Annotated in this window: 104 protein-coding genes, 2 tRNA genes and 1 riboswitch (2 of these 107 cut by a window edge); of the genes, 60 read left to right on the top strand and 46 right to left on the bottom strand. The window is 72.5% G+C overall.

The features are described 5' to 3' along the window. Positions 1–693, bottom strand: the 5' portion of a protein-coding gene (gene folP, locus ACGFML_RS03100) for a dihydropteroate synthase (protein WP_393539348.1). Its footprint begins 168 nt before the window's first position; only the first 693 of its 861 coding nucleotides appear in the window; its start codon is at positions 691–693; the stop codon falls past the left edge of the window. Positions 694–785: 92 nt separating this feature from the next. On the opposite strand from folP, the gene ACGFML_RS03105 reads away from it, so the two are divergent. Both ACGFML_RS03105 and ACGFML_RS03110 read left to right on the top strand, forming a co-directional pair. Next, complete coding sequence (locus ACGFML_RS03105) at positions 786–1,235, top strand: DivIVA domain-containing protein (RefSeq protein ID WP_393539350.1); 450 nt, start codon at positions 786–788, stop codon at positions 1,233–1,235. After that, positions 1,232–1,837, top strand: a complete 606-nt coding sequence (locus ACGFML_RS03110; RefSeq protein ID WP_393539352.1) for a DNA-3-methyladenine glycosylase I — start codon at positions 1,232–1,234, stop codon at positions 1,835–1,837. The genes ACGFML_RS03105 and ACGFML_RS03110 overlap by 4 nt, the downstream gene beginning before the upstream one ends. A 39-nt stretch (positions 1,838–1,876) precedes the next feature. Here ACGFML_RS03110 and ACGFML_RS03115 read toward each other — a convergent pair whose 3' ends face one another. Further along, on the bottom strand, positions 1,877–2,677 hold the full coding sequence (locus ACGFML_RS03115; protein ID WP_393539354.1) for an enoyl-CoA hydratase/isomerase family protein: 801 nt from the start codon (positions 2,675–2,677) through the stop codon (positions 1,877–1,879). Between the two features lie 323 nt (positions 2,678–3,000). On the opposite strand from ACGFML_RS03115, the gene ACGFML_RS03120 reads away from it, so the two are divergent. Beyond that, complete coding sequence (locus ACGFML_RS03120) at positions 3,001–3,168, top strand: DUF3117 domain-containing protein (protein ID WP_006603288.1); 168 nt, start codon at positions 3,001–3,003, stop codon at positions 3,166–3,168. A 213-nt stretch (positions 3,169–3,381) separates the two neighbouring features. On the opposite strand, the gene ACGFML_RS03125 is transcribed toward ACGFML_RS03120, so the two are convergent. After that, complete coding sequence (locus ACGFML_RS03125; protein ID WP_393539356.1) at positions 3,382–4,065, bottom strand: O-methyltransferase; 684 nt, start codon at positions 4,063–4,065, stop codon at positions 3,382–3,384. Positions 4,066–4,241: 176 nt separating this feature from the next. Here ACGFML_RS03125 and sigE point away from each other — a divergent pair, with 176 nt between their 5' ends. From sigE to ACGFML_RS03150, 5 genes are all read left to right on the top strand, one after another. After that, entirely contained in the window at positions 4,242–5,009 is a 768-nt protein-coding gene (sigE, locus tag ACGFML_RS03130) for an RNA polymerase sigma factor SigE (protein ID WP_393539358.1), read from the top strand. Next, positions 5,006–5,983, top strand: coding sequence for a zf-HC2 domain-containing protein (locus tag ACGFML_RS03135; protein WP_393539360.1), 978 nt, complete (start codon positions 5,006–5,008; stop codon positions 5,981–5,983). The genes sigE and ACGFML_RS03135 overlap by 4 nt, the downstream gene beginning before the upstream one ends. Before the next feature lie 126 nt (positions 5,984–6,109). Continuing rightward, positions 6,110–8,275: a trypsin-like peptidase domain-containing protein gene (locus tag ACGFML_RS03140; protein ID WP_393539362.1), complete on the top strand. Its 2,166-nt coding sequence runs from the start codon at positions 6,110–6,112 to the stop codon at positions 8,273–8,275. 115 nt (positions 8,276–8,390) lie between these two features. Further along, a complete protein-coding gene (locus ACGFML_RS03145) occupies positions 8,391–8,882 on the top strand; it encodes a sec-independent translocase (RefSeq protein WP_393539364.1) in 492 nt (163 codons plus the stop codon). Between the two features lie 117 nt (positions 8,883–8,999). Further along, entirely contained in the window at positions 9,000–9,647 is a 648-nt protein-coding gene (locus ACGFML_RS03150; protein ID WP_393539366.1) for a hypothetical protein, read from the top strand. 72 nt (positions 9,648–9,719) lie between these two features. Here the strand turns inward: ACGFML_RS03150 and ACGFML_RS03155 are convergent, their stop codons facing one another. Genes ACGFML_RS03155 through ACGFML_RS03165 form a run of 3 tightly spaced genes read right to left on the bottom strand, consistent with a single transcriptional unit; the run spans position 9,720 to position 12,798 of the window. Continuing rightward, on the bottom strand, positions 9,720–10,883 hold the full coding sequence (locus ACGFML_RS03155; RefSeq protein ID WP_393539368.1) for an Mrp/NBP35 family ATP-binding protein: 1,164 nt from the start codon (positions 10,881–10,883) through the stop codon (positions 9,720–9,722). Between the two features lie 42 nt (positions 10,884–10,925). Then, a complete protein-coding gene (locus ACGFML_RS03160) occupies positions 10,926–11,510 on the bottom strand; it encodes a DUF1003 domain-containing protein (RefSeq protein WP_393539370.1) in 585 nt (194 codons plus the stop codon). Continuing rightward, complete coding sequence (locus ACGFML_RS03165) at positions 11,500–12,798, bottom strand: magnesium transporter MgtE N-terminal domain-containing protein (RefSeq protein WP_393539372.1); 1,299 nt, start codon at positions 12,796–12,798, stop codon at positions 11,500–11,502. Before ACGFML_RS03165 ends, ACGFML_RS03160 begins: the two co-directional genes overlap by 11 nt. Before the next feature lie 241 nt (positions 12,799–13,039). On the opposite strand from ACGFML_RS03165, the gene ACGFML_RS03170 reads away from it, so the two are divergent. Then, positions 13,040–13,822 (top strand): hypothetical protein, encoded by a 783-nt coding sequence (locus ACGFML_RS03170; RefSeq protein ID WP_393539373.1) that lies wholly within the window; start codon positions 13,040–13,042, stop codon positions 13,820–13,822. 158 nt (positions 13,823–13,980) lie between these two features. Here ACGFML_RS03170 and ACGFML_RS03175 read toward each other — a convergent pair whose 3' ends face one another. The 3 genes from ACGFML_RS03175 to ACGFML_RS03185 form a co-directional block, all read right to left on the bottom strand. Then, a complete protein-coding gene (locus ACGFML_RS03175; protein ID WP_393539375.1) occupies positions 13,981–14,523 on the bottom strand; it encodes a hypothetical protein in 543 nt (180 codons plus the stop codon). A gap of 62 nt (positions 14,524–14,585) precedes the next feature. Continuing rightward, positions 14,586–15,173: a hypothetical protein gene (locus ACGFML_RS03180; protein WP_393539377.1), complete on the bottom strand. Its 588-nt coding sequence runs from the start codon at positions 15,171–15,173 to the stop codon at positions 14,586–14,588. Between the two features lie 83 nt (positions 15,174–15,256). Further along, positions 15,257–16,381 carry a magnesium and cobalt transport protein CorA gene (locus ACGFML_RS03185; RefSeq protein WP_393539379.1) on the bottom strand — a complete coding sequence of 375 codons (1,125 nt, stop codon included), beginning with the start codon at positions 16,379–16,381 and terminating at the stop codon, positions 15,257–15,259. A 528-nt stretch (positions 16,382–16,909) separates the two neighbouring features. Between ACGFML_RS03185 and ACGFML_RS03190 the strand changes: the two genes are divergently transcribed. Beyond that, entirely contained in the window at positions 16,910–17,497 is a 588-nt protein-coding gene (locus tag ACGFML_RS03190) for a suppressor of fused domain protein (RefSeq protein ID WP_393539381.1), read from the top strand. Between the two features lie 39 nt (positions 17,498–17,536). Here the strand turns inward: ACGFML_RS03190 and ACGFML_RS03195 are convergent, their stop codons facing one another. Continuing rightward, positions 17,537–18,715 (bottom strand): MFS transporter, encoded by a 1,179-nt coding sequence (locus tag ACGFML_RS03195; RefSeq protein WP_393540386.1) that lies wholly within the window; start codon positions 18,713–18,715, stop codon positions 17,537–17,539. Positions 18,716–19,032: 317 nt separating this feature from the next. Between ACGFML_RS03195 and ACGFML_RS03200 the strand changes: the two genes are divergently transcribed. From ACGFML_RS03200 to ACGFML_RS03210, 3 genes are all read left to right on the top strand, one after another. Next, entirely contained in the window at positions 19,033–19,671 is a 639-nt protein-coding gene (locus ACGFML_RS03200; protein WP_393539383.1) for a DUF6758 family protein, read from the top strand. Positions 19,672–19,813: 142 nt separating this feature from the next. Then, complete coding sequence (locus ACGFML_RS03205) at positions 19,814–20,668, top strand: PHP domain-containing protein (RefSeq protein ID WP_393539384.1); 855 nt, start codon at positions 19,814–19,816, stop codon at positions 20,666–20,668. 119 nt (positions 20,669–20,787) lie between these two features. Then, a complete protein-coding gene (locus ACGFML_RS03210) occupies positions 20,788–21,393 on the top strand; it encodes a MarC family protein (protein WP_393539386.1) in 606 nt (201 codons plus the stop codon). A 90-nt stretch (positions 21,394–21,483) separates the two neighbouring features. On the opposite strand, the gene ACGFML_RS03215 is transcribed toward ACGFML_RS03210, so the two are convergent. Beyond that, positions 21,484–21,639 (bottom strand): hypothetical protein, encoded by a 156-nt coding sequence (locus ACGFML_RS03215; protein ID WP_393539387.1) that lies wholly within the window; start codon positions 21,637–21,639, stop codon positions 21,484–21,486. Positions 21,640–21,840: 201 nt separating this feature from the next. On the opposite strand from ACGFML_RS03215, the gene ACGFML_RS03220 reads away from it, so the two are divergent. Beyond that, positions 21,841–22,767, top strand: coding sequence for an NYN domain-containing protein (locus tag ACGFML_RS03220; RefSeq protein WP_393539389.1), 927 nt, complete (start codon positions 21,841–21,843; stop codon positions 22,765–22,767). Positions 22,768–22,806: 39 nt separating this feature from the next. Here ACGFML_RS03220 and ACGFML_RS03225 read toward each other — a convergent pair whose 3' ends face one another. From ACGFML_RS03225 to ACGFML_RS03235, 3 genes are all read right to left on the bottom strand, one after another. Further along, entirely contained in the window at positions 22,807–23,259 is a 453-nt protein-coding gene (locus ACGFML_RS03225; RefSeq protein WP_393539391.1) for an SRPBCC domain-containing protein, read from the bottom strand. 10 nt (positions 23,260–23,269) lie between these two features. Next, positions 23,270–24,124, bottom strand: a complete 855-nt coding sequence (locus tag ACGFML_RS03230) for an alpha/beta fold hydrolase (protein WP_393539393.1) — start codon at positions 24,122–24,124, stop codon at positions 23,270–23,272. Positions 24,125–24,234: 110 nt separating this feature from the next. Then, on the bottom strand, positions 24,235–26,445 hold the full coding sequence (locus tag ACGFML_RS03235) for a DEAD/DEAH box helicase (protein WP_393539395.1): 2,211 nt from the start codon (positions 26,443–26,445) through the stop codon (positions 24,235–24,237). Positions 26,446–26,755: 310 nt separating this feature from the next. On the opposite strand from ACGFML_RS03235, the gene ACGFML_RS03240 reads away from it, so the two are divergent. Further along, complete coding sequence (locus ACGFML_RS03240; protein ID WP_393539397.1) at positions 26,756–27,490, top strand: ferritin-like fold-containing protein; 735 nt, start codon at positions 26,756–26,758, stop codon at positions 27,488–27,490. A gap of 84 nt (positions 27,491–27,574) precedes the next feature. Here the strand turns inward: ACGFML_RS03240 and ACGFML_RS03245 are convergent, their stop codons facing one another. From ACGFML_RS03245 to ACGFML_RS03260, 4 genes are all read right to left on the bottom strand, one after another. Next, on the bottom strand, positions 27,575–27,865 hold the full coding sequence (locus tag ACGFML_RS03245; protein WP_393539399.1) for a hypothetical protein: 291 nt from the start codon (positions 27,863–27,865) through the stop codon (positions 27,575–27,577). Positions 27,866–28,093: 228 nt separating this feature from the next. Continuing rightward, complete coding sequence (locus ACGFML_RS03250; RefSeq protein ID WP_393539401.1) at positions 28,094–28,321, bottom strand: DUF3107 domain-containing protein; 228 nt, start codon at positions 28,319–28,321, stop codon at positions 28,094–28,096. Positions 28,322–28,462: 141 nt separating this feature from the next. Further along, positions 28,463–29,104, bottom strand: a complete 642-nt coding sequence (locus ACGFML_RS03255; RefSeq protein ID WP_393539403.1) for a TetR/AcrR family transcriptional regulator — start codon at positions 29,102–29,104, stop codon at positions 28,463–28,465. A 148-nt stretch (positions 29,105–29,252) separates the two neighbouring features. After that, positions 29,253–29,471: a hypothetical protein gene (locus ACGFML_RS03260; RefSeq protein ID WP_393539405.1), complete on the bottom strand. Its 219-nt coding sequence runs from the start codon at positions 29,469–29,471 to the stop codon at positions 29,253–29,255. A gap of 140 nt (positions 29,472–29,611) precedes the next feature. On the opposite strand from ACGFML_RS03260, the gene ACGFML_RS03265 reads away from it, so the two are divergent. The 12 genes from ACGFML_RS03265 to moeZ all read left to right on the top strand — a co-directional run bounded on the left by ACGFML_RS03265 (position 29,612) and on the right by moeZ (position 44,244). Then, positions 29,612–30,619: an alpha/beta fold hydrolase gene (locus tag ACGFML_RS03265; protein WP_393539406.1), complete on the top strand. Its 1,008-nt coding sequence runs from the start codon at positions 29,612–29,614 to the stop codon at positions 30,617–30,619. Between the two features lie 8 nt (positions 30,620–30,627). Then, on the top strand, positions 30,628–32,139 hold the full coding sequence (locus tag ACGFML_RS03270) for a DUF3152 domain-containing protein (RefSeq protein ID WP_393539408.1): 1,512 nt from the start codon (positions 30,628–30,630) through the stop codon (positions 32,137–32,139). Between the two features lie 105 nt (positions 32,140–32,244). Further along, entirely contained in the window at positions 32,245–32,337 is a 93-nt protein-coding gene (locus ACGFML_RS03275) for an Ms4533A family Cys-rich leader peptide (RefSeq protein WP_393539410.1), read from the top strand. Positions 32,338–32,523: 186 nt separating this feature from the next. Continuing rightward, complete coding sequence (locus tag ACGFML_RS03280) at positions 32,524–34,272, top strand: ABC transporter substrate-binding protein (RefSeq protein ID WP_393539412.1); 1,749 nt, start codon at positions 32,524–32,526, stop codon at positions 34,270–34,272. Continuing rightward, the gene (locus ACGFML_RS03285) at positions 34,269–35,228 is read left to right on the top strand and encodes an ABC transporter permease (protein WP_393539414.1); all 960 of its coding nucleotides are present in this window, start codon (positions 34,269–34,271) and stop codon (positions 35,226–35,228) included. The genes ACGFML_RS03280 and ACGFML_RS03285 overlap by 4 nt, the downstream gene beginning before the upstream one ends. Then, a complete protein-coding gene (locus ACGFML_RS03290) occupies positions 35,225–36,214 on the top strand; it encodes an ABC transporter permease (protein ID WP_393539416.1) in 990 nt (329 codons plus the stop codon). Before ACGFML_RS03285 ends, ACGFML_RS03290 begins: the two co-directional genes overlap by 4 nt. After that, positions 36,211–37,848, top strand: coding sequence for a dipeptide ABC transporter ATP-binding protein (locus ACGFML_RS03295; RefSeq protein ID WP_393539418.1), 1,638 nt, complete (start codon positions 36,211–36,213; stop codon positions 37,846–37,848). The genes ACGFML_RS03290 and ACGFML_RS03295 overlap by 4 nt, the downstream gene beginning before the upstream one ends. Positions 37,849–38,026: 178 nt before the next feature. Continuing rightward, positions 38,027–39,793, top strand: coding sequence for a DUF3492 domain-containing protein (locus tag ACGFML_RS03300; RefSeq protein ID WP_393539420.1), 1,767 nt, complete (start codon positions 38,027–38,029; stop codon positions 39,791–39,793). Further along, the gene (locus ACGFML_RS03305; protein ID WP_393539422.1) at positions 39,790–40,929 is read left to right on the top strand and encodes a hypothetical protein; all 1,140 of its coding nucleotides are present in this window, start codon (positions 39,790–39,792) and stop codon (positions 40,927–40,929) included. Before ACGFML_RS03300 ends, ACGFML_RS03305 begins: the two co-directional genes overlap by 4 nt. 279 nt (positions 40,930–41,208) lie before the next feature. After that, on the top strand, positions 41,209–42,171 hold the full coding sequence (locus ACGFML_RS03310; protein ID WP_393539424.1) for an NAD-dependent epimerase/dehydratase family protein: 963 nt from the start codon (positions 41,209–41,211) through the stop codon (positions 42,169–42,171). Further along, complete coding sequence (locus ACGFML_RS03315) at positions 42,159–42,971, top strand: spherulation-specific family 4 protein (RefSeq protein ID WP_393539427.1); 813 nt, start codon at positions 42,159–42,161, stop codon at positions 42,969–42,971. Before ACGFML_RS03310 ends, ACGFML_RS03315 begins: the two co-directional genes overlap by 13 nt. Before the next feature lie 94 nt (positions 42,972–43,065). Then, positions 43,066–44,244 (top strand): adenylyltransferase/sulfurtransferase MoeZ, encoded by a 1,179-nt coding sequence (gene moeZ / locus ACGFML_RS03320; RefSeq protein WP_393539429.1) that lies wholly within the window; start codon positions 43,066–43,068, stop codon positions 44,242–44,244. Positions 44,245–44,376: 132 nt separating this feature from the next. Here moeZ and ACGFML_RS03325 read toward each other — a convergent pair whose 3' ends face one another. From ACGFML_RS03325 to ACGFML_RS03345, 5 genes are all read right to left on the bottom strand, one after another. After that, complete coding sequence (locus ACGFML_RS03325; RefSeq protein WP_393539431.1) at positions 44,377–44,691, bottom strand: hypothetical protein; 315 nt, start codon at positions 44,689–44,691, stop codon at positions 44,377–44,379. A 127-nt stretch (positions 44,692–44,818) separates the two neighbouring features. After that, positions 44,819–45,178 carry a hypothetical protein gene (locus ACGFML_RS03330; RefSeq protein WP_393539433.1) on the bottom strand — a complete coding sequence of 120 codons (360 nt, stop codon included), beginning with the start codon at positions 45,176–45,178 and terminating at the stop codon, positions 44,819–44,821. A gap of 85 nt (positions 45,179–45,263) precedes the next feature. Then, entirely contained in the window at positions 45,264–46,022 is a 759-nt protein-coding gene (locus ACGFML_RS03335) for a hypothetical protein (protein ID WP_393539435.1), read from the bottom strand. A gap of 50 nt (positions 46,023–46,072) precedes the next feature. Further along, positions 46,073–46,399, bottom strand: coding sequence for a WXG100 family type VII secretion target (locus ACGFML_RS03340; RefSeq protein ID WP_393539437.1), 327 nt, complete (start codon positions 46,397–46,399; stop codon positions 46,073–46,075). 1,239 nt (positions 46,400–47,638) lie between these two features. Further along, positions 47,639–50,569 carry a lysylphosphatidylglycerol synthase domain-containing protein gene (locus ACGFML_RS03345; protein WP_393539439.1) on the bottom strand — a complete coding sequence of 977 codons (2,931 nt, stop codon included), beginning with the start codon at positions 50,567–50,569 and terminating at the stop codon, positions 47,639–47,641. Positions 50,570–50,757: 188 nt separating this feature from the next. On the opposite strand from ACGFML_RS03345, the gene ACGFML_RS03350 reads away from it, so the two are divergent. The 5 genes from ACGFML_RS03350 (at position 50,758) to nudC (ending at position 60,808) form a co-directional block, all read left to right on the top strand. Beyond that, on the top strand, positions 50,758–51,150 hold the full coding sequence (locus ACGFML_RS03350; protein WP_393539441.1) for an MGMT family protein: 393 nt from the start codon (positions 50,758–50,760) through the stop codon (positions 51,148–51,150). A 137-nt stretch (positions 51,151–51,287) separates the two neighbouring features. Then, positions 51,288–54,608, top strand: coding sequence for an ATP-dependent helicase (locus tag ACGFML_RS03355; protein WP_393539443.1), 3,321 nt, complete (start codon positions 51,288–51,290; stop codon positions 54,606–54,608). A gap of 48 nt (positions 54,609–54,656) precedes the next feature. Further along, a complete protein-coding gene (locus ACGFML_RS03360; protein WP_393539444.1) occupies positions 54,657–58,382 on the top strand; it encodes a UvrD-helicase domain-containing protein in 3,726 nt (1,241 codons plus the stop codon). Positions 58,383–58,392: 10 nt separating this feature from the next. Beyond that, positions 58,393–59,796: a dipeptidase gene (locus tag ACGFML_RS03365; RefSeq protein ID WP_393539446.1), complete on the top strand. Its 1,404-nt coding sequence runs from the start codon at positions 58,393–58,395 to the stop codon at positions 59,794–59,796. 76 nt (positions 59,797–59,872) lie between these two features. Next, positions 59,873–60,808, top strand: a complete 936-nt coding sequence (nudC, locus tag ACGFML_RS03370; RefSeq protein WP_393539448.1) for an NAD(+) diphosphatase — start codon at positions 59,873–59,875, stop codon at positions 60,806–60,808. Between the two features lie 69 nt (positions 60,809–60,877). Here nudC and ACGFML_RS03375 read toward each other — a convergent pair whose 3' ends face one another. After that, positions 60,878–61,120, bottom strand: a complete 243-nt coding sequence (locus ACGFML_RS03375) for a mycoredoxin (protein ID WP_393539450.1) — start codon at positions 61,118–61,120, stop codon at positions 60,878–60,880. Positions 61,121–61,841: 721 nt separating this feature from the next. Here ACGFML_RS03375 and ACGFML_RS03380 point away from each other — a divergent pair. The 5 genes from ACGFML_RS03380 to ACGFML_RS03400 all read left to right on the top strand — a co-directional run bounded on the left by ACGFML_RS03380 (position 61,842) and on the right by ACGFML_RS03400 (position 65,644). Further along, positions 61,842–64,067 carry an ATP-dependent DNA helicase UvrD2 gene (locus tag ACGFML_RS03380; protein WP_393539452.1) on the top strand — a complete coding sequence of 742 codons (2,226 nt, stop codon included), beginning with the start codon at positions 61,842–61,844 and terminating at the stop codon, positions 64,065–64,067. Between the two features lie 146 nt (positions 64,068–64,213). Continuing rightward, the gene (locus tag ACGFML_RS03385) at positions 64,214–64,540 is read left to right on the top strand and encodes a hypothetical protein (RefSeq protein ID WP_393539454.1); all 327 of its coding nucleotides are present in this window, start codon (positions 64,214–64,216) and stop codon (positions 64,538–64,540) included. Positions 64,541–64,658: 118 nt separating this feature from the next. Beyond that, the gene (locus ACGFML_RS03390; RefSeq protein WP_393539456.1) at positions 64,659–65,012 is read left to right on the top strand and encodes a WhiB family transcriptional regulator; all 354 of its coding nucleotides are present in this window, start codon (positions 64,659–64,661) and stop codon (positions 65,010–65,012) included. Further along, positions 65,009–65,326, top strand: coding sequence for a hypothetical protein (locus tag ACGFML_RS03395; RefSeq protein ID WP_393539458.1), 318 nt, complete (start codon positions 65,009–65,011; stop codon positions 65,324–65,326). The genes ACGFML_RS03390 and ACGFML_RS03395 overlap by 4 nt, the downstream gene beginning before the upstream one ends. A gap of 117 nt (positions 65,327–65,443) precedes the next feature. Then, positions 65,444–65,644, top strand: a complete 201-nt coding sequence (locus ACGFML_RS03400) for a hypothetical protein (RefSeq protein ID WP_393539460.1) — start codon at positions 65,444–65,446, stop codon at positions 65,642–65,644. Between the two features lie 59 nt (positions 65,645–65,703). Here ACGFML_RS03400 and ACGFML_RS03405 read toward each other — a convergent pair whose 3' ends face one another. Together ACGFML_RS03405 and ACGFML_RS03410 are read right to left on the bottom strand one after the other, a co-directional pair. Further along, positions 65,704–67,161 carry an ABC1 kinase family protein gene (locus ACGFML_RS03405; RefSeq protein WP_393539462.1) on the bottom strand — a complete coding sequence of 486 codons (1,458 nt, stop codon included), beginning with the start codon at positions 67,159–67,161 and terminating at the stop codon, positions 65,704–65,706. 43 nt (positions 67,162–67,204) lie between these two features. Next, positions 67,205–68,332: a ThiF family adenylyltransferase gene (locus ACGFML_RS03410; RefSeq protein ID WP_393539464.1), complete on the bottom strand. Its 1,128-nt coding sequence runs from the start codon at positions 68,330–68,332 to the stop codon at positions 67,205–67,207. Positions 68,333–68,521: 189 nt separating this feature from the next. Here ACGFML_RS03410 and ACGFML_RS03415 point away from each other — a divergent pair, with 189 nt between their 5' ends. The 4 genes from ACGFML_RS03415 (at position 68,522) to ACGFML_RS03430 (ending at position 72,425) form a co-directional block, all read left to right on the top strand. Further along, positions 68,522–69,148 carry a M48 family metallopeptidase gene (locus ACGFML_RS03415; RefSeq protein WP_393539466.1) on the top strand — a complete coding sequence of 209 codons (627 nt, stop codon included), beginning with the start codon at positions 68,522–68,524 and terminating at the stop codon, positions 69,146–69,148. Between the two features lie 110 nt (positions 69,149–69,258). After that, a complete protein-coding gene (locus tag ACGFML_RS03420; protein WP_393539468.1) occupies positions 69,259–70,947 on the top strand; it encodes a TerD family protein in 1,689 nt (562 codons plus the stop codon). Positions 70,948–70,962: 15 nt separating this feature from the next. Continuing rightward, positions 70,963–71,646 carry an AIM24 family protein gene (locus ACGFML_RS03425; RefSeq protein ID WP_393539470.1) on the top strand — a complete coding sequence of 228 codons (684 nt, stop codon included), beginning with the start codon at positions 70,963–70,965 and terminating at the stop codon, positions 71,644–71,646. A gap of 20 nt (positions 71,647–71,666) precedes the next feature. Continuing rightward, positions 71,667–72,425 carry an AIM24 family protein gene (locus ACGFML_RS03430; protein WP_393539471.1) on the top strand — a complete coding sequence of 253 codons (759 nt, stop codon included), beginning with the start codon at positions 71,667–71,669 and terminating at the stop codon, positions 72,423–72,425. Between the two features lie 62 nt (positions 72,426–72,487). On the opposite strand, the gene ACGFML_RS03435 is transcribed toward ACGFML_RS03430, so the two are convergent. Both ACGFML_RS03435 and ACGFML_RS03440 read right to left on the bottom strand, forming a co-directional pair. After that, positions 72,488–73,030, bottom strand: coding sequence for an NUDIX hydrolase (locus ACGFML_RS03435; protein ID WP_393539474.1), 543 nt, complete (start codon positions 73,028–73,030; stop codon positions 72,488–72,490). Further along, positions 73,027–74,517, bottom strand: coding sequence for a zinc-dependent metalloprotease (locus tag ACGFML_RS03440; RefSeq protein ID WP_393539476.1), 1,491 nt, complete (start codon positions 74,515–74,517; stop codon positions 73,027–73,029). Before ACGFML_RS03440 ends, ACGFML_RS03435 begins: the two co-directional genes overlap by 4 nt. A gap of 190 nt (positions 74,518–74,707) precedes the next feature. On the opposite strand from ACGFML_RS03440, the gene ACGFML_RS03445 reads away from it, so the two are divergent. The 4 genes from ACGFML_RS03445 (at position 74,708) to ACGFML_RS03460 (ending at position 77,936) form a co-directional block, all read left to right on the top strand. Then, complete coding sequence (locus ACGFML_RS03445; protein WP_393539478.1) at positions 74,708–75,859, top strand: SDR family oxidoreductase; 1,152 nt, start codon at positions 74,708–74,710, stop codon at positions 75,857–75,859. A gap of 103 nt (positions 75,860–75,962) precedes the next feature. Continuing rightward, positions 75,963–76,436 carry a molybdenum cofactor biosynthesis protein MoaE gene (locus ACGFML_RS03450; RefSeq protein ID WP_393539480.1) on the top strand — a complete coding sequence of 158 codons (474 nt, stop codon included), beginning with the start codon at positions 75,963–75,965 and terminating at the stop codon, positions 76,434–76,436. A gap of 139 nt (positions 76,437–76,575) precedes the next feature. Beyond that, positions 76,576–76,740: a hypothetical protein gene (locus tag ACGFML_RS03455; protein WP_393539482.1), complete on the top strand. Its 165-nt coding sequence runs from the start codon at positions 76,576–76,578 to the stop codon at positions 76,738–76,740. 98 nt (positions 76,741–76,838) lie between these two features. Next, entirely contained in the window at positions 76,839–77,936 is a 1,098-nt protein-coding gene (locus ACGFML_RS03460) for a PDZ domain-containing protein (RefSeq protein ID WP_393539484.1), read from the top strand. A 14-nt stretch (positions 77,937–77,950) separates the two neighbouring features. Here the strand turns inward: ACGFML_RS03460 and ACGFML_RS03465 are convergent, their stop codons facing one another. Further along, positions 77,951–78,505, bottom strand: coding sequence for a PPA1309 family protein (locus ACGFML_RS03465; protein WP_393539486.1), 555 nt, complete (start codon positions 78,503–78,505; stop codon positions 77,951–77,953). A 214-nt stretch (positions 78,506–78,719) separates the two neighbouring features. Here ACGFML_RS03465 and ACGFML_RS03470 point away from each other — a divergent pair, with 214 nt between their 5' ends. The 4 genes from ACGFML_RS03470 (at position 78,720) to ACGFML_RS03485 (ending at position 84,014) form a co-directional block, all read left to right on the top strand. Then, on the top strand, positions 78,720–81,539 hold the full coding sequence (locus ACGFML_RS03470; protein ID WP_393539487.1) for a UPF0182 family protein: 2,820 nt from the start codon (positions 78,720–78,722) through the stop codon (positions 81,537–81,539). Between the two features lie 116 nt (positions 81,540–81,655). After that, positions 81,656–81,729 (top strand) — tRNA-Met (locus ACGFML_RS03475). Between the two features lie 208 nt (positions 81,730–81,937). Further along, the gene (locus ACGFML_RS03480; protein ID WP_393539489.1) at positions 81,938–83,788 is read left to right on the top strand and encodes a sel1 repeat family protein; all 1,851 of its coding nucleotides are present in this window, start codon (positions 81,938–81,940) and stop codon (positions 83,786–83,788) included. A gap of 152 nt (positions 83,789–83,940) precedes the next feature. Then, positions 83,941–84,014 (top strand) — tRNA-Met (locus ACGFML_RS03485). 68 nt (positions 84,015–84,082) lie between these two features. On the opposite strand, the gene ACGFML_RS03490 is transcribed toward ACGFML_RS03485, so the two are convergent. From ACGFML_RS03490 to ACGFML_RS03505, 4 genes are all read right to left on the bottom strand, one after another. Beyond that, on the bottom strand, positions 84,083–85,216 hold the full coding sequence (locus tag ACGFML_RS03490; RefSeq protein ID WP_393539491.1) for an ABC transporter substrate-binding protein: 1,134 nt from the start codon (positions 85,214–85,216) through the stop codon (positions 84,083–84,085). Positions 85,217–85,253: 37 nt separating this feature from the next. Then, a complete protein-coding gene (locus ACGFML_RS03495) occupies positions 85,254–86,120 on the bottom strand; it encodes an ABC transporter permease (RefSeq protein ID WP_393539493.1) in 867 nt (288 codons plus the stop codon). Then, positions 86,117–86,950 carry an ABC transporter ATP-binding protein gene (locus tag ACGFML_RS03500; protein WP_393539495.1) on the bottom strand — a complete coding sequence of 278 codons (834 nt, stop codon included), beginning with the start codon at positions 86,948–86,950 and terminating at the stop codon, positions 86,117–86,119. Before ACGFML_RS03500 ends, ACGFML_RS03495 begins: the two co-directional genes overlap by 4 nt. 285 nt (positions 86,951–87,235) lie before the next feature. Continuing rightward, the gene (locus ACGFML_RS03505; protein WP_393539497.1) at positions 87,236–87,655 is read right to left on the bottom strand and encodes a Fur family transcriptional regulator; all 420 of its coding nucleotides are present in this window, start codon (positions 87,653–87,655) and stop codon (positions 87,236–87,238) included. Between the two features lie 160 nt (positions 87,656–87,815). Between ACGFML_RS03505 and ACGFML_RS03510 the strand changes: the two genes are divergently transcribed. After that, complete coding sequence (locus ACGFML_RS03510; RefSeq protein ID WP_393539499.1) at positions 87,816–89,279, top strand: catalase; 1,464 nt, start codon at positions 87,816–87,818, stop codon at positions 89,277–89,279. 139 nt (positions 89,280–89,418) lie between these two features. Here ACGFML_RS03510 and ACGFML_RS03515 read toward each other — a convergent pair whose 3' ends face one another. Further along, positions 89,419–89,820: a cyclic nucleotide-binding/CBS domain-containing protein gene (locus ACGFML_RS03515; RefSeq protein ID WP_393540388.1), complete on the bottom strand. Its 402-nt coding sequence runs from the start codon at positions 89,818–89,820 to the stop codon at positions 89,419–89,421. A 151-nt stretch (positions 89,821–89,971) separates the two neighbouring features. After that, complete coding sequence (hisN, locus tag ACGFML_RS03520; protein ID WP_393539502.1) at positions 89,972–90,775, bottom strand: histidinol-phosphatase; 804 nt, start codon at positions 90,773–90,775, stop codon at positions 89,972–89,974. A 218-nt stretch (positions 90,776–90,993) separates the two neighbouring features. On the opposite strand from hisN, the gene ACGFML_RS03525 reads away from it, so the two are divergent. Further along, positions 90,994–91,650, top strand: coding sequence for a TetR/AcrR family transcriptional regulator (locus ACGFML_RS03525; RefSeq protein ID WP_393539504.1), 657 nt, complete (start codon positions 90,994–90,996; stop codon positions 91,648–91,650). Here ACGFML_RS03525 and ACGFML_RS03530 read toward each other — a convergent pair. The 4 genes from ACGFML_RS03530 to ACGFML_RS03545 all read right to left on the bottom strand — a co-directional run bounded on the left by ACGFML_RS03530 (position 91,616) and on the right by ACGFML_RS03545 (position 95,267). Beyond that, positions 91,616–91,939, bottom strand: a complete 324-nt coding sequence (locus ACGFML_RS03530; protein WP_393539506.1) for a DMT family transporter — start codon at positions 91,937–91,939, stop codon at positions 91,616–91,618. The two genes, ACGFML_RS03525 and ACGFML_RS03530, sit on opposite strands and share 35 nt — an antisense overlap. Before the next feature lie 91 nt (positions 91,940–92,030). Beyond that, a complete protein-coding gene (gene rsgA, locus ACGFML_RS03535; RefSeq protein WP_393539508.1) occupies positions 92,031–93,038 on the bottom strand; it encodes a ribosome small subunit-dependent GTPase A in 1,008 nt (335 codons plus the stop codon). Between the two features lie 14 nt (positions 93,039–93,052). Continuing rightward, positions 93,053–94,426, bottom strand: coding sequence for a 3-phosphoshikimate 1-carboxyvinyltransferase (aroA, locus tag ACGFML_RS03540; protein WP_393539510.1), 1,374 nt, complete (start codon positions 94,424–94,426; stop codon positions 93,053–93,055). A 124-nt stretch (positions 94,427–94,550) separates the two neighbouring features. Continuing rightward, positions 94,551–95,267 carry a M50 family metallopeptidase gene (locus tag ACGFML_RS03545; RefSeq protein WP_393539512.1) on the bottom strand — a complete coding sequence of 239 codons (717 nt, stop codon included), beginning with the start codon at positions 95,265–95,267 and terminating at the stop codon, positions 94,551–94,553. A gap of 35 nt (positions 95,268–95,302) precedes the next feature. Here ACGFML_RS03545 and ACGFML_RS03550 point away from each other — a divergent pair, with 35 nt between their 5' ends. Beyond that, a complete protein-coding gene (locus ACGFML_RS03550) occupies positions 95,303–96,133 on the top strand; it encodes an SOS response-associated peptidase (protein WP_393539514.1) in 831 nt (276 codons plus the stop codon). Positions 96,134–96,164: 31 nt separating this feature from the next. Then, positions 96,165–96,812 carry an alpha/beta family hydrolase gene (locus ACGFML_RS03555; RefSeq protein WP_393539516.1) on the top strand — a complete coding sequence of 216 codons (648 nt, stop codon included), beginning with the start codon at positions 96,165–96,167 and terminating at the stop codon, positions 96,810–96,812. A gap of 50 nt (positions 96,813–96,862) precedes the next feature. On the opposite strand, the gene ACGFML_RS03560 is transcribed toward ACGFML_RS03555, so the two are convergent. Beyond that, positions 96,863–97,468 (bottom strand): helix-turn-helix domain-containing protein, encoded by a 606-nt coding sequence (locus tag ACGFML_RS03560; protein WP_393539518.1) that lies wholly within the window; start codon positions 97,466–97,468, stop codon positions 96,863–96,865. A gap of 336 nt (positions 97,469–97,804) precedes the next feature. Here ACGFML_RS03560 and ACGFML_RS03565 point away from each other — a divergent pair, with 336 nt between their 5' ends. The 6 genes from ACGFML_RS03565 to def all read left to right on the top strand — a co-directional run bounded on the left by ACGFML_RS03565 (position 97,805) and on the right by def (position 103,916). Continuing rightward, positions 97,805–98,509 (top strand): sigma-70 family RNA polymerase sigma factor, encoded by a 705-nt coding sequence (locus ACGFML_RS03565; RefSeq protein WP_393540390.1) that lies wholly within the window; start codon positions 97,805–97,807, stop codon positions 98,507–98,509. Beyond that, entirely contained in the window at positions 98,506–98,931 is a 426-nt protein-coding gene (gene rsrA / locus ACGFML_RS03570) for a mycothiol system anti-sigma-R factor (protein ID WP_393539520.1), read from the top strand. Before ACGFML_RS03565 ends, rsrA begins: the two co-directional genes overlap by 4 nt. 177 nt (positions 98,932–99,108) lie before the next feature. Then, entirely contained in the window at positions 99,109–100,596 is a 1,488-nt protein-coding gene (locus ACGFML_RS03575; protein ID WP_393539522.1) for an HD-GYP domain-containing protein, read from the top strand. After that, positions 100,593–101,918: an HD-GYP domain-containing protein gene (locus tag ACGFML_RS03580; RefSeq protein WP_393539524.1), complete on the top strand. Its 1,326-nt coding sequence runs from the start codon at positions 100,593–100,595 to the stop codon at positions 101,916–101,918. The genes ACGFML_RS03575 and ACGFML_RS03580 overlap by 4 nt, the downstream gene beginning before the upstream one ends. Positions 101,919–102,202: 284 nt before the next feature. Further along, the gene (locus tag ACGFML_RS03585) at positions 102,203–103,204 is read left to right on the top strand and encodes a tetratricopeptide repeat protein (RefSeq protein WP_393539526.1); all 1,002 of its coding nucleotides are present in this window, start codon (positions 102,203–102,205) and stop codon (positions 103,202–103,204) included. Positions 103,205–103,271: 67 nt separating this feature from the next. Continuing rightward, positions 103,272–103,916 (top strand): peptide deformylase, encoded by a 645-nt coding sequence (gene def / locus ACGFML_RS03590; protein WP_393539528.1) that lies wholly within the window; start codon positions 103,272–103,274, stop codon positions 103,914–103,916. 31 nt (positions 103,917–103,947) lie between these two features. Here def and ACGFML_RS03595 read toward each other — a convergent pair whose 3' ends face one another. From ACGFML_RS03595 to ACGFML_RS03610, 4 genes are all read right to left on the bottom strand, one after another. Continuing rightward, the gene (locus ACGFML_RS03595) at positions 103,948–106,053 is read right to left on the bottom strand and encodes a transglycosylase domain-containing protein (protein ID WP_393539530.1); all 2,106 of its coding nucleotides are present in this window, start codon (positions 106,051–106,053) and stop codon (positions 103,948–103,950) included. Positions 106,054–106,144: 91 nt separating this feature from the next. Continuing rightward, positions 106,145–107,197: a ribonucleotide-diphosphate reductase subunit beta gene (locus tag ACGFML_RS03600; RefSeq protein ID WP_393539532.1), complete on the bottom strand. Its 1,053-nt coding sequence runs from the start codon at positions 107,195–107,197 to the stop codon at positions 106,145–106,147. After that, entirely contained in the window at positions 107,197–109,647 is a 2,451-nt protein-coding gene (locus ACGFML_RS03605) for a ribonucleoside-diphosphate reductase subunit alpha (RefSeq protein WP_393539534.1), read from the bottom strand. The genes ACGFML_RS03600 and ACGFML_RS03605 overlap by 1 nt, the downstream gene beginning before the upstream one ends. A gap of 161 nt (positions 109,648–109,808) precedes the next feature. Continuing rightward, a riboswitch (cobalamin riboswitch) is annotated at positions 109,809–109,968 on the bottom strand. Between the two features lie 92 nt (positions 109,969–110,060). Further along, positions 110,061–110,561, bottom strand: coding sequence for a GNAT family N-acetyltransferase (locus ACGFML_RS03610; protein ID WP_393539536.1), 501 nt, complete (start codon positions 110,559–110,561; stop codon positions 110,061–110,063). On the opposite strand from ACGFML_RS03610, the gene ACGFML_RS03615 reads away from it, so the two are divergent. Next, positions 110,560–110,718 carry a hypothetical protein gene (locus ACGFML_RS03615; RefSeq protein WP_393539538.1) on the top strand — a complete coding sequence of 53 codons (159 nt, stop codon included), beginning with the start codon at positions 110,560–110,562 and terminating at the stop codon, positions 110,716–110,718. The two genes, ACGFML_RS03610 and ACGFML_RS03615, sit on opposite strands and share 2 nt — an antisense overlap. A 106-nt stretch (positions 110,719–110,824) precedes the next feature. Here ACGFML_RS03615 and mctP read toward each other — a convergent pair whose 3' ends face one another. Together mctP and ACGFML_RS03625 are read right to left on the bottom strand one after the other, a co-directional pair. Further along, a complete protein-coding gene (gene mctP / locus ACGFML_RS03620) occupies positions 110,825–112,492 on the bottom strand; it encodes a monocarboxylate uptake permease MctP (protein WP_393539541.1) in 1,668 nt (555 codons plus the stop codon). Then, a protein-coding gene (locus tag ACGFML_RS03625) for a DUF3311 domain-containing protein (RefSeq protein WP_393539543.1) crosses the window boundary here: on the bottom strand, positions 112,489–112,553 show its 3' end. The gene runs 205 nt beyond the window's last position; the window shows 65 of its 270 coding nt (coding positions 206–270); the start codon falls outside the window, past its right edge; it ends in the stop codon at positions 112,489–112,491. The genes mctP and ACGFML_RS03625 overlap by 4 nt, the downstream gene beginning before the upstream one ends.

The raw sequence follows: 112,553 nt of genomic DNA on the forward strand, positions 1-112,553 counted from the left end.
CGGCATGTCGAGCGTCTCGCCCACGAAGTCCTTGTTGGAGAGCGAGACCAGCACCGGCCATCCGGTCGCCGCCATCTCGTCCAACCGGCGGGTCGCCTCCAGGCTGTGGCGGGTGTTCTTCCCGAAGTCGTGCCCCGGGTCGATCAGGATCCCGTCGCGGGGTACGCCCAGCTCCACGGCCCGCTCGGCCAGACCGAGGGTCACCCGCAGGATGTCGGCCATCACGTCGTCGTACGTCACCCGATGCGGGCGGGTACGCGGTTCGGCGCCCCCCGCGTGGGTGCACACCAGGCCGGCGCCGTACCGCGCCGCGACCTCGGCGAGCGCCGGATCCACGCCGCCCCAGGCGTCGTTGAGCAGATCGGCGCCGGCCTCACAGACCGCCTCGGCGACCTCGTGCCGCCAGGTGTCGACACTGATCACCACCTCGGGGAAGCGCTTGCGCACCTCGGCCACGAAACCGACCGTGCGGCGGGCCTCCTCCTCGGCGCTCACCTCCTCGCCGGGGCCGGCCTTGACGCCGCCGATGTCGATGATCGCGGCGCCGTCCGCCACCGCCTGCTCGACGCGGGCCAGCGCGGGCTCGTCGCGGAAGGTGGCCCCCTGGTCGTAGAAGGAATCCGGGGTCCTGTTGACGATGGCCATGATCACCGGTTCATGGTCGCCGAACTCGCGATTTCCCAGCCGCAGCATTCCCGCACTCCCTCTCCGTGGTCCGGGAGCGACCCTAACCGTCGGACCCGCATGGCACGATCAGTGCAGACACATAGTCCGGGGAGTTGGTCGTGTTCTGGTTCTTGCTGATCGCGATGGTCGTGGTGGTGGCCGCGGTCACCCTCGTCGTCGTGGGCGGCGGCGACGGCGGCGAGGGCGGTGGGCTGCGGGACGCCGAGCCGGACCGGCTGCACGACCCGCTGCCCGGTGACCGGCCGCTGAGCCGCGCCGATGTGGAGGCCGTCCGCTTCCCGGTGGCCGTCCGCGGCTACCGCATGGACGACGTCGACGACACCCTGGACCGCCTCGGCGCCGAGCTCGCCGAGCGCGACGCCCGGATCGCCGAGCTGGAGGCGGCGCTGGCCGGGGCGCATGCCGCGGCACTGGGCGGGCCCGGGCCCGGACCGATACGGCACACCCAGGCCGCCCCCGCACCGGACGCACGTCCCGGCACCGGGGAGCGGACCGCCGCCGAGCACGACACCGAGGACGACACCGAGGACGACGGGGGACGGGCATGAGCGGCGTGGTGACGGCTCCGGACGGCGTTCCGCGCTGTCCGTGGGGGATGGAGTCGGAGCGGATGGCCGACTACCGCGAGTACCACGACACCGAGTGGGGCCTGCCGGTCCACGGCGACGATGCGCTCTTCGAACGGATGAGCCTGGAGGCGTTCCAGTCCGGGCTGTCCTGGATCACGATCCTGCGCCGCCGCCCCGGGTTCCGGGCCGCGTTCGCCGGTTTCCGGATCCCCGAGGTGGCGCGGTTCACCGACGCGGACGCCGAGCGGCTGCTCGCCGACGCCGGCATCATCCGCAACCGCCTCAAGATCGCCGCGACGATCAACAACGCCCAGGTGGCCGCCGAGCTGGCCCCCGGCGAACTCGACGCCCTGATCTGGTCCTTCGCCCCCGACCGGGCCGCCCGCCCGGTGCCGCACACCCTCGGTGATCTGCAGCCGGTGACCCCGGAGTCGACGGCGCTCGCCAAGGACCTCAAGAAGCGCGGCTTCCGCTTCGTCGGCCCCACGACCGCGTACGCCCTGATGCAGGCGTGCGGTCTGGTCAACGACCACCTGGCGGACTGTCACGTCCGGGGGGCGGTGGAGAAGGCGGCCGGCTGAGCCGGCGCGCCCGTCCGGTGCCGGGCGGCGCGCCACCGGTCAGCGGCCCAGGAAGACCGGCTTCTCCTTCTTCACGAACGCCTCGACCGCGATGCGGTGATCCTCCGAGGCCCCCGCCCGGACCTGGAGCTCGTCCTCCTTGCCGAGGGTCTCGGCGAGCGAGTGCCCGGCCCCGTAGGCCAGCGATTCCTTGAGTGCCGCGTACGCGGCGGTCGGACCCTGGGCGAGCCGACGGGCCACGGCCGCCGCCTGGTCGGCCAGCTCGGCCGCCGGGACGACCTTGTTGGCGATGCCGAGGGCGTACGCCTCCTGCGCGTCGATGCTGCGCGGGAAGAGCAGCAGATCGGCGGCCCGGCCGTGGCCGATCAGCCGGGGCAGCGTCCAGGACATCCCGGAGTCGGCGGTCAGCGCGACGCCCGCGAAGGAGGTGTTGAAGGAAGCGGAGTCGGCGACGACGCGGTAGTCCGCGGCCAGCGCGAAACCCGCGCCCGCGCCCGCCGCGACCCCGTTGACGCCCGCAACGACCGGCTTGGGCATCTCGGTGAGCGCCGTCACGATGGGGTTGTAGTGCTCGCGCACGGTGTTCATGGTGCTGCCCGAGCCCTTCGCCCGGTCCTCGGCGAGCAGCCCGATGTGTTCCTTGAGGTCCTGGCCGACGCAGAAGGCGCGCCCGGTGGCCGTCAGCAGTACGGCCCGCACGGCCCGGTCGGCGGCGGCCTCCAGGAGTGTGTCCCGCAGCAGGACCTTCGCCTCCGTGTTCATCGCGTTCATCGCGTCGGGGCGGTTGAGCGTGATCGTCGCGAGTCCGTCGGTCACGTCGTAGAGCACGGTGTCGGCCATAGTGGAGTCCCCTCCGTCGCGGCTCTCAACTGCCCGGTAATGGCAGTCAGCGCTCAGGATGCCGGAGATCATCGGCCGTCGGCATGTGACGTACGTCAAACAACTGGGGTGCGTCGGACGTCGGTAGGCGGCGCAGTATCGCAGCCACCTCCCCGAATTGGGTGGTTTTGGCCGAGCGCGTTGCACAAGGGATGCTCCCCGATGTTGGTCATCGGGTCGTTCGATGCGGGATAATGGCCTGGAAGCAATGTGTTCGATGCCGGTGACACGCGCCTATCAGGGCCGTCGGCTGAGATGAGCTGGTTTCAGGAAGGGGAACGAGCATGGCGGCCATGAAGCCGCGGACGGGCGACGGCCCGCTCGAGGTGACCAAGGAGGGGCGGGGCATCGTCATGCGCGTTCCGCTCGAAGGCGGCGGGCGGCTCGTCGTCGAGCTGACCCCGGACGAGGCCAAGGCGCTGGGTGAGGCTCTGGACAAGGTCACCGTCTGACGAGGGCGGAACAATCGCTGCGGTTCCCCGGGGGCTGACCCCGGTACCCCCAGCCGAGTACCCCGGCCCCGGCAGGCGGCGCGCAGATGTGGCGCGCCGCCTGCCGGGGCCGTTTCATCGCCGGGCTCGGGGTTGCGGGGGCAACGGGGACGGTGGGGCCACCGGGAGGCGGAGCCGCGGGAAGCGGCGGGGATGTGCCGGGCCGCGGAGCGGTCAGCCGCGCTTGACCGCGCAGAGCAGGCCGTCGCCCACCGGCAGCAGGGCCGGCACCAGCGTGGTGCTCTCCCGTACGGCGCGCAGGAGTTCGCGCAGCCGAAGTACTTCCGCGGGCTGCACCGAGGAGTCGACCGTGCGGCCCTCCGCAAAGGCGCCCGCGAAGCACACCAGGCCGCCGGGACGCAGCAGCCGCAACGATTCAGCGAGGTATTCCAGGCATTCCGTCAGGTCCCCGTCGCAGAAGACGAGGTCGTATCCGCCGTCCGCCAGCCGGGGCAGGACGTCCAGTGCGCGGCCGGGGATGAAGCGCGCACGGTTGCCGGCGAATCCCGCTTCGCGGAAGGCCTGCTTGGCGAAGGTCTGCCGCTCCGGTTCGAGATCGACGGTGGTGAGCACGCCGTCCGGCCGCATGCCGTGCAGGAGGTAGATGCCCGACACGCCCGTGCCGGTGCCGATCTCGGCGACCGCCTTGGCGTCCGCGGTGGCGGCGAGCATCCTCAGGGCCGCGCCGGTACCGGTCGTCACCGTACGGATCCCGGCTTCCCGTGCCCGCTCCCGGCACCAGACGAGGGCGGCCTCGGCACTGTCGTCGATGGTCCCGGCGCCGTACGCCTCGGCGAATGCCAAGTTCGTCTGCCGGTTGCCGGTAATGGCCTTCTCCTGTCCCCGTAGTTGACGCAACCGTGACTGTATCCGCTGCGCGCGGGAACCCGCAGATGGGACCGGGCGTTAACAAGGGCAGGGGGAAAGGCAGGGGGGATGCACCGGTGAAGACGGCACGAGACACGAATCAGGACCGGAGGCAGGGCCAAATGCAGGTCAAAACTGCTTATCCGGAGCTAACGGGCGAGGTGGATATGGTAGGGGCTCTACTGGACACCACCAGAGCCACCAGGGGAGGTGCGGCTGCGGCGGGTGACCGAAAAGTGCCGAGGCGCTTGAAATGGTCGTTCGCCGAGCCGAAATCCGTGACAAACACCGCTGACAGCTTCCGCACCGCCGATTCCGCAACCACCGCGACGTTCGCCGAGGACGCGGATCAGGCGTGGACTCCGCCCAGCTGGGAGGAGATCGTCAGCACCCACAGTGCACGGGTCTACCGCCTCGCCTACCGCCTCACCGGCAATCAGCACGACGCCGAGGACCTCACGCAGGAGGTGTTCGTCCGCGTCTTCCGCTCGCTGTCGACGTACACCCCCGGCACCTTCGAGGGCTGGCTGCACCGCATCACCACCAACCTCTTCCTGGACATGGTCCGGCGCCGCCAGCGCATCCGCTTCGACGCGCTCGGTGACGACGCCGCCGAGCGGCTGCCCAGCCGGGAGCCCTCGCCGCAGCAGCAGTTCAACGACACCCACTTCGACGCCGATGTGCAGCACGCGCTGGACACCCTGGCGCCGGAGTTCCGCGCCGCCGTCGTGCTGTGCGACATCGAGGGCCTCTCCTACGAGGAGATCGCGGCGACGCTCGGCGTCAAGCTCGGCACGGTCCGCAGCCGGATCCACCGCGGCCGCTCCCATCTGCGCAAGGCGCTCAAGCACCGCTCCCCGGCGGCGCGCGCCGAGGAGCGCGAGCAGCAGCGGTCGCTGGCCGTGGCCGCCACCGGGGAGGTCGGGATCGCGTGAGCCTCAGCGGCGGTCCGTCCCCCGCCGAGCATCACCTCGGCGACCGCCTCGCGGCCCTGGTCGACGGCGAATTGGGGCACGATGCGCGCGAGCGGGTGCTCGCGCATCTCGCGACGTGCGGAAAGTGCAAAGCAGAAGCCGACGCCCAGCGGCGGCTGAAGAGCGTGTTCGCGCAGGCGGCGCCCCCCGGCCCCTCCGAGGGCCTGCTGGCGCGCCTGCAAGGACTGCCCGGCGGCGATCCCGGCTCTCCCGTCGGCCGGCTCGGCGAGGGCGGCCTGGGGCGCGGAGACTTCGCCAGGGGCGGCGGCCCCTTCGGCTACGCCCCCGGCAGCGGCCACGGCAGCGGAAGCGGCCGGCGGGCCGATCGTGCGATGCCCGGCCTGGCCGCGCAGCCGCGGCAGCGCGGCTTCCGGGTCCACGAGGCCGAGCGGCCCGCCCCGCAGCGGCGCCGGTTCGCCTTCGCGGCGGCCGGTGCGGTCTCCCTCGCGGCCTTCGCGCTCGGCGGCGCCCTGCCGCTGGAGGCTGCGGTGGACACGCCCGGCGGCCGCACCGCCGACGCCGGCGGCACGGCCGTCACCCCGCTCAGCGCCACCCCCGCGGCGGGCAGCGATCCGCTGGCCCGTAGCGGCGAGGTGCTCGCGGCGGCGGAGCAGGCGCGCACCGGCACCGGCCGGCAGCGCGGCGTCCCCACCGTGGCCCCCGCCCCCAGTGCCATGAGCCTGTTCGCACCCGGTGCGGCGTTCTCGCATCGTGCGCCGGCCCCGCACGCGGCCGGGCGATTCGGGCTGTCACCCCTGATAGCCGGGACGGCTCCGGCCTCGCCGTACCACTTCCCCCCGGTGACCGCCGAGCCCGGCAAGGGGTCGGCCCGTGGGATTCCCCCGCTTCCGCCCCTGGAGCCCAAGCGCCCGCTGACCGCCTCCGCCGCCCCGGTGGGCCCCGCCGTGCCCGACACCGCTCCCGGTCGGCGCTGACCGCCCACTGCGCAGCGCCGCCGGGAACTGGTTGAATCCCTGTGGGCGGCGCACCCCGGAGTCCGGGGCGCGGGCCGCGAGGTGGCGGTGGCCCGCGCGTGGGCGCGGGCGAAAAATGGGGAGAGCATGGACGACGGGAAGGCCGCCGGGCCGAAGCTGAAGTGGTGGAGCCGCCCGGGACGCCCGGCGGCGCAGCCGTCCGCCGGGGCCGGACCGCAGATGCCGGCGCCTCCCGTCGGCCGCGCGGCCGAGCCGCCCGCCGCGGACTCGGGGGACGAGGACTGGACCGTCCGGCCACCGGCCGGCGCGAGCGGCGCAGCAGACGGGCCCACCGGCCCCTTGGCTACCCCGGATCCGGCCGGGACGGCCGAAGTGCCCACCGACATCGACGCATTCGCCATGGCCCCGGCGGCGGACGCGGGCGGGACACCGGGCACGGGCACGGGCACGGGCCGGGAGCGGCCCGAGCCCGCGACCGTGACGCTCGGCAAGCCGGCCCCGGCCGCACCCGAGGGAGCGGTGGCCGGCCCGGCCACCGCCGAGGCCGGCGCGGACGGCGTGCCTCAGCGCCGCCGGCCGCTGCACGCCGAGGACCCGTACGGCACCCCGCCCTACGGCGGCCCCGGGCCGTGGGCCCCCGCCCCGCCCGTACAGCGCCCGATGACGACTCCGGCGCAGGGCACCAGGATCCCGCCGTACGCGATGCCCGCGCAGGCCCCGGCGCCGGGCGCCGCCTACCCGGGCCCGCCCCCGCAGCCGCCCGCCACGGCCGGCGCCGGGCCGGCGGCGCCCGCCGCACCCGGCGCGCCCGCCCCGCATCCCGCCGTCGACGCGCCGGCCGTACCGCCGGCGCCCGCCCCCACCGGCGACGGCCGCCCCGCGCCGCACGAGCCCGCGGGCCCCCCGCCCGGTGGACCGCAGAGCGCGCCGCCACCCGCCCCGGAGCCGGCCCCCGCCGCCACCGCGGGTGCGGAGGCCCCCGAGACCACCGCTTTCGTGCCGCACCCCGGCGACGGCGGCCCCCGCGCCGCCGGCAGCCGGGCGGCCGGGCCGGGCGCCCCCGTCGCGTCCCCCGCCGCACCCCCCACCCTCGCCCCGGCCGGGGCCTGGCAGCAGTACGACCCATGGAGCGCCCCCCAGCACGGCGGGCCCGCCGCACCCCCGCCGCCCGCCGGCCGGCGCGGCCGGCGCGCGCCGCTGGTGGCCGGCGCGGTCGTGTTCGCGCTGCTCGCCGGCGGGGTGGGCGGCGTCATGGGCGCGTACATCGAGCGGTACGGCGGCATCAGCGACATCAAGCTCCCGCAGGCCGGGGGCGACAACGGGGCCCGCAACCCCGACAGCGTCGCCGGGATCGCGCAGCGGGCCCTGCCCGGGGTCGTCACCCTCCACGTACGGGGCAACGCCGAACAGGGCACCGGCACCGGCTTCGTCCTCGACCGCGAGGGACACATCCTCACCAACAACCACGTCGTCGAGCCGGCCGGCACCGGCGGCGAGATATCGGTGACGTTCAGCGGCGGCCAGACGGCCAAGGCCAGGGTCGTGGGGCAGGACGGTGGCTACGACCTCGCCGTCGTCCAGGTGGAGGGCGTCGCCGGACTGCGGCCGCTGACCCTCGGCAACTCCGACTCGGTACGGGTCGGCGACCCGGTCGTGGCCATCGGCGCCCCGTACGACCTCGCCAACACCGTCACCTCCGGCATCATCAGCGCCAAGCAGCGGCCGATCACCGCGGGCGGCCAGAAGGGCGACGGCAGCGATGTGTCCTATGTCGACGCCCTGCAGACGGACGCCCCGATCAACCCGGGCAACTCCGGCGGCCCCCTGGTGGACGCCGAGGCGCGGGTGATCGGCATCAACAGCGCCATCCGGGCGGCCGACAGCGGCAGCGGCCCGGAGGGCGGCGGCCAGGGCGGCAGCATCGGGCTGGGCTTCGCCATACCGATCAACCAGGCCCGGCGGGTGGCCGAGGAGCTGATCAACACCGGCCGGGCGACGCACCCGGTGATCGGCGTCACGCTGGAGATGGAGTACGGCGGGGACGGCGCGCGGGTCAGCGACCGGAGCAAGGACGGCAAGGCGGCGGTCACCGAGGGCGGCCCCGGCGCCAAGGCCGGCCTCAGGGCCGGCGATGTGATCACCCGGGTGGACGGCGCGACGGTGCACAGTGGCGAGGAGCTGATCGTGAAGATCCGCAGTCACCGGCCGGGCGACACGCTACGGCTGAACCTGCGACGGGGCGGAAAGGAACGGGCCGTCCGGCTGACACTCGGCTCAGCCTCCGGCGGCTGATCGTTTGCGCCGTGTTGGCCCGGGTGACTCCCGCCAGGCGCGGCGGGCCAGGTACCGTGATAGTCGGCCTGGCCCCTAGGCCATCGAAGGCCGCGGATAACCAAGGAGCTGCAAGGTGTTCTTCGACATAGGACCCCTCGAGCTGGTGGCGCTCGTGATCCTTGCGGTGCTCATCTTCGGGCCGGACAAGCTGCCCAAGGTCATCAACGACGTCATGGGCTTCATCCGTAAGGTGCGCGCGTTCTCCGACAGCGCCAAGGAGGACATCCGCAGCGAGCTGGGCCCGGAATTCAAGGACTTCGAGTTCGAGGACCTCAAGCCCAAGAACTTCGTCCGCAAGCACGTCCTGGAGAAGGACGAATACGGCCTCAAGGACCTCCAGGAGATCCGGAACGGCTTCGACTTCCGGTCGGAGATGGCCGATCTCGAGGACGTCGTGCACGGCCGCGACGACTCCTCCGACGCGTCCGCGGGACCCTCGAACGGCGCACGCCTCAACCTCTCCAAGGAATCCCCGGCCGGCGCCTCCGGTGGCCCGGACCTGGTCAAGCGCGGTGTCGAGGGGCAGCGGGCGGAGCGTCCGCCGTTCGACGCCGACGCCACCTAGTACTCCCGTATGCCCGGCTGTGTTGACCCCAATGACTATGCTCCCGGTGTCCGGGGTGAGGACGCCTGAGGGGGGCGGGCCGCCCATGACGCAGGGCAACAAGGAGGCGCCGCGCAGATGGAGACGACGAGTCCGACACCGACCCGTGGGGTGCCGGCCGACGCCGGCCGGAAGGTCGACGGCTATCTGCTGGCCGCGTTCCCGTGGTACGGCCTCGACGAGGCGTTCACCGGACCGCGCTGGCTGATGCAGGTCGGCGCGGCCGCGGACGGCACCGTCGAGCACGGTGCCACCGGCCACGGCCAGGAGCCGACCATAAGGGTGGAGACGGGCCAGGACGAGGACCGTTTCGCGGTCGTGGTCACCGTCGCCAGCCGCCCCGTGCGGCGCAGCGCCGACGGCACCGGTGTCCTGGAGGCCACGTCGGTCTCGACGGCCGCCTGGCTCGCCGGGTCCGGGCTGCTCGCGCAGACCTGGCCGTCCCACATGGACCGCACGCTGCGCCAGGACTGGCTGGACCAGCAGACGACGATTGCCTGGGAGCTGGCCGACGACCTCGCCGGCGAGAGCTGGAACGAGCTGACGCTGCCGGTGGACGGCGTGCCGATGCCGTTCCGCTACCGCGAGTCCGAGTACGGCTGGGTGCTGGCCGGCTCGTCGAGCGACGGCCCCGAAGGCGTGCACATCGGCGCGTACGGCCGCGGGATGAGCGCGTACGGCCTGGGCTTCTCGGTCGTCAAGGACCTGGCGGCGTACGAGGGCTGAGCGCCCACGGCAGAAGGGGCGGACCCGAGCGGGCCCGCCCCTGCGGCGTAGGGGAGTCGCCTCCCGGCGCCGTCAGAACTTGTTGCGCGGCGTGATGCCGAGCGACATCCCCGACAGGCCCCGCTGACGGCCGCCCAGCTTGCCCGCGATGGTGCGGATCGCCGAACCGGCGGGGGAGTCCGGGTCGGTCAGCACGACCGGCTTGCCCTCGTCGCCGCCCTCGCGCAGCCGGACGTCGATCGGGATGGAGCCCAGCACCGGAACCTGCGTGCCGGTGGTCTTCGTCAGGCCCTCGGCGACCCGCTCGCCGCCGCCGGTGCCGAACACGTCGACCATCTCGTCGCAGTGCGGGCAGGGCAGCCCGGACATGTTCTCGACCACGCCGACGATCTTCTGGTGGGTCTGCACGGCGATCGAACCGGCCCGCTCGGCGACCTCGGCGGCGGCCTGCTGCGGGGTGGTGACCACCAGGATCTCGGCGTTCGGCACGAGCTGCGCCACCGAGATGGCGATGTCGCCGGTGCCCGGGGGCAGGTCAAGCAGCAGGACGTCCAGGTCGCCCCAGTAGACGTCGGCGAGGAACTGCTGGAGGGCGCGGTGCAGCATCGGGCCGCGCCAGACCACCGGGGCGTTGCCCGGCGTGAACATGCCGATCGAGATGACCTTCACGCCGTTCGCCGACGGCGGCATGATCATGTTCTCGACCTGGGTGGGCTTGCCGTAGGCGCCCAGCATGCGCGGCACCGAATGGCCGTAGATGTCGGCGTCCACGACACCGACCTTCAGGCCGTCGGCGGCCATCGAGGCGGCGAGGTTGACCGTCACGGACGACTTGCCGACGCCGCCCTTGCCGGAGGCCACGGCGTACACCCGGGTCAGCGAACCGGGCTGGGCGAACGGCACCTCGCGCTCGGCGGTGCCGCCGCGCAGCGACGAGGCGAGCTCCTTGCGCTGCTCGTCGCTCATCACGTCCAGCTCGACGGCGACGGAGGTGACGCCCTCGACCCGCTCGACGGCCTCACGCACATTGCTGGTGATCGTCTCGCGCATCGGGCAGCCGGAGACGGTGAGGTAGACCACGACCGCCACCGCGCCGTCCGCCGCGATGTCCACCGATTTGACCATCCCCAGTTCGGTGATGGGGCGGTGGATCTCGGGGTCGTTCACCGTCGCGAGCGCGTCGCGGATCGCGTCCTCGCTCGGCGCGCCGGCGGCGGGGGGAGTGTCGGTAGCCATGTCCCGATGGTACGGCGCTGGAGCGGGCCTCCGGTAAGGCCGTCAGCGGTCGCGTTCGTCACTCTCCGCCCCGGCCCCCCGGCGCAGTTCCAGCTCCCGCATCCGGTCCTCCAGCTCCGAGCGGATCCAGTCGCGGGTGGCGACCTCACCGAGGCCGAGCCGCAGCGCCGCGATCTCCCTGGTGAGGTACTCGGTGTCGGCGATGGAGCGCTCGTTCTGCGCCCGGTCCTGCTCGTGGGTGACCCGGTCGCGGTCGTCCTGCCGGTTCTGCGCCAGCAGGATCAGCGGCGCCGCGTACGAGGCCTGCAGCGACAGCGCCAGCGTCAGGAAGATGAACGGGTACTCGTCGAATCTCAGATGGCCGGGCGCGACGACGTTCCAGCCGATCCAGACGATGACGATGACCGTCATCCAGACGATGAACCGGCCGGTCCCCAGGAACCGCGCGATCTTCTCCGACAGCCGGCCGAACGCCTCCGGGTCGTACTCCGGCCAGAACGTCCGGCGCGGCGCGCGCGGCTGGTCCAGGCGCACACGTGGCCGGTCGGGCGTGCTGCCGCGCCGCACCGCGGAGGCGCCGTGCGCCCGCGCCCGGTCCCTGGCGCCGTCCCGTTCCTCAGCCCCCATCCACGGCCCCCCGCAGCGCGTCCGCGTCGGCCGCGGGCGTGCCGTGCATCTCGGCCTCCCGCCAGTCGTCCGGCAGCAGATGGTCCAGCACGTCGTCGACGGTGACCGCACCCAGCAGGGAGCCGCTCTCGTCCACGACCGGCGCGGAGACCATGTTGTACGTCGCCAGATAGCTGGTCAGCTCGGGCAGCGGGGTGTCGGGCGTCAGGGCCGGCAGATCGGTGTCGGCGATGGAGCTGACGAGGGTGAACGGCGGGTCGCGCAGCAGCCGCTGGAAGTGGACCAGGCCCAGGTACTTGCCGGTGGGCGTCTCGTCGGGCGGCCGGCAGACGTACACCTGGGCGGCGAGCGCGGGGGAGAGGTCGGGGTCGCGGACCCGGGCCAGCGCGTCCGCGACGGTCGCGTCCGGGCGCAGCACGATCGGCTCGGTGGTCATCAGACCGCCCGCGGTGCGCTCCTCGTACGACATCAGCCGCCGCACGTCCGCGGCCTCCTCGGGCCGCATCAGGGTCAGCAGCCGCTCCTTCTCGTCCTCCGGGAGCTCCGAGAGCAGATCGGCGGCGTCGTCCGGGTCCATCGCCTCCAGGACGTCGGCGGCCCGCTCGTCCTTCAGCTTGCCGATGATCTCGACCTGGTCGTCCTCCGGCAGCTCCTCCAGCACGTCCGCCAGCCGGTCGTCGGCGAGCGCCGCGGCGACCTCGACGCGCCGCTTGGAGGAGAGGTGGTGCAGGACGCCCGCGAGGTCGGCCGGCCGCAGCTGCTCGAAGGTGGCCAGCAGGTTCTCCGCGCCCTGGCCGTGCTCCTCCAGCGAGAAGCCGGTCACCGCCGACCACTCCACGGTCAGCGCCTCTCCCTTGCGACGCAGCGCACCGCCCTTCCCGCGCCGTACGAAGACCTTGTCGATCTCCCAGTCGCGGCGGGCCGGGAGCTGGATGATGCCGATGTCGAGGACGGTGACCTCGTCGCCGGTCTCCACCAGGCGGACCCGGCGGTCCAGGAGTTCGCCGAGCACCAGCGTCTCGGAGGCGCGCTGTTCGAAGCGCCGCATGTTGACCACGCCGGTGGTGATGACCTGGCCGGACTCCACGCCGGTGACCCGGGTCATGGGCAGGAAGATCCGCCGCCGCCCGGCCACCTCGACGACCAGGCCGAGCAGCCGCGGCGGCCGGGCGCCGACGCGCAGCATCGCCACCAGGTCACGGACCCGGCCCACCGGGTCGCCGTTGGGATCGAAGACGGCGATACCGGAAAGATGGGAGACGAAGACCCGGGGAGTGACCACCGCCATGAGCAGCGCCTCCCTTTCTCCCGTGGTGCCCGGAATGAGTCCTCAAGTCGGGTTCAGGCTAACGCGCCCGGACCGGCGGCGTCCCGGGGAGGGAGGCCGTACGGTGGCCGTTCGCCGGGCCCGGCGGCCCGCCCGTCCGGCCGTATGGGTGTGCTGCCACCGCCCGGCCGAAAACCGCGCACGGCCCGGGTACGCTGCCGTACTGCTGTCGAGGTCACCCGCATCAGGAGGCAGAGCCGACGTGACTGCTACCCCCTTGGGGACGCGCCCCCGATCCCGGACCGGCCGCCGTCGCGCAGGACGGGCGGCGCTCGCCGGTGCGCTGTGCGCGGGACTGGCCGTGGCGCTCGCGGGCTGCGGTGCCGAGGACCCGGACGCCGGCACCAACGGCGTCGGCAAGCTGCCCGCCGCCAAGATCGAGTCCAAGGCGCAGGCGGCCGCCAGGCAGGCCGACACGGTCCGGCTCTCCGGCAAGGTCGTCAGCCAGGGCAGCACCTACGCACTCGACATGCGGCTCGCGAAGAACGGCGCCCGGGGCGAGCTGAGCACCAAGGCGGCGTCCTTCTCGCTGCTGCGAGTCGGTGACGCGCTCTATCTGAAGGCGGACGCCGCCTTCTGGGCCGGCGAGAAGAACAGCAGGTCCGGTGCGCCCGACGAGTCCGCCGCGGCCAAGCTCGGCGGGAAGTACGTCAAGGTGCCCGCCGCCGACCCGGTGTACCGGCGCTTCAGCGGCTTCACGGACAAGGACACGCTGTTGGGCAGCCTGCTCGGACTGCACGGCAAGCTCGCCACCGGGGACCGCAGCGACATCGGCGGGGTCCGCGCCGTCCGTGTCACCGCGGCCGCGGGCTCCGGCGGCACCCTGGACGTCTCCCTGGAGGGCACGCCCTACCCGCTGCGGATGGAGCGTGCGGGCGGCGCGGGCGTGGTCCGGCTCGCCGACTGGGGCAAGGGCGTGGATCTCCGGGCCCCGGCCAAGGACCAGGTCGTCGACTACGGCTCCCGCGTCTCGGGGAAGGGCTGAGGCCCCGCCCCGCAGGTGTCCGCCAGGGCCTGTCACGGGCCCTGGCACGGCCCTGGGAGGTGTCCGCACAGTCCCGCCCGGTCCGCGACGCCTGGCACGGCGCCTCGCCGCGCTGTCGGGATCGCCCACGTGGACCCGCTACGAGGACGACTCTCCGCCTAGCCCTTGCGCCCGCGCCGCAGCAGCTTCGGCAGCGCGGCGGGAACCGGCCGGCGGGTGATGGCGGGCGTCGCGGGCGGCGGCGCGGCGTGCGAGTCCGCCGGCATCCGGCCGGGCCGCTGGGTGGCCTCCGCGTCGGTCGGCTCCAGCCGCAGCACCCGGCACTCGCGCGCCCAGCGCTCCGTGATGGTTTCCGCGTCCGGGGCGTTCAGCCGCTTGCCCTTGAGATCCTCGACCGCGCTCCGCCACGCCTCGCTCGTCGGCGCGGGCTCGCTGACCCTGGCCTGCCAGGTGACCAGCCGGCCGCCCTTGTCCTTGCTGCGCACGGTGACGGTGGCGGTGGCGCCGTCGGTCAGCCCGAGGTCGGCCAGCGGCTGTTCGCCCGGGCCGTCGCCGATGAGGCAGGCCGCGCCGTCGTGCCACAGGTGCCACAGCGCACGTGCCGGGCCCGTCGTGCCCCGCACCCAGATCAGGCCGGACTTCTTCGTGGCCTCTTCGATGAGCGCCCGATCCTGCAGGGCCTGCGACACGGTCTCCGTCATGCGGATCAGCCTAATGGGCGCGCACGTCGCCGCCGGGGGCCGCCCGGTACGGGGGCGGGACCTCAGGCGAGGAACGCGCGGGCGAATCCGGCCAGATTTCGCGGGCAGGCCCATATCTCCCGGGTGAGCCGGCCCTCGTACCAGGACATGCGCCACTCGTCGGGCTCGTCCTCCCGGTCCGCCGGGTCCCCTCCGTGGCCCTCCGCACGCTCGGGGTGGGCCAGCAGTTCCAGGACGGCGGGGAAGTTCTCCAGCTCGCTGTCCTCGGGGACGTCGTCGCAGGGGTGCGCGGGATGGCCGCAGGCGGTGTCGCCCAGGGCGGCGGCGACCTGCTCCATCACCTCTCGGACCCGGCGCTCGGACGGAGCGTGCGGCCGGGCGTAGCTGACATAGCCGCCGATGTAATAGAGGCCGAGCGTCCACAGGGCCCGTGCGTCCCCACCGGCCGCCAGGCTCGCCTCCAGGTGGCGCGCGCACTCCAGCACGGAGTGCCGGGCCGCGCCGAGGAAGGAGTAGCCCTGATGGATCTCCTCCCACCCGCCGAGCAGGCCGTCCCACTCCTCGGGCGTGGCCGGCGCCTCGACGGGCACCGTCCGCTCCTCGTCGTAGCACTGCTCCTCAAGGGCCTGTGAACTTTCCTCGCTGCTCATACCCCGAGGATCGCACGGGGGTACGACAACGCCGCCACGGCAGCCGGACTCTGACGGTGTGCCAGGGGGCGCCGGGAGGTGGCTCAGAGCCACCCGTTCCGCTTGAACCCCCGGTGGATGCCGAAGCAGATCGCCACCGTCGCGACGAGCACCGCCGGGTAGCCGAACTTCCAGTGCAGCTCGGGCATGTAGTCGAAGTTCATGCCGTAGATCCCGGCGATCATCGTCGGCACGGCGAAGATCGCCGCCCATGCCGTGATCTTGCGCATGTCCTCGTTCTGCGCGACGGCGGCCTGGGCGAGGTTGGCCTGCAGGATGGAATTGAGCAGGTCGTCGAAGGAGAGCACCTGCTCGTTGACCCGTGCCAGGTGGTCGGCGACGTCCCGGAAGTACTTCTGGATGTCGGCGTCGACCAGCCGCATCGGGCGCTCGCTCAGCAGCTGCATGGGCCGCAGCAGCGGCGACACCGCACGCTTGAACTCCAGTACCTCGCGCTTGAGCTGGTAGATCCGCCCGGCGTCGCCGCCCTTGGAGGAGCCCTTGGCGGCGCCCTTGCCGTTGGTGCCCGAGCTGAAGACGTCGATCTCCACCTCGTCGATGTCGTCCTGGACCGCGCCCGCCACCGCCATGTAGCCGTCGACGACCTGGTCGGCGATGGCGTGCAGCACGGCCGAGGGGCCCTTGGCCAGCAGGTCCGGGTCGTCCTGGAGCCGGTGGCGCAGGGCGCGCAGCGAGCCCTGGCCGCCGTGCCGCACGGTCACGATGAAGTCCCGTCCGGTGAAGCACATCACCTCGCCGGTCTCCACGACCTCGCTGGTCGCGGTCAGTTCGGCGTGCTCGACGTAGTGGACCGTCTTGAAGACGGTGAACAGGGTGTCGTCGTAGCGCTCCAGCTTGGGCCGCTGGTGGGCGTGGACGGCGTCCTCGACGGCGAGCGGGTGCAGCCCGAACTCCTGGGCGATACCGGCGAATTCGGCCTCGGTGGGCTCGTGCAGCCCGATCCAGGCGAAGCCGCCCTCGGAGCGGACCCCGGCCATCGCCTCGGCCGGGGTGACGTGCTCGCTCACCCGGCGGCCCTCGCGGTAGACCCCGCAGTCGACGATGGCGCTGTTGGCGCAGGTCGGGACGGCGGACGAGTAGGGGTAGGGCGTGTCGTCGCGGCGCCGGGACGGGCGGACGGCGGCGCGCAGGTCACGGATCATCGACATGGCAGGCTCCTTCACGGGCCGGCCGTCAGCTCGGAGCGCGGGGCGCAGCGCTGCCCGGAACGTGGACGTACGAGGCATCTTTGGCTGTACGTCCGCAAAGCGGGCGGCGCTCCGTGCGGTAACACTGACGGCAGTTCGCAGAAAACACGGAATTGAGAGTCGAAGGCGCTCTTCCGTCATCTACATCCGGCGCAAAGGCACTTCACGGGTTTCGCCGCTGGGCGGCGGGGTACGGAAGCTCTCGGATCAGGAGATTCGCTGCGCGAGCGGGATGACAGGAGAACTATCGGTACTGCACGGTCGACTCGGATCCACCGCAGCCCCACCTCCTCCGGCCGGTCCCCGTTGGGGGACGACGTCATTCCCTGAGCAGACGGCAAGGCTATCAGTCGTCTGAAGCGTTACGGTGCCGCTTTGCCCGTTCGATACGAACGGCGGGGCGCCGCGCCGAGATCCCTCTGGACGCGGTCCGGGGCAGGCCCGTCGACGGGCGGCGGCCGGGCCGCAGGCCGGCCGTATGCTCGCGGCATGTCTGACGTTCTTGAGCTGGTCGAAGCCCGGTTGCGCACAGCCCTGGGCGAGCCGGACGCGCGCGGCGCCGTCACCTTCCTCGGTACCGACCGCATCGAGGTACTCCGCTTCGTCGACGACGAGGTGGTGCGCTATGCCACTTTGGGGATGTCCGCCCAGCCCATGGCCGACCCCACGGCGGTCGTCGCCGATCCCCTGCGGGGCCCCCGCGCGGAGCTCGTCCTGACCGTGCGGGGCGGGCGCGCCGACACCGGCAAGGTGCTCCGTCCGCTTGCCGCGCTTGCCGCGTCCCCGCAGGTCGAGGGGGTGATCGTGGCTCCGGGTGCCTCGCTGGACGTCGGGGAGCCGCTGTGGCCCGGCGCGCCCTTCAGCTCGGTCCTGGTCGCCGAGCCCGGGGGACTGGTCGAGGACCTGGAGCTGGACGAGCCGCTCGACCCGGTCCGCTTCCTGCCGCTGCTGCCGATGACGCCCAACGAGGCCGCCTGGAAGCGCGTGCACGGCGCGGAGGCCCTCCAGGCGCGCTGGCTCGGGCGCGGCACCGACCTGCGCGACCCGCTGCGCCACGGCGTACCGCTCGAGGACTGAGCGGACCGAGCGGGGCGAGCGGGGCGAGGGCCGCGGTGCTCAGTCGGCGAAGACCGTGACGCCGTCCTCCGTGGCGTGCCGTGGCTCCAGTTCCTCGGCCCGCAGGGTCAGTGCCCGGCGGCGGACGGCGACGATGCCCGCGCCGATCACCGCCGCGAGGGCCGCGACCACGAACGGGACATGGATGTCGGTCCACTCCTCGATCTTGGGCGCGAGGAACGGTGCGGCCGCCGCCGCGAACCAGCGCACGAAGTTGTAGCCCGCGCTCGCCACCGGACGGGGCGCGTCGGAGACGCCCAGGGCCAGTTCCGTGAAGACGGTGTTGTTCAGGCCGATGAAGGCGCCGGAGAGCACCGTGCAGACGACGGCGGTGGCGTGGTCGCCGTAGCCCAGGACGAGCAGGTCGACGGCGAGCAGGAGCAGGGAGCCGCCCAGCACCTTCAGGGAGCCGAAGCGGCGCTGCAGGCGGGGCGCGACGATCACCGAGAAGACCGCGAGCAGCACGCCCCAGGCGAAGAAGACGCCGCCCGACTTGTACGGGGACATGTTCAGGACGAACGGCGTGAAGGCCAGCACGGTGAAGAACGCGTAGTTGTAGAAGAAGGCCGATACGGCGGCGGAGGCGAGGCCGCCGTGGCCGAGGGCCCGGACCGGGTCGAGGAGCGAGGTCCTGCGGGCGGGCCGGGGCTGTTCCTCGAGGAGGGCCGTGATGGCGACGAAGCCGATGGCCATCAGGACGGCGGTGCCGAAGAACGGGTAGCGCCACTTCAGGTCGCCGAGGATCGCGCCCAGGAGCGGGCCGCAGGCCATGCCGAGTCCGAGGGCGGACTCGTAGAGCAGGATCGCCGCCGCGCTGCCTCCGGCCGCGGCGCCGACGATGACGGCCAGCGACGTCGAGACGAAGAGCGCGTTGCCCAGGCCCCAGCCGGCCCGGAAGCCGACGAGCTCGCCGACCGACCCGGACATGCCGGAGAGCGCGGCGAAGACCACGACCAGGGCGAGGCCGGCGAGCAGTGTCCTGCGGCCGCCGATGCGGCTGGAGACGAAGCCGGTGACCAGCATGGCGACGGCGGTGATCAGGAAGTACGAGGTGAACAGGAGGGAGACCTGGCTGTTGGAGGCGTGCAGGCCCTTGGCGATGGAGGGGAGGATCGGGTCCACCAGGCCGATGCCCATGAACGCCACGACCGAGGCGCCGGCGGTGGCCCAGACCGCCATCGGCTGGCGCAGGATCGAGGCGCCCCCTTGGTCGAACGCGTCACCGTCGCCGTCGCTGGGGTCGGCGCTGTTCGTGCTGCTCGTCATGGTGCGATTCCCCTTCCCGTGACCGGTTGCGGCCGCCGTACTTCCCGAGATGGTTGGTGTATGCACACAATAAGTTAGATGGGCTAATGAATGCAAGCTGCAACTAGTTTCCCGTGGGGAGGCTCGGCGCGTCCGGGTCGTCAATTGGGCGCCCTGGTACGTGTTTCCGGGCACACCGGTCGGGTGATCGTCCTTGACGCGGCGGCGGGCCTGGAGGACCGTTGGTCCCTATGAGGGGCGAACCCAGTTGCCCGAAGTGCGGTGGCCGGGTGCGGGCGCCCGGTCTCTTCTCCGACTCCTGGCAGTGCGCCGTGCACGGCATCGTGCACCCACTCCAGCCGGTCGTCCCGCCGAGCGTCGAGGCGCTCGGCGTCGTCGTGCACCGCGCGCAGGTGCCCGTATGGATGCCCTGGCCGCTCCCCGTCGGCTGGCTCTTCACCGGCGTCGCCTGCGCCGGCGACGACCGCAGTGGCGGCCGCGCGACGGCGGTGGCCTGCTCGGGGCCCGGACCCCTGGGCGGCCCCGGCGAACTGCTGCTGATCGCCGAGGAGCTGGGCGTCGGCCTGGGCGCACGCTACGCCGGGACGGACGGCCCGGACCCCGGCCCCGACCTGTGCATGGACAAGCCCCCGCACGCCAAGGTGCTGGCCGCCGGGCGCCTGACCCCGATGTGGCACGTCAACGGCTCGCCCGAGGACCGCGCGGTCTTCGCGGGCGAGGCGCGCGGGCTGTGGCTGTGGGCCATCGCCTGGCCCGAGAGCTCCGGCCTGCTGATGTACGACGAGCTGGTGCTGACGGATCTGCGGGAGGCGGGTGCGGAGGTGGACCTGCTGCCCTGCGGGGCGCTGTCACCGCGGATCCTGGGCTGAGCGCGGGCCGCGCGCCGGCCGGGCACCGCTCCCCGCGCCGTTCGAAGGGGCACCTCCGGACGGCCGGTATCCTTCCCCGGGGCGCCGTTCCGCGCGCCGCCCCGGCATCCCCGTCCGTCCCGCAGCCATTGGAGTACGCGTCGTGCGCATCGATCTGCACACCCACTCCACGGCCTCCGACGGCACCGACACCCCCGCCGAGCTGGTGCGCAACGCCGCCGCAGGCGGTCTGGACGTCGTCGCGCTGACCGACCACGACACCGTCGCCGGACACGCCGCGGCGCGGGCCGCGCTGCCCGAGGGCCTGACTCTCGTCACCGGCGCCGAGCTCTCGTGCCGGATCGACGGGATCAGCCTGCACATGCTGGCCTACCTCTTCGACCCCGAGGAGCCCGAGCTCGCCCGCGAGCGGGAGCTCGTACGGGACGACCGGGTGCCGCGGGCCCGAGGCATGGTCGCCAAGCTGCGTGCGCTCGGGGTGCCGGTCACCTGGGAGCGGGTGGCGGCGATCGCCGGGGACGGCGCAGTCGGCCGTCCGCACATCGCGACCGCCCTCGTCGAGCTGGGGCTCGTCCCCTCCGTCTCCGACGCCTTCACCCCGCAGTGGCTCGGCCACGACGGCCGGGCGTACGTCGAGAAGCACGAGCTGGACCCCTTCGACGCCGTCCGGCTGGTCAAGGCCGCGGGCGGGGTCACCGTCTTCGCGCACCCGATGGCCGTCAAGCGCGGCAGCTGCGTGCCGGAGAGCGTGATCGGCGAGCTCGCCGCGGCCGGTCTCGACGGCATCGAGGTCGACCACATGGACCACGACGCACCGACCCGCGCCCGGCTGCGCGGCCTGGCCGCCGACCTGGGCCTGCTGACCACCGGCTCCAGCGACTACCACGGCAGCCGCAAGACCTGCCGCCTCGGTGAACACACCACCGACCCCGAGATCTACGGCGAGATCGTGCGCCGTGCCACCGGCGCCTTCCCCGTGCCCGGCGCGGGCGGCTGAGCCCACTCCGGCGGGCCGTCACCGCCGACGCCGCGTGCTGCCGCATCCCGGCAGGCGCTTCCTCCCCCCACGGGCCCTGAGCCGTCCGTACCACCTCCCCCTCCCGCAAGGCCATCACCGTGTTCGACGTCGCTGTCTTCAGTACGCTCTTTGTCACCCTTTTCGTCATCATGGATCCCCCCGGGATCACCCCGATCTTCCTCGCACTGACCTCGGGGCGCCCGGCCAAGGTGCAGCGCCGGATGGCCTGGCAGGCCGCCACTGTCGCCTTCTGCGTCATCGCCGTCTTCGGCGTCTTCGGCCGGCAGATCCTGGGGCGGCTGCACATCTCCACCCCCGCACTGATGATCGCGGGCGGCCTGCTGCTCCTGCTGGTCGCGCTCGACCTGCTGACCGGCAAGTCGGAGGAGCCGACCCAGACCAAGGACGTCAACGTGGCGCTGGTGCCGCTGGGCATGCCGCTGCTGGCCGGGCCGGGCGCGATCGTGTCGGTGATCCTCGCCGTCCAGCACGCCCACGGCGTCACGGCGCAGATCTCGGTCTGGACGGCGATCCTCGCGATCCATGTGGTGCTCTACCTGGTGATGCGGTTCTCGCTGGTGATCATCCGTGTGATCAAGGACGGCGGGGTGGTCCTGGTCACGAGGCTCGCGGGCATGATGCTCTCCGCGCTGGCGGTGCAGCAGATCATCAACGGCGTGACCCAGGTGATCCAGGGCTCCTGAGGCTCCTGGCCCCTACGCGAAGCGCCCCCTACGGCAGGTCCGTACGGGGGCGCTTCGTCTGTCGTCTGTCGTGCGTCGGCGGTGGTGGTGTCAGCGGGCGGCGGTGGCGCCGGCCGGGCGGATGTAGATGCGCTGGCCTATGGCTGCGGCCTGCTGCACGATCCGGTTGACGGAGGCGGCGTCCACGACGGTGCTGTCCACGGCGGCGCCGTCGGCATCGTCCAGGCGCATGATCTCGAAGCGCATATGGCTTCTCCCTTCGTCTGATCCTCCTGCGGAGAACTGAGTGGTGTGGGCTGCGCGGCTTCGTTGCCAAGCTTTCCGTACGGGTACAACGACCCGCACCCTGCAATCATTCCCTACGCTAAAGAAAATTTTCGAAGAACTAAGTACTTGCTGGTAGAGCAGTTGTCTCACAGAGTGACCGGCCGGAGAATGGGTCCCGTTATGGACGACGTCCGCCCTCCGGGCCCCATCGACCTCACTGCGCTCGCCGCCGGCATAGAGCGCACCAACGACCTGCTCGCCCGCGTGCTCGCCGAGGTCGCCACCACTCCGTCCACCCATGCGGCTTTCGTGGACGCGGGCTATGTCTACGCCGCGGCGGGGCGCCTGGTCACCGGAACGGAGGATCGCAGGACGTTCGAACTGGACGCCGAGGGGCTCATCGAGGCCTTCATCGACAAGGCCCGGACGATCTTTGCGGACAGCCGGCTGCTGCGCGTCTACTGGTACGACGGCGCGCGCCGCCGGATCCACACCCAGGAGCAGCAGCGAATAGCCGAGCTGCCGGACGTCAAGGTCCGGCTGGGCAATCTCAACGCCAACAACCAGCAGAAGGGTGTCGACTCCCTCATCCGCACGGACCTGGAGTCGCTGGCGCGGCACCGCGCGATCAGCGACGCGGTGCTGATAGGCGGCGACGAGGACCTCGTCTCGGCGGTGGAGGCGGCCCAGGGGTACGGCGCGCGGGTGCACCTGTGGGGAATAGAGGCGGAGGACGGACGCAACCAGGCCGAGCCGCTGCTGTGGGAGGTCGACAGCCAGCGCACCTTCGACCTGGACTTCTGCAAGCCGTACGTGACGCGCCGGGCCGGTGCGGAGTGCGACGGGCAGGCGTCCGGCGAGGGCCCGGTGCCCGGCCGGGAGGAGGTCCGCTTCGTGGGGGCGCGGGTCGCGGCCCAGTGGCTGGCGGAGCGCGGCCGCGAGTGGATGGAGACGCTGCTGCCCGGCCACCCGTATCTGCCCGGCGCCGTCGACCAGGAGCTGCTGACCGCCGCCGAGGCGCTGCTGCGGCACTCGCTGCGCGGCCACGCCGACCTGCGGCGGGTGCTGCGCGACGGCTTCTGGGACCACGTACGGAGCCAGTTCTAGGGGGTGTCCTGGCGCCCGTGCCGGCTCACGCCCGCGGCATCAGGCCCGCGCCAGCAGCTCCCCGAGCCGGTCGAAGAATCCCTCCCAGCCCGCCTGCGCCTGCGCGTACTGCTCGGCGGTCAGATTGCCGCCCTCCTGGCGGAAGACCATCTCCGTACGGTCGCCGAGCTCGGTCAGCGTCACCCGGACGGTCTCACCCTCGGCGTCGTCCGGGGCCGAGGCGTCCTTGAGGGTGAGCACCAGGTGCTCCGGGGCGGCCACCTCCCGGAACTCGCCGGAGAAGGGCAGTTCGCCGCCGTCCGGCGTGCGCATCACCAGGCTCCAGGCGCCGCCCGGCCGGGCATCCATCGTCATCCGGTCGACCGGCACCGTCAGCTCCCCGCCGAACCAGTACGCGAAGTGCTCGGGCGTCGTCCATGCCTCGAACACCAGGTCACGGCGGGCGTCGAAGGTACGGGTGAGCGCGATGCCCTGCTCAGGATTCTGCGTCATACGACCAGACCTACCGCACCCCGCGCCAGAATCCGGCCAACGCCGCCGCCGTCGCCGCCGGACGCTCGGCATTGGGGGAGTGCTCGGCGCCCTCGACCACCGTCCGCCGGGCGGCCAGCCGCTCGGCCATGGCGTCCATCAGCGGCACCGGCCAGGCGTAGTCGACCACCCCCGAGACGACGTGCGCGGGCAGGCCCACGGCCGCCAGTTCCGCCACCCGGTCGGGCTCCGCCAGCATCTGCAGGCCGGTCACCCGCAACTGTTCGGGGACGGTGTTCAGCCAGCGGCGGCGCAGGAACGCGCCGATCTCCGGCGGCGTGGCCCGGTCCGCCGGCTCCACCGGGTCCAGCTCGCGCATGGCCTGCCAGACCGCTTCCATCCCCAGGGTGCCGAGCGCCTCGGTCAGCATCCGCACCCGGGCCTGCTGGGGCTCGGCGATGGCGGCCGGGCCGGAGCTGAGCACGGTCAGTGAGCGGAACGGAGCCGGGTCGAGGAGCACCGCGGCCCGGGTGATCAGACCGCCCAGGGAGTGGCCCAGCAGATGGACGGGGCCGCCGAGAGTCTGCGCCTGGGCGAGTACGTCGAGCGCCAACTCCCGCTGTGCATAAGCGGATTCGTCGCGCGGGCCGGGGGATTCGTGCTGCCCGCGGCCGTCCACCGCGACCACTCTGAACCCCGCCGCCGCCAGTGGTTCGAGCAGCCCGATGAAGTCCTCCTTGCTGCCGGTGAAGCCCGGCACCAGCAGCGCCGTCCCGGCAAAGGCGCCCTCGGGCCGGGCGTCGTGCACGGCGAACGACCCGCGCTCGGTGGTGAGACGGCGGGCGCGCGCGCACGGGGGGAGCCGGAGGGTGGGTGGCGTGCTCATGGCGTGAGGCTAGCGGACGGGCGTCGGCGACCGTGCTACGCCGACGGCCCGTGGTACGCCGACGGCCCGGCCCCCGTGGTGCGGGGACCGGGCCGTCGGCATACGGAACGTCAGCTCTCCGGCGTGGCCTCGGAGACGGCGGCCTTGGCGCGGGTGCGGCGGCGGACCGGCTTGGCCTCGGTCACCTCGGCGCCGTCGACCGCCTCGGCGGCGGGCTTGGCGGCCGCTGCCTTGCGGGTGCGCTTCGGCTTGGCGGGCGCCTCCTCGGCGGTGTCCACGACGTCGGCGGCGGGCTTGGCCGCTGCCTTGCGGGTCCGCTTCGGCTTCGCCGGGGCCGCCTCGGCGCCCTCGGCGGTGTCCACGGCGGCCTCCGCGGCTTCCGCGGCCTTGGCGGCAGCGGTCTTGCGGGTCCGCTTGGGCTTCGCCGGGGCCGCCTCGGCGCCCTCGGCGGTGTCCACGGCGGCCTCGGCTGCCTCCGCGGCCTTGGCGGCAGCGGTCTTGCGGGTCCGGCGGCGCGGCGCGGCCGGCGCCTCGGCCGGCTCCGTCACGGCAGCGGTCTCGACCGTCTCCACGGCCGTCACCGGCTCGGCGGCCCGGGTGCGGCGACGCCGCGGGGCGGGCGCCTCGGCGACCGGTGCGGCCACCGCCGCCTCGGCGACGGCCTCCGTGCCCTCGGGCGCCGTCACGGCAGCGGCCTGGGCCGCGCCGCGGGTCCGGCGGCGCCGGCGCGGCTGACGCGGCTCGGCCGCGCCCTCGGAGGCATCCGGCGCGTCGGCGGCGGGCGCCCCGGCGGGAGCGCCGTCCACCGTCGTACCACCGCGGGTCCGGCGGCGCTGGCGCGGTGCACGCGTCCGCTGGGGCCGCTCCTCCTCGACCGCGGCGGCCGGCTTGCGGCCACGGCCGCGGCCGCCCGTCTCGCCGAGGTCCTCGACCTCTTCGGCGGCCAGCCCGGCCCGGGTGCGCTCGCCGCGCGGCAGCACGCCCTTGGTGCCCTGGGGGATGAGGAGCTGCTCGTAGAGGTGCGCGGAGGTGGAGTAGGTCTCCTCCGGCTCGTCGAACGCCAGGTCCAGTGCCTTGTTGATCAGCTTCCAGCGGGGGATGTCGTCCCAGTCGACGAGGGTGACCGCGGTGCCCTTGGCGCCGGCGCGGCCGGTGCGGCCGATGCGGTGCAGGTAGGTCTTCTCGTCCTCGGGGGACTGGTAGTTGATGACGTGCGTGACGCCCTCGACATCGATACCGCGGGCGGCGACGTCGGTGCAGACCAGCACGTCGACCTTGCCGTTGCGGAAGGCGCGCAGCGCCTGCTCGCGGGCGCCCTGGCCGAGGTCGCCGTGCACCGCGCCGGATGCGAAGCCGCGCCGGGCGAGCTGGTCGGCGATGTCGGCCGCGGTCCGCTTCGTACGGCAGAAGACCATCGCCAGGCCCCGGCCCTCGGCCTGGAGGATGCGGGAGACCATCTCCGGCTTGTCCATGGAGTGGGCGCGGAAGACGTGCTGGGTGGTGTTGCGGACGGTCTGGCCCTCGTCGTCCGGCGCGGTGGCGCGGATGTGCGTGGGCTGCGACATGTAGCGGCGGGCCAGCGAAATGACCTGGCCCGGCATGGTCGCGGAGAACAGCATCGTCTGGCGCTTGGCCGGCAGCAGCTGGATGATCTTCTCGACGTCGGGCAGGAAGCCCAGGTCGAGCATCTCGTCGGCCTCGTCCAGGACCAGGCTCTTGACCTGCGAGAGGTTGAGCTTCTTCTGACCCGCCAGGTCGAGCAGTCGGCCGGGCGTGCCGACGACGACGTCGACGCCCTTCTTGAGGGCCTCCACCTGGGGCTCGTACGCGCGGCCGCCGTAGATCGCCAGGACCCGGACGTTGCGCACCTTGCCGGCGGTGAGCAGGTCGTTGGTGACCTGCTGGCACAGCTCGCGGGTGGGCACGACGACGAGGGCCTGCGGCGTCTCGGTCAGCTGCTCCGGCTTCGAGCGGCCCGCCTCGACATCGGCGGGGACCGTCACGCGCTCCAGGAGCGGCAGACCGAAGCCCAGGGTCTTGCCGGTGCCGGTCTTGGCCTGGCCGATGACGTCGCTACCGGCGAGGGCGACCGGGAGCGTCAGCTCCTGGATGGGAAAGGGGGAAACGATGCCGACGGCTTCAAGGGCCTCGGCGGTCTCGGGGAAAATCCCGAGCTCTCGGAACGTAGACAGAATCTTGCCTCTTCTGTGAGACGCGGCGTGAGGCGGCGAAGGGGGTCGTACCGTGCCGTCGTACTGGTTCGTACGGGGGCCGACCTGAAGGAGCCGGATGGCGCGGGACCACTGCCAACGCTCAGGCACTCCTGCCGCGAGCGGTGTCCCTCCCGCTGTGCGTACGTCACGTACGCGCCGCGGGGAAGGGCGGTCGGTTGGAGCCGATCGGGCCACCGACCGGGCATCCGCTTTCGTGGAAGAACCCACCGAATTCTCGGCAGGTCCAATACCACTGTACCCCGGATGCCGCGCCGCATCCGAAGGCTTGTATGAGTGAGAAATTCGTCACCCGCCGGCGCACCTCCGGACGCGGCGCCGGAAGCCCTTTCCCGCCCCTCGCGGCGGAGTGGCTGACCAGGACCTTCCCCGGGCCGTCGGGCGGGCTATTGTGCCGGTCATGGAGACGCCTGACACCGCCACCGATGCGCAAGCACACACCGGGATCGCCGCCCAGGACTGGGCTCGGGCATCCGCCGACCCGCACTATCGGGCGGCCGTGATCGATCTGCTCGGCGCGCTCGCGTACGGCGAGCTGTCCGCCTTCGAGCGCCTGGCCGAGGACGCCAAGCTCGCCCCGACGATGGACGACAAGGCCGAGCTGGCCAAAATGGCGTCGGCCGAGTTCCACCACTTCGAGCGGCTGCGGGACCGGCTCGCGCAGATCGAGGCGGAGCCGAACGAGGCGATGGAGCCGTTCGCCGCCGCACTGGACGAGTTCCACCGCCAGACCGCCCCGTCGGACTGGCTGGAGGGCCTGGTCAAGGCGTATGTCGGCGACTCGATCGCCAGCGACTTCTACCGCGAGGTCGCCGCCCGACTGGACTCCGACACCCGGGGCCTGGTGCTGGCCGTACTGGACGACACCGGACACGCGTCGTTCGCCGTGGAGAAGGTGCGCGCGGCCATCGAGGCCGAGCCGCGGGTCGGCGGGCGCCTGGCGCTGTGGGCGCGGCGGCTGATGGGCGAGGCGCTCTCGCAGGCCCAGCGGGTGGTCGCCGACCGTGACGCGCTCTCGACGATGCTGGTGGGCGGCGTCGCCGACGGCTTCGACCTGGCCGAGGTCGGCCGGATGTTCTCGCGGATCACCGAGGCGCACACCAAGCGGATGGCGGCACTGGGGCTGGCGGCCTAGCCAGGAGGTGTCATCGGACGAAGGACCGGCGCCCTCCCGGGCGCCGGTCCTTCGTCGTGGTGCGGTGGCGGGCGGGCCGCGCGGTCAGGCCGTCCGGTGCCCCTTGAGGGGCGCGGCCGGGCGCCGGACGTGGCGGCGCGGCGGGCGGACCAGCAGTGAGAGCAGCGCCGCCCCCATGGCCAGCGCGGCGACCATCACCTCAACGGGGTGCCCGGGGCCGAGGATCGAGCGGGTCAGCAGCGCGCCGAGGAGCGCGGCGACCGGACCCGTGGACAGCGTCAGCGTGCGCGACGGAAAGCGGTCCGGGAGCCAGTGCGTCGCGGAAAGGGCGATGGCCAGTCCGATGGCGACGGCGGCGAGCGCTTCCCAGATCATGCCGTTCCCTCCCGGTGACAAGCGTGACATCCATGACAAGCCCGACCGGTCAAACAAACCGGACGAACAAGTCGGTTGCTATCCGTCGTACCCAGGGGCCACCACGGGCAACCCTCCCGTGCGCCATGCGGGCGGAGGCGGCGAACGGCGAAGGGCGGCGGCCGGAGAGTGATCTCTCCGGCCGCCGCCCTCGTGTGTCCGCGGGCGCCGCGTGCGGCGCCCCGTGACTCAGAGCGCGCCGAACCCGACCTTGCGGGCGGTCGGCTCGCCGATCTCCACATAGGCGAGCCGGTCCGACGGGACCAGAATCCTGCGACCGTGGTCGTCCACCAGGCTCAGCAGCTGCGACTTGCCGCTCAGCGCCTCAGACACAGCGCTCTCGACCTCTTCGGCAGACTGCCCGCTCTCCAGAACGATCTCGCGGGGCGCGTGCTGCACGCCGATCTTGACCTCCACGGCTTAAGTCCCTCCGACGGTCTGGGGGTCCCCCGGCGTCAGCTGGGGGAGGGTGCGCGGCTGTCCGCGCCGTACGCAGCACACATTAGCCCGGCACGGGGACGGACAGGACGCCGCGGAGCACGCCCGCAGCGAACAAGGTCAGTGCGCGTCGGAGCCGTGCAGCGGGAATCCGGCGATGCCCTTCCAGGCGAGCGAGGTCAGCAGCTGCACCGCGGTGTCCCGCGGCACCGTGCTCGCCGACGACAGCCAGTAGCGCGCCACCACCTGCGAGACCCCGCCCAGGCCGACTGCCAGCAGCATCGCTTCGTTGCGTGCCAGGCCGGTGTCCTCCGCGATCACGGCGCTTATCGCCTCGGCGCACTCCAGCGAGACCTTGTCCACCCGCTCGCGGACGGCCGGCTCGTTCGTCAGGTCCGATTCGAAGACCAGTCGGAAGGCGCCGCCGGGGTCCTCGACGTAGGCGAAGTAGGCGTCCATCGTGGCCGCGACGCGCTGCTTGTTGTCGGTCGTCGACGCCAGCGCCGTGCGCACGGAGTGCAGCAGCGACTCGCAGTGCTGGTCCAGCAGCGCGAGGTAGAGGTCCAGCTTGCCCGGGAAGTGCTGGTAGAGCACCGGCTTGCTGACACCCGCCCGCTCGGCGATGTCGTCCATCGCGGCCGCGTGGTAGCCCTGCGCAACGAATACCTCCTGGGCGGCGCCCAGGAGCTGGTTGCGCCGGGCGCGGCGTGGCAGGCGTGTGCCCCGCGGGCGCGCCGCCTCGGTCTGCTCGATGGCGCTCACGCTGCCTCCCAGAAGTTGTTCCGTACGCGGAGCACACAAGACGGTGCACCGCGCCCGCCATCGTACTTTTGGGTAACCCGGCTGTGCGTGGTCCGAGGCGAGAAATTCTGCCCGGGGCCGCCGGCCGAAGCCGACATAACATCCCAGGTCATCGGTATTCGTCTTCGTTGAGTTCGACCACGCGGGCCTGTTCGGCGAGATCGGCCTCATTGGCGGAGGCGGGGTCGCCGGGGGTCGGCGCGAAGTCCTCCTCGGGGGCGACCTCGGTGTGCTGCTCGGCGGCGTCGTGCTCCGGCGCTTCCACGTCGAACTCCGTCATGTCCCTCTCGTCCTCAATCGCGTCCGGTTCGGTCGGGTCGGCGGGCATCATGGCTCCCTGTGTCTCGCGGTCGGGGCCAGGCCGGCTGCCCTTGCCTACGAGCCTAGGAGAGGGGCAACGGCAGCGCGATGCGGTGTGTGACCGCGAACACACAATCGGGGGCGTGATCGTCTCGTAACATCGACTGCATGTCTTCGACCGACTCGCCGGACGCCAAGGCCGCCGCTCCTCCGGTACCGCCGGCCGGCCCCGGAGGCCGGGCGGGCGCCGCGGAGACGGTCCGCTGCGCGACCCTGCCGGGGCTGACGCTGAGCGTCCGGGTGCCCGCTGCGGCACCGGCCGGCGAGCGGGCGGCCCGGCGCGAGCCCGCGCTGTACGTCCACGGCCTCGGCGGGTCCTCGCAGAACTGGTCCGCCCTGATGCCGCTGCTCGCCGACCGGGTCGACGGCGAGGCACTCGATCTTCCCGGCTTCGGCGAATCGCCGCCGCCCGGCGGCGGCAACTACTCCGTCTCCGCGCAGGCCCGCGCCGTGATCCGCTACCTCGACGCCGCCGGCCGCGGCCCCGTCCACCTCGTTGCCAACTCCATGGGCGGCGCCGCCTCGACCCGGGTGGCCGCGGTGCGCCCGGATCTCGTCCGCACCCTCACGCTGATCTCACCGGCCCTGCCCGAGCTGCGGCCGCAGCTGACGGCGGTGCCGACGGCACTGCTCGCGGTCCCCGGCATCGCCCGCCTCTTCAGCCGGGCCACCCGGGACTGGACGCCCGAGCGCCGCACCCGCGAGGTGCTGGCGCTCTGCTACGGCGACCCCGCGCGGGTCACCCCCGAGGGCCTCGGGGCGGCCGCCGCCGAATTCGCGCGACGGCTCCAACTCCCGTATTTCTGGGAGGTGATGGAGCGTTCTGCGCGCGGGCTGGTGAACGCCTACACCCTCGGCGGGCAGCATAATCTGTGGCGTCAGGCAGAGCGGGTACTCGCGCCCACGCTTCTCGTCTACGGTGGGCGCGACCGCCTGGTCTCCTACCGGATGGCGCGGCGGGCGGCCGTGGCGTTCCGTGGTTCGCGGCTGCTGACACTGCCGGAGGCGGGACACGTGGCGATGATGGAATACCCCGAAGCGGTGGCGCGGGCCGTCCGTGAACTGCTCGACGCGCACGACATAACCGATGTGACCGCTGATGCGGGCAGGAGCTGACACGCCCCGTGGGACGCCATAGCCGCCGAGGCCGGCCCGAGACCGCAGACGACCTCTCCGGGGCAGCCGTCCCGCCGCCGTCACCACCCCCGCCCCCTTTCACGGACGTCACGGACCCCGCGGCGGGTCCCGGTCCGGGCCGCCGCCGGCGCCAGGCACCCACCGGCGATCCGGCCACCGAGGTCCGCGGCGGCCACCCCGAGCAGCACGAGCCCGGTGGCGGCTGGGGCGCGGTGCCCCCGACGGGCGGGCCGAGGATTCCCCGGCCGCGGTCGGCCGAGGCGCCGGCCGGCGGCGGGCGGTACGGCGCGGGAGGCGCCACCGGTCCGGCGGGATCCGGGCCGGCGGGCGGACCCCGCCCCGGCCCGGGCGCCGGGACGGTCCGCGGTGTCGTGGGCGGCCGCCCCGGCGGGCCGGGGCCGCGTCCCGAATACGTCGACGCCTTCGAGGACGACGACGTCTTCCGCGCCGGAGCGCCCGGCCGGGGCGCTCCGGGCGCCGGCGGTCACGACGCCCCGGGTGCGGCCGTCCCCGCTCAGGCTCCGGCGGACGGCCTGCCGCCCGGTGCCCGGTTCACCGGCCGGTCCGTGGTGTTCGACCGCGAGGAGATCCACGACTCGGACCGGCCCGGCGCCCTCGGCGCACCGGACGCGGAGCTCGGCGACGAAGCGGACCCTGACGTGCTCGACGCGGCGGACGAGCACCCGTCCCGCAGGGGCGCCAAGGGCCGTACCTTCACCGGCGCGGCCGCCGCCGCAGTGACCACGGTGCTGGCCGTGGTCATCGCGGGCCAGGTCGCCGACCAGCACAAGGAGGGCGACGCCGCGCCGCCGCTGAGCGGTGCCGACCACCCGGACGGCGCCGACGGCCAGGCGTCCCGCTCGCACGCCCGGCCCACCCAGGACGCCAAGCCCGCCTCCTACGAGGCGCAGATGGCGCAGGTCTTCCCGCTCGACGCCCAGCTCACGGCCGACGGGACGTTCCGGCCGGTCGGCGGGAAGGCCGAGGCGCCGGGACACGGCAAGGTCCTGCGCTACCGCGTCGACGTCGAGGACGGGCTGCCGCTGGACGGCGCGCTCTTCGCCGAGGCCGTGCACAAGACCCTCAACGACGACCGCAGCTGGGCGCACGGCGGAGCGCGGACCTTCGAGCGGGTGGCGTCGGGCCACGCCGACTTCGTGATCTCGCTGGCCAGCCCGGGGACGACCGCGAAGTGGTGCGCCAAGTCGGGCCTGGACACCTCCGAGGACAACGTCTCCTGCGATTCGGCGGCCACCGACCGCGTCATGATCAACGCGTACCGCTGGGCGCAGGGCGCGAAGACCTACGGCCACGACAAGATGTTCGCCTACCGCCAGATGCTCATCAACCACGAGGTCGGCCACCGGCTCGGCCACAACCACGAGGTGTGCGGCAAGCAGGGCGCGTTGGCCCCGGTAATGATGCAGCAGACAAAGTTCCTGACGACGGACGGCGTCACCTGCCGCCCCAACTCCTGGCCGTATCCCGCCGCACGGTGACCCGGGGCGGCCCGGGGCGGGCGCGCAGCCGCAGGGCGTGAGACGGGGTGTCTCTCATACCGAGACGCCTTGCCAGGAACCGAACCTTCGTTCCATGATCTGCGCATGCCGCACCGACGCACCACCGAACTCGCCGCCATAGAGCTGGCGCTGATCGGCGTGTCCGTGCAGTGCGTGGCCGACATCGACTGTCGCTGAGGCCCACCCGGTTTTCGTCGAGGCGCCCGCCTCCGGACCGGGGCACTTCCCCCGTGCCACCGCGTAACGCTCCCTTCCTACGCGTCCGCAGGGGCGGCCTCGCGCAGCAACCGCGCCCTCGCGCAGCAACCGCGCCCTGCCTGCCGCCCGCTGCGGACGCCTCTCGCTGCGAAAGGCGACCCCACCATGTCCGAACCGGCCCGTCCCCAGACCCTGCCCCGCTCCCGCCGGCGGTCCGCCGCCCGTCGGGCGGCCGCCGCGGCCCTCGGCGTCGCCCTCGCCGGCGGCGCCGTCGCCTGCGGGCCCAAGGACGCCGGCGCCCGGAACGACGGAGCGCCGGCGAAGGGCGGCACGCTCACCGTCCTCAACTCCGAACCGCAGACCGACTTCGACCCCGCGCGGCTCTACACCTCCGGCGGCGGCAAGGTGCCCTCCCTGGTCTTCCGCACGCTCACCACCCGCAACCGGGAGAACGGCGCGGCCGGCGCCAAGGCCGTACCGGATCTCGCCACCGACACCGGACGCCCCAGCAAGAACGCCACGGTGTGGACCTACACCCTCAAGGACGGGCTGAAGTTCGAGGACGGCTCGCCCATCACCAGCGCCGACGTCAAGTACGGCATCGAGCGGTCCTTCGCCCCCGAACTCTCCGGCGGCGCCCCCTATCTGCGGGACTGGCTGGTCGGCGGCGACAGCTACCAGGGCCCGTACCAGGACAGGTCCGGGAAGGGGCTGGCGTCGATCGGGACGCCCGACCGCAGGACCCTCGTCTTCCATCTCCGCAAGCCCGAGGGCGAATTCCCGCTGCTGGCGACCCAGACCCAGTTCGCGCCGGTGCCGCGGAAGAAGGACACCGGAACGAAGTACGAGGAACACCCCGTCTCCTCGGGCCCGTACAAGGTCGTCAAGAACACCGGGGACGGCGAGCACCTCGTCCTGGCGCGCAATGCGCACTGGTCGCAGCCGACCGACCGGGAGCGGCACGCCTTCCCCGACACCATCGACGTGAAGTCGGGCCTCGACTCCGCCGTCATCAACCAGCGGCTGTCCACCGGATCGGGCGCCGACGCCGCCGCCGTCACCACCGACACCAACCTCGGCCCCGCCGAACTCGCCGAGATCGGCGGCGACCGGGAACTCGGGAAGCGGGTCGGCACCGGCCGCTTCGGCTACACCGACTACCTCGCCTTCAACCCCCGGGTGAAGCCCTTCGACGACCCGAAGGTGCGCCAGGCGATCGCCTACGCCGTCAACCGGCAGAGCGTGGTCAACGCGGCCGGCGGCTCCTCGCTCGCCGAACCCGCGACCACCTTCCTCCCGGACCAGAAGTCCTTCGGCTACGCACCGGCCGACCCCTTCCCGGCCGGGAGGACCGGAAGTCCGGCCAAGGCCAGGGAACTGCTCAAGCGGGCGGGCCACTCGCACGGGCTGACCATCACGCTCACCCACTCCACCGCCAGGAACTTCGCCACCAGCCCCGACGTCGCCACCGCCGTCCAGGAGGCGCTGAAGAAGGCCGGCATCACGGTCAAGCTCTCCGGCCTGGAGGACAACGACTACAAGGACAAGGTCCACAGCACCAAGGACGAGCCGGGGCTGTTCATCGGTGGCTGGGGCGCGGACTGGCCGTCCGGCGGGCCGTTCCTGGCACCGATCTTCGACGGGCGACAGATCGTCAAGGACGCCTCCAACTTCAATCACGCGCAGCTCGACGACCCGGCCGTCAACCACGAGATCGACCGGATCAATCAGCTGACCGACCTGACCGCGGCCGCCGAGAGGTGGGGCGCCCTGGACCGGAAGATCGGCGAGAAGGCGCTGTCCGTACCGCTCTTCCACCCCGTCTACAAGCGGCTCTACGGCAAGGACGTCAAGAACATCGTGATCAGCGACTGGGACGGCGTGCTCGACATCTCGCAGGTCGCAGTCAAGTGACGAACCCCCAAGAAAGCGGGGTGGGGCGGCGGTTGCGGGCCCGCCCGTCGGCCGTGGCGGCCGCCGTCGTCCTCGCGCTCCTCGCCCTGCTCGCCCTCGGCGCGCCGCTGCTGTCCGCGCTGGAGGGCCAGGACCCCACCACCTACCACGACGGCCTCATCGACTCGGCGCGCGGCGGGGTCCCCCTGGGCGCCTACGGCGGTATCGGCGCCGACCACTGGCTGGGCGTCGAACCGGGCACCGGCCGGGACCTCTTCGCCCGACTGCTGTACGGCGCCCGCGTCTCGCTGCTGGTCGCCCTCGGCGCCACCGCCGTCCAGGTCCTCATCGGCGTCGGGGTCGGCCTGGCCGCCGGCTTCGGCAGCCGTCTCGTCGACACCGTCCTCTCCCGCTTCACCGACGTCATGGTGGCGCTGCCGATGCTGGTCTTCGGCGTCGCGCTGACCGCCGTCGTCCCGGCCGACTTCCCCCGCCCGCTGCTGTTGGTCATCGTCATCGGGCTGCTCAACTGGGGCGGCACCTCGCGCATCGTGCGGGCCCAGACGCTGACCCTCAAGCGGCTCGACCACGTCGCGGCGGCCCGGCTGGGCGGCTCGCGGCCCTGGCGGGTGGCCCGGCGCGAGCTGCTGCCCGCGCTCGCCGCCCCGGTGATCACCTACGCCGCGATCCTGGTGCCGACGAACATGGTCGTCGAGGCCTCGCTCTCCTTCCTGGGCATCGGCGTGAAACCGCCCACCTCCTCCTGGGGGCAGATGTTGTCCACCGCCACGACCTGGTTCCGCGCCGACGCGATGTACGTCCTGCTGCCCGCGGCCTTCCTGCTCGTGACCGTGCTCGCCCTCACCGTGCTCGGCGACGCCGTCCGCGGCGCCCTCGATCCGCGTGAGCACTCCCGGTTGCGGATCGGCACCCGGGGCGGCTCCCGCGGCGCCGAGCCGGAAGGCGCCGCCGCATGACCGGCTACGCCCTGCGCCGACTGGGCGGCGCGCTGATCGTCCTCTTCCTGCTGTCCGCCCTGGTCTACCTGCTCTTCTACGTCGCACCCGGCGACCCCGCGAAGCTGGCCTGCGGACCCCGCTGCAACGCCGGACAGCTACGCCAGGTACGCGAGCAACTCGACCTGAACGAGCCCCTGCTGACGCAGTATCTGCACTTCCTCCAGGGCCTGGTCGCCGGCCGCGACTACTCCACCGGCACCGGCGTACTGCACTGCCACGCGCCCTGCTTCGGCCTCTCGTACCAGAACGACCGGCCGGTCACCGAGCTGCTCGCCGCCCGGCTGCCGGTCACCGCCTCGCTCGCGCTCGGGGCCATGGTGCTGTGGCTGCTGCTCGGTGTCGGTACCGGGCTGCTGTCCGCGCTGCGCCGCGACGGCGTCACCGAACGGGTGCTGACCGTGCTCACCCTCACCGGCACCGCCGTCCCGGTCTTCATCACCGGGCTGCTCCTGCTGATGGTCTTCTGCGCGTATCTGCAGTTGCTGCCGTTCCCCAGCTATGTGCCGCTGTCCGAGGACCCCGAGCAGTGGGCCTGGAACCTGCTGCTGCCCTGGACGGCGCTGGCCCTGCTCGAATCCGCCAAATACGCGCGGCTGACCCGCTCCTCGACGCTGGAGACGCTGGCCGAGGACCACATCCGCACCTTCCGGGCGTACGGCGTGCGCGAGCGGGCCGTCATCGGGCGGCACGCGCTGCGGGGCGCACTCCCGCCGGTCATCGCACTCAACGCCGTCGACCTGGGCACCATGTTCGGCGGCGCCATGCTCACCGAAACGCTGTTCGGCCTGCCGGGACTGGGCCAGCTGATGGTCCACTCGGTGCGGACCGTGGACCTGCCGGTGGTCGTGGGCGCGGTGCTGGGCATCGGCGCGGCCGTGGTCCTGGCAGGCGCCGTCGCGGATGTGCTGTACGCGCTCGCCGACCGAAGGGTGACCCTGACGTGACCGCCGCACTGGTCGAGGTCGCCGACCTCTCGATCACCTACCCCGAAGGCGGCGTACGCGCCGTCGACGGCCTCTCCTTCACCCTCGCCCCCGGTCGCGCCCTGGGCATCGTGGGGGAGTCCGGGTCCGGCAAGTCCACCGTGGCCGGCGCCCTGCTCGACCTCCACCGGGGCACCGGCGCGCAGGTGAGCGGCACGGTCCGGGTCGACGGCCTGGACGTGCTCGCCGCCCCCGAGTCGCACCTGCGCCGGCTGCGCGGCGGGACGGCCGCGATGATCTTCCAGGACCCGCTGTCGTCGCTGGACCCGTACTACGCCGTCGGCGACCAGATCGCCGAGGTCCACCGGGTGCACCGGCCCGACGTCTCCCGGCGCGCCGCCCGCGCCCGTGCGATCGAGGCGCTGGAGAGGGTCGGCATCGCGGACGCCGCCCGGCGCTCCCGCTCCCGGCCGCACGAGTTCAGCGGCGGGATGCGCCAGCGTGCGCTGATCGCGATGGCGCTGGCCTGCGAGCCCCGGCTGGTGATCGCGGACGAGCCGACCACCGCGCTGGACGTCACCGTCCAGGCCCAGATCCTGGACCTGCTGCACGAGCTGCGGAGCGAGCGGGGCATGGGACTGATCCTGGTCACCCACGACCTCGGCGTGGTCGCCGGGAGCGTCGACGAGGTGCTGGTGATGCGGGACGGGCGGGCCGTCGAACACGGGCCGGTGGCCGAGGTGCTGAGCGCGCCCCGCACGGCGTACACCAAGGAACTGCTGGCCGCGGTGCCCCGGGTGGACGCCGTACGGGAGCGGCCCGCCGGGCCCCGCACCGCGCCCACCGACCCGCCGCTGCTCGAAGCCACCGGGCTGCGGCGGGAGTTCGGGCGCCGCGGGGCGCGGACCACCGCCGTCGAGGACGTCTCGCTGACCGTACGGGCCGGGGAGACGCTCGGCCTGGTCGGTGAGTCCGGCAGCGGCAAGACCACGGTCGGCCGGATGCTGGTGCGCCTCCTCGACCCCACCGCCGGCACCCTGCGCTACCGCGGCCAGGACCTCGGCGCCATGGGCGAACGCGCCCTGCGGCCGCTCCGCGGCGAGCTGCAGATGGTCTTCCAGGACCCGGTGTCCTCCCTCAACCCGCGCCGCAGCATCGGCGAGTCGGTGGCCGAGCCGCTGCGCGCCGCCGGCGCCGGCGGCGACGCGGACATCGTGCGGCGGGCCCGGGAGTTGCTGGAGCGGGTCGGGCTGGATCCGGCGTGGTACCACCGCTATCCGCACGAGTTCAGCGGCGGCCAGCGCCAGCGGGTCGGGATCGCGCGGGCGCTGGCCCCCGCCCCCCGGCTGCTGGTCTGCGACGAACCGGTCTCCGCGCTGGACGTCACCACCCAGGCGCAGGTGCTGGAGCTCCTCGCCGGGCTGCGCCGGGAACTGGGCCTGTCGATGGTCTTCATCGCCCACGACCTGGCGGTCGTCCGGGCGGTCAGTGACCGGGTCGCGGTGCTGCGCGCCGGCCGGATCGTGGAGGAGGGTCCGGTCGACACCGTGTACGACCGGCCCGAACATCCTTACACCAAGGGGCTCCTGGCGGCCGTCCCGGTGCTGGATCCGCAGGTCGCCGCCGGCCGGCGGGCACTACGGGCTGTGGCCTAGCGATCACATAGCGCGCCGAAACGCCCCCGGGGGTGGAAAGTCACGCCCGTTCACCCCTTCCGGTGGCGCGATGGACAACCGTCCATCGCGCCACCGGCCCCTCTGCATAGCTTTTTCCTGCAGGTGACGGCCCGGCCGTCGCGCCAGGGACGCCGACAGAGAGAACGGGGGTGCACTCGTGCGCATCGCACTGATCACCGAGGGTGGCTATCCGTATGCGACAGGTGAGTCGCACGCGTGGTGCGACCGGCTCGTGCGCGGGCTCACCGGCCACGAATTCGCCGTCTACGCCCTGAGTACCGACGCCCGCCAGGAAGCCGCGGGCCCCTGCCCCCTCCCCGGCCACGCACAGCTGGCCCGCACCGCGCCCCTGTGGGGCCCGTTCCCCGGCGAACCCGGACGCGCCGGCGAGGAGCACCGCGGCCGCACCGTCGGCCGGCGTGAGCGCCGCCGCTTCGCCGAGCACTTCGGCGACCTGGCGGCGGCCTTCACCACACCCCCCGCCGAGGAGGGCCGGGCGGCCTCCGACGGTTCCAAGATCGACAAGGCGGACCGTTTCGCCGCCGGTCTCTACGGGCTCGCCGACCTCGCCCGCACCCACGCCGGGCTGCCCCAGCTGCTCCACTCCGAGGACGCCGTGCGCATCCTCGAAGCCGCCTGCCACGGCCCCCGCACCCTGCCCGCCGCGCACGGCGCCCAGGTGCGCGACCTGCTCGCCGTCACCGAGCAGCTCGCCCTGGCGCTGCGCCCCCTCTCGCTGGGCTGGTACGGCGGCACATCCCCCGGCCTGGAGGACGTCGACCTCTGCCACGCCACCTCCGCCGGCGCGGCCGCCCTCCCCGGGCTGCTGGCCAAACGCTTCTTCGGCACCCCGCTCCTGGTCACCGAATGCGGCGTACGGCTGCGCGAGCACTACCTCGCACGCGCCGCGGCACCCCTGACCGCTCCGGTGCGCGCCCTGCTCGCCGCCTTCCAGGGAGCGCTGGCCGCCGAGACCTACACCCAGGCGGCGCTGATCACCCCCGGCAGCACCCACGCCCGGCGCTGGCAGCTGCGCTGCGGCGCCGACCCCGCCCGGCTGCGCACGGTCCACCCCGGCATGGACGCGAGCCGCTTCGCCGCGGTCGCGGACGCCGCCGCCGACGACGCCAAGACCCTGGTGTGGGTCGGCGCCGTCGAACCGGACAAGGACATCATCGGCCTGCTCCACGCCTTCGCCGAGATCCGCAAGGCCGAGCCGGACGCCACCCTCCGGATCATCGGCGGTACCGGCCGCTCCCCCCAGGCCCCCGCCTACCACGCACACTGCCGGGCACTGGCCGCCCAGCTCTTCCCCGACGAGGCCGCCGACGACCGCACCGTCGGCGAGAGCCCGGTCAGCTTCGAGGAGATCGGCGGCCCCGAGGTGCCCACCCCGGAGGACGCGTACGCCGGCGGCGCCGTGCTGGTGCTGTCCAGCGTCGTCGAAGGATTCCCGCGCTCCCTGGTGGAGGCGATGTTCTGCGGCCGCGCCACGGTCTCGACGGACGCCGGCGCGGTCTGCGAAGTGATCGGCGGCACCGGCCTGGTGGTCCCGCCGCGCAACCCGCGCGCCCTGGCCGAGGCATGCCGGGCACTGCTGGGCGACCCCGACCGCAGGGCCCGGCTGGGCGCCGCGGCCCGCGCCCGCGCCCTCGAACTGTTCACCGTGGAGCAGAACGTCACGGCATTTCGTGGCATCTACCTGGAACTCATCTCACACACCCCGGGCCGCCCGGCCACCTCCGGCGCCGCGTACGCCCCCGGCGTGCCGCGACCGTTCGACCACCCCGCCGAATCCCACGTCCCCGGCCACTGGGCCGCCGCACCCCCGGGACGCACACCCAGCTGGGCGGCGGGGGACGACGACGGAGTGCTCGTCGACGCGGGCTGCGCCCCGTCCCCGGGAAGAGGAGAGCGATCATGACCGCGCCCACCGGCAAGGAAGCCGTCGCCCGCCCCGTACGCCGGGGCCCCGCCGACCCCGTGCGGGCCCTGATGCACCGCCACCGGGAGCTGTGCGCCCACGCCGTCGACCCGCTGGAGATCGCCGCCGGCCTGGAGGCGCACGGCGTCACCGACCGCACCGCCGCCCGCTTCCGCCACCGGGACGTCTTCTCGCTGGCCGAGGAGCTCTACGCCCGGGTGCCGCGCGCCGAGGCGGCGCCGGGCGCACCGGCCCCCGCCGGATCCGCCCCGCGCTCCCGCGGCGTGCGCGGAGCGCTCCAGCTGCTCCCCGGTGCGGTCTGCGCCGCCACCGCCGCCGCCCTCGCCGCCGCCGAAGGGGCGACTCCCGTGTTCCGCGCGGCGGTCACCGCCGCGGGCGCCGCCCTCGTCGCCCTCGCGCTGCGGCTGGCCGTACGCACCGGCCCGCTCCGGGCACGCCACCCGGGCCGCGGCGCCGCCGGCCTGTGGATCTGCTGGACCGCCGGCTACGCGGTCTACGGCGACTGGCTGCTGACCGAAGTCCTCGCCGGCGGACCCGATCTGCCCCCGCACCCCCGGGCCGCCGTCGCCACCACCGTGGCGCTGGCCTGCGCCGTCGCGCCCGCCGCCTGGTGCGCCCGCTGGTTCGCGATCCGCGGCCGGCGCGGCCTGGACGCCAGCCGCCAACTGACCGAACTCGCCTCCCGCGTCCGCCCGTTGATGCTCGGCGCCACCGCGCTCTTCCTCGTCGCCCTGGTGGCGCTGCTCACCGCCGCGGCCGCCCTCCTACCGGGTGCCGGACCCGCGGACCTGACCGCGGCCGCCGCTCTCGGAGCGCTGCTCTTCCTCGCCCGGCTGCTCGCCGTCCACGGCTTTCCCGAGGCCGCCGCGAGGGGCCTCGCCACGGCCGCCGTCCTGGAGGCGCTCGCCCCCGCCCTCCTGCTCACCGCCCGGCTCCCCGGCCTGGCACCGCTCGGCGCCCCGGTGGAGGCCCTGACCGGCGCCGCCGGCCCGGCCGTCGTACCCGCCGTCGCCTGCGCGGCGCCCGCACTCGGCCTCCTGGCGTACGGACTGCGGGCGCTGGCCGGCGCCTGGGCGCACTCGCCCTCCGCACCGGCGGAGGCGGGCCGGCCGTGACCCTCCGGATACCGGGCCCGCACCCCACACCCCCGCACCCCCCGCACCCCTAACCCCCGCACCCCTCACCCCCGCACCACGCCCGAAGCGGCACCCCGATACGGCCGCTTCGACCACTTCGCCGCGGACCCCACCCCCACGTGGCCCCCGCCCCCCGGGACGGACGCCGACCCCGCGGCCGAAGCCGACGCACTCGCCTCGCTTCCCTCGATTTCGCCTTAGGAGCACGACCATGAACGTCCACCCGACCACACGCCACGGGCACCGGGGGGCCGCACGATGAGGGTGCTGCTCATCGGCGCGAACGGCTACCTGGGCCGCTACGTCGCCGACCGCCTGCTCGCCGACCCGGCCGTCCAGCTCACCGCCCTCGGCCGCGGCGACGACGCCGACGTCCGCTTCGACCTGGCCACCGGCAGCCCCGGCGCGCTCACCCGCTTCCTCGACGCCGTCCACCCCGGCGTCGTCGTCAACTGCGCGGGCGCCACCCGCGGCGGCGCCCGCGAGCTGACCCGGCACAACACCGTCGCGGTCGCCACCATCTGCGAGTCCCTGCGGCGCAGCGGCTGCGGCGCCCGCCTCGTCCAGCTGGGCTGCGCCTCCGAATACGGGCCCTCCCAGCCCGGCTCCTCCACCGCCGAGGACGCGGTGCCGCGCCCCGGCGGCCCCTACGGCGTCAGCAAGCTCGCCGCCACCGAACTGGTCCTGGGCTCCGGCCTCGACGCCGTCGTCCTGCGGGTCTTCTCGCCGGTCGGCCCCGGCACCCCGGCCGGTTCCCCGCTCGGCCGGCTCGCCGAGGCGATGCGCCGCGCCATGCAGTCCGGCGACAGCGAACTCAAGCTCGGCGGGCTCGGCGTCCAGCGCGACTTCGTCGACGTACGGGACGTCGCCCGCGCCGTGCACGCGGCCTCGCTCTCCGCCGCGCAGGGCGTCGTCAACATCGGCACCGGCCGCGCCGTACGGCTGCGCGAGGCCGCCTCCGTCCTCGCCCGGGTCGCCGGATTCGGCGGCGCGCTGCACGAACTCGACTCGCCGCCCGCCCGACTGGTCATCCCCGCCCCCTCCGCCGGCCCCGACCACCCGGTGGGCCAGGCCCCCGCCACCTACCCGTACCCGGACGGCTGCGGCACCTGGCAGCAGGCGGACGTGCGCACCGCCCGCGACCGGCTCGGCTGGCGCCCGCGGATCGGCCTGGAGGAGTCCCTCGCCGACATCTGGATGGAGGCCGCATGTCGTATCTGACCACCCCGGCCGACCTCACCCGCGCCCCCACGGGGGCCACCCCCCTGGGCATCGGCATCCCCGGCTTCGCCCATCCGCTGCTCGCACCGACCGAATGGGGCGAACTGCTGCGCTGCGCACGGGGCTTCGTGCCCGGCGCCGCCACCGGGGGCGGCACCGGGCACCCGGCGCCCGTCCACTGGGTGGTGCTCGACGTCTCCAACGGGCCCGGCGCCCGCCCCGACCAGCACTGCATGCCCGCCGTCGCCCGGCTGCGGGAGGCCGGCGTCGCCGTGCTCGGCCACCTGGACCTGGGCCGCGGCGCCCGCCCTTTCGGCGAGCTGCTCTCCGACGCCCACCGCTTCCTGGAGTGGTACCGCGTCGACGGCTTCTGGCTGGACCGCTGTCCCACGGAACGGACACAGCTGGCCGAGACCCGGCGGATCGCCACCTGCCTGCGAACGCTGCGCGAGGACACCCGCCTCGTCTTCGGCCACGGCGCCCACCCGTTCCCCGGCTACGCCGAGTCCGCCGACCAGCTCGTCACCTTCGCCGGCTCCTGGGCCGACTACCGCTGGTCCCAGGTCGCCGAGTGGACCGCCGACTACCCGCCGGAGCGGTTCTGTCACCTCGTCCACGGCGTTCCCCGCACCCATCTGGAAGAGGCGCTGCGCATCGCCCGCTGGCAGGGCGCGGGCACCGTGTACTTCACCGACCGCCGGGCCGCCGCCGAGGCGGGGACGGCCGGCGACGCCTGGGAGTCGCTGCCCGGCTACTGGGACGAATTCGTCTCGCGCATCGGAACGGGTGTCTCGGAATGAAGTAGGGCGTGGCAGTGTTACGAGAGATGTTCCCCGCGCGAGCGGGGACGGTCCCCGTACCGAAATACCGGCCAACCCCATTGATGAGGTCTCCGTGTCGCTGCCACCCCTGGTCGAGCCCGCATCCGAGCTCACCGTGGACGAGGTCCGCAGGTACTCCCGCCACCTGATCATCCCCGATGTCGGGATGGACGGGCAGAAGCGGTTGAAGAACGCCAAGGTGCTGTGTGTCGGCGCCGGCGGCCTGGGCTCGCCCGCGCTGATGTACCTTGCCGCGGCCGGCGTCGGCACCCTGGGCATCGTGGAGTTCGACGAGGTCGACGAGTCGAACCTGCAGCGTCAGATCATCCACAGCCAGGCGGACATCGGCCGCTCCAAGGCCGCCTCCGCCAAGGACACCGTGCTGGGCATCAACCCGTACGTCACGGTCAACCTGCACGAAGAGCGCCTTGACTCCACGAACGTCATGGAGATCTTCGCCGAGTACGACCTGATCGTCGACGGCACGGACAACTTCGCCACCCGCTACCTGGTCAACGACGCCTGCGTGCTGCTGAACAAGCCGTACGTCTGGGGTTCGATCTACCGCTTCGACGGCCAGGCCTCGGTGTTCTGGTCCGAGCACGGCCCCTGCTACCGCTGCCTGTACCCGGAGCCCCCGCCGCCCGGCATGGTCCCCTCCTGCGCCGAGGGCGGCGTGCTGGGTGTGCTCTGCGCCTCCATCGGCTCCATCCAGGTCAACGAGGCCATCAAGCTGCTCGCGGGCATCGGTGACCCGCTGGTCGGCCGCCTGATGATCTACGACGCCCTGGAGATGACCTACCGCCAGGTCAAGGTCCGCAAGGACCCCGACTGCGCGGTCTGCGGCGAGAACGCGACGGTCACCGAGCTCATCGACTACGAAGCCTTCTGCGGCGTCGTCTCCGAGGAGGCCCAGGAGGCGGCGGCCGGCTCCACGATCACTCCCCAGCAGCTCAAGGAGTGGATCGACGCCGACGAGAAGATCGACATCATCGACGTCCGCGAGCCGAACGAGTACGAGATCGTCTCCATCCCCGGCGCCCGGCTGATCCCGAAGAACGAGTTCCTGATGGGCACCGCCCTCCAGGACCTCCCCCAGGACAAGAAGATCGTCCTGCACTGCAAGACGGGCGTCCGCTCGGCCGAGGTGCTGGCGGTCCTGAAGTCCGCGGGCTTCGCCGACGCCGTCCACGTCGGCGGCGGCGTCATCGGCTGGGTCAACACGGTCGAGCCGGAGAAGCCGATCTACTGATCACAGTCGGGTCGGTGGGCCGCGACGAAGCGTCGCGGCCCACCGACACGCTGAGCAGTGCGGTCGTCGGGAAGGCCGGCCACCCGGGGTGACCCGCCTTCCCAGCACACGGGCGGTGCAGAGGGAGGGGACTCAGGTGCCCTGAAGGACCGATTGCACCACGAGGCACAGTGCCAACGAACCCGCGGCGCCCGCCCCACCCCAGGTGGCGAGGCGCTGCCGGTCGTTCCGCTGGCCGTACATCCTGACGGCCAAGCCGGCGTACATGGCGACCAGGTTGAGTACGGCCAGCCACACCCGCGTCCCGGTGGTGACGGCGAGATACACGATCCCCCAGGGCACCAGGAGAGCCAGCCCGAACAGGATGTGTGTGAAGCTCGCGCTCTCCCGGCGCATCATCTCGTCCACGGGGCGGAGCGGTTCAAGATCCGGCAGTTCGGGACTCACAAGGATTCCTTCCACGACGTCCACAGATGTTCCACGCGCCTGCACCCGCACCTGGCGTCCGGAAGCAGGAGCTACCGGCACGACACATGGTGATCGCCCGAACCCTATCCCCCGTGAGGAACGCCCGTCAGTACGCGCTCCACCCGCCGCCGCTGTGATGGCCTCTGTGCCCCGACTGCGGCCGCGCGGCTTCTCGGCGCTCCTGGTCGATCTCTTCTTGCTGTTGCCGAATGAAGCTCGCTCCCTCCCGCTCCGCTTCCATCTTCTCGGCCTCCGACATCTCGTCCCATTTCTGCTGGAACTTGCCGATGCCTGCCGCGAGTTCCTCCTGGTAGGCGCCGACGGTCACAGCTTCGCGCAGACCGATGCGTCCCGACAGGACCTCCTTGGCCATCTCGCCGAGCACATCGCCGCCCTTGCCCTCGGCGAGTCCTTCCAGTTGCTTCCGCAACAGCCGCGCGAGAGCGGGGTCTCGCGCGATGTCCATGAATTCCTCGTCGCCGACTCGGGGTTCGTCGTCCCGTGATCCAGCAGGGTACTCAGCCACTCTTCAGCCCTCCGTTTTTGTGCCGTCACGCCGCGGGGTTGTCGTAGCCGCTCCCCGGCAGGGGGAACTTGGTCATGTTCGCCTGATGGAACCTGCTGAGCTGTACAACGAAACCGATCGCCCCACTGACGAACGTCTGCACCTCGGTGATGAGCGTCGTCAACCTCGCCCACAGATTGATCATTTCCACGATCTCGGCGGCTACCGCTCCGGCTGCGATCACCGGGCCGAAGACGGTAAAGCTTGTCGAACCGCCAATGGCAGCGGTGATTCCCACCAGCAGGGCCATATCGAGAATCCCACTGAGGAGATCGCCGCATGCCTCCGCGGTATGCCATACGGCCTCCGTGACGAGGCCGTAATGCTCTTTGAGGGAGTCGAACGAATCCTTCATCTCGGCTATGTCTTTGGAGAGCTGCTCGAAGTACACGAACGCCGAGTCTGCGGCATTCCCGGACCAAGCGGCATCCATCGCTTTGTTGCCCGATGCGATGTTCTTGGACAGATCGTCACAGAACTTCCCGAGGGATCCGAACGCCTTCGCGCACGCGGCATACTCCTCCCAGTTCCCGCCCAAGAGTTTTTTCGCTTCGTCGATCGGACTGAATTCGGCGCCGAAAGCGGCGAAGGCGAGTTCAATCCCTTTGTTCGCTATCCATGACGGACTGAGAATGTCACCGTATGAGGTGAGCTCACGGTAGGAACTCGTCGGCTCTTCCTTGTCGCCGTCCACCTTTGGTGAGACAAGGCGCCCGGTCGGTTCTGCTACATCATCGAAACCCATGCGCTGCCCCCGCTGTATTGTCGTGTCAACGCCCCGCGAAGGGTGAGTTGCTACCGCTTGGACCCCGGGTACGTCGAGTCCATCTTCGATGCCTCCCCCTGGTCGGTAGCCTCATAGAACTTGGCGCTCCTGGCCATTTCCCTCTGTGACGCCTCCAGGATTCTGTGCATTTTTTCCAGAGTGGAACTCACGTAGTCAACGACGCTGTCGTGCCCGCTACCCCACATGCTGGCAAGTGCAGATACCGGGCCCTTGTCAAAGGTTCCGATCGAGCACTCTCGCTTCATGTATTCCAGTGCCTTGGTTGCGTCGCCTGAAGCCCTCTCCAATTGCTTGGCAAATGATTGCAGGTCGTCCGGCTCAACCTGGAAGGTCACGTATCCTCCATCAAGATCGTCCGCTCGTGCGCCACATTATGCACGGCACCTGCGCCGATGATCGAATGACCGTATGAGATGGCACCGGGGATGTGTGGAGAGTCCACCGGACTGTTATCGGCGCGGTGCCCGTCGACTCTGCTCAGCGCTTGGCGCTGGGGTCCGGCGCACATGCCCGGACCGGGGAGTCGGCCAAGCGGTTGGCCGGTCGAGGCGCACCTGCCCGGTCGCGCCGCTCGGTGCCCGACGCGGCCCAAGAGACGTGGAACCATCCCGGCAGCCGGTCATTTCAGGGTCCATCGAGACGGCCACCGGCGAGCCGCAACAGGCAGCCTGCCGCCTCGATCGACGGGCCCCCGACGCCCGGCCGAGGTCGTCAGAAAGGCATTGACCACTGGTATCGAGCCCCTCAACGCCCCTCCGGTCAAGTCGAAGTGTGCCCCGGTCCATTCGGCCGGCGGGGTCGGAAGGAAGAGCGCCCATCGGTATGCGGCTGACGGCTCTCCCTCACCGACACCTGCAACGGTGACGTGGACACAGGCGCGTGCGCCGACGCGAAAGACATCCTGGAGGGCGTCCCTCCAAGGCCGGCGCGTTGACGCTCTCTCCCTTTGGACGAGAGCGTGTGCACCGCTCCCGCAGGCTCCTCCGCCGCTCGGGAACCACGGCGCCGATGCTGGTGCTGCAGCTCGATCGGGACGGGCCGGTCCAGCTGGATGCTGCCGCGCCTGGATGAGGGTGCGTTCCGTTGTGGCCGAGCTCTGTACAGCAACGACCCCGTGGTCGTGCCCTCCTTGCACCTGATGTTGTCGATGACCACTGCCGGCCCCGGAGACCTGGCCGAGTGGCTGCCGAGGGGGGACCCCAGCGCATCAGCCGGGAACAGCGATGCGTCCGAGCGGAGTTGCAGGCCGCCTTCGAAGCAGGGCGTTCGGAGTCCTGGTGCGGTGGTCGACTGAGCGGTGATCGGCCTGCTGTCCTCGGCGACGGCAGCACGGCCGGCGTCGAGGCCGGAGTCCCTGTCGCACAGGGCCGACCGAAGGATCGCGCGGGCGGCATGCACGGACTGCAACACTCCACGCACCTCGGTGTGCAGCCGAACGCGCAGTTCACCGCGCATGCTGCGCCGGCGGCCGGTCCACCGGGGTGCCGCGCCACACGTACGGCACCGGTCCGCAGGGTGTGGTGGGACAGCGTCTTTGCCCTCGGTGTGCTTCGGGGGTGGATTTCGCCGACCGCTCAGATCTCGCCCTTGCGGGTCAGGTAGTTGAAGGCCAGCCACCCCGGCAGCACCGGCAGCCAGAAGACCATCAGACGGAACAGCAGCACCGCCGGGAAGGCCGTGTCGCCGGTGAGGCCCGCAATGGTCAGCGCCGTGATCAGCGCGCCCTCCACGGCACCCACACCACCCGGCGTCGGCGCGGCCGAGCCCAGGGCGTTACCGGCGAGGAAGGCGACCGCGATGCTCGCGTAACTGATCTTGTCGCCGCCGCCGAACGCCCGGATCGATGCGTCCAGACACATCACGTTCGCCGCCGTCAGCAGCAGCATCCCGCCGATGCCCGTGATCAGCTTCCGCGGCCGCTGGAGGATGTCCAGCATCCGCGGGACCACACCGGCGAACAGCGACCGCACCCGCGTCGAGACGAACTTGCGCAGCGCCGGCACCGCGGTCACCACCAGCACCAGCACGGCCACGGTCAGCAGCCCGGCGATGACCGTACGCGACGGCGAGATCTGCGGCGCGTGCTCGGTGCCCGTCAGATAGCCGAAGGCCAGCAGCAGCAGGATGTGGCTGCCCAGGCCGAACAGCTGGGAGGCGCCGACGCTCGCCACCGCAAGCCCCGGCCGGACCCCGGCCCGCTGCAGGAAGCGGGTGTTCAGCGCCACCCCGCCGATCGCCGCCGGCGCCACCAGCTTCACGAAGTTGCCCGCGATCTGCGCGATCACCGTACGGACGAACGACACCTTCTCCGTGACGAACCCCAGCAGGCTCATCGCCGCCGCGATGTACGTCAGCGCCGAGAAGAACATCGCCACCAGGACCCACACCCACTGGGCCCGGCTGATCACATCGCCGAGGTTGAAGTTGGTCAGCTGCGACAGCAGCAGATACACCGCGAACGCACCGGCGATCCAGCTGATCAGGATCCGTGGGCTCAGCCGCTCCAGCTTCGCCGGCTCGATCACCGCCGTCGGCCGGATCAGCAGCACCTGGCGGCGGATCTGCGCCAGCAGATCCTCCTCGCGGGCCTCTTCCGACGCCTCCTCCAGAGCCCGCTTCTCGGCGTTCTTCGCGGCATGCCGCTCGGCCCGCAGCGTCTTGCGGTCCTTGGGGCCGGCCGCCTCCCGGGCCTCCCGCGCCTCCTTGGCGGCCTCCGAGGCGGCCAGCACGGCCTCCCGCTCCCGCTTGGCGCGCTCACGGGCCCGCTGGCGCAACGTGGCACGGGTGGTGCGGCTGAGCGCGATCGGCTGCAGCAGCGGCAGACTGTCGGCGACCGCGTCCGGCCCGAGCACCTCCACGGCCGCGGCCACCGCCCGCTCCGCACCGACCCGCAGCCCGCAGGTGGCCAGCAGCTGGGCGATGTCCATCCGCAGGACGAGATCGCCGGCCGCGATCTCCCCGCCGCGCAGCTCGGTCAGAACGATGTTGCCGGAACGATCCACCAGCAGCGCGTCGCCCACCAGCCGCCGGTGCGCGATCCGCCGCGACTGCAACGCCTCGACCTGCCGCCACGCACTGTGCATCAGCGCGTCGGTGATCTCCTCATCGCCCAGCGAGTCGAAACTGCGACCGCCGATGTGCTCGTAGACCAGCATCACCGCGTCCGGCCCCAGCTCGGACGTGGCGATCAGCTTGGGGGCGTTCGCGCCGGCCGCGATCGCCGCATACGCCAGCAGCGCCTCCTGCTCCAGGGCCTGGCGCAGCGACTGCAGGCTGCGGCGCTGATTGATCCCGCGCAGCGACAGCCGCCGCCACACCCGGTAGAAGAAGCCCTGCGCCTGCTGCTCACGGTCGACGACGGTGACGTCGATGGGCGGGCCGTCCTCCAGGGTCACGATGTAGCGCCGGCCCCGGTCGGCGTGCTCGCGGTGGTCCGGGTTGGCCGCGTCCTCGGCGCTCTCCGCGCGCATCGCGCTGACCGGGTGGAAGCCGACCCGGCGCAGCCCCGCGAGGAGGTTCTGGCCGGTGGGGCGGACATTGGGCGAGCCGACGGCGTAGAGCGTGCCGTAGGCGACGGTCCAGCCGATCAGCACCGTCGTGGCGATCGCGAACGGCGTGGTGTATCGCCCGACCAGCACCGCGAACGCGTCCAGCAGCAGCACCGCCCACATCGCGACCCGCCAACGCGGCCGCCGGGACATGCCCACCGCCGTCATATAGGCGATCACCGGCGCCAGATAGCTGTGCACCGGCGCCGACAGGGAGCCGTTCTCCAGCGGCTGGGTGAGCGCCGCCCGGATGGACGGCGGGGCCGCCTCGGCCACCCACAGATCGGTCGCCAGCGACACGCCGTGCGCCAGGACGGCCGCCAGCACGCCGTCCGCGATCCGCAGCCCGTCCCGCTTGATCAGCCGCTCGACGGCGAACGCCACCGGAACGATCAGCACCGCGACGCTGGACGTCAGCCCCGCCAGATTGATCAGCAGCTCGGGCGCCGCTCCGAAGCCCTTGCCGATGTCGTTCTTCAGGCCCTGGGTGGTGCCGTGCGCGAACGTGGCGAGCCCGAGCACCAGCGCGATCCCGACGATGCCCAGCAACAGCCGCAGCAGGTCGGAGGGACGGTGCACCCGGGCCGGCAGCAGCGGCTCGTCGCCGGAGACCCGGTCGACGTGGAACTCGCCGTACTCGTCGGTACTCACATCGGAGCGGTGCGAGCCCGTACGGGGCGTGCCACGCGCCGCACCGGCGGCCCGCTCCGCGTCCGCGCGGTGCTCCGGGCGCCGCTCCCCGTCCTCGGGGGCCGGCTCCTCGTCGTGCCGCGCGGGTGGCTCGGGGTCCGCGGGCTCGTGCGGTCTCTCGGACGCCTCGGGTCGTTCGGCCTTCTTGATCGTGCTCGCCTTTTCCGTCGGCTCGGGGGCGCCGGCGGCCAGCGCGTCAGGGGCGCCCGCCTCCCGTGGAGGCGCCGCACCCTGCTGCTCGGCCGTCTCTTCTTGATCTCGTATCACCAGTCACCGTCCGGAAGATGGTGGCACGGCCGACCACTGACGGGGGCATCAGGGTGCATTTCGGGGGCGCGGAAAGCGGAACGACTGCCACCGCCTGCGCCCGGCGGCGCCGCGCCGGCGGACCTCCACAGGGTTCGGGGACCGTGTGTCCGATCCCATTGTCGGTGCCGTGCGGCAGGATGGACCGAATGAGTGGGACCGGAGACACGGAAGCGGACCGCGCCGGGCACGACACGGCCGGCGAAGCACCCGCCCACGGCGATCTGCCCGAGTACGCCGAACGGGTCCTGGCCGTCGCCGAGCTGATCCCGGCCGGAAAGGTCATGACGTACGGCGACATCGCCGAATGGCTCGACGAGGGCGGACCCCGCCAGGTGGGCCGGGTGATGGCCCTCTACGGCGGCGCAGTGCCCTGGTGGCGCGTGGTGCGCTCCGACGGCGCCCTGCTGCCCGGCAACGAACTGCGCGCCCTGAGCCACTACCGCGCCGAAGCAACGCCGCTGCGCACGGCCGGCGGCCGGGCGACCAGCGGGCACATACCGCGACTGGACATGCGGCGGGCCCGCTGGGACGGCTCGTGAACCGCCTGGCGTAGCGTCGTCCGGCACCCCCGCCACCGGCACCCCCGCCACCGGCCCACCGGTGCCCGGCGGCCCCTGGCCCGCCCACCCGACCCACCGCACACCGATCAGCAACCCCACCAGGACCGGCGATCCACGTGAGTTCCTCCTTCTCGGCCGTCCCCTCGACGCCGCCGCACCCGGCGGCACGGCGGGATGCCCCCGGCACGTACCGGCTGGTGCGTACCCCGCCGGTGCCGATGGACCCTCCTGCCTTGGACGCAGCCCAGCGCGCCGTGGTTGACCACCGCCACGGACCGCTCCTGGTGCTCGCCGGCCCCGGCACCGGCAAGACGACCACCCTCGTGGAGTCGGTCGCCCGCCGGGTGCACGACGGCACCGACCCCGAGCGCATCCTCGTCCTCACCTTCAGCCGCAAGGCCGCCGTCCAACTCCGCGACCGCCTCGCCACCCGCACCGGCGCCGGCCGCGCCCCGCGCGCCACCACCTTCCACTCCTTCGCCTACGCCCTGGTCCGCGCCCACCAGGACGCCGACCTCTTCGCCGACCCGCTGCGCCTGCTCTCCGGACCCGAACAGGACCTCGTCGTCCGCGAGCTCCTCGAAGGCCAGGCCGAATCGGCCGACGACGGCCGCGCCCACATCACCTGGCCCGACGAACTCCGCGCCTGCCTGACCACCCGCGGCTTCGCCGACGAGGTCCGCGCCGTCCTCGCCCGCAGCCGCGAACTGGGCCTGGGCCCCGACACCCTCGGCGCCTTCGCCCGCCGCACCGGCCGCCCCGACTGGAGCGCCGCCGCAGCCTTCCTCGCCGAATACCTCGACGTCCTGGACGCCCAGGGCGTCCTCGACTACGCCGAACTGATGCACCGCGCCGCCCTGCTCACCGAGGACCCCCGCGTCGCGGCACAGCTCGCCACCGCCTACGACGCCGTCTACGTCGACGAGTACCAGGACACCGACGTCGCCCAGATACGGCTGCTGCGCGCCCTGGCCGGCAACGACGGCGCCCCCGCCGCCCCCGGCTCCCCGGGACGCACGCTCCTCGCCTTCGGCGACCCCGACCAGTCGATCTACGCCTTCCGCGGCGCCGACGTGGGCGGCATCCTCGACTTCCCCGAAACCTTCCGGCGCGGCGACGGCACCCCCGCCCCGGTGGCCGTCCTCACCACCTCCCGCCGCGCCGGCGCCACCCTGCTCGCCGCCACCCGACTCCTCACCCACCGGATGCCGCTCACCCGCCTCCCCGCCGGCAAGGTACGCGCCCACCGCGAACCGACCCCCCTGCGCGACGGCGGCCGCGCCGAGGCGTACACCTACCCCACCCCCGGCGCCGAACTGGACAACATCGCCGACATCCTGCGGCGCGCCCACCTCGAGGACGGCGTGCCCTGGCGCGACATGGCCGTCCTCGTCCGCGCCGGAGGCCGCTCGATCCCCGCCGTACGCCGGGCCCTCACCTCCGCCGGAGTACCCCTCGACATCGACGGCGACGACCTCCCGCTCCGCCACGAACCCGCCGTCGCCCCCCTCCTGACCGCCCTGCGGACGGCCGCCCGCACAGTCCTCGACGACGCCCCACCGCTCGACGCCGAGACCGCCCTGGACCTCCTCACCTCCCCCCTGGGCGGCATGGACTCCGCCGACCTGCGGCGCCTGGGCCGCGCCCTGCGCGAGGAGGAACGCGCCGCCGGCCACACCCCGCCCCCGCCCTCCGACGAACTCATCGCCCGGGCACTGACCGAACCCGAACGCCTCATCGCCCACGACCCCGCATACGCCCGCGGCGCCCAGCGCCTCGGCCGCCTGCTGCGCAAGGCCGGCGAACTCCTGGCCGGCGGCGGCACCGCCGAAGCGGCCCTGTGGGAACTCTGGGACAACACCCCCTGGCCGGGCCGCCTCGAACGCGCCGCCCGGCGCGGCGGCACGGCCGGCCGCAACGCCGACCGCGACCTCGACGCCGTCGTCGCCCTCTTCGAGACCGCCGCCCGCGCCGAGGAACGCACCGGCGGCCGCGGCGCCCTGAACTTCCTGGAAGAACTGGACGCCCAGGACATCGCCGCCGACACCCTCACCCGCCGCACCGTCCGCCCCGACGCCGTCCGCCTGATGACCGCCCACCGCGCCAAGGGCCTGGAATGGCACCTGGTGATCGTCGCCGGCGTCCAGGAAGGACTCTGGCCCGACCTGCGCCGCCGCGGCTCCCTCCTCGAAGCGGACCGCATCGGCCGCGACGGCCTCGCCGAACCCCTCACCCCCGGCGCCCTGCTCGCCGAGGAACGCCGCCTCTTCTACGTCGCCGCCACCCGCGCCCGCGAACGCCTCGTCGTCACCGCCGTCAAGGCCGCCGCCGACGACGGCGACCAGCCCTCCCGCTTCCTCACCGAACTCGGCACCACCCCCCAGGACGTCACCGGCCGCCCCCGCCGCCCCCTCGCCGTCGCCGCCCTCGTCGCCGAACTGCGCGCCACCACCGTCGACCCGGCCGCCACCGACGCCCTGCGCGACGCCGCCGCCCAACGGCTCGCCAGACTCGCCGCGCTCACCGACGACGACGGCCACCCCCTGGTACCCGCCGCCCACCCCGACAGCTGGTGGGGCCTGCACGACGCCACCCACAGCGGCGTCCCGCTCCGCGACCGCGACCGCCCCGTCGTCCTCTCCGGCAGCGCCCTCGACCAGCTCGCCAACACCTGCTCCCTCCAGTGGTTCCTCGGCCGCGAGGTCAAGGCCGACAAGCCCGCCACCGCCGCCCAGGGCTTCGGCAACGTCGTCCACGTCCTCGCCGACGAAGTCGCCTCCGGCCGCACCCCCGCCGACCTCGGCGTCCTGATGGCACGCCTGGACTCCGTCTGGGACGCCCTCGCCTTCGACGCCCCCTGGAAGTCCCGCCAGGAAAAGGACACGGCACGCGCCGCCCTCGAACGCTTCCTGCGCTGGCACGTCATGGCACACGACACCCACGGCCGGGACGCCGTCGCCAGCGAACACGGCTTCGACGTCACCCTCACGGCAGGCGCCTACGAGGTCCGCATCCGCGGCAGCATGGACCGCGTCGAACGAGACGCCCACGGCCGCGCCTACGTCGTCGACTTCAAGACCGGCAAACAGAAACCGACCGGCCCCGAGGTCGCCCGCCACCCCCAGCTCGCCGTCTACCAGCTCGCCGTACGCGAAGGCGCCGTCGACGACGCCTTCGACGGCCACACCCCCGAGCCCGGCGGCGCCGAACTCGTCCACCTGCGCCTGGGCGCCCCCCGCAAGGACGGCGGCGACACCCTCCCCGCCGTCCAGGCACAGCCGCCACCCGACGGCGAATGGGTCGGCGACCTCCTCGCCACCGCCGCCGGCCGCGTCCTGGAAGAACGCTTCACCCCCACCACCGGCACCCACTGCACCCACTGCGCCTTCCGCGCCTCCTGCAGCGCCCAGCCCGAAGGCCGGCACATCGTGGAGTGACGCGCGCAACACCCCGAGAGGACCGCCGCACGACCCGCCCCGCCCCGAATGTCGGTGCCGCCCGTTACGGTTTCGGATGTGCCAGCCCGCATCACCGACCCCGAGCAGCTCAAAGAACTCCTCGGCATCCCGTTCACCCCGGAGCAGACGGCGTGCATCACCGCCCCGCCCGCCCCGCAGGTCATCGTGGCCGGCGCCGGATCCGGCAAGACGACGGTGATGGCCGCCCGCGTGGTGTGGCTGGTGGGCACCGGCCAGGTCGCCCCCGAACAGGTCCTCGGACTGACCTTCACCAACAAAGCCGCCGGCGAACTCGCCGAACGCGTCCGCACCGCCCTCCACGCCGCCGGCATCACCGACCCCGAAGCCCTCCCCACCGACGGCCCCGGCGCACAGCAGCCCCCCGGCGAGCCCCGCATCTCCACCTACCACGCCTTCGCCGGCCAGCTCCTCAAGGACCACGGCCTGCGCATCGGCCTCGAACCCAGCGCCCGACTCCTCGCCGACGCCACCCGCTTCCAGCTCGCCGCCCGCGTCCTGCGCGCCGCCCCCGGCCCCTACCCGTCACTCACCACCTCCCTGCCCTCCCTCGTCGAGGACCTCCTCGCCCTCGACGGCGAACTCGCCGAACACCTCGTGGACCCCGCCCGCCTCCACGCCCACGACAGCGACCTCCTCACCACCCTCGACGCCACCCCCCTCACCAACGCCGACCTGCGCAAGGTCCCCGAAACAGCCCGCGCCCGCCGCGAACTCCTCGACCTCGTCCGCGCCTACCGCGACGAAAAACGCCGCCGCGACCTCCTCGACTTCGGCGACCAGATCGCCCTCTCCGCCACCCTCGCCACCACCCGCCCCGAAGTCGGCCACGCCCTGCGCGACGAATTCCGCGTCGTCCTCCTCGACGAATACCAGGACACCTCCGTCGCCCAGCGCCTCCTCCTCTCCGGCCTCTTCGGCGCCGGCACCGGCACCCCCACCGGCCACGCCGTCACCGCCGTCGGCGACCCCTGCCAGGCCATCTACGGCTGGCGCGGCGCCTCCGTCGCCAACCTCGACGACTTCCCCGCCCACTTCCCCTTCCCGGACGGCACCCCCGCCCACCGCTTCGCCCTCAGCGAGAACCGCCGCAGCGGCGGCCGCCTCCTCGACCTCGCCAACGGCCTCGCCGCCCCCCTGCGCCGGATGCACGAAGGCGTCGAAGCCCTGCGCCCCGCCCCCGGCGCCGAACGCGACGGCACGGTCCGCTGCGCCCTGCTGCCCACCCACGCCGAAGAGCTCACCTGGCTCGCCGACTCCCTCGCCCACCTCGTCCGTACCGGCACCCCACCCGGCGAGATCGCCGTCCTGTGCCGCACCGCCGGCGACTTCGCCCGCATCCAGGGCGAACTCGTCGCCCGCGACATCCCCGTCGAGGTCGTCGGCCTCTCCGGGCTCCTCCACCTCCCCGAGATCGCCGACCTCGTCGCCGTCTGCGAAGTCCTCCAGGACCCCACCGCCAACGCCGCCCTGGTCCGCCTCCTCATCGGCCCCCGCTGGCGCATCGGCCCCCGCGACCTCGCCCTCCTGGGCCGCCGCGCCCGCACCCTCGTCCACCACGGCGGCCCCTCCGGCGACCCCGAACAGCGACTCGCCGAAGCCGTGGAAGGCGTCGACCCGGCCGAGACCCTCTCCCTCGCCGACGCCCTCGACACCTTCCTGGAAGCCGACGGCCCCGACGACGGCCTGCCCTTCTCCACCGAGGCACGCATCCGCTTCGCCCGCCTCGCCACCGAGCTCCGCGACCTGCGCCGCTCCCTCGGCGACCCCCTCATGGACGTACTCCACCGCGTGCTGACCACCACCGGCCTGGAGGTCGAACTCTCCGCCTCCCCGCACGCCCTCGCCGCCCGCCGCCGCGAAACCCTCAGCAGCTTCCTCGACATCGCGGCCGGCTTCGCCGCCGTCCAGGGCGGCTCCTCCCTCGACGGCGAGGCCACCCTGCTCGCCTTCCTCGGCTTCCTGCGCACCGCCGTCCAGCACGAAAAGGGCCTCGACAGCTCCCTCCCCGGCGGCGACAACACCGTCAAGGTGCTCACCGCCCACAAGTCCAAGGGCCTGGAATGGGACGTCGTCGCCGTCCCCGGCCTGGTCGCCCGGCAGTTCCCCGGCGAACAGGCCCGTGACTCCTGGATCACCCAGGCCAAGGTCCTCCCGCACGCCCTGCGCGGCGACGCCGCCACCCTCCCCGACGTCGAGGACTGGGACGCCCGCGGCCTGAAGACCTTCAAGGAGGCGATGAAGGACCACCAGAAGACCGAGGAACTCCGCCTCGGCTACGTCACCTTCACCCGCCCCCGCTCCCTCCTCCTGGGCTCCGGCCACTGGTGGGGCCCCAGCCAGAAGCGCCCCCGCGGCCCGTCCGCCTTCCTGCACGCCCTGCGCGAGCACTGCGAGACGGGCCACGGCGAGATCGAGGCATGGGCCGACGCCCCCGAGGAGGACGCCGAGAACCCCGCCCTCGCCGAAGCCGCCACCGAACAGGCCTGGCCGCTGCCCCTGGACCCCGTCGCCACGGCACGGCGCCGGGCCGCCGCCGCCACCGTCCGCGCCCACCTGACACGCCTCGAACAGCCCGCCGCCGTACCCACCCCCGGGCCCGCCCCCGTACCCACCCCCAGGCCCACACCCGGGCCGCTCTTCGCCGACGACCCCGAGTGGCCCCCGCCACCGGAAGAGGAAACGGCCGAGCCCTACGACGAGGCATCCGCCCGCCCCCGCACCGGCCGGCACGCCGACGCTCACACCGACCCCTACGACGGCCCCGTTGCGGACGACGAGCCCGTCGCGTACCTCGAACCCGACGAGCCCGACCCCTTCGACACCGCCGACCCCTTCGACACCCCCGACGCGTACGGCGACCCCACCGCCACCCCTGAAAGCCCCTACGCCACCCCGGCCGCCGCTCCCCGCATCATCGCCCAGCGCTCCGCCCCACCCGCCGCCGCCGAAGCCGGCCCCCCGGACACCCCCGACACCCTCCTCCCCGAGGAACGCCGCACCATCGGCTCCTGGGACCGCGACCTCGACGCCCTGGCCGACGAACTCCGCCGCTCCCGGGCAACCGTCCACGACGTCCCCCTCCCGCCCACGCTCAGCGCCACCCAGCTGCTCCACCTCGCCGCCGACCCCGACGGCTTCGCCCGCGAGCTCGCCCGCCCCATGCCCCGCCCGCCCCGGCCCGGAGCCCGCCGCGGCACCCGCTTCCACGCCTGGGTCGAATCCCGCTTCGAGGAACTCGCGCTGCCACTCCTCGGCCCCGACGAACTCCCCGGCACCCAGCCGGACGACACGGAGATCGCCGACGAACGCGAACTCGAAGCCCTCAAGGAAGCCTTCGCCCGCACCCCGTACGCCGACCGCACCCCGTACCGCGTCGAGGCCCCCTTCCAGCTCACCCTCGCCGGACGCGTCATCCGAGGCCGCATCGACGCCGTCTACAAGGAGAGCGGCCCCAGGGGCGATCGCTTCGAGATCGTCGACTGGAAAACCAGCCGAGCCCAGCCCCGCGGCCGCGGCCCCCTGCGCACCCCGGGCGCCGACCCCCTCCAGCTGGCCGTCTACCGCATCGCCTGGGCCGAACGCCACGGCCTGCCGCCCTCCGCCGTGGGCGCCGCCTTCGTCTACATCCGCAGCGGCGAAGTGGTCAGACCCCGGCGACTGCCCGGCCGCGCCGGACTCGAACGGATCCTGCTCGGCGAGACCGCCGACGGGAACCCCCCGGAAGGCCGATAGGCTCGGCCATATGAGCACCACCCCGGACAACGCCGTCCGCGCGTACATCGCCGCCCACCGCGAAGAATTCCTCGACGACCTCGCGGAGTGGCTGCGCATCCCCTCCGTCTCGGCCGACCCGGAGCGCGCCGGCGAGGTACGCCGCAGCGCCGAATGGCTCGCCGCGAAGCTCACGGACACCGGATTCCCCACCGCCGAGATCTGGGAGACCGACGGCCTGCCCGCCGTCTTCGCCGAATGGCCCTCCGGCGACCCCGCCGCACCGACGGTGCTCGTCTACGGCCACCACGACGTACAGCCCGCCGCCCGCGAGGACGGCTGGCACACCGACCCCTTCGAGCCGCACACCACCGACGGCAAGCTCTACGCCCGCGGCGCCGCCGACGACAAGGGCCAGGTCTTCTTCCACACCCTGGGCGTCCGCGCACACCTCGCCGCCACCGGACGCACCGCACCCGCCGTGAACCTCAAGCTCCTCATCGAGGGCGAGGAGGAATCCGGCTCCCCGAACTTCCCCGCCCTGATCACCCGGCACGCCGACCGCCTCGCCTGCGACGCCGTCATCGTCTCCGACACCGGCATGTGGGCCGAGGACACCCCCACCGTCTGCACCGGCATGCGCGGCCTGACGGACTGCCAGATCGACCTCCACGGCCCAGACCAGGACATCCACTCCGGCTCCTTCGGCGGCGCCGTGCCCAACCCCGCCACCGAGGCCGCCCGGCTGGCCGCCGCGCTCCACGACGACGACCGCCGCGTCGCCGTCCCCGGCTTCTACGACGGCGTACTCGAACTCACCGAACGCGAACGCGAACTCTTCGCCGAGCTGCCCTTCGACGAGGACCGGTGGCTGCGCACCGCCCATTCCCACGCGGCCCTCGGCGAGCGCGGCAGCACGACACTGGAGAGGATCTGGGCCCGCCCCACCGCCGAGGTCAACGGCATCGGCGGCGGCTACCAGGGCCCCGGCGGCAAGACCATCGTCCCGGCCACCGCCCAGCTCAAACTCTCCTTCCGGCTGGTCGCCGGCCAGGACGCCCCCGCCGTCCAACAGTCCGTACGCGACTGGGTCGCCGCCCGCCTCCCGGCCGGCATCCGCCACGAGATCACCTTCTGGGGCGCCACCCGCCCCTGCCTCACCCCGCTCGACCACCCCGCGCTCCAGTCCGTCGTCCGCGCCATGGGACGAGCCTTCGGCCAGAAGATCCGCTTCACCCGCGAGGGCGGCTCCGGCCCGGCCGCCGACCTCCAGGACGTCCTCGGCGCCCCGGTCCTCTTCCTCGGCATCTCCATCCCCTCCGACGGCTGGCACGCACCGAACGAGAAAGTCGAGCTCGGCCTGCTGATGAAGGGCGTCGAGACCGCCGCCCACCTCTGGGGCGACCTGGCGGACACCTGGCCCCCTGCGGCCTGACCTCCGCCCGTACCACCGACCCGAACCGCGCCGCACGCAGCAAAACACCCACGCCACTGGGGGAGTTGGATACGCAGTGACCACCTGGACCGACCACAGCGCCGACCGGCCGATCACCTTCAGCGCACCCAGCGGAATCGACCGCTCCGCGCACCACCGCCTCGACGAGGCATGGCTCGCAGCGGCCTGGAGCCACCCGACGACACGCGTCTTCGTGGTGTCCGGCGGTCAGGCGCTGATCGACGACACCCCCGACGGCCGCACCGAACTGATCACGACGCCGTCCTTCGAGGCGCCGCTGACCGAGGCCCACCGCTACTACCTCGGCACCGACGAGGACGGCGTCAGCTACTTCGCCCTCCAGAAGGACGCCCTCCCCGGCCGCATGGACCAGTCCGCCCGCCCGGCGGGCCTTCGCGAGGCGGGCCTGCTGCTCTCGCCCCGCGACGCCGGCCTCCTCGTCCACGCCGTGGCGCTGGAGAACTGGCAGCGCCTCCACCGCTTCTGCTCACGCTGCGGCGAGCGCACCGTCATCGCGGCCGCCGGACACATCCGCCGCTGCCCGGCCTGCGGCGCCGAGCACTACCCGCGCACCGACCCGGCCGTGATCATGCTCGTCACCGACGAGGAGGACCGGGCCCTCCTCGGCCGCCAGGTCCACTGGCCCGAAGGCCGCTTCTCCACGCTCGCCGGCTTCGTCGAGCCCGGCGAATCCATCGAGCAGTCGGTCGCCCGCGAGGTCTTCGAGGAGGCCGGCGTCGTCGTCGGCGAGGTCGAGTACGTGGCCAGCCAGCCCTGGCCCTTCCCCTCCAGCCTCATGCTCGGCTTCATGGCCCGCGCCACCTCCTCCGAGATCCAGGTCGACGGCGAGGAGATCGAGGAGGCCCGCTGGTTCTCCCGCGAGGACCTGCGCGCCGCCTTCGAGTCCGGCGAGGTCCTCCCGCCGTACGGCATCTCCATCGCCGCCCGCCTCATCGAGCTCTGGTACGGCAAGCCCCTCCCCAGGCCCTGACGACAAAGCCGTGGGCCGGGCCCCTCCAGGGGGCCCGGCCCACGGCTTTGTCGGAGCCGGTGAGCAGCCTCACACGCCGATCTTCTCCTTGACCTGCGCCAGGGACGGGTTCGTCAGCGTCGAACCGTCGGGGAAGCGCACGGTCGGCACCGTCTGGTTGCCGCCGTTCGCCTTCTCCACGAACGCCGCCGACTCCGGGTCGTGCTCGATATTGACCTCGGTGTACGCGATGCCCTCGCGGTCCATCTGGCCCTTCAGCCGACGGCAGTAGCCGCACCAGGTAGTGCTGTACATCGTCACAGTGCCCGCCATGCGCCCCGCGCTCCTTATGTCTCGAATCCGAGCCGCCCGACATCATGTCCGTCGCAACGACTAGCACGTGAACGCACAGGGTGGCCGGACCATTCCCGGGGCCGGGGCCGGGGCCGGGGCCGGGGCCCGAGGCCCGAGGCCCGGGAATGGGTGGGGGCCCGGGAATGGGTGGGGGCCCGGGAATGGGTGGGGGCCGGTGGGCGGGGGTGTTTCCCGGGCGGGCCGGGGTGATGGGGGGCTGTCGTTCTTGGCCTGCGGCTTCCTACAGGGCCCCCGCCCCCCCGCCCCCTGGCCCACCCCTCTGCCCCCACCCCCGGCTCCCCGGCCCCTCGGCACCCGCGCCGCCCCCGCCCCCGGCCGCCCCCTCGGCCCCCGGCCGCCACCGGCTCCCGGGCCCCCAATCCCACGCCCCCAGTCCCACGCCCCCGCCCGGCAAGCGCCGCCGGCTGGGCCCTCCTCCACCTACCGCGTCCGGGCGGCAACCGCTGTCGCCGTCCCGCCCCGCGCTCCGGCCCGTCGCCGGATCTCGGCAGCCGCGGCCGTGCGGCGTTCCGCGGATCCGGCCGGAGGGTCGCCCCGGCCTTGACCGCCGGAGACAGCGAAGCAGAGCGCTCGGGTCGCGGGGCGTCGCTTTTCCACAGGAGAGGGGGCAGGTGTGACCGGAACCCGGCACCTGTGGACGACTTTCCGGGTGTCTTCGTGGACCTGGCAGCATGGCGGGGTGACAGCAGCAACGGACTCCACTCTCTTCCCGCAGGTCCCCGAGTCGGCCGACGCGGTGCTCGACGGGCTCGACCCCGAGCAGCGCGAGGTCGCGACGGCCCTGCACGGTCCGGTGTGTGTGCTGGCCGGGGCCGGGACGGGGAAGACCCGCGCGATCACGCACCGGATCGCGTACGGCGTGCGGGCCGGGATCCTGCAGCCGGCCAGTGTTCTTGCCGTCACGTTCACCGCGCGCGCGGCCGGTGAGATGCGGGGGCGGCTGCGTCAGCTCGGCGCGGGCGGGGTCCAGGCCAGGACGTTCCACTCCGCGGCCCTGCGGCAGCTGCAGTTCTTCTGGCCGAAGGCCGTCGGCGGCGAGGTTCCGCGGCTGCTGGAGCGCAAGGTCCAGGTGGTGGCCGAGGCCGCCGCGCGGTGCCGTGTCCGGCTCGACCGCAATGAGCTGCGGGATGTCACGGGGGAGATCGAGTGGTCCAAGGTCACCCAGACCGTGCCCGCCGACTATCCGGCCGCGGTCGTCAAGGCCGGGCGTGAGGCCCCGCGCGACCCGGCCGAGATCGGGCAGATCTACGGCACGTACGAGCAGCTCAAGCGCGAACGGGGCACCATCGACTTCGAGGACGTGTTGTTGCTCACGGTCGGTGTGCTGCAGGACCGGCACGACATCGCCGAGCAGGTCCGGAGCCAGTACCAGCACTTCGTCGTGGACGAGTACCAGGACGTCAGCCCGCTGCAGCAGCGGCTGCTGGACCTGTGGCTGGGGGAGCGCGACAACCTGTGCGTGGTCGGCGACGCCAGCCAGACGATCTACAGCTTCACCGGCGCCACCCCGGACCATCTGCTGAACTTCCGCACCCGCCATCCGAACGCCACGGTCGTCAAGCTCGTCCGCGACTACCGCTCCACCCCCCAGGTGGTGCACCTCGCCAACGGGCTGCTCGGGCAGGCCAAGGGACGCGCCGCCGAGCACCGGCTGGAGCTGGTCTCGCAGCGGGAGGCCGGGCCGGAGCCCGCGTACGCGGAGTACGCGGACGAGCCGGCCGAGGCGGAGGGCACGGCGCGCCGTATCCGGGATCTCATCGCCTCCGGTGTCCCCGCCTCCGAGATCGCCGTCCTGTTCCGCATCAACGCCCAGTCCGAGGTCTACGAACAGGCGCTGGCCGACGCCGGTGTGCCCTACCAGCTGCGCGGGGCCGAGCGGTTCTTCGAGCGGCCCGAGGTGCGGGAGGCCGGTGTCAAGCTGCGCGGGGCCGCCCGGTTCGGGGGCAACGACACGTTGCTCGACGGCACGGTCGGGCTGCCGTCCGAGGTGCGGGCGGTGCTCAGTGACATGGGCTGGACGAGTGAGCCGCCGGCCGGGTCCGGGGCGGTGCGTGACCGCTGGGAGTCCTTGGCGGCGCTGGTGCGGCTCGCGGAGGACTTCGCCAAGGCCCGCCCCGAGGCCACCCTCGCCGATCTCGTCGCCGAGTTGGACGAGCGGGCGAATGCGCAGCACGCCCCGACGGTCGAGGGTGTGACGCTCGCTTCGCTGCATGCCGCGAAGGGCCTGGAGTGGGACGCCGTCTTCCTGGTGGGCCTCACCGAAGGCATGATGCCGATCACTTATGCCAGGACGGACGAGCAGATCGAGGAGGAGCGTCGGCTCCTGTATGTCGGGGTGACCCGCGCCCGGCTGCATCTGGGGCTGTCGTGGTCGCTGGCCCGCTCTCCGGGCGGCCGTGCCTCGCGCCGTGCCAGTCGGTTCCTCAACGGCCTGCGGCCCGGCGCGGGGGCGGCGGCGGGCCGCCGCACGCCGGGCGCGGCCGCCGGTGGCGTCGAGCGCGGCGTTGCGGCAGCGGGGGCGAACCGGCGCAGGGAGCGCCGTCCGGCCCGCTGCCGCATCTGCAACAAGACCCTGACGGACGCGGGCGAGATGAAGCTGATGCGCTGTGAGGAGTGCCCGTCGGAGATCGACGAGGCGCTCTACGAGCGGCTGCGGGACTGGCGGGCCGAGCAGGCCGGCCGGTCGCGGCAGCCCGCCTACTGCGTCTTCACCGACAAGACCCTGATGGCGATTGCCGAGGCGGTTCCGGGAACCGAACCGGAGCTTGCGGGCATCTCAGGGGTGGGACGGCGAAAGCTGGACCGCTACGGGGCGGACGTGCTGGCACTCTGCGCCGGCGAGGAGCTCGTGGACGTGGTGGGGGAGTCCTCCACGGACGCCGCGGAAAACTCGTCGGAAAAATAGTTTGCGCGTGTGGAGCGCAGCCCCATAGCCTTCACAAGCAACGGAGACAACGGAAATCTTCCGAGATCCGATGGCTTCGTGCTGTACTTGAACAAGCTTGGAACGGGATTCCCGGTCCACCGAGACGCCGAGAGGAGGCGAGCCCAGTGATCAGCATTATCAAGACCGACAAAATGACCGATCTCTCGGTCGTCGCCACCTGCGCTCTCGGCTCCTCGCTCCTTGGCACTGGTCTGTCCGGCTTCGGCCGCCTGTCCGGTACCGAGGTCGCGCGCCCCGAATCCCTCGCTGTGCTGACGCGCAGTGAGCGCACCGCGCGACCGACCGAGGCACCTGAGGTAGCGGCAGCGGCGGCACAGGCGAATGCCTTTGCCTTCGCGGCGGCGGCCAATGGTGCCGGATCCCGGAATCAGTACCAGACGCATGAAATGTGGGCCTACCGCGGCCTCGAACCCTGGAGAGATCCAGCCTGATCGGCAGATCAGGTCGGCACCTTCCAGGGCCGCGGAACCCACACCGGGATCCGCGGCCCTTTTGTTTGCCCAACGCGCCCGCCACCAGCCGGGCCGAAACAGACGAGGAACACACACCGTGCAACTGCAGACGCACACCCCGTCCGTAGCGACCGACCTGATCCCTCCGCCCGACCCCCAGGAGAACTCCTTGCTGCCCCTCACCGAGCTCGACGACGAGATCGACCGCCTCGGCGCTGCTGTCCCGTGCCGTACCTACGACCCCGAGGTCTTCTTCGCCGAGTCCCCGGCCGACGTCGAGTACGCCAAGGCGCTGTGCCAGTCCTGTCCGGTCCGTGAGGCCTGCCTCGCCGGCGCCAAGGACCGCCGTGAGCCGTGGGGCGTCTGGGGCGGCGAGCTCTTCGTCCAGGGCGTTGTCGTGCCGCGGAAGCGGCCGCGTGGCCGTCCGCGCAAGAACCCGGTCGCGGCATGAACACCACCGGCACAGGAACGATCGACCGTCCCGTCACACGGGATCCCAAGAAGCAGGACCCCACGATGAACCCCTCTTTCACCACCACCCCCGTTGCCGCGAACCCCGGTGCGATCGAGTCGCGCCAGAACAGGAACCTCGAAATGCAACTCATCCCAGAAGCCTTGGCGCGTGCGCATATGCATGAACGCCTGCGGGAGGCCGAATCCGAACGCAGGGCGTACCGGCTTGCGGCAGCGCGGCGTATGCAGCGGCGTGCCGAGCGCGCGTCGCTGCGTGCCCGCCGCGCGCTGGCCATGGCTGTGATGCAGTGACGATGGCCGTGATGCAGTAACGGGGGTCTGCATCCGAGTTCCACGGGGTCCGTCCGACAGGGCGGGCCCCGTGGTGCGTTGCGTCCCTGTTCGCGGCGTTGACGGGGATATCGTCGGATGGTGGAACAGCAGACTCATGACGAGACGGAGCTGCCCGGCGACCGCTTGGTGTGTGCCGGCTGCGGGGCGGTGGCCGAGGGCGACCCGCCGATGTGGACGTGTTCGGTGGAGAACGGCGAGCGCCGCTACTTCTGCGAGACCTGTGCGCGGGAGAACATCCGGGCCATCGAGGGGCGCCTGGACTCGAGCTGGTGGTGAGGGTCGGTGGTGTGCCGGTGGTGGGGCGGCGGGGCGCCCCGTCCGCCGGACCGGACCGCTCAGGCCGGGCTCTCCTCGACCGCCCCCTTCCCCCGCTCCGTCTCGATGTCGGCGTCGGCGCCCGCTTCGATGTCCACTTCGACGTCCGTTGCGAGGCCGGTTTCCTCCGCTTCCGCCTCCTCCGGTACGAACCCGGGCATCCACGCCTCCAGCTCGTCGCGCAGGCGTACCGTCGCCCCCAGCTGGCACAGCACCCCGATCGTGCTCAACGTCACACGGTGGATGAGCAGATAGGCGGGCGGCAGATTGATCCGCTTGCCCAACTGGTGGGCGGGGGAGCGGGGATCGCCGATGCGGGTTGCCTGATGGCGCATCCAGTCGCGGGTGAAGGTGAATGCCTCGACCTGCGCCGGCTCGATGATCGGCAGCAGGTACTCCAGTACCGCTTCCGGATCCAGTTCGATGCTGTCCTTGACGAAGCCTTCTTCGCGCAGCAGCTGGTAGACGGCGTCCGCCTCGCCGTCCAGCGTCATCCGCAGCGAGGTACCGATGGTCGGCGGCAGCCCCTCGGGCAGGCGGTCCACGGTGCCGAAGTCCAGCACGCCCAGCCGCCACTGCCCGGCGGTGCCGGCCGGGCCGTCCCCGGCCAGCAGCCGGAAGTTGCCCGGATGGGGGTCGGCGTGCAGCAGGCCGGTGCGGGCGGGGCCGGAGAAGAGAAAGCGGGCCAGCAGCTGTCCGGCCCGGTCGCGCTGCTCCTCGTTGCCGTCCGTGATGACCTCGGACAGCGGTACGCCGTCCATCCACTCCGTCACCAGCACCTGGTCGCTCTGGTGGACGACGTCCGGGACGACCACATCCGGGTCGTCGGCGAACTCCGCGGCGTGCGCCCGCTGGGCCTCGGCCTCCAGGGAGTAGTCCAGCTCCTCGGAGACCCGGTCGCGCAGCTCGGTGATCAGCGGCTTGATGTCCATGCCCGGGATCAGCGGCCCCAGCAGCCGCGCGAACCGGCTCAGCTGTCCGAGGTCCGAGAGCAGGGCCTGGCCCGCCCCCGGATACTGCACCTTGACGGCCACTTCGCGGCCGTCGTGCCACACCGCGCGGTGCACCTGCCCGATGGAGGCGGCGGCCGCAGGTTTGTCCTCGAACTCTTCGAACAGTTCGCGCCAGTCGTCACCGAGCCGTTCGGTGAGAACGGAGTGCACGGTGCTGGTCGGCATCGGCGGCGCCGCTTCCTGAAGCTTGGTCAGGGCGGCGCGGTAGGGCCCGGCGATCTCCTCGGGCAGCGCAGATTCGAATACGGACAGTGCCTGCCCGAACTTCATCGCACCGCCCTTCAGCTCGCCGAGCACCTTGAAGAGCTGCTCCGCGGTGCGCTGTTGGAGCTCGCGGCCGACGATCTCGGCGGATCTGCCGCCTATCCGCTTGCCCAGGCCCCAGGTGGCACGGCCGGCGAACCCCAGCGGCAGCGCGGCCAGCTTGGCGGTGCGGGTGACCGCCTTGCGGGGAAGATCAGACATGCGCCCCTCCAACTCACACTGTCCCCCTACCGGGGTTACTCCGTCATTGTGGCGTCTCGCGTTCGAGAATCCGAGGCGCCTGCCGTGCCGGTGCGGTGGCGGCCCCGCAACCGCACTGCGGATGCGGCGCGATCCGCACCGTGCGCACGCTCGCACACGGCAGCGCGAGTTCCATGCGTGCCCCCGTGCAGGGAGGGAGTTCGCCGTCGAGGAACGTCAGCGCCTGGACCGCGGCGAGCCCCGCCACCGCCGTCGCGAGCGCGCTGTCGCAGGCCGGTACGGCGGGGGAGCCGCGCCCGGACCGCCACTGGGCCAGCAGCCGCGGCCAGGCCGGCTCCGCGTCCGTGCGGTGCAGTTCGTCGCAGCGGGCGCACGCCGAGCCGCCCGGCAGCACCAGCGGGCCCACCACACCCGTGCCCTCGATCACCCCGGCGTAAAGATGGGGGATGCCGGCGCTGAGCAGCGGTTCGGACAGGACGGGATCGGGGGCGTAGGCGGCGAGGCCGTCGCGCGGTGCGAGGACCACGAGGGAGAGTCCGGGTTCGCCGGAATCGCTGACCGGCACCCTCGGCCGAGGTGCGCGGCTCCAGGGGGAGGACCGCTGGACGAGCCGTCGCGCGCCGGCATCGCGCCGCTCGCCGATCCGTTCGGCGGGCAGCCCGCCCGGTGTGACGTCCCACGGTGCGACGTCTCCGCCGTCCAGCACTTCCACTCGGCCGATGCCCGCGGCCGAGAGCAGTGCGGCGACCGCGGCGCCCACCCGCCCCGCCCCGCGCACCCGCGCGCGAACCGCCCGGCGTGCCCCCATCCGTCCCATGGCGCCCCCTGTTTCGGGGTGCCGGACCGAGAGCGACGCCAGATCCGGCCGCAGCCGGTCGAAGGCGGCGCCGTCGGCTCGTACGGCTTCGGTGCCGGGCCCGCTCGCGGTCGTGTCCTCCAGCAGACCGGCCGTGCCGAGGCGGTCCACCACACCCCGCGCGTGGGCCGGTGGCAGGTCCAGTGCTCCGGCGTCCGCGACCAGCTGCGGCACGGTGCGTGTGCCGTCGATCATTTGCAGGAAGCTGCCGGTCGCGGTGTCCAGTGGCCCCACCACCACGGCATGGGCCGGTGCCACGCCGAAGCGCACCGTCTCCCGGTCCCGCCAGCCGCGCCGCAGCGCGGGCTTGAGCATCGGATGCATGATCCGCCCCCGTTTCTTCTCGTCAGGTCCTCAGCATGGGGCGGAACGGGAAGCGGTGGAGAAAGTTGTCCACAGGCCGTGGGTATTGGTCATACAAGCTGTGCACGTCGTGGAGCGTTTCGGTGGCGAACCCTCCGCGGGGCGGGACTTCGCGCCGGGAGGGCGGGTAACGTCGGGCGCGTGCCCGCCGACCCTTCCCCGCGCGGTGCAGGAGAGACGCCCCTGCGCCGTACCGCTGACCCTTCGCGCGGGGCCGGTGCGGGCCCGGAGGCGCGTGGCCCGGGCGCCGGTGTGGTGGAGGTGCGCCGCAGTTCACGGCGGCGCAGAACGGTCTCCGCGTACCGCGAGGGCGACCGGACGATCGTGCTCATTCCGGCCCGTATGTCCGAGGCCGAGGAGCGTCGTTGGATCACCGTCATGCTGGACAAGCTGGCCGCTCAGGAGAGCAGGAAGATGCTGGGCGGCAGCGAGCTCGCGGAGCGGGCCGAGCGGCTGTCCGACCAGTTCCTCCAGGGCCGGGCCCGCCCCGTGTCGGTGCGCTGGGTGACCAACCAGAACACCCGCTGGGGGTCGTGCACCCCGGCCGAGGGCAGTATCCGCCTGTCGCACCGTCTGCAGGGCATGCCGGAGTACGTCATCGACTACGTCCTGCTGCACGAGCTCGCCCATCTCCTGGTGCCCGGCCACGGGCCGCGGTTCTGGAGCCTGCTGGAGTCCTACCCGCGCACCGAGCGGGCCCGCGGCTACCTCGAGGGAGTGGTCGCGGCCGGCCGTCTGCCGCATCTGCCCGCGGCGCGCAGCGAATGACGGCCGTGCGGGGCGGTATTGGCGGCGCCCCGGCATCGCCCGCTGTCGGCGGCAGCGGTTAGCCTGGCGCGTGACGAACTCACAGCGGGAGCGGGGGACGGTCGGAGCGTATGGCCAGGGAATTCCAGCGGGGCCACAAGGCCAAGATCAGTGATCTCACGGCGGGCACGGATCTGTACGTCGGCGTGCAGATCGGTGGTCCCGGCCTGTCCTTCGACATCAGCTGCTTCGGTCTGGACGCCGCGGAGCGGCTGTCCGACGACCGCTACTTCATTTTCTTCAACCAGCCCAAATCGCCCGAGGAGTCCATCCAACTGCTCGGCGCGCAGGCGGGCGACGCCGAGTCCTTCCGGGTCACCCTCGACGGCATTCCGCCGCACATCCAGAAGCTCTCCTTCACCGCCGCCCTCGACGGCGCCGGCCAGGTCTCCCAGATCGGCCCCGGCCACATCCGGATCGTGGCCGGCGGCGAGGAGGTCGCCCGCTACTCCTTCGACGGCAGCGAGTTCAGCACCGAACGCGCCGTGATGCTCGGCGACTTCTACCTCAAGGACGTCTGGCGGTTCGCCGCGGTCGGCCAGGGTTTCGACGGCGGCCTGGAGGCGCTGCTGAAGAACTTCGGCGGCGAGGTCGCCGAAGAGGCCCCAGAGGCGCCCGCGCCCGCGACGGCCCAGGGGGTGCCCGGTTTCGCGCCGCCCGGCGGGGCGGCCCCGGCGCCCGCACCGTCGTTCGCGCCGCCCGCCCCGGCGCCGGTGCCGCAGCAGCAGCGCGCCCCCGACTTCGGCCCGCCGCAGGGGGCGCCCGCGCCCGCCCCGCAGCAGCCGCAGGCCCCGCAGCCCCCGGCCGCCCCGCAGGTCCACAGCGCGCCGACCATCGCCGCGCCCATGGTGCCGCCGGGCGGCCCGGTGCCGCCGCCCGGAGTGCCCGGCCCGCCCGGACAGCAGCCCTACGGCGGCCCCGCGCCCGGCGGTCACCCAGGCCAGCACCCCCCGCAGGCGCCCCCGTACGGGCAGCCGTCCCCGGGGCAGGACCCTTACGGCCAGTTCCCCGGCCAGCCCGCCCCGTACGGTCAGCCGGGCCAGCAGCCCCCGGGCGCCCCGTATCCGGGCCAGGCCCCGACCGTCCCCCAAGGGGGCGGCCCCGGCCTGGGCGTGGTCCTGGACAAGTACAAGGAAGCCCCCACCGGCCAGCGCTGGGCACCGCAGAACAGCAAGCTGATCCGCGTCGACCTCGGTGTCGACGGTCAGCCGGTGCTCGCCCGCCAGGGCAGCATGGTGCTCTATCAGGGCAAGGTCGACTTCGGCTACAAGGGCGCCGGCTTCCGCGGCCGGATCGTCGGCAACGCCACCGGCCAGGAGATGCAGCTGATGCGCTGCACCGGCCAGGGCCAGGTGTTCTTCGCCGAGAACAGCGCGCACGTCCACCCCATCGAGCTGCAGGGCGACGCGATCTGCGTGTCCGCCGAGGCCGTCCTGGCCTTCGACGAGTCGCTCCAGCACGAGGTCCGCCGGATCGAGGGCCACGGCATCCCCGGCGGTGCCCTGTTCACCATGCAGTTCCAGGGGACCGGCACCATCGTCGTCAAGACCCAGGGCACGCCCGTCGTGCTGCCGGTCACGCCGACCACCTTCGCCGACGCCAACGCCATCGTCGCCTGGTCCGCCGCCTCCCAGGTGATCATCTCCAGCCAGGTGAGCCTGCGCCGGCAGGCCTATCCGGGGCACTCCGGAGAGACCGTGAACCTCCAGTTCCGCGGTGCACCCGGCAACTTCATCGTCGTCCAGCCCTACGAGGTCTGAGGGAGCCCGTAAAACATGAACCAGCAGCAGCTGTCGGGCTACGTCCCGACCCCGCCCGCCGCCCGCATGGAGAACCACGGCAACGCCATGGTGAAGATCGCCATGCAGAGCGGCCAGGACGTCTTCGCGCGCACCGGCTCGATGGTCGCCTACGAGGGTTTCGTCCAGTACGAGCCGAATCCGCCCGCCGTGCGCCAGATGGCCTCCCAGTGGTTCACCGGCGAGGGCGCACCGCTGATGAAGTGCTCCGGCGACGGACTGCTCTTCCTCGCCGACTACGGCGCCGACGTGGTCTGCATCAACCTGAACGGCGACTCGCTCTCCGTCAACGGCACCAATCTCCTCGCCTTCGACGCCCAGCTCCAGTGGGGCGTGCAGCGCGTCAAGGGGATGGCGAAGTTCGCCGGCCAGGGGCTCTTCAACGTCGGGATCTCCGGCACCGGCTGGGTCGCGCTGACCTCCCGGGGCACGCCCATCGTCGTCGACTGCGGCCGCGGCGAGGACGAGACCTATGTGGACCCGGACGCCCTGGTGGCCTGGTCGACCCACTTGAAGATGAAGGGCAAGCGCAGCTTCAAGGCGTCCTCGATGATCGGGCGCGGCAGCGGCGAGGCGTACCAACTGGGCTTCTCCGGCCAGGGGTTCGTCGTCGTCCAGCCCAGCGAGGACAGCACCGACCGGCTCCGGGCCCGGGGCTGAGGGGGAGGACCGAACACGCCATGCAGAGTCCGCTTTTCGCCTTCACCGAGGCACAGACCCAGGACCGCTACGCCCTGCAGAACAGCCAGTTGCTGCGCGTCGCCCTCCAGGGCCACGAGGACGTCCTCGCCCGCAAGGGCTCGATGGTCGCCTATCAGGGGCTGCTCGAGTTCGACGGCAACTACCAGACGCCCGGCCAGCACCGCGCCCGTGCCTACTCGGGTGAGGGCCTGGACCTGATGCGGGTGTCCGGGCAGGGCACCGTCTATCTGGCCAACCTCGCCCAGTACGTGCACGTCGTCGACGTCGATCACGACGGCCTGACCGTCGACAGCAACTACGTCCTGGCGCTGGACTCGGGCCTCCACTGGGACGTCGTCTCCGTCGACAGCCAGTACGGGATCTCCGGCACCGGCAAGTACCAGCTCAACATCTCCGGGCGGGGCAAGGTCGCGCTGATGACCTCGGGGCAGCCGCTGATGCTGCCGGTCACGCCCGACAAGTACGTCAACGCCGACGCGGACGCGGTGGTCGCCTGGTCCGCCTCACTGCGGGTGCAGATGCAGGCGCAGACCCACTCCTCCGGTGTGTGGCGCCGACGCGGCAACACCGGCGAGGGCTGGGAACTCAGCTTCCTCGGCCAGGGCTACGCGCTGGTGCAGCCCAGCGAGCTGCTGCCGCCGCAGAACGCCGTCATCGGTTCCGGGATGTCCGCCCAGTTCGGCATGGGCCAGCAGGGCGCCCGGGGAGCCAACCAGGGCAACATCTTCACCAACTGACGCGCGGCGTCGGCCGGTCCGGCGCCGGTGCCCTCCCATGGGGCACCGGCGCCGCTCGCGTGTCAGGCGGCCTGCCGCAGCAGCGCGCGGGTCCGGTCCACCAGACGCACCACGGACGCGTCGGCCACCGAGGCCACCTCGTCGTAGCCGAACCAGCGCAGGTCCAGCGACTCGTCGCTGATCGCGGCCACCGCGCCGGCGGGCGCCAGCGCGGCGTACTGCACGTCCAAGTGCCAGGCGCAGGGCGTGTGATGGCGGTCGAGCCGCACCGGCCCGCCGGGCAGCAGCGTCAGCCCCTGGGCGATCCCCGACTCCTCACGCGCCTCCCGCAGGGCCGCGTCCGCCAGCGTCGCGTCCTCCGGCTCGCAGTGCCCGCCCATCTGGAGCCACATCTCCAGCTTGCGGTGGAGGGTGAGCAGCACCCGGCCGCCGGACGGGTCGACCACCAGGGCGCTCGCCGTGATGTGCCCGTCCTTGCACGGCTTCCAGATGCCGTCCCGGTGGGCGGCGAGGTGGTCGAGATACGACAGGCGCAGCTCGTCCTGGCCGGGCGAGGGCGCGGGCCACTCCTTGAGCACCCGCGCCGCGTCCTCGTGCAGGCTCACTTCTCGCCGTCCCCCTCGCCCTCACCGGGGGCCTGGTCCGGGCCGTCGGTGTCCTTGGTGTTCCCGGTGTTCCCGGTGTCCTCGGCGGGCTTGGACAGATCCGGCCTGCCGCCGCCCGCGGCCTCGCCGAGCATCTTGTCGAGCTCGGAGAAGTCCAGCTGCTCGTGGTGGACGAAGCCGTCCGGGTCGTCCAGGTCGGCCGCCGTCGGCAGCATGTCCGGGTGCTCCCACAGGCCGTCGCGGCCCTCCAGACCCCGGGCGTCCGTCAGGGACGCCCACAGCCGCGAGGCGTCCCGCAGCCGCCGCGGACGCAGCTGGAGACCGATCAGCGTGGAGAACGTCTGCTCGGCCGGGCCGCCGCTCGCCCGGCGGCGCCGCAGCGTCTCGCGCAGCTTGTCCGCCGACGGCAGATGCGGCTTGGCGGCGGCGTGCACCACCGCGTCCACCCAGCCCTCGACGAGGGCCAGCGCGGTCTCCAGGCGGGCCAGCGCGGCCTTCTGCTCCGGGGTGTCCTCGGGCTGGAACATCCCCTGCTGCAGGGCGTTCTGCAGCTCCTCGGGATGCTGCGGGTCGATCTGGCCGACCACGTCCTCCAGCTTGGTCGTATCGACCTTGATGCCCCGGGCGTAGCCCTCGACGGCACCGAACAGATGCGAGCGCAGCCACGGCACATGCGCGAAGAGCCGCTGGTGGGCGGCCTCGCGCAGCGCAAGGTAGAGCCGCACCTCCTCCTCCGGGACGCCCAGGCCGGCGCCGAACGAGGAGATGTTCCCGGGCAGCAGCGCGGCCTTGCCGGCCGGGCCCAGCGGCAGGCCGATGTCCGTGGACCCGACGACCTCACTGGCCAGCACGCCCAGCGCCTGGCCGATCTGGGTACCGAACATCGCGCCGCCCATGGAGCGCATCATCCCGAGCAGGGGGCCCGCCATGGCCGCCATCTCCCCGGGCAGCACATCGCCCATGGCCGAGCCGACGCGTTCGGCGAGCGGGTTGACCAGGTCCTTCCACACCGGCAGGGTCTCCTCGACCCACTCGGCGCGGCTCCAGGCCACCACCGAGCCGGACCCCGACGGCAGCGACGTCACGCCGTCCAGCCACAGGTCCGCCAGGCGGACGGCCTCCTCGACCGCGCTGCGCTCGCCCGGCGACAGGCTGGCGTCCTTGCTGCCGTCCTCGGCGCCCTGCGCGACGGTCTGCCGCGCGATGTCCTTGGCCATCTCCCAGTTCACCGGGCCGCCCTCGTAGGAGAGCATCTGGCCGAGCTTCTGGAAGGCGGCCCCCAGATCGCCAGGGTTCATCTCGCCGCCGGGGCCTCCCATGCCGCCGAAGAGCGCCGCGAACGGATTGTCCGCGCCGCCGCTCCCGCCGCCGAACCCGAAGGGGTCCGCAGGGCCCTGGCTACCTCCCTGGCCGCCCTTCTTGTTGCCGTTGTCGCCGTCCTCCGGCTCCTCCGGCGGAAGGCCGAATCCAAATGGGGTGTCACTCACGGGTTTCCTCGGCTCGTAGGGCCGTCGGCAGGGGCCGACGGCGGCTGCCCGACATCACCTCCAGCGTAGACACCCGCCCCGCTTCGGGGCTCGGTGCTTCACCGGCGCGGTGCCTGCGGCAGGATGGACGGCACCTGGTACGTACGCGTCAGCACGTGTACGTACTGAATTCAACCGCTGGAGACGCCCGGTGAGTTCCCCAGATCCGACCGTTCGCGCAGCGCGAAACGCTGCGGCCAAGGCCGAGCCGGCAGGCGACGGCACAGGAGGCGCCAGGGATCGGCCGCTGCGCCGGCCCGTGGTGGCCGTCACCGGAGCCGCCTCCGGGGTCGGCGCGCTGCTCACCCGCGCCCTGGTGGAATCCGACGACGTCAAACAGGTCGTGGCCATCGACGAGCGGCGCGGCGACGTCGCCGAGGCCCAGTGGCACATCCTGGACGTGCGCGACCCCGCCATCGCCGACAAACTGCGCGGCGCCGACGTCGTCGTCCACCTGGCGCTCGACCTCGACCTGGAGACCGACGCCGCGGCCCGCACCGCCTACAACGTCCGCGGCACCCAGACCGTCCTGACCGCCGCCGCCGCGGCCGGCGTGCACCGGGTGGTGCTCTGCACCTCCGCCATGGTCTACGGCGCGCTGCCCGACAACGACGTTCCGCTGGCGGAGGACGCCGAGCTGCGGGCCACCGCCGACGCCACCGGCGTCGGCGACCTCCTGGAGATCGAGCACCTCGCCCACCGCGCACCCCGCGCCCACCCCGGCCTGAACGTCACCGTGCTGCGCCCCACCGTCCTGGTGGGCGGCACCGACACGGCCCTGACCCGATACTTCGAGTCGCCCCGCCTCCTGGTGGTGGCCGGCTCCCGGCCCGCCTGGCAGTTCTGCCACGTCGAGGACCTGGTCGGCGCGCTGGAGTACGCCGCCCTGGAGAAGGTCGACGGCGAGCTGGCGGTGGGCTGCGACGGCTGGCTGGAACAGGAGGAGGTCGAGGAGCTGACCGGGATCCGGCGCATGGAGCTGCCGTCCTCGGTCGCCCTGGGCGCCGCCGCCCGGCTGCACCGCATCGGGCTGACCCCCTCGCCCGCCGGCGACCTCGCGTACACGATGCACCCCTGGGTGGTCAGCGGCAGCCGTCTGCACGAGGCGGGCTGGCGGCCGAAGTGGACGAACGAGGAGGTGCTCGCCGAGCTCCTGGAGGAGGTCGCCGGACGCCACACCGTCGCCGGCCGCCGCCTGGGCCGCAAGGACGCCACCGCCGCCGGTGCGGCCGGCGCCACCGTCGCGCTGCTGGGCACCGCCGCCCTGGTCCGGCGCGCCCGCAAGGCCCGCCGCCGCATCTGAGGCGGCGGGGGCCCGCGGGCTGTATGAGCCTCCATACGGCGCTGCGGATGCCCGGTGGAATCGGCCATTTCCGAGCGCGGGCCCGGTGCGGCACGATGGGAGCATGTCAGCCGCTATCTCTTGCCCCGGCCGTGACCACCCCGGCGAGCAGGCCGCCGCGGACCCGATCCGGCTCATCGCGATCCGCGACACCACGCTGTCCGTGGACGAGGTCTTCGCGGCCGTCGGGGACGCCGCGGCGGGCGGCACCGCGTTGTTCGTGGGCACGGTCCGTTCGCACGACGGTGGTGCGGACGTCGCGGAGCTCGGCTACTCTGCGCACCCTTCCGCCGAGGCACACATCAGAAGCATCGCCGAGAAGGTCGTCGCCGAGTACCCCGTCCGGGCGCTGGCCGCAGTCCACCGAGTGGGTGATCTCGAGATCGGTGATCTGGCCGTCGTCGTGGCGGTCTCCTGCCCGCACCGGGGCGAGGCGTTCGAGGCGTGTCGCAAGCTCATTGACGACCTCAAACACCAGGTTCCCATCTGGAAGCACCAGACGTTCTCCGATGGTGCAGAGGAGTGGGTGGGGGTTTAGGGGCGGCCCGCGGCCCTGTTGCTCCGGTTGCGTAACCCGCCCCCTGGCGTAAGCGTTGACCTATCGGATGGTTAATCTGCTAATCGTCGATCGCGGTCGTACAAGGGGTTGGGAGGTCGCTGTGGGTGCGCTCCTGTGGTTGCTGGTTCCGGTTGTGGCCGCGCTCGTCGCGGCGGTGTGGAGCACCTGGACCCAGCGGAACCGTAAGTCCGGGGACGGACAGGAACTCGCGGGCTACGCCCGGTTCCGCGAGGCGATGGAGCGTGAGCATTCCGCTTCCGATCCCGCCTCGGACGCCGCCTGAGGGGTCCGCGGCATACGCGTGTGCAACGTCCCCGCGGTCCGTCCCCGTACGGACGGCCCCGCGGGCCGGTTGTCATACCCGTCCCGTACTGTCGTTCCATGCCACGCCGCACCGCGACGCTGCTCGCCTCGACCCTGATGCTGATCGCGCTGCTCTGCGCGGGGGTGCTGATCCCCGTGCCGTATGCCGAGATGTCACCGGGCCCGACGGTGAACACCCTGGGCGATCACGCGGGTGAGCCGGTGCTGCAGATCTCCGGGCGCAAGACCTATCAGCCGACCGGTCACCTCAACATGACCACGGTCCGGGTCACCGGCCCCGACTACACCATGAACCTCTTCGAGGCGGTCTACGGCTGGCTGGACCACGACAGCGCCGTGGTGCCGCACAAGACGCTCTACCCCGAGGGGCAGACGGCCGAGCAGGCGGACCAGGAGAACGCCGAGGAGTTCAGCCAGTCCCAGGAGAGCGCCAAGGTCGCCGCCCTCGACCAGCTGCACATCCCGGTGGCGACGCAGACGGTGGTCGGTTCGGTCATCAAGGACAAGCCGGCCGACGGGCGGCTGCACGCGGGCGATGTGATCAAGGCGGTGGACGGCAAGGCCGTCACGACGTACAGCGACGTCGCCGAGCTCGTCACCCGGCACAAGGCGGGCGAGAAGACGGTCTTCACGGTCATCCCCGCCAAGGAGGCGGCCGCTGCGGAGAAGAAGGGCAAGAAGCCCGCCGGCGGCCTGAAGCAGGTCTCGCTCACGACGACGAAGGCGAAGGGCGGCCGGGCCGTCGTGGGGATCCAGGCCGGGGTGGACCACACCTTTCCGTTCCCCATCGACGTCAAGCTGGCCGATGTCGGTGGCCCCAGCGCGGGGCTGATGTTCGCCCTCGGCATCGTCGACAAGCTCACGCCCGGGAACATGACCGGCGGCAAGTTCGTGGCCGGCACGGGCACGATCGACGACAAGGGCAAGGTCGGGCCGATCGGCGGCATCTCCATGAAGACGGTCGGTGCGCGGGACCAGGGTGCGGAGTTCTTCCTGACGCCCAAGGAAAACTGCGCGGCCGCCGCCAAGGACACCCCGAAGGGCCTGACGCTGGTGAAGGTCGGCACGATAGGCGACGCCGTCAAGGCGCTGGAGAAGATCCGCAAGGGCGACACCGCCGGCCTGCCGAGCTGCAGCCCGGCAGGCCGTTCGTAGTGCGGTGACGCCGCTCAGGCTTCGAAGGTCGCCGCCAGTGCCTCCGCGAGACCCGGCACCAGGGCGGATCCGGTGAGCACCTCGGACGTGGAGTCCTTCTCGCGCAGCCGCAGCGCCGATTCGCGGGCACCGTCGCGCAGTACGGCCACGGTCATACGGACCTCCTGGCGGTCCGGGTGCTCGGCGACCCAGGTGGCGAGCTGAGCCTCGTTCAGGCCCTCGGGTACGGAGTCCTCGGCGGACGGCGGCAGCATCAGCCGCTCCACGGTCAGCGCGCAGCCGGTGACGGCGTCCGGCCAGGCGATGGTGGCGAGGAACTCGTCCAGCGGGACGTCGGCCGGGACCTCGTCCTGCTCGACGGGGGTCAGGGAAGCGGTGGTGGAGTCGTCGATGCCGAGCTGGGCGGCGAGCGAGGGCTCCTGATCGCGCAGCTTGGCGGTGTCGACGAGGGCGAACAGGCGGGCGGGCTGATCCCAGCCGAGTCCGGCGGCGTATTCGTCGATTTCGAGTACGGCGCGGGTCAGCGGGTCGGCGGCGAGGGGGGTGCCGTCAACGGGGAGGTTGGTCATGCTCAACATCGTGCCTTGTCCACCCCGGAAAACGGGAACCGAGTAAAGCCTTCGTAAGTTGCATCACTGGGTCCTACTATCGCCGGGCCTGTTCCACACAACAGCGAACTTCGAGGTGCGCACCTTGGCTTTCCAGATGCCGGACCGCGGCGGAGGCCCCTCCGGGCCACGGATCAGAGTCGGCCGACCGTCCCGGCGGGTCCGGACCCTGCTCATGACACTGGGGGTACTGGCCGTCCTGGCCATGCTCTTCGTGATGTTCTCCGGGTTCTGGACCGACTGGTTGTGGTACCGCTCGGTCGACTACTCATCGGTCTTCACCACCACCCTGTGGACCAAGATCGGTCTGTTCTGTGCCTTCGGTGCCGTGATGGCGGTGGCCGTCGGCGTCAACATCTGGCTGGCGCACCGGCTGCGGCCGCCGCTCAGCGCGATGTCCATGGAGCAGCAGAGCCTGGACCGCTACCGGATGGGCATCGCCCCGTTCAAGAAGTGGGCGCTGATCGCGGTCACCGCGGTGATCGGGCTGATCGCGGGTGCGTCGGCGTCCGGTGAGTGGCGCACCTGGCTGCAGTGGGTCAACGGCGTGCAATTCGGGCAGAAGGACCCGCAGTTCGGCCTGGACGTCGCGTTCTTCGCCTTCGATCTGCCCTGGTACCGCTTCCTGCTGAGCTTCGGCTTCGCCTGCGCGGTGCTGTGCCTGGTGGCCTCGGCGTTGACGCACTACCTCTACGGCGGGCTGCGGGTCACCAGCCCCGGCTCCCGGGCGACGGCCGCCGCCACCGGTCATCTGTCGGTGCTGCTGGGCATCTTCGTCTCGCTCAAGGCCATCGCCTACTGGCTCGACCGGTACGGCCTGGCGGTCAAGTCCAGCGGGCTGCGGTCGGCGGACAACTGGACCGGGCTGCGCTACGTCGACGCCCATGCCTATCTCCCGGCGAAGACCATTCTGTTCTTCATCGCGGCGATCTGCGCGGTGCTGTTCTTCGCGACCCTCTGGCGCCGCACCTGGCAGCTGCCGGTGATCGGCTTCGGCCTGATGGTGCTCTCGGCGGTCCTGATCGGCGGGCTGTATCCGGCGATCGTGCAGAAGTTCCAGGTCCAGCCGAACGAGGCGAACAAGGAAGCGCCGTACATCAAGCAGAACATCAAGGCGACCCGGGACGCGTACGACATCCAGGACTCCGAGGTCACGCCGTACAAGGGCAATGACAAGCCCGCCGGCAAGGAGGACAGCCAGCGGCTGCGGGACGCGGCCGACACCACGGCCAGCATGCGCCTGCTCGACCCGAACGTCGTCTCGCCGGCCTTCCAGCAACAGCAGCAGGTGCGGGCGTACTACCAGTTCCCGTCCACCCTCGACGTCGACCGGTACAAGGACAAGAGCGGCGCCGAACAGGACACGGTCATCGGCCTGCGCGAGCTGAACATCGCCGGCATCCCGGACCACAACTGGATCAACGACCACTTCAAGTACACCCACGGCTACGGCGCGGTCGCCGCGAAGGGGACCGAGACCGATTCCGGCGGCGGGCCGAGGTACACCGAGTCGGACCTGCCGACCAAGGGCGGGCTCCCCTCCTACCAGCAGCGGGTGTACTACGGCGAGAAGACCTCGCAGTACTCGATCGTCGGCGGTCCGCAGAAGGAACTGGACTACTCCGACGACAGCGGTGAGAAGAGCTACCGCTACGCGGGCAAGAGCGGAGTGAACCTCTCCAGCCCGGTCAACCGGGCCGCCTACGCAGTGGCGTTCGGGGAGCCGCAGATCCTCTACTCCGGTGCGATCGGCGACGGTTCGCGGATCCTGTACAACCGCACGCCCAAGGAGCGGGTCGAGGCGGTGGCCCCCTGGCTGACCATCGACGGCGACGCCTATCCGGCGGTCATCAAGGGCCGGATCCAGTGGATCGTGGACGCCTACACCACCAGCAACGGCTATCCGTACGCCTCGCGCACCACGCTCGGGGACACCACGGCCGATTCGCTCACCAACGGCCAGCGGGCGGTGGTGGCCCAGCAGAACCAGGTCAACTACATCCGCAATTCGGTCAAGGCGACGGTCGACGCCTATGACGGATCGGTCAAGCTCTACCAGTGGGACGAGAAGGACCCGGTCCTCAAGACCTGGATGAAGTCCTTCCCCGGCACGGTCAAGAAGAAGGACGCCATAAGCGCACAGCTCAAGGAGCATCTGCGCTACCCCCAGGACCTGTTCAAGGTGCAGCGGCAGCTGCTGACCACCTACCACGTCCAGGACCCGGGGACCTTCTACTCCGGCTCGGAGCGCTGGCAGGTGCCGAGCGATCCGACGACCAAGTCGGGCAACTCCGTGCCGCCGTACTACCTGAGCATGAAGATGCCGGACCAGAAGGATCAGGCCTTCTCGCTGACGACGACCTTCACGCCCAACAAGAAGGACAACCTGGGCGCCTTCATGGCGGTCGACGCCGACGCGAACAGCCGGGACTACGGCCGGATCAGACTCCTGAAACTCCCCGCGCAGACGCCGGTGCCCGGCCCGCAGCTGGCGCAGTCGAAGTTCAACTCCGATCCGGTGATCGCCAATGAGCTCAACATCCTCAAAAGGGGTGATTCGGAGATCGAGTACGGCAATCTGCTGACCGTCCCCCTGGACGGTGGGCTGCTGTACGTCGAACCGGTCTACCTGCGCGGCGCAAGCACCAACTACCCACTGTTGAAGAAGGTGTTGGTCAGCTACGGCGACAGCAAGCCGGTTCTGGAGGATTCTCTCAAGGATGCGCTGGACGTCGTCTTCGGCAAGAAGTCGCCGGGTGCGGGCACCAAGCCTCCGGGTGGCGACACCGGTCAGCCGCCGCCGTCCGACCAGACGGTGCAGCAGGCGCTGAGCGATGCGGAGAAGGCCTACGAGGACGGCGAGAAGGCCCTGGAGCGAAAGGACTTGGGCGCGTACGACGCGGCCAAGAAGAAGCTCAAGGCGGCGCTGGACCGGGCCGCACAGGCGTCCGAGAAGGCCAAGTCCGCGGAGAAGAAGGGTTCGTCGGGCGACTGAGCGGCCCGACGGCCTCCCGCGGCCCCTCTGGGGTCGCCGGCGGATCAGCCGGCGACCCCACGGTGGCGGTGGGTGAACTGCCACCTCAATCCCGTGATAGCGTGAGATCACAACGACGCGGGGTGGAGCAGCTCGGTAGCTCGCTGGGCTCATAACCCAGAGGTCGCAGGTTCAAATCCTGTCCCCGCTACTGAAGATGAAGGCCCGGATCTTTCACGATCCGGGCCTTCGTCATGTGTGGTGAAGCCGGTGCTTTTCGCGGCCGCGTCGAACTGCCGATGTGGGGAACCTGTGTGCTTGAGTTTGACAAGTCGCCGTGTCGGGAAGTCGACAAACCGCTGAAGTGACCTCACTGGCTGCGGTATACCAGGTGTACGCGGGTTACGGGTGATGCGACGATGGCTGTTATGGGGGACAAGGCAAGGTTGTTGGAGACGGACCGGTTTGTGCATGCGCCCGACGACGGGCGCGAATCCGAGCTGCCGATGGATGCGATGGAGGCCGCGGAGGCCGCCGAGGCATCCGATGCGGTCACCGAGACCGGCCACCGCCGGGCCGCCGAGGCGGGCGACACCGCCGCGATGAGCGCGCTCGGTGCGATGCTGCTGCGCCGCGGCGAACTGGACGGCGCCGAGCCGCACCTGCGCTCCGCCGCCGCGGCCGGCGACCGTGCCGCGGCCAACAACCTGGGCGTACTGCTGCACCAGCGGGGCTACACCGACGAGGCGGGCGGCTGGTGGCGGATCGCCGCCGTCGCCGGCTCCGCGGCGGCCGCGCACGCCCTCGGCCGCCACTACCGCGAGCGCGGCGACGAGCCGGCCGCCGAGTACTGGCTGCGCCAGTCCGCCGAGTCCGGGCACTGCCTGGGCGCGTACGCCCTCGCCGACCTGCTGGAGCACCGCGGCGACGCCGGCGCCGAGCGCTGGTTCCGCGCGGCTGCCGAGCGCGGCCACCGCGAGGCCGCCTACCGCCTCGCCCGGATCATCGAGGACGGCCGTGACGGCGACCGCCGTACGGTGCCCGCCTACGGAGAGCTGACCCGGCAGGACGAGGCCGAGCAGTGGTACCGCCAGGCCGCCGCGCGCGGTCACCGCCGGGCCGCGCTCCAGCTGGGCGCGCTCCTGGAGGACCGGGGCGACATCCAGGAGGCGGGTCGCTGGTACCTCTCCGCGGCCAAGGACGGCGAGGCGCGGGCCGCCTGCGCGCTGGGCTTCCTGCTGCGCGACGCCGGGGACGAGGAGAGCGCCGCCGAATGGTGGCGCCGGGCCGCCCAGGACGGTGATGGCAACGCTGCCAACGCCCTGGGTGCCCTCCACGCCGACCACGGCGAACTGCAGACGGCCGAGCGCTGGTACCGCGTCGCGCTGGACGCGGGCGACGTCAACGGGGCCTACAACATCGGCCTGCTCTGCGCCGAGCAGGACCGGCCGGACCGCGGTGAGCAGTGGTACCGCCGTGCCGCCTACGCCGGGCACCGCGAGGCCGCCAACGCCCTTGCCATCCTGCTGCTGCAGCGCGGCGACGCCGCCGGCGCCGAGCCGTGGTTCTCCAAGGCCGCCGAGGCGGGCAGCGTGGACGCCGCGTTCAACCTCGGCATCCTCTTCGCCGGGCGCGGCGAGGAGCGCACCGCGCACACCTGGTACGAGCGGGCGGCGGTGGCCGGCCACACCGAGGCGGCGCTGCAGGTGGCCATCGTCGAGCTGCGGGACGGCGATCTGCAGGGTGCGGAGCGCAACCTGCGCTGCGCGGCCGGCGGCGGCAGCCCCGAGGCGGCGTTCCGGCTCGCGGACCTCCTGGATCGCCGTGCCGCGGCGGCCGGCGCGGGGCTGGCGGACGGCGAGCGGGCCGAGGACGACGAGAGCATCCAGTGGTACGAGCGGGCCGCGCGGCAGGGGCACCGCCGCGCCCAGGTGCGGGTCGGTATGTTCGCGGCGGCCCGCGGCGAGGTGGTCGAGGCGGCGAACTGGTACCGCGCGGCGGCCGAGGCCGGCAGCCGAAACGGCGCCTTCAACCTCGGGCTGCTGCTGGCCCGCGAGGGCAGCCTCCCCGAGGCCGCCCTGTGGTGGCAGCGGGCCGCCGAGGACGGCCACGGTCGCGCGGCGCTGCGCCTGGCGCTGCTCGCCGCCCGGCGCGGCGCGCTCGCCGAGGCGCAGAGCTGGTGTGCGCGGGCCGTCGATCTGGGGCCGCCGGAGGTGGCGGAGCGCGCGGCGCGGCTGCGTACGGCGCTCCAGGAGGAGCTCAGTGCCTGAGGGGTGTCCGCCCTAGGGGCGAGTGCGCCCCGGTCCCCAGGGCCGGGCTCCGAGGTCGCGCCGTGGGGCCCGGTCCTGGAGGGCCGGGCCCGGGGTGCGGGGAAGGGATTTGCGCTGGTCGTCGCGCTGGGGTTAGAGTAAAGACACAACGACGCGGGGTGGAGCAGCTCGGTAGCTCGCTGGGCTCATAACCCAGAGGTCGCAGGTTCAAATCCTGTCCCCGCTACTGAAGGACGAAGGCCCGGATCCTCAAGGATCCGGGCCTTCGTCGTGCGCGTGGTGCGAGGTGCGCGGTCACGGACGGTGGCCGACCGCCTCCGCGTAGAGGGTGCGGTCGACGAGCCTGTTCTCCGGCAGCGGCGGCCCTTTGGTGACGCCGGCGTCCCGGTAGGCCTTCTGCAGGCGCTCTGCGGTGCCCTTGCGGATCTCCCAGTCCATCCGGAGCGGTGGCACCGCGGTCAGGGTCACGGCGTCCACCTTGAGCAGCTTCGCCAGCTCGGCGACGAACGCCCGGTCGGCCTTGTAGTCATCGGCGAAGTAGGTGTTGACGGTGCGGATGTAGGCGCGCAGGAAGGCGACGCCCGCGTCCGGGTCCTGTTGGAGCAGGTGGGGGCCGTAGAGGGCGCCGCCGAGCGGTTCGCCCTGGGGCTGGCCGCCGAGGAACGCGTACTTCCTGTCGCCGTCGACGCGTCGCCAGACCGGGTCGAGGAGCCAGGCCGAGTCCACACCGCCGCCCGTCAGTGCGGTCAGTACGTCGGAGGAGCCGAGCTGTTGGAAGGCGACGGAGTTCATGTCGGCGCCGTGGGTGGCGAAGGACCTGGCCATCGGGTACATGATCACGGAGCCCTTGCCGATCATGGTGCCCATGGTGGAACCCCGCAGGGACACCGAGGACGCGGTCCGGCCGTTCTTCAGACGGACCCACAGGCCGCTCCGCGACTTCGGGTCCGGGGAGAAGTTGCCGGCCACCCAGCGGATGGTGAAGCCACCGTTGATGCCGTTGACGACGGCGGCTTCGGGTGCCGCCCACAGCACGTCGAGATCGCCCTTGGCCAGCAGGGGGAGAGCCTCGGGGGTGGGCAGCACCTTCAGCCGGACGTCCAGGCCCTCCTTCGCGAACTCGCCCTTGGCCAGGGCCGTGCGCAGCGGGGCGACGTACTCCGCCCCGAGGGTGCCGGTGGCGACCGTCAGGGTGCGGTGTCTCTTGAGGGGGCGGGGGGCCGGGGCACCCTTGTCGCAGCGGGCCGGGGTGCGGCCGGGGGAGCGGTCGGCGGGGTCGGTCCAGGAGGCCCGGCCGCAGCCCGCCACCGGCTCGACGGTGCGGGGTCGGGTGCTGGTGGCGGTGGTGTCCTGCGGTGCGGTGCAGCCCGCACCGAGGGCGAGCGTCGCGATGAGCGCGGCGAGGGCGGTGGTGCGCGAGCGCGGCATGGGGCCTCCGTGCGGCGGAAGTCGGGGAGGTGCGGGATCAGTTCCGTGCGCGGCCGCGGTCGCGGGGGGCCCAAGGGGTGAGGATGCGGCCGGCCAGCCGCACGAGTTCGGAGAAGAGCACGCCCAGCACGGCGACGCAGACGATGCCGACGAACATCACGTCGTTCTGGAACAGCGCGCGGGAGTCGAAGATGAGATGGCCCAGGCCGTCGGCGGCGGCGATCTGTTCGGAGGCCACGATCACCAGCACGGCCACCCCGGCGGCGATCCGGGCGCCCACGAGGACGGCGGGCAGCGAGGCGGGCAGCAGGACATGGCGGAACATCTGCCAGGCGTTCGCGCCGAAGACCTGCCCGGCGTCGCGGTGCCCGGCGGGGACGGCGAGCACCGCGGCCATCGTCGATATCCACACGAAGAAGAAGACGGTGGCGGCGACGAGGGCGACCTGCGGGCCCTCGCCGAGGCCGAACATGTTGAGGAAGACGGGCAGCAGGGCGAGTTTGGGGACGACGTAGAGGCCGTCGAGGAGCGGTTCGAGGGCGGCGCGCACGAGGCGGAGGGAGCCCATCAGCAGGCCGAGGGCGTAGCCGGTCACGGTGCCGAGGGCGTAGCCGGCCAGGACGCGTCGGAGGGTGGCCCCGACGTCCGGCCACAGCTCGCCCGCCAGGGCGCGGTCCCAGCCGTCGGCCAGGATGGTGGACGGCGCGGGGTAGATGCGGGCGTCGATCCAGGACCGGGTGGCGGCGAGCTGCCAGAGCAGGACGAGGGCGAGCGGGACGGCCACGGCCAGGCAGAGTTCGAGGGTGCGTCGGCGGCGGTGGGTGCGTTCAGGGTGCAGTTCTCGGGGGCCGGGGCGGCGGACCAGGCGGTGGTGGGCGGCGGGGCTGCGGGGCGCGGTGGTCATGCCGGTACGGCCCCCTTCCCCGCGGGGTGCCCGCGCCCGTCGACCTCGCCGCGCAGCAGCTGCCACAACTCGGCCTTCAGCGCGGTGAATTCGGCCGTGGCGCGGATGTCGCCGGTGCGCGGGCGGGCGAACGGCGGGCGGCGCTCGGCGATGATCCGGCCGGGCCGGGCGGACATCACCAGCACCCGGTCGCCGAGCACGAGGGCCTCTTCGAGGCTGTGGGTGATGAAGAGGGTGGTGGTGCGGGTGGTCTGGGTGAGGTCGAGAAGCTCGTCCTGGAGGATGGTGCGCAGCTGGGCGTCGAGGGCCGCGAACGGCTCGTCCATCAGCAGGATTTCGGGCTCGACGGCGAGCGCGCGGGCGATGGCGACGCGTTGGCGCATCCCGCCGGAGAGCGCGGACGGGTAGGCGCCGGCGAAGTCGGCGAGCCCCATCCGGGCGAGCCAGGAGCGGGCGCGTGCGTCGGCCTCCTTGCGGGGGACGCGCTGGATGTCGAGGCCGAAGCGGACGTTGGCCAGGACGGTCTTCCAGTCGTGGATGCCGTAGTCCTGGAAGATCATCGCGGCCGGGCGGTCGCTGCCGGCCCGGATCTCCAGCTCGCCCGCGCTGGGGCGCAGCAGGCCGGCGGCGATCCGCAGCAGGGTCGATTTCCCGCAGCCGGACGGGCCGACGAGGCAGACGAACTCGCCGGGCGCGATCTCGACGTCGACCGGGCCGAGTGCGGCCAGCGCCGTGCCGCCGCGGCCGAAGGACCGGGCCAGCGCGCGGGCGTGCAGGGCCGGCGGGCGGACGGGCGGGTCGGTGGGCGGGGCAGGGTGCGGCTCTCCCACAAGAGCTCCTCGCGGCGTGCGGAGTGCGGACGGGTGCCGCGGGGTGCGGGGCCGGGCCCGGTCGGACCGATGGCCGGAAGGCGCGGCACGCCGACGATATGACGACCCGTCAGATTGTGGAAGAGGGCGTGCGAGCCCTGATGCGCGGCCGGCGGTGCCGCGGGGCGGGTGGTGTGCAGCCGTCCGGGCGCGGCTGCGGGCCCGCAGCGGTGGCGGCGCGGGCCCGAGGTGACGAACGGCGTGCGTCCTGCGGGGCGGCCCCGACGGGGCCGGCTCCCGGTGCTGTCAGGAGGCGGTGCTGCAGTGCGGGCACAGGCCCCGGTAGGTCACTGTGACCTCGGAGACCTGAAAGCCGTAGCGCTCGGGTTCGGGCAGGGCGGAGAGCGGGTCGCCCTGGACGTGGACGTCGCGGATCGTGCCGCACCGCGAGCAGACGAGGTGCTGGTGGTCGTGGTGGGCGTTGGGGTCGTAGCGCTTCGCCCGGCCGTCGGTGCTCACCTCGAGCACCTCGCCGAGCGTGACCAGCTCGCCCAGCGTGTTGTAGACCGTGGCGCGGGAGATCTCGGGGAGCCGCTCGGTCGCCAGTGAGTGCACTTCGTCGGCGGTGTAGTGGACGTGGTCCCCATCGAGGACCTCGGCGACCACGCGTCGCTGCGCGGTCAGCCGCCAGCCGCGTCCCCGGAGCCGTTCCAGCAGGTCACTCATGCCAATCACCCATCAGTCAGATATGGCCAGCGTAGCAGTGGCCGGTCCATCACCGGATCAGGTACGAGTTTCGGGTACTTCTTGACTTAGACATTGTCCAATGTAGGATCGGCAGCGGCGCAAGCCAAGGGACAGGTGGAGAACACTTCAGGAGGCGCACGTGTCGGTAGAGAGCACCACCGGACCGCTGACCACGGAGGCCGGGGCGCCGGTCGCGGACAACCAGAACAGCGAGACGGCCGGCAACGGCGGACCCGGCCTGATCCAGGACCAGAGCCTGATCGAGAAGCTCGCCCACTTCAACCGTGAGCGCATCCCGGAGCGCATCGTGCACGCCCGCGGCGCCGGTGCGTACGGCACCTTCACGGTGACCGCGGACGTGACGCAGTACACCCGCGCCGCGTTCCTCTCCGAGGTCGGCAAGCAGACCGAGACGTTCCTGCGCTTCTCGACCGTCGCCGGCAACCTCGGCTCGGCCGACGCGGTGCGTGACCCGCGCGGCTTCGCGCTGAAGTTCTACACCGAAGAGGGCAACTACGACCTCGTCGGCAACAACACCCCGGTGTTCTTCATCAAGGACGCCATGAAGTTCCCCGACTTCATCCACACCCAGAAGCGCGACCCGTACACCGGCTCGCAGGAGGCGGACAACGTCTGGGACTTCTGGGGGCTCTCGCCCGAGTCCACCCACCAGGTCACCTGGCTGTTCGGCGACCGCGGCATCCCCGCGACGCTGCGCCACATGAACGGCTACGGCTCGCACACCTTCCAGTGGAACAACGAGGCCGGCGAGGTCTTCTGGGTCAAGTACCACTTCAAGACCGACCAGGGCATCAAGAACCTCACCCAGGCCGAGGCCGACAAGCTCGCCGGTGAGGACGCGGACAGCCACCAGCGCGATCTGCGGACGTCGATCGAGCGCGGCGACTTCCCGTCCTGGACCGTGCAGGTCCAGATCATGCCGGCGGCGGATGCGGCCAACTACCGCTTCAACCCGTTCGACCTGACCAAGGTCTGGCCGCACGAGGACTACCCGCCGATCGAGATCGGCAAGCTGGAGCTCAACCGCAACCCGGAGAACATCTTCGCCGAGGTCGAGCAGTCGATCTTCTCCCCGCACCACTTCGTGCCGGGCATCGGCCCGTCGCCCGACAAGATGCTCCAGGGCCGTCTCTTCGCGTACGGCGACGCGCACCGCTACCGCGTCGGCATCAACGCCGACCACCTGCCGGTCAACCGCCCGCACGCCGCCGAGGCGCGCACCAACTCCCGCGACGGCTTCCTCTACGACGGCCGTCACAAGGGCACGAAGAACTACGAGCCGAACAGCTTCGGCGGCCCGGTGGAGACCGGCCGGGCGCTGTGGCAGCCGGCCACCGTGAGCGGCCCCACCGGTGAGCAGGCGGCGCCCTCGCACGCCGAGGACGACGACTTCGTGCAGGCGGGCAACCTCTACCGCCTGCTGTCGGAGGACGAGAAGGAGCGCCTGATCAACAACCTGGCGGGCTTCATCTCCCAGGTCTCCCGCGACGACATCGCCCAGCGCGCGATCGAGAACTTCCGCAAGGCGGACGCGGACTACGGCAAGCGGCTCGACGCCGCGGTCCAGGCCCTGCGCGGCTGACGCCGTCCCGTAGCGGCCGGGCGCCGCCGCTCACGCGGCGGTGACCGCCCGGCCGTGAGGGCCGTTCGAGGGTCGCTGCCGTACAACCGAAGAGGCCGGATGCCATGGGGCTCCGGCCTCTTCGTGCTGTCGGGGCCGCTCAGGCGGGTACGGCGCCGGCCCGCTCCGGCACGTGCGAGCGGCAGCGGATGATGTCGCGTACGGATACGACACCGACCGGTTCGCGGTCGTCGAGCACGATCAGATGGCGGAAGCCGCCGCGCACCATGGCGTCCGCGGCGTCGTCGAGGGTCCAGTCCGGCGCGGCGAAGACCACGTCCGAGGTGGTGTGGGTCTGGGCGGTCTCCCGGTCGGGATTCTCGCCCGCGCCGAGGGAATTGAGGATGTCGCGCTCGGTGAGAATGCCGAGGCCGCTGGTGTCGGTGTCGAGGACGACGGCCGCGCCGACCCGTCGTGCGGCCATCAACTGCGCGGCCTGGCGGAGGGTGTGGGCGGGCCCGATGGTGAGGACCACCGTGCTCATGGCGTCTTTGACGAGCATGGGCATGGAGTGGAGCCACCTCCTTGGTGAATGTGCCTTGCGAAAGATTTCACAAGTTCACAAAGTGGGGGATTCTCATGTTCACATGCCTTCGTCGATGCAACAAGGGGCAAGTGCTGGACGCGTGTCCGAGCGCTTGCCCCTTCGCAGGTCAGTGACGTGCGTCGCCGACGTACGTCAGCAGGTCCTCGTGCAGCAGACCGTTGGAGGCCGCGGCGTTCCCGCTGTGCGGGCCCGGCTTGCCGTCCAGGCCGGTGAACCGCCCGCCCGCCTCCTGGACGACCACCGCGCAGGCGGCCATGTCCCACAGTGACAGCTCCGGCTCCGCGCAGATGTCCACCGAGCCCTCGGCGACCATCATGTACGGCCAGAAGTCGCCGTAGCCGCGCGTGCGCCAGCAGTCCCGGCTCAGGTCCAGGAACCCGGGCAGCGTGCCGCGCTCCTCCCAGCCGGTGAGCGAGGAGTACGCGAACGACGCGTCCTGGATGCGGCCGACCTGCGAGACCCGCAGTCGGCTGGCGGAGGTCAGGCTGCGGCCGGTGTAGGCCCCCAGGCCCTCGGCGGCCCACCAGCGGCGGTGCAGGGCCGGGGCGGAGACGATGCCGACCACCGGGCGGTCGCCGTTCTCGCCGCGCTCCATCAGGGCGATCAGGGTGGCCCAGACCGGCACCCCGCGGACGTAGTTCTTCGTGCCGTCGATCGGGTCGATGATCCACCGACGGGGCCCGGCGCCCTCGCTGCCGAACTCCTCGCCGAGCACCGCGTCGCGCGGCCGGGCCCGCTGGAGCTGGCTGCGGATCAGCTCCTCGGCCGACTTGTCCGCCTCGCTCACCGGCGTCATGTCGGGTTTGGTCTCGACCTTCAGATCGAGGGCCTTGAACCGTTCCATGGTGGCGGCGTCCGCGGCGTCGGCGAGGACATGACCGAGGCGGAGATCATCGTGATAGTCGGGCATGTGCGAACAGTATCTACTGCTATACGCAGGAGTCACACGGCCATGCCCGGCCCGCCGTGCGGGGTCATTCCACTGGCCGTGTGGGTGCCCCCGCGCCGCTCCCGCACGGCCGTCCCGGGCCGTGCAGGCACCTGTGCGGCGACCCTTGACAGCCTTTGGCGCCCCGTCAATTCTGTGCGCACCGAGGCCATTTGGGCCAACGGCCGGGGAGGCGACGAATGCCCGCAGCGCGTGAGAGCTTGCTGGATGCCGCGTACACGGCGCTGACGCGGCGGGCCTGGGCGCACATCCGGATGGTGGATGTCGCGGCCACGGCCGGGGTCTCCCGGCAGACCCTCTACAACGAGTTCGGCAGCAAGGAGGGGCTGGCCCGGGCCCTCGTACGGCGGGAGACCGACAACTACCTGGCCGGTGTCGAGCGGGCGCTGACCCGGCGCCCCGCCGCTGCCGGGCCGGGCGAGGAGGCGGCGGCCCGGATGGTGGCCGCGGCCGCCTGGACGGTCCGTACCGCGCGCACCAATCCGCTGGTCAGGGCCGTGCTGACGGGATGTTGGAACGACCGGCTGCCGGCCCCGCCGCGGCCGGGACCCGCCGAGCTGGTCGGCGGTCTCCGTGACCGGGCGGTCGCGGCGCTGGAGCCGGACTGGCCCGAGGAGGAGCTGCCCGCCCTCGGCGCCGCCTGCGAGACCGCGGCGCGGCTGACGCTGTCCTGTGTCGTCGCGCCCGCGGGAAGAGCGGGCCAGACCGGGCCCGACGCGGTGTCCACCCTCGTCCGGGGCGCGTTCGCGCGGGTGCGCGGCGGCCGGGACCTGTCCGGCGGCCGGGACCTGCCCGGCGGTCTCAGTGGGCCGAGCCCGACAGCTGCAGCCCGATGACGCCGACGATGACCAGGCTGATGGAGACCAGCTTGAGGGTGGAGACCAGGTCACCGAGGAAGACCATGCCGTAGATGGCGGTGCCGGCCGCGCCGATACCCGTCCACACCGCGTAGGCCGGGCCGACGTCGAGCTTGCGCAGCGCCAGCGTGAGCAGCCCGAAGCTGCCCAGTGCGAACGCCGCGAAGGCGATCGTCGGGAAGAGGCGGGTGAACCCGTGGGAGAGCTTGAGGCAGACGGCGAAGCCGGTCTCCAGGAGCCCCGCCACCACCACGAGCAGCCACGCCATGTCCCATTGCCTCCGTCGGGTCGGTGACCGCTTCGCCTGCCTCGGTGTGATTATGCAGTTCCCTCGGACGGGGGGCGGCCCCTTCGCGCGATCAGTCGCCCTCGCGTCGCTCGCGGGTGGCGAGCAGCCGCCGCAGGGAGTAGAGGCGGGCCGGATCGGCGTGCCCGTCGGCGACCCATGCGTCCAGTGCGCAGTCCACCTCGTCGTGGCTGCAGGCGCGCGGGCAGCCCTCGGTGCCCGGCACCAGGTCGGGGAAGGCGAGGATGACCCGCGACGGATCGACGTGGTGCAGGCCGAAGGACCGCACACCAGGGGTGTCGATGACCCACCCGGAGTCGCCGGGCAGCGGCAGGGCCAGCGCGGAGGTGGTGGTGTGCCGACCGCGGCCGGTGACGGCGTTGACATGCCCGGTGGCTCGGCGGCGCTCCGGGACCAAGGCGTTGACCAGGGTGGTCTTGCCCACCCCGGAGTGCCCGACGAACGCCGTCATACGGCCCCACAGCTGTTCGCGGACACGGTCGGCCGCCGCGCCGTCGGCCAGCTCCTCGCGATTGGTGACGACATACGGGACGCCCAGCGCGCCGTACGACTCCAACAGCGTGTCGGCGGACGCCAGATCGGACTTGGTCAGCACCAGCAGCGGTGCCAGCCCCGCGTCGTAGGCCGCGACCAGGCAGCGGTCGATGAGCCGGGGGCGCGGCTCCGGGTCGGCGAGCGCGGTGACGATGGCGAGCTGGTCGGCGTTGGCGACCACCACCCGCTCGTACGGATCGTCGTCGTCGGCCGTGCGCCGCAGGGTCGAGGTGCGCGGTTCGACCCGGACGATCCGGGCGAGGGTGTCCTTGTCGCCGGTCAGATCCCCGACGACCGCGACCCGGTCGCCGACCACCGCGCTCTTGCGACCCAGTTCGCGGGCCTTCATGGCGGTGACCGTGCGGCCGTCGATCAGACACGTCAGCCGGCCGCGGTCGACGGTCAGTACCAGGCCCTCGCAGGCGTCCTCGTGCTTGGGGCGGATGTTCGTACGAGGGCGGTTGCCCTTGCGGTTGGGGCGGACGCGGATGTCGTCCTCGTCGGGGTTCTTGCCGTAGCGGCGCATGGCGGCGGAATCCCTCAGGCTCTCCGGGCGGGTACGGCGGCCGGGTCGAGCATGTCCGTCCACATCGCGGGGAAGTCGGGCAGGGTCTTGCCGGTGGTGGCGACGTTCTCCACCTCCACGCCCTCGACGTCCAGGCCGATGATCGCCGCGGCGGTGGCCAGGCGGTGGTCGTCGTAGGTGTGGAAGATGCCGCCGTGCAGCGGGCGCGGCCGGATGTGCAGGCCGTCGGCCGTCTCGGTGACATCGCCGCCGAGTTCGTTGAGCTCCTTGGTGAGCGCGGCCAACCGGTCGGTCTCGTGCAGCCGCAGGTGCGCCACGCCGCGCAGCGTGGAGGGGGAGTCGGCCAGGGCGGCGACGGCGGCGATGCCCGGGGTGAGCTCGCCCACCTCGCCGAGGTCGACGTCGATGCCGTGGATCCGGCCGCTGCCGGTGAAGGTCAGGCCGTGGTCGGTCAGCTCGCAGGAGCCGCCCATGGCGGTGAAGATCTCGCGCAGTGCGTCGCCGGGCTGCGTGGTGTGCGCGGGCCAGTCCGGAACGGTGACCCGGCCGCCGGTGACCAGGGCCGCGGCCAGGAACGGCTGGGCGTTGGACAGGTCGGGCTCGACGACCAGGTCGCGGCCCAGCAGCGCACCCGGGGTGACCCGCCAGACGTCGGCCTCCCCGCCGGCCTCCGGGGTGTCCACCTGGGCGCCGATGCTGCGCAGCATGTCGACGGTCATCCGGATGTGCGGCATGGACGGCAGCGCGGCGCCGATGTGCCGCACCTCCACGCCCTGGTTGAAGCGCGGCGCGGAGAGCAGCAGGGCGCTGACGAACTGGGAGGACGAGGACGCGTCGATCTCGACCGGTCCGCCCTCCAGGGCGCCGCCGCCGAAGACGGTCATCGGGAGCGCGCCGCGCTTGTCGTCGTCGATCCGGGCGCCCAGCGTGCGCAGCGCGTCGATGACGCCGCCGAGCGGGCGCTCGTAGGAGCGGGGGTCGCCGTCGAACCGGATCGGGCCGTTGGCGAGCGTGGCGACCGGCGGCAGGAAGCGCATGACCGTTCCGGCGTTGCCGACGTCCACCGTGGCCGGGCCGTGCAGCCCGGCCGGGATGATCCGCCAGGCCTCACCGCCGCCGGGCAGCGCATCGGCGCCCGCGGAGCCGGCGGAGCTGGAGGAGGCGGTCTCCTCGATGCCGACGCCCAGGGTGCGCAGCGCCTCGGCCATCAGGAGGGTGTCGCGGGAGCGCAGCGGGCGGCGCAGCCAGCCGGGCTCGGCGGACAGGGCGGCCAGGACCAGGCCGCGGTTGGTGACCGATTTGGAGCCGGGCACCCTGACGGTTGCATCGACGGCCCCGGGGGCGAGGGGGGCGGGCCACAGGGCTGGGAGTGCGGGGCTCTCGGTCATGGCTTTACTTTAATGGCTGGGCACGCGGCCCCATCTTGACCAAAAGTGGCGCAACCTCTGCGAAACGTGGCGCTGGTGGTGCGCTCGGGTTCCGGAGCGGCGGACGGCGGGGCGCCCGGCGGGCTCAGAGTCCGAGCAGCCAGCGCCCGCCGCCTATCAGGGAGCAGAGCGTCACCACGTGGAAGAGGCCGAGCCACACGGCCGCCGGGACGTGGGTGAGCCGGGCCAGCTGGTCCGGGTCGGAGTCCGTCCCCCCGCCGGCCCGCCGCCGCTTGCCCATCAGCTCGAACGGCGGCCGCACGCCGCCCAGCAGCAGGAACCACACCGCCGCGTACGCGAACGCCGCCTGGACGTCCGGGGTGGTCAGCCAGGAGACGAGGAGGAAGGCGGCGCCGGTCAGCACGACGGTGAGCACGCCGTACGCGTTGCGGATCATGACGAGCATGGCGAGCAGCAGCGCGGTGGCGCCCCACAGCAGCGCCGTGATGTGGCCCGCGGCCAGCAGCGCGGCGCCCGCCAGCCCGAGCAGGGAGGGGGCGGTGTAGCCGGCCGCGGCGGTCAGCACCATGCCCGGCCCGGTCGGCCTGCCGCGGGAGACGGTCAGCCCCGAGGTGTCCGAGTGCAGCCGGATGCCTTGCAGTCGGCGGCCGGTGAGCAGCGCGATCAGCCCGTGGCCGCCCTCGTGGGCGATGGTCACGGCGTTCCGCGACAGCCGCCATGCGGTGTGCGGGACCACGGCGACCAGGGCCAGCACGCCGGTGGCGATCACGAGCCAGAAGGACGGATCGGGCTGGACCCCGAAGACGCGGCTCCAGACGTCCGAGATGTGGTCGGTATCCATGTCTCCCCTTCGTGTGGCATGGCAGTGTGGCATGCATGTGCGGTAGGTATGCAGCGAGTCGTGGGGCCGAGGACCTGGTGGGACTCTTCGGGGTCCGGCAGTGGGATCCGGCGGAGACCCTGGCGCCCAGCTGGAACGTCGCCCCGACGGTCGGCGTGCCCGCGGTGCTGGAGCGTCCCCTCAAGGGCGAGGCGTCGGACGCCTTCGGGCCCGGACCGGTGCGCCAGCTGCGGACGCTGCGGTGGGGGCTGGTGCCGTCGTGGTCGAAGTCACCCGAGGGCGCCGCGAAGATGATCAATGCGCGGGCCGAGACGGTGCACGAGAAGCCGTCCTTCAAGCGGGCCTTCGGCGCCCGCCGGTGCCTGCTCCCCGGTGACGGCTACTTCGAGTGGGTCACCGCCCCCGGCGAGCGGCGGCTGGAGGAGCAGGGAAAGAAGAAGCGCGGCCGCAAGCAGCCGTACTTCGTGACGCCCGCCGACGGCTCCGTGATGGCGATGGCCGGGCTGTACGAGTTCTGGCGGGACCCGACGCTGCCCCCGGACCATCCGCGTGCCTGGTGGGTGACCTGCACGGTCGTCACCACCGAGGCCGAGACCACACCGCTGGCCGGCGCCGACGGCGGCGAGGGACCGCAGTCGCTGGCCGACATCCACCCCCGTATGCCGCTGGTCCTGCCGCCGGACCGCTGGGACGCCTGGCTCGATGCGGGACGTACGGACCCCGACGACCTGCGCGGGCTGCTGGCGCCACCGCCGGCCGGGCTGATGCGGGCCCATCCGGTCCCGACGGAGGTCAGCAACGTCCGCAACAACGGGCCCGAGCTCCTCAAGGAACTCGCCGCCCCGGAGGCCGGCACGCTGTTCTGAGGCGGGCGTCCGCCCGGGGCAGGATGGAGGTATGACGACAAGGGCCAACGAGAGCGAGACGGTCGCGACCCCGGTCGGCGACGCCCGGATCACCTGGTACCGCGACGAGACACCGGCGCGCGCCGTGCTGGCCCTCGGCCACGGTGCGGGCGGCGGCATCGAGGCCCGCGACCTGCGTGCCCTGGCGGCCGGGCTGCCCGCCCGCGGCTGCACCGTGGCACTGGTCGAACAGCCGTGGCGGGTGGCCGCCAAGAAGCTGGCTCCCGCGCCGAAGACCCTGGACACCGGGTGGACGGCACTGTGGCCCGCCCTGGAGAAACCGGGGCTGCCGGTGGTGGCGGGCGGCCGCAGCGCCGGAGCCCGGGTGGCCTGCCGCACCGCCCGAGAGCTGGGCGCGCACGCCGTGCTGGCCCTCAGCTTTCCGCTGCACCCGCCGGGCAGGCCGGAGAAGTCCCGCGCGGACGAGCTGACCGGCGCCGGGGTGCCGACCCTCGTCGTCCAGGGCGGCCGCGATCCGTTCGGGCGCCCCGGGGAGTTCCCGCCGGACACGCGGATCGTCGAAGTGGCCCACGGGGACCACGGGTTCGCGGTGCCGAAGAAGGCGGGGACCGACGAGGCGGAGACGATGGCCCGGCTCACCGACGCGGTGGCGGGATGGCTGGAGGAGATCTTCGGCTGACGGAGGCGCCGGGCGGTCCGGGGCCGCCGGTCCACCGCCCCGGGAGGCCCTCAGCCGTCACCGCCGCCGCTGCCGTGCGGGCGGGCGCGGACGTGCATCCGCTCGCCCTGCCGGCCGAAGAGGCTGAGCAGTTCCACCGGCTCGTCACCCGCGGGCCCGAACCAGTGCGGCAGCCGGGTGTCGAACTCCGCCGCCTCGCCCGCCCGCAGCTCCACATCCCGGTCGGCGAGCAGCAGTCGCAGCCGCCCCGACAGCACGTACAGCCACTCGTAGCCCTCGTGGGTGCGCTGCTCCGGCGGCCCCGCCACCGGCTCCACGACCAGCTTGAACGCCTGCAGCGCCCCCGGCTGCCGGGTCAGTGGCACCACGGTCATGTGCCCGCGCCGGCGCGGCACCGCCCGCACCCGCGGGTCCCCGACCTCCGGCGCGCCCACCAGCTCGTCCAGGGGCACCTGGTGCGCGTGCGCCAACGGCAGCAGCAGTTCGAGGGTGGCCTTGCGCCCGCCCGACTCCAGCCGTGACAGCGTGCTCACGGAGATGCCGGTCGCCTCCGAGAGCGCCCCGAGCGTCACGCCGCGCTCCTGCCGCAGCCGCCGCAGGCGCGGGCCCACCTCGGTGAGCACCTGGTCGTAGGGGTTCGTGTTCGTCCCGTCCATGACTCCATTGCCGAAGCGGCAACGCTGTTTGTCAAGAGGTGGGCGGCGGCCGCTGCCGGACCCCGACCGCGAAACGACCACGGCGGCCGGGAATGCGCTGCGTCGCCCCGCTGTTGTGCCAGGCGTAAGGATCAAGTACGTCCAGCGCACGCAGCATGAGGAATGGGAGCCCGCCGCATGGGAATCGCTTGCCCGGCCCGCCCGGCCGCCGACCTGGAGTGGTCACAGATGCAGGTGGCGCAGCCCGCCCTGGCTGGAGCGGCGGGGGTACGGGATCGTCGTCTATTCTCCGAATCGAGGGGGTCCGCTTCCGGATCCGTCACGGTGTTGGAGGAGGTGGGTCCGGTCACCGGTACCGACGCAGGGGCCGACGGCGCGGCTGAGGACACGACCGAGGGTCGGCGGGAGAGCGACGCCGAGCGCAACGCGCGCTTCGAGCGGGACGCGCTCACCTTCCTGGACCAGATGTACTCCGCCGCGCTGCGCATGACGCGCAATCCGGCCGACGCGGAGGACCTGGTGCAGGAGACCTACGCCAAGGCGTACGCGTCCTTCCACCAGTTCCGCGAGGGCACGAACCTCAAGGCGTGGCTGTACCGCATCCTGACGAACACGTTCATCAACTCCTACCGCAAGAAGCAGCGGGAGCCGCAGCGCAGCGCCGCCGACGAGATCGAGGACTGGCAGCTCGCGCGCGCCGAGTCGCACATGTCGACCGGGCTGCGTTCGGCCGAGTCGCAGGCGCTGGACCACCTGCCCGACTCCGACGTGAAGGCCGCGCTCCAGGAGATCCCCGAGGAATTCCGTATCGCGGTCTATCTCGCGGATGTCGAGGGCTTTGCGTACAAGGAGATCGCGGACATCATGGGGACACCCATCGGCACGGTGATGTCCCGTCTGCACCGCGGCCGCCGCCAGCTGCGCGGCATGCTGGAGGATTACGCCCGCGACCGCGGGCTGGTCCCCGCGGGTGCGACGGCCGCGGACCCGCAGGCCGCGCGGACGTCGGGATCGCACGACCGGAAAGGCTCGGGATCATGAGCTGCGGAGAGCCGCACGAGAAGGACTGCTCAGAGGTCCTTGACCACCTCTACGAGTACCTCGACCGTGAGATGCCCGCCGGGGAGTGCGCAGAGTTCCAGGTGCATCTGGACGAATGCTCGCCGTGCCTGGAGAAGTACGGCCTGGAGCAGGCCGTCAAGAAGCTGGTCAAGCGCTGCTGCGGCCACGACGACGTCCCCAGCGACCTGCGCTCGAAGGTCATGGGCCGGATCGACCTGATCCGGGCCGGGGAGACCGTGCCCGAGGTCAGCGTCCTCGAGCAGGCCAAGCACGAACAGGCGCAGCGGGAGCAGGCGGCGCGGGCCGCGGGCTCCGGCGGCGCGGGCGCGGAGCCGGCCGCTGACGCCGGTCCGCCGTCGGGCGAGGCCGATGCACGTCACGAGGCCGCACGGGCGGAATAACGCCACACACCACCCTAAGGGGTGAGGGGTAGGGCGATTCGTCCCGCCCGATCCTGTGATGCGCCTTCTCCGGCGCCCCGCTCCCTCTATTCTCACCGCACCCGGACGTGCCGCGAATGCGGCGCGGGCACGGGCCCCTGCTCCGCTCGGGCCCGGGACGGCGTGAGGAGGGGCGCGATGCGGGAACTCCCGGCGGCCGCGCGAGGCTACATCGGCTGCGCCGCACTGGCCGCGGCGCTGTGTGCGGCCCCCGCCGTACGGTTGGGCGCCGCCGCTCCCTGGACCAGCTCCCTGGCCCTGGCCGCCCTGTACGCGCTGTGCGAACAACTGCGCCGCTGCCCGCTGGCGAGCGGCCTGACGGGCGAACGGGCGGCACTCGGCACCGGCCCCGCCGGGCGGCCGACCACCCCCGCGGCGTTCCCTTCCGGCTGGGCCAGCCCCGTCCTCCTCGCCGGGGCCCTGCTGTTGCCGCCGCCGCTGGCCGCACTGGCCGCCGTACCGGGGGCGCTGATCGCCCCCGTCGAGGCCCCGTCCGCCGCTGCCCGCCGGATCTGGCACGCCGCCGAACTCGCCCTGGCCTGCGCCGCCGCCTCCCTGGTCTGCCACGCCCTCGTCGGCGCACTGGGTCACCAGCCGCTGTCCGTACCGCAGTTCCCCGCCGTGCTGGCGCCCGCCGCGGCCGCCGCGCTCACCTTCTGCGGGGTGCTCGCCGCGCTGGACGGCGGGGTGCTGATCGCCGCCGAGCGCCACCCGGCCCGCACCGCCTGGCGCGGACTGCTGACCCGCTCGCTGGGCCCGCACCTGGTGCACGGGCTCGCCGGGCTGCTGATGGCGGTGCTGTGGCGCAGCGTGTACGGCCCCCCGGCGGCGCTGCTGGTGCTGCTGCCGATGTACCTCTCCTGCTGGGTCTTCGCCCAGTACCACCGCGAACGCGCCGCCCACCAGGCCACCATCCGCGCCCTGGTGCAGGCCGTGGACATCAAGGACCGCTACACCCGCGGACACAGCGAGCGGGTCGGCCGCGCGTCGGTGATGATCGCCCGGGAACTGGGCATGGCGGAGGACCGGCTGGAGGTCCTGCGGTTCGCCGGGATCCTGCACGACGTCGGCAAACTCGGCGTCCCCACCCGGCTGTTGCGCAAGGACGGGCCGCTGACCCCGGCCGAGCGCGGGGTGATCGAGCTGCACCCCGAGTACGGCGACGAGATCGTCCGCGGCATCGGCTTCCTCGGCGAGGCGCGGGCGGCGATCCTGCACCACCACGAGCGGCTGGACGGCAGCGGCTATCCGTACGGCCTGTCGGGGCAGCACATCCCGGAGTTCGCCCGGGTGGTGGCGGTCGCCGACGCCTTCGACGCGATGACGTCCACCCGGTCCTACAGCCGGGCCCGCCCGGTCGCTGCCGCGGTCGCGGAGCTGCGCCGGTGCGCCGGGGCGCAGTTCGACCCGCGGATGGTGGGGGCGCTGGCGGCGTCCCTGGAGCGCTGCGGCTGGCACCCCGACCTGGTGACGGCGGCCGATGCGCAGCAGGACCGGGTGGCGGGGGCCGCGGACCCGGCGCGGTCCGGTAGCGGAAACGTCCCTCCTGCCCGGCCGCGGAAGGGCGTCCCCCACGCGACCACCGCCCGGCGGTCCGGTGCGTCCGGCCCGGACGGCGCGCCATGAGCCTCCCCCGTGGCCTCGAGGGCACGGTCGGGGGCGCCCCCAGGGGTGGCTGGGGGAGCGCCCCCACCGTCGCCGCCGTCTGCGCGGCCGCCGTCCTCGCTGCCTGGAGCCTCGGCCGGACCCTGTGGGACGGCCTGGCGCAGCCCGGGATCGCGCTGGCGTTCGGCGTGCTGATCGCGGCCGGCGAGCTGCTGCGCCGGGAGCCCGCGCGCGGCGCCGGGCCCGGCCCGGCGCCCGGGGAGCGGGAGAGCGCACCGCTGGGAGCGGCCGGTGCGCTGGCGTACGCGCTGCTGGGCGAGGCCGGCGGGGGGCCGACGACGCACGGTGTGCCGCAGACCGTGTCGGTCGTGGTGGCGGCCGTCCTGGTCGGGCTCGTCCCGCACCTGGCGCTCGGCCGGGGCCCGGCGCTGAGCCACCTCGCCCGCCGCGTACTGACCGCAGGCTTCGCGGCCACCTGCTTCCAACCGCTCTACCACACCGGCACCTTGGCGCGGTGGGGTGTCGACGGCCGGCTCTACCCGCTGCTGCTGATCGGCCTGCTGGCGCTCACCACCCTGTGCGACGCGGTGCTGGCCGCCGCCCTCGCCCGGGCCCGCACCGGCTGGCCCTACGGGCCGCTGCTGCGCGACGAGTTGCGGGCGCTGCTCGGCATCGGCACGGCCATCTGCGCCACCGGGGTGGTGATCTCGCTCGCCACCGCCGTCGCCGGGCTCTGGGCGCTGCCGGTCTGCGCGCTGCCGCTGCTGCTCACCCAGTTCGCCTTCCGCCGGTTCGCCGCCGTCCGCGCCACCTGCCGCCAGACGATCGCCTCGCTGGCCCGCGCCACCGAGATCGCCGGCTGCACCCCGCCCGGCCACGCCCGCCGGGTGGCCGGGCTCAGCCGTGCGGTGGGCCGCGAACTGGGCCTGCGGGAAGGAGACCTGGACGTCCTGGAGTACGCCGCGCTGATGCACGACATCGGCCAGCTCTCGCTCCTGGACCCCGTCCCGGCCGGGGCGACCGCGCCGCTGCCGCCCCCCGAACAGCGCCGGATCGCGCTGCTGGGCGGCGCCGTCGTCCGGCAGACCGGTGTCCCCGCCGAGGTCGCGGTGATCGTCGAACGGCAGGCGGATCCGTACCGGGACCAGCCGCTCACCGCCCGTATCGTCCGGACGGTCAACGCCTACGAGGACCTGGCGCGCCAGGCCGGGGGGCCCGGCGGTCCGCTGCGCGCCCTGGAGCGGCTGCGGCTGTCCACCGCGCACGAGTACGACCCGGGCGTGGTCGAGGTGCTCGCCCGGGTCCTGGCGGCGGCCGGGCGGCGGGACGTCACGGGGAGGTGAACTGCCCATCACACGGGGTGAGGAAAGGGGTCCGCGCCGGGCGTCCCAGGCCGTGGAACCCATGGGTAATGAGCGCCCCGCGAGATGGGCATGGTTGGATGCGAAGGAAGGCCCCCGCAAGGGGATTCAGGGGGGCGTTGAAGGGCAAGGAGCCGCAGGGGGCACAGCAATCAGGCTGAGTCCGGCGGCAAACTGTGGCAGGTTGTCGAGTGGGCCCGGCGGGCCCCGGGCGCCGCTCGGAACACCTCCGGCAACGGCATCAAGAGAACCGGCAGGCGGGAATCGTGAGGATCTTCGGCAAGGTACGGCACCGGCCCTCCGCCTCATGGCGGCAGGCGACCGACCGCGCTTTCACGCTGATCGGCGACGGCCGTTACGAGGACGCGGGAGCGCTGCTGACCCGTGCCGCGGACATGGAGCCGTGGCTGTCGGAGTCCTGGTTCAATCTCGCGCTGCTGCACAAGTTCCGGCACGACTGGGAGCAGGCGCGGGCCGCCGGTCTGCGCGCGGTGGCCCTGCTGGACCGCGAGACCGGGGCGCCCGACTGGTGGAACGTCGGCATCGCCGCCACCGCCCTGCAGGACTGGCCGCTGGCCCGCCGTGCCTGGCAGGCGTACGGCCTCAAGGTCCCCGGTGAGGGGTCGCCGTCCGGTGAGCCGGTCGGGATGGCCCTGGGCAGCGCCGCGGTCCGCCTCTCCCCGGAGGGCGAGGCCGAGGTGGTCTGGGGGCGCCGGCTGGACCCGGCACGTATCGAGGTGCTCTCCATCCCGCTGCCGTCCTCCGGGCGCCGCTGGGGCGAGGTGGTGCTGCACGACGGCGTGCCGCACGGCGAGCGGACCACCGCGGCCGGCTCGGGTGGCGCCACGAGGTCGTTTCCGGTGTTCGACGAGATCGAGCTGTGGGCGCCCTCCCCGGTCCCCACCTGGGTGGTGCTGCTGGAGGCCGCCGCGGAGGCCGACCGGGACGCCCTGGAGCGCCTGGCGGCCGACGCGGGGTTCGCTGCCGAGGACTGGTCGTCGTCGGTGCGGCTGCTGTGCCGCACGTGCTCGGAGAGCCGGATGCCCAGCGACGAGGGCGACGGCGAGCACCTGGACCCGCACGACCACAGTGAGCCGGGCCACCCGGGGCCGCTGGGGCACCGCACCGCCGGCTCGGGCTCCCTGTGGGTCCCCGAGCGCGAATGCGGCATCGCGGCGCCCGCCGGCCTGGTGCGCGGCCTCCTCGACGGCTGGGTCGCGGACAGCCCGGACACCCGGGAATGGCGCGATCTTGAAGAGGTCTGCTGAACGGCTGCCCGGCTCCCCGTAGGCTGTAGGGCGACTATCAGGGTTTTCAGGAAGGCGTACGGCGGACATGGCCCAGCAGCCGGTGTTTGATCAAAACGGTGAGCAGCAGGTGGACGAGGCGTTCATCGACGACACGACGGACGCCGGTGACCGAGAGGTCGCCCACCGTGAGCGCGGCACCTCGCGGCCGATCACGGTCGTCGGCAATCCGGTGCTTCACAAGGAGTGCAAGGACGTCACGGCGTTCGACGACGCGCTCGCCCAGCTCATCGACGACATGTTCGCCAGCCAGCGGACGGCCGAGGGTGTGGGCCTGGCCGCGAACCAGATCGGTGTGGACCTGAAGGTCTTCGTCTACGACTGCCTGGACGACGAGGGCGTCCGGCACGTCGGTGCGATCTGCAACCCCGTCCTGGACGAGCTGCCGGCCGGGCGCCGGGTGCTGGACGACTCCAACGAGGGCTGCCTCTCGGTGCCCGGTGCGTACGCCGAGCTGGCCCGCCCCGACTACGCCGTGGTCCGCGGCCAGGACGCCAAGGGCGAGCCGGTCGCGGTCCGGGGCACGGGCTACTTCGCGCGCTGCCTGCAGCACGAGACCGACCACCTCTACGGCTACCTCTACATCGACCGGCTCTCCAAGCGGGACCGCAAGGACGCGCTGAAGCAGATGGCCGAGCGGGAGCCGCGCTACCCCGTCGTCGCCAACGACTGAGCCCGAGCCGCCCGGGGGCCGGTGCGGCCCCTCAGGACGACGACGCCTGCTGGTAGGCGCTCCAGATCTGCGGCGGGACGGCCGTGCCCAGCCCGGAGTCCGGGCCGCCCACACCGTTCATCGGCAGCAGGTCGGGGGCGCCCGGCTTGTTGCGGAACATGGTGATGGCGGTGGTCGGCTCGGCGGAGTCGCCGACGCGCTCGCCGAACCCCCCGGCCGCCCCCGGCGCGGGGGAGGGGGAGCTCCCGGTCACCGGCCCGCGCTCATCGGTGAAGGGCACGCCGGACGGGCTGCCGACGAACCACGCCGACTTCATCCGGTCACCGGGCTCGCTGACGCCCGCCGCGACCGGCTGGTAGGTGGCCTGGCCGTCCGGGGTGCCCAGGACGCGCCAGCCCACGCCCTGAAGGATCCCGGTCATCTGCTGGGCGACGTCGGGGGAGAGGACCTGCGCCGGGTGCGGCCGGTCGAAGCCCTCGACGGGCCTGCCGTCCAGGGTCATCCGGGACACCGCGTACGGATCGGCGTGCCGCCCGCCGTTGCCGAAGGTGGTGTAGGCGCTGGCCATCCGGATTGCGCTGGGGGCGGAGGTGCCGAGCGGGAAGGTCGGCTCCAGCTGGGCCAGACTGTCCTGGCGCAGCCCGGCGGCCACCACGAGATCCCGTATCCGCTCCAGCCCCAGGCGCTGCCCGGCCGCCACGAAGGGCGGGCTCTGCGCCGTCATCAGGGCCCCGCGCAGATCGGCCGTCAGCGACTCCGGGTCCTTCTGAGCCGCCTCGGCGCCCCACTCCTCGTTCTCCTGCGCCAGGGCGGTCGCCAGCACGAACGGCTTGAACGCCGATCCCACGGGGACGGCCGAGGTGTCGGCGTTGTTGCTGAAGTGCCTGGTCGCGTCCGAACCGCCGTACAGCGCGAGGACGGCTCCGTCCCGGGGGCGCACCGAGGCCGCGCCGAACTCCACGAAGGTGTCGCTCGCGCGTTTTTGCGGATCGATGCTCTTCCGGCGGACGCTGTCGACCGCCTTTTCCAGGCGGCGGGTGAGGTTCTTGTCGAAGGTGGTGTGGATGCGGTATCCGCCGCCGGCCAGGTCCTTGTCCGTCAGGCCGGTGCTGCTCTTGACGAACTTGTTGGCGACATCGATGAGATAGCCGGTCTGCCCGGCCTGGCTGGTGGGCTTCGCCGGCGGGCGGGGCTCGGGGAATCGGGTGTAGCGGGCCCGCTCCTGCCGGCTCATCTTGCCGGTGGCGACCTGCCGGTCGAGTATCCACTTCCAGCGCGCCGCGGCCCGCTGGTGGTTGGCCTTGCTCAGCCCCGGGTCGTACTGCTCCGACCCCTTCAGCAGGGCGGCCAGCAGGGCGCCCTGGCTCGGGTTCAACCGGGCGGCGTCGATGCCGTAATAGGCGTGTGCGGCCGCCTGGATACCGTTCGAACTCCGGCCGAACCAGCTGGTGTTCAGATAGCCGCGCAGAATGTCCTGCTTGGACTGCTGGTTGTTCACCTTCAGCGCGATGATGAATTCCTTCGCCTTACGGGTGACCGTCTGGTCCTGCGAGAGATAGGTGTTCTTCACATACTGCTGGGTGATGGTGGAGCCGCCCTGGGCCTCCGCACCGGAGAGCATGTTCACCACGGCGCGGCCGATTCCCTGGAGGGAGACGCCGGAATCGCTGTAGAAGGTGGCGTTCTCCGCCGCGATCACCGCGTTCTCGACGGAGTCGGGGACCTTGTCGAGCGTCACGTTCTGCCGGTTGACGGCCCCGACGCTGACCATCTGGCTGCCGTCCGCCCAGTAGTAGACGGTGGCTTCGCGGCCGGCCAGTTCGTTCTCGTCGGGGATGTCGACGCTGACGTAGACGACGAGGAACAGTCCCACCAGGCTGCCGGCGGACAGCCCGAAGGTGCCGGCCAGCAGGCGCCAGGACGGCAGCCAGCGGCGCAGGCCCCGCCGGCCCTGCCGGGGGTAGTCGATGATCCGGCGGCGCGTGCCCGGCGGCTTCCGCCGCCCCGGCGGCGTCCGCCACAGACGCCGTGGAAAATCGATGATCTCGCGCCGCTTGGCCGACCGCTTCTGCCACACGCGCCGCGGGAAGTCGATGACCTTGCGCCGCACCCGGCGTCGCTTCTGCGAACCCCTCATGCCTCCATTAAATGTGGCAGACAGGGCTCCGGTTGCCGTTCCGGCCGCCCGCTAACGGAATGCTCATAATTGGCGGGCGGCCGGTGGTTGGCTAGAAGTCGTCGTCGAAGGAGACCGAGCCCTCGACGGCGACCTGGTAGGCCGACGGCCGACGCTCGAAGAAGTTGGTCAGCTCCTGGACGTTCTGCAGCTCCATGAAGGAGAACGGGTTCTCCGAGCCGTAGACCGGCGCGAAGCCGAGCCGCTGCAGCCGCTGGTCGGCCACGCACTGGAGGTACTCGCGCATCGACTCGGTGTTCATGCCCGGCAGGCCGTCACCGCACAGGTCGCGGCCGAACTGCAGCTCCGCCTCGACGGCCTCCCGGAGCATGTCGGTGACCTGCTGCTCCAGCTTGTCGTCGAAGAGGTCGGGCTCCTCCTGGCGGACCGTGTCCACCACCGAGAAAGCGAACTCCATGTGCATCGACTCGTCGCGGAAGACCCAGTTGGTGCCGGTGGCCAGGCCGTGCAGCAGACCGCGGGAGCGGAACCAGTACACGTATGCGAAGGCGCCGTAGAAGAACAGCCCCTCGATACAGGCCGCGAAGCAGATCAGGTTCAGCAGGAAGCGGCGCCGGTCGGCCTTGGACTCCAGCCGGTCGACATTGTCGACCGAGTCCATCCACTTGAAGCAGAATTCGGCCTTCTCCCGGATCGACGGGATGTTCTCCACGGCCGCGAAGGCGGCGGCACGGTCGTCCGGGTTGGGGAGATAGGTGTCCAGCAGCGTCAGATAGAACTGGACGTGCACGGCCTCCTCGAAGAGCTGACGGCTCAGGTACAGCCGCGCCTCGGGGGAGTTGATGTGCTTGTAGAGCGTCAACACCAGGTTGTTCGCGACGATCGAGTCACCGGTCGCGAAGAACGCGACCAGTCGGCCGATCATGTGCTGCTCGCCCGGCGAGAGCTTGGCGAGGTCGGCGACGTCGGAGTGGAGGTCGACCTCCTCCACGGTCCAGGTGTTCTTGATCGCGTCGCGGTAGCGGTCGTAGAAGTCCGGGTACCGCATGGGTCGCAGGGTCAGCTCGAAGCCCGGGTCCAGGAGGTTCTTGGTGCCGGTGGTGGCGGTGTGCGCGGCGGCCGCGGTGTTGGTCTCGGTGGTCATTACTGGCAGGCCTCGCAGGACTCGGGGTTTTCCAGGGAGCAGGCGACGGCCTCGGGGTCGGTGGCCTGCTGCGGTACGGGGACGGTCGCGGCGGCGGTGGTGCCGCGCGCCGACTGGGCGATCCGGGTCGCCGGGCGGGAGCGCAGGTAGTACGTGGTCTTGATGCCGCGCTTCCAGGCGTAGGCGTACATCGAGCTGAGCTTGCCGATGGTCGGCGACGCCATGAAGAGGTTCAGCGACTGGCTCTGGTCGAGGTAGGGCGTACGGGCCGCGGCCATGTCGATCAGGGCGCGCTGCGGGATCTCCCAGGCGGTGCGGTACAGGGCCCGGATCTCCTCGGGGATCCACTCGACGTCCTGCACCGAGCCGTTGGCCTCGCGCAGCGCGTCACGGGTCCGTGCGTCCCACAGCCCAAGCGCCTTGAGCTCCTCGATCAGGTAGGCGTTGACCTGGAGGAACTCCCCCGACAGCGTCTCGCGCTTGAAGAGGTTGGAGACCTGCGGCTCGATGCACTCGTACACGCCCGCGATCGAGGCGATGGTCGCGGTCGGCGCGATGGCCAGGAGGAGGGAGTTGCGCATCCCGGTCGTCGCGATACGGGCGCGCAGCGCGTCCCAGCGGTCCGCCCAGCGCGGCTCGGCGTTCGGGTAGTGGTCCGGGTGCAGCACGCCGCGGGCGGTGCGGGTCGCGGACCACGCCGGGTGCGGGCCGTGCCGCTGGGCGAGGTCGGCGGACGCCTCGTACGCGGCGAGCATGATCCGCTCGGAGATCCGGGTGGACAGCTCCTTGGCCTCGGCCGAGTCGAACGGCAGCCGCAGCCGGAAGAAGACGTCCTGGAGGCCCATCAGGCCCAGACCGACCGGCCGCCAGCGGGAGTTGGAGGCCCCGGCCTGCTCGGTCGGGTAGAAGTTGATGTCCACCACGCGGTCGAGGAAGGTGACGGCCGTGCGGACCGTGGCGTCCAGCCGCTCCCAGTCCATCGCCTCCTCCCAGCCCGCGGCCTCGTCGCTCAGGTGCGCGGCGAGGTTCACCGATCCGAGGTTGCAGACGGCGGTCTCCCCGTCGTTCGTCACCTCCAGGATCTCGGTGCACAGGTTGGAGGAGTGCACGACCTTGCCGGGCTCGGCGGTCTGGTTGGCGGTGCGGTTGGCGGCGTCCTTGAACGTCATCCAGCCGTTGCCGGTCTGCGCCAGGGTGCGCATCATGCGGGAGTACAGCACCCGCGCCGGAATCTGCTTGAGCGCACGGCCGTCGGCCTCGGCCCTGCGGTACGCGGCGTCGAACTCCTCGCCCCACAGGTCCACCAGCTCCGGGGTGTCGGAGGGCGAGAACAGCGACCAGTCGGCGTCCGCCTCCACGCGGCGCATGAACTCGTCCGGGATCCAGTGGGCGATGTTCAGGTTGTGCGTCCGGCGGGCCTCCTCACCGGTGTTGTCGCGCAACTCGAGGAACTCCTCGATGTCCGCGTGCCAGGTCTCCAGGTAGACACAGGCGGCACCCTTGCGCCGGCCGCCCTGGTTGACGGCCGCGACCGAGGCGTCCAGCGTGCGCAGGAACGGCACGATGCCGTTGGAGTGCCCGTTGGTGCCGCGGATCAGCGAACCCCGGGCGCGGATACGGGAGTACGACAGGCCGATGCCGCCCGCGTGCTTCGACAGCCGGGCGACCTGGTGGTACCGGTCGTAGATCGAGTCCAGCTCGTCCAGCGGCGAGTCCAGCAGATAGCAGGAGGACATCTGCGGGTGGCGGGTGCCGGAGTTGAAGAGGGTCGGGGACGAGGGCAGGTAGGAGAGCGTGCTGGTCAGCCGGTACAGCTCGGCGACATCGGCCAGCGCCCGCTCGGAGTGGTCCTCGGCGAGGCCGCAGGCCACCCGGAGCAGGAAGTGCTGGGGCGTCTCGATGACCTGCCGGGTGAGGGGGTGCCGCAGGAGGTAGCGGGAGTGCAGGGTGCGCAGCCCGAAGTAGCCGAACCGGTCGTCGGCGCCGTCCGCCAGGGCCTTGTCCACGAGCCCGTTCAGCCGGTCCGCGTGCGTGCGGACGAACTCCGCGGTCCCGTCGGCGATCAGGCCCTCGCGGTGGCCGGTCGCGACCGAGGCGGAGAAGCCGGTGGCGCCCTGGCCGGCGGCCTCCTCGGCGATGGCGAGGGTGAGCAGTCGCGCGGCGAGCCGGGAGTACTGCGGCTCGTCACCGATCAGTCCGGCCGCGGCCTCGATGGCCAGCGAGCGCAACTCGGCCTCGTCCGAGCCCGGGTGCCGGCCGCGCAGCGCGGCGGCGGCCACCTTTCCGGGGTCGGTCGCGGTCAGGTCCGCGGTCAGCTCGGTCAGGGTGCGCAGCAGGGCGACGCCCGGTGCGTCCGTCCCCGGCGTGCCGTTCGCGGAAGCGCCGGGTGCGGCCACCACGGGCGGCACGACCTCGGCGTCTGACGCGGGCTCCGTTGGCGCGATGGTCACGTGATGCTCTCCCTCACTCGGCGGGGGCCGGGAGGGCGGCGGCGCGACGGGCGCACGCGGGCATGCCGCACCCCCGTACGGGCAGGGGTGCGCGGGCACACCGCGCGGCGTCCACCGGCCCAACCCTCGGGGCCCGGACGTAGCGACGTCCGCACCGATGGCGGTGCGGGCGTACTGTCGGCAGGTCCTCGGACTTTCTGGACGCGCGAGCTGGCCGTAAGGCAACCTGGGCGCGCTCGTACACCGTTGCGGGACAGTTCCGGATTCCCACCGGATTTCCCTGCGGCGACAGCGAGACGAGCATACATCTTGTGCTGCTCCCCGCACGCACCCCCACATCTTGTGTCGTCGCCGGATTGTATTCCCACAGACGTGCGAACGCCGCCGGGGCGCGGGAGGGCCCTGGAAGCCGCTCAGTCGAGCTCGCGGACGAAGGCCCAGAGTGTGATGTCCGGCACCGGATCCCAGTCCCGCTCCCCGGCGCGGAGGAAGCCCAGGCGGCGATAGAGCCGGTGGGCGGGCAGCAGATGCCGCTGGCTGGAGAGCACCATCGCCCGCAGCCCGAGCCTCCGTGCACGCTCCAGGCAAGCCCTCACCAGTGCCGCCCCGACGCCCCGCCCGCGCCCCTCGGCCCGCACCGCCAGCATCCGGAACTCGCCCTCCCCGGGGCCCGCCAGATCCGCGTACGGACTGCCGTACGCGGCGAAGGTGACCGCGCCCAGCAGCGCCCCGTCCGCCGCCTCGGCCACCAGCACCTCGGCGTGCTCCGCGCGGTGCGCGACCTTCCGCAGCTCGGCCGCGTAGGGGTCGTCCTCCCCGAACACCAGCAGCCCGTCGGCCAGATAGACCTGCATCAAGAGGTCACCGACGGCGGTGAATTCGGCCTGCCGGGCGGGCCTGATCGTGATGTCCATGCGGTGCAGTGTGGCTGTCGGTGGCCCCGCGTTCAGTGAACCCGACGCCGGCCGCTACGAGAACGTCCACACCGTTCCCTACGGCACATCGCTCGCCCTGCCGGAGCCGGTCGGCATCACGCTCGACACCGAGCCGCTGAAGGACCGGGTGAGCTGACCGCCCGCCCCGCCACGCGAACGGGCCGCCGCGTCCCCGAGGGATGCGGCGGCCCGAAGGCGGCAGTGGTGCGGTGCCCGGCGGTCGTTCGGTGCCGGGCGGCGGCTCAGTGCCCGGCCGGTGCCTCCGCGGTGGCCGGCGGCAGGTCCGGGGTGACGCCCTTGTCGCCGACGTCCGCGGTGTAGTCCGCGGGGCTGGTCTCGTCGACGCCGTCCGGTGCCTTCACGGCCTTCAGGACGAAGGTCAGCACGACCGAGACCACGACGTTCAGCACGAACGCGGTCAGGCCGATGTAGCCGATCTCGCCGATGCCGGGGATCGCCTTGCTGGAGCCGCCGAAGTGGGCCTGGGTGGGGCTCGCCACGCCGTAGGCCGCGAGGGTGCCGTAGAGCATGCCGACGGCCCAGCCGGCCAGCAGGGCCCAGCGGTGGAACCAGCGGGTGAACAGGCCGCCGACCAGGGAGGGCATGGTCTGCAGGATCCAGATGCCGCCCAGCAGCTGGAAGTTGATGGCGACGGTCTTGTCCATGGTGAGGACGAAGACGAGCGCGCCCACCTTCACCAGCAGCGAGACCAGCTTGGCGACCTTGTGCTCCTGCGCCGCGGTCGCGTCCGGCTTGAGGAAGTCCTTGTAGACATTGCGGGTGAAGAGGTTGGCCGCGGCGATGGACATGATGGCGGCCGGTACGAGCGCGCCGATGCCGATCGCGGCGAAGGCGACGCCGGAGAACCAGCTCGGGAACATGTCCTCGAACAGCTGCGGAATGGCCAGCTGAGGGTTGCCCTTGATGTCCGTGCCGGCCTTGATCGCCATGAAGCCGAGCAGTGCCAGGAGCCCCAGCATCAGCGAGTACAGCGGCAGGATGGTCGTGTTGCGGCGGATCACGTTGCGGCTGCGGGAGGACAGCGTGGCGGTGATCGAGTGCGGGTACATGAAGAGCGCCAGCGCGGAGCCCAGGGCCAGGGTGGCGTACGCCCACTGGGCGTTGGGGCCGCTGGCCAGCTCGCCGCGCGGTTTGCCGGTCGGGCCCGGCTGCGCGAACGCCTTGCCGGCCGAGTCGAAGATCGCGTCGAAGCCGCCCAGCTTGATCGGGATGTAGATGATGGCCACGGCGATGACCAGGTAGATCAGACCGTCCTTGACGAACGCGATCAGGGCCGGTGCGCGCAGGCCGGAGGAGTAGGTGTAGGCGGCCAGCACCGCGAACGCGATCAGCAGCGGCAGGTCCTTGACGAACCAGTGGGTGTTCTCGCCGCCGCCGACACCCATCACGTCCAGGACGGCCTGGATGCCGACGAGTTGGAGGGCGATGTACGGCATCGTGGCCAGGATGCCGGTGAGCGCCACGGCCAGCGACAGGCCCTTGGAGCCGAAGCGGCCGCGCACGAAGTCGGATGTGGTGACATAGCCGTGTTTGTGCGAGACCGACCACAGACGCGGCAGAAAGGTGAAGATGAGGGGATAGACCAGGATCGTGTACGGCACGGCGAAGAAGCCGGACGCCCCCGCCGCGTAGATCGCCGCCGGGACGGCCACGAAGGTGTACGCGGTGTAGAGGTCACCACCGAGCAGGAACCACGTCACCCAGGTCCCGAAGCTGCGGCCGCCCAGGCCCCATTCGTCGAGGTTGGCCGACTGCTCGGCCTTGCGCCAGCGGGCGGCGAGGAAGCCCATGACCGTCACGGCCACGAAGAAGAAGATGAAGACGGCGAGCGCGACGCCGTTGACGCCGCCGGTCGGGGCGGCGGCGAGCCGGATGGCGGAGGAGGTCACTTGGCCACACCATCCTTGCGGGCGCGCTTCTCACGCTGCACCAGCTTGTACGCGATCGACG

Source organism: Streptomyces sp. NPDC048650, assembly GCF_043199095.1.
Lineage (GTDB): Bacteria > Actinomycetota > Actinomycetes > Streptomycetales > Streptomycetaceae > Streptomyces.

Coding starts and splice junctions, on each gene's coding strand:
- ACGFML_RS03110 (WP_393539352.1), top strand. CDS start 1,232: ATGAGCGGCGTGGTGACGGCTCCGGACGGCGTTCCGCGCTGTCCGTGG.
- ACGFML_RS03115 (WP_393539354.1), bottom strand. CDS start 2,677: ATGGCCGACACCGTGCTCTACGACGTGACCGACGGACTCGCGACGATC.
- ACGFML_RS03120 (WP_006603288.1), top strand. CDS start 3,001: ATGGCGGCCATGAAGCCGCGGACGGGCGACGGCCCGCTCGAGGTGACC.
- sigE (WP_393539358.1), top strand. CDS start 4,242: ATGGTAGGGGCTCTACTGGACACCACCAGAGCCACCAGGGGAGGTGCG.
- ACGFML_RS03140 (WP_393539362.1), top strand. CDS start 6,110: ATGGACGACGGGAAGGCCGCCGGGCCGAAGCTGAAGTGGTGGAGCCGC.
- ACGFML_RS03150 (WP_393539366.1), top strand. CDS start 9,000: ATGGAGACGACGAGTCCGACACCGACCCGTGGGGTGCCGGCCGACGCC.
- ACGFML_RS03155 (WP_393539368.1), bottom strand. CDS start 10,883: ATGGCTACCGACACTCCCCCCGCCGCCGGCGCGCCGAGCGAGGACGCG.
- ACGFML_RS03160 (WP_393539370.1), bottom strand. CDS start 11,510: ATGGGGGCTGAGGAACGGGACGGCGCCAGGGACCGGGCGCGGGCGCAC.
- ACGFML_RS03165 (WP_393539372.1), bottom strand. CDS start 12,798: ATGGCGGTGGTCACTCCCCGGGTCTTCGTCTCCCATCTTTCCGGTATC.
- ACGFML_RS03175 (WP_393539375.1), bottom strand. CDS start 14,523: ATGACGGAGACCGTGTCGCAGGCCCTGCAGGATCGGGCGCTCATCGAA.
- ACGFML_RS03180 (WP_393539377.1), bottom strand. CDS start 15,173: ATGAGCAGCGAGGAAAGTTCACAGGCCCTTGAGGAGCAGTGCTACGAC.
- ACGFML_RS03185 (WP_393539379.1), bottom strand. CDS start 16,381: ATGTCGATGATCCGTGACCTGCGCGCCGCCGTCCGCCCGTCCCGGCGC.
- ACGFML_RS03190 (WP_393539381.1), top strand. CDS start 16,910: ATGTCTGACGTTCTTGAGCTGGTCGAAGCCCGGTTGCGCACAGCCCTG.
- ACGFML_RS03195 (WP_393540386.1), bottom strand. CDS start 18,715: ATGGCGGTCTGGGCCACCGCCGGCGCCTCGGTCGTGGCGTTCATGGGC.
- ACGFML_RS03200 (WP_393539383.1), top strand. CDS start 19,033: ATGAGGGGCGAACCCAGTTGCCCGAAGTGCGGTGGCCGGGTGCGGGCG.
- ACGFML_RS03215 (WP_393539387.1), bottom strand. CDS start 21,639: ATGCGCTTCGAGATCATGCGCCTGGACGATGCCGACGGCGCCGCCGTG.
- ACGFML_RS03220 (WP_393539389.1), top strand. CDS start 21,841: ATGGACGACGTCCGCCCTCCGGGCCCCATCGACCTCACTGCGCTCGCC.
- ACGFML_RS03225 (WP_393539391.1), bottom strand. CDS start 23,259: ATGACGCAGAATCCTGAGCAGGGCATCGCGCTCACCCGTACCTTCGAC.
- ACGFML_RS03230 (WP_393539393.1), bottom strand. CDS start 24,124: ATGAGCACGCCACCCACCCTCCGGCTCCCCCCGTGCGCGCGCGCCCGC.
- ACGFML_RS03240 (WP_393539397.1), top strand. CDS start 26,756: ATGGAGACGCCTGACACCGCCACCGATGCGCAAGCACACACCGGGATC.
- ACGFML_RS03245 (WP_393539399.1), bottom strand. CDS start 27,865: ATGATCTGGGAAGCGCTCGCCGCCGTCGCCATCGGACTGGCCATCGCC.
- ACGFML_RS03260 (WP_393539405.1), bottom strand. CDS start 29,471: ATGCCCGCCGACCCGACCGAACCGGACGCGATTGAGGACGAGAGGGAC.
- ACGFML_RS03265 (WP_393539406.1), top strand. CDS start 29,612: ATGTCTTCGACCGACTCGCCGGACGCCAAGGCCGCCGCTCCTCCGGTA.
- ACGFML_RS03275 (WP_393539410.1), top strand. CDS start 32,245: ATGCCGCACCGACGCACCACCGAACTCGCCGCCATAGAGCTGGCGCTG.
- ACGFML_RS03280 (WP_393539412.1), top strand. CDS start 32,524: ATGTCCGAACCGGCCCGTCCCCAGACCCTGCCCCGCTCCCGCCGGCGG.
- ACGFML_RS03290 (WP_393539416.1), top strand. CDS start 35,225: ATGACCGGCTACGCCCTGCGCCGACTGGGCGGCGCGCTGATCGTCCTC.
- ACGFML_RS03305 (WP_393539422.1), top strand. CDS start 39,790: ATGACCGCGCCCACCGGCAAGGAAGCCGTCGCCCGCCCCGTACGCCGG.
- ACGFML_RS03310 (WP_393539424.1), top strand. CDS start 41,209: ATGAGGGTGCTGCTCATCGGCGCGAACGGCTACCTGGGCCGCTACGTC.
- ACGFML_RS03315 (WP_393539427.1), top strand. CDS start 42,159: ATGTCGTATCTGACCACCCCGGCCGACCTCACCCGCGCCCCCACGGGG.
- ACGFML_RS03330 (WP_393539433.1), bottom strand. CDS start 45,178: ATGGACATCGCGCGAGACCCCGCTCTCGCGCGGCTGTTGCGGAAGCAA.
- ACGFML_RS03335 (WP_393539435.1), bottom strand. CDS start 46,022: ATGGGTTTCGATGATGTAGCAGAACCGACCGGGCGCCTTGTCTCACCA.
- ACGFML_RS03350 (WP_393539441.1), top strand. CDS start 50,758: ATGAGTGGGACCGGAGACACGGAAGCGGACCGCGCCGGGCACGACACG.
- ACGFML_RS03360 (WP_393539444.1), top strand. CDS start 54,657: ATGTCGGTGCCGCCCGTTACGGTTTCGGATGTGCCAGCCCGCATCACC.
- ACGFML_RS03365 (WP_393539446.1), top strand. CDS start 58,393: ATGAGCACCACCCCGGACAACGCCGTCCGCGCGTACATCGCCGCCCAC.
- ACGFML_RS03375 (WP_393539450.1), bottom strand. CDS start 61,120: ATGGCGGGCACTGTGACGATGTACAGCACTACCTGGTGCGGCTACTGC.
- ACGFML_RS03395 (WP_393539458.1), top strand. CDS start 65,009: ATGAACACCACCGGCACAGGAACGATCGACCGTCCCGTCACACGGGAT.
- ACGFML_RS03400 (WP_393539460.1), top strand. CDS start 65,444: ATGGTGGAACAGCAGACTCATGACGAGACGGAGCTGCCCGGCGACCGC.
- ACGFML_RS03405 (WP_393539462.1), bottom strand. CDS start 67,161: ATGTCTGATCTTCCCCGCAAGGCGGTCACCCGCACCGCCAAGCTGGCC.
- ACGFML_RS03410 (WP_393539464.1), bottom strand. CDS start 68,332: ATGCTCAAGCCCGCGCTGCGGCGCGGCTGGCGGGACCGGGAGACGGTG.
- ACGFML_RS03420 (WP_393539468.1), top strand. CDS start 69,259: ATGGCCAGGGAATTCCAGCGGGGCCACAAGGCCAAGATCAGTGATCTC.
- ACGFML_RS03425 (WP_393539470.1), top strand. CDS start 70,963: ATGAACCAGCAGCAGCTGTCGGGCTACGTCCCGACCCCGCCCGCCGCC.
- ACGFML_RS03430 (WP_393539471.1), top strand. CDS start 71,667: ATGCAGAGTCCGCTTTTCGCCTTCACCGAGGCACAGACCCAGGACCGC.
- ACGFML_RS03450 (WP_393539480.1), top strand. CDS start 75,963: ATGTCAGCCGCTATCTCTTGCCCCGGCCGTGACCACCCCGGCGAGCAG.
- ACGFML_RS03460 (WP_393539484.1), top strand. CDS start 76,839: ATGCCACGCCGCACCGCGACGCTGCTCGCCTCGACCCTGATGCTGATC.
- ACGFML_RS03465 (WP_393539486.1), bottom strand. CDS start 78,505: ATGACCAACCTCCCCGTTGACGGCACCCCCCTCGCCGCCGACCCGCTG.
- ACGFML_RS03470 (WP_393539487.1), top strand. CDS start 78,720: ATGACACTGGGGGTACTGGCCGTCCTGGCCATGCTCTTCGTGATGTTC.
- ACGFML_RS03480 (WP_393539489.1), top strand. CDS start 81,938: ATGGCTGTTATGGGGGACAAGGCAAGGTTGTTGGAGACGGACCGGTTT.
- ACGFML_RS03490 (WP_393539491.1), bottom strand. CDS start 85,216: ATGCCGCGCTCGCGCACCACCGCCCTCGCCGCGCTCATCGCGACGCTC.
- ACGFML_RS03495 (WP_393539493.1), bottom strand. CDS start 86,120: ATGACCACCGCGCCCCGCAGCCCCGCCGCCCACCACCGCCTGGTCCGC.
- ACGFML_RS03505 (WP_393539497.1), bottom strand. CDS start 87,655: ATGAGTGACCTGCTGGAACGGCTCCGGGGACGCGGCTGGCGGCTGACC.
- ACGFML_RS03515 (WP_393540388.1), bottom strand. CDS start 89,820: ATGCTCGTCAAAGACGCCATGAGCACGGTGGTCCTCACCATCGGGCCC.
- hisN (WP_393539502.1), bottom strand. CDS start 90,775: ATGCCCGACTATCACGATGATCTCCGCCTCGGTCATGTCCTCGCCGAC.
- ACGFML_RS03525 (WP_393539504.1), top strand. CDS start 90,994: ATGCCCGCAGCGCGTGAGAGCTTGCTGGATGCCGCGTACACGGCGCTG.
- ACGFML_RS03530 (WP_393539506.1), bottom strand. CDS start 91,939: ATGGCGTGGCTGCTCGTGGTGGTGGCGGGGCTCCTGGAGACCGGCTTC.
- rsgA (WP_393539508.1), bottom strand. CDS start 93,038: ATGCGCCGCTACGGCAAGAACCCCGACGAGGACGACATCCGCGTCCGC.
- aroA (WP_393539510.1), bottom strand. CDS start 94,426: ATGACCGAGAGCCCCGCACTCCCAGCCCTGTGGCCCGCCCCCCTCGCC.
- ACGFML_RS03545 (WP_393539512.1), bottom strand. CDS start 95,267: ATGGATACCGACCACATCTCGGACGTCTGGAGCCGCGTCTTCGGGGTC.
- ACGFML_RS03550 (WP_393539514.1), top strand. CDS start 95,303: ATGTGCGGTAGGTATGCAGCGAGTCGTGGGGCCGAGGACCTGGTGGGA.
- ACGFML_RS03555 (WP_393539516.1), top strand. CDS start 96,165: ATGACGACAAGGGCCAACGAGAGCGAGACGGTCGCGACCCCGGTCGGC.
- ACGFML_RS03560 (WP_393539518.1), bottom strand. CDS start 97,468: ATGGACGGGACGAACACGAACCCCTACGACCAGGTGCTCACCGAGGTG.
- rsrA (WP_393539520.1), top strand. CDS start 98,506: ATGAGCTGCGGAGAGCCGCACGAGAAGGACTGCTCAGAGGTCCTTGAC.
- ACGFML_RS03575 (WP_393539522.1), top strand. CDS start 99,109: ATGCGGGAACTCCCGGCGGCCGCGCGAGGCTACATCGGCTGCGCCGCA.
- ACGFML_RS03580 (WP_393539524.1), top strand. CDS start 100,593: ATGAGCCTCCCCCGTGGCCTCGAGGGCACGGTCGGGGGCGCCCCCAGG.
- def (WP_393539528.1), top strand. CDS start 103,272: ATGGCCCAGCAGCCGGTGTTTGATCAAAACGGTGAGCAGCAGGTGGAC.
- ACGFML_RS03595 (WP_393539530.1), bottom strand. CDS start 106,053: ATGAGGGGTTCGCAGAAGCGACGCCGGGTGCGGCGCAAGGTCATCGAC.
- ACGFML_RS03600 (WP_393539532.1), bottom strand. CDS start 107,197: ATGACCACCGAGACCAACACCGCGGCCGCCGCGCACACCGCCACCACC.
- ACGFML_RS03615 (WP_393539538.1), top strand. CDS start 110,560: ATGCGGTGCAGTGTGGCTGTCGGTGGCCCCGCGTTCAGTGAACCCGAC.
- ACGFML_RS03610 (WP_393539536.1), bottom strand. CDS start 110,561: ATGGACATCACGATCAGGCCCGCCCGGCAGGCCGAATTCACCGCCGTC.